Source organism: Anaerobacillus sp. MEB173, assembly GCF_052119505.1.
GTDB lineage: Bacteria > Bacillota > Bacilli > Bacillales > JBJMAU01 > JBJMAU01.
On record NZ_JBJMAU010000003.1, the window covers coordinates 1 to 115,343 of the forward strand.

113 protein-coding genes (1 of these 113 running past the window's edge) are annotated in these 115,343 nt (G+C 36.4%); 19 read left to right on the plus strand and 94 right to left on the minus strand.

All coding sequences use genetic code 11. From position 1 onward, the window contains the following. Positions 1–238 precede the first annotated feature (238 nt). The 7 genes from ACJ2A9_RS07680 to ACJ2A9_RS07710 all read right to left on the minus strand — a co-directional run bounded on the left by ACJ2A9_RS07680 (position 239) and on the right by ACJ2A9_RS07710 (position 10,290). Positions 239–1,471: a DUF438 domain-containing protein gene (locus tag ACJ2A9_RS07680; protein ID WP_441421050.1), complete on the minus strand. Its 1,233-nt coding sequence runs from the start codon at positions 1,469–1,471 to the stop codon at positions 239–241. Positions 1,472–1,692: 221 nt separating this feature from the next. Further along, positions 1,693–2,142, minus strand: a complete 450-nt coding sequence (locus ACJ2A9_RS07685) for a flavodoxin (protein ID WP_441421051.1) — start codon at positions 2,140–2,142, stop codon at positions 1,693–1,695. A 15-nt stretch (positions 2,143–2,157) separates the two neighbouring features. Then, positions 2,158–3,057: a WD40/YVTN/BNR-like repeat-containing protein gene (locus ACJ2A9_RS07690; RefSeq protein WP_441421052.1), complete on the minus strand. Its 900-nt coding sequence runs from the start codon at positions 3,055–3,057 to the stop codon at positions 2,158–2,160. 220 nt (positions 3,058–3,277) lie between these two features. Next, positions 3,278–4,300: an MBL fold metallo-hydrolase gene (locus ACJ2A9_RS07695; protein WP_441421053.1), complete on the minus strand. Its 1,023-nt coding sequence runs from the start codon at positions 4,298–4,300 to the stop codon at positions 3,278–3,280. A gap of 110 nt (positions 4,301–4,410) precedes the next feature. Further along, positions 4,411–7,941, minus strand: coding sequence for an AAA family ATPase (locus tag ACJ2A9_RS07700; protein WP_441421054.1), 3,531 nt, complete (start codon positions 7,939–7,941; stop codon positions 4,411–4,413). Next, positions 7,938–9,218, minus strand: coding sequence for a metallophosphoesterase (locus ACJ2A9_RS07705; protein WP_441421055.1), 1,281 nt, complete (start codon positions 9,216–9,218; stop codon positions 7,938–7,940). Before ACJ2A9_RS07705 ends, ACJ2A9_RS07700 begins: the two co-directional genes overlap by 4 nt. Positions 9,219–9,297: 79 nt before the next feature. Further along, positions 9,298–10,290 carry a TRM11 family SAM-dependent methyltransferase gene (locus ACJ2A9_RS07710; protein WP_441421056.1) on the minus strand — a complete coding sequence of 331 codons (993 nt, stop codon included), beginning with the start codon at positions 10,288–10,290 and terminating at the stop codon, positions 9,298–9,300. Between the two features lie 170 nt (positions 10,291–10,460). On the opposite strand from ACJ2A9_RS07710, the gene ACJ2A9_RS07715 reads away from it, so the two are divergent. Then, a complete protein-coding gene (locus tag ACJ2A9_RS07715; RefSeq protein ID WP_441421057.1) occupies positions 10,461–10,889 on the plus strand; it encodes a pyridoxamine 5'-phosphate oxidase family protein in 429 nt (142 codons plus the stop codon). Between the two features lie 49 nt (positions 10,890–10,938). Here the strand turns inward: ACJ2A9_RS07715 and ACJ2A9_RS07720 are convergent, their stop codons facing one another. Further along, positions 10,939–12,105, minus strand: coding sequence for a TraB/GumN family protein (locus ACJ2A9_RS07720; RefSeq protein ID WP_441421058.1), 1,167 nt, complete (start codon positions 12,103–12,105; stop codon positions 10,939–10,941). A gap of 206 nt (positions 12,106–12,311) precedes the next feature. Here ACJ2A9_RS07720 and ACJ2A9_RS07725 point away from each other — a divergent pair, with 206 nt between their 5' ends. Further along, entirely contained in the window at positions 12,312–14,147 is a 1,836-nt protein-coding gene (locus tag ACJ2A9_RS07725; protein WP_441421059.1) for a UbiD family decarboxylase, read from the plus strand. A 44-nt stretch (positions 14,148–14,191) separates the two neighbouring features. Here ACJ2A9_RS07725 and ACJ2A9_RS07730 read toward each other — a convergent pair whose 3' ends face one another. After that, positions 14,192–14,503 (minus strand): hypothetical protein, encoded by a 312-nt coding sequence (locus tag ACJ2A9_RS07730; protein WP_441421060.1) that lies wholly within the window; start codon positions 14,501–14,503, stop codon positions 14,192–14,194. Between the two features lie 36 nt (positions 14,504–14,539). Beyond that, positions 14,540–14,662 (minus strand): DUF4023 domain-containing protein, encoded by a 123-nt coding sequence (locus ACJ2A9_RS07735; protein WP_441421061.1) that lies wholly within the window; start codon positions 14,660–14,662, stop codon positions 14,540–14,542. A 179-nt stretch (positions 14,663–14,841) separates the two neighbouring features. Here ACJ2A9_RS07735 and ACJ2A9_RS07740 point away from each other — a divergent pair, with 179 nt between their 5' ends. Continuing rightward, on the plus strand, positions 14,842–15,354 hold the full coding sequence (locus ACJ2A9_RS07740) for a YobA family protein (RefSeq protein ID WP_441421062.1): 513 nt from the start codon (positions 14,842–14,844) through the stop codon (positions 15,352–15,354). Between the two features lie 155 nt (positions 15,355–15,509). Next, entirely contained in the window at positions 15,510–15,692 is a 183-nt protein-coding gene (locus ACJ2A9_RS07745; RefSeq protein ID WP_441421063.1) for a hypothetical protein, read from the plus strand. 169 nt (positions 15,693–15,861) lie between these two features. On the opposite strand, the gene ACJ2A9_RS07750 is transcribed toward ACJ2A9_RS07745, so the two are convergent. Then, a complete protein-coding gene (locus ACJ2A9_RS07750) occupies positions 15,862–16,830 on the minus strand; it encodes a 3'-5' exoribonuclease YhaM family protein (RefSeq protein WP_441421064.1) in 969 nt (322 codons plus the stop codon). A 223-nt stretch (positions 16,831–17,053) separates the two neighbouring features. Between ACJ2A9_RS07750 and ACJ2A9_RS07755 the strand changes: the two genes are divergently transcribed. Then, the gene (locus ACJ2A9_RS07755) at positions 17,054–18,571 is read left to right on the plus strand and encodes an S-layer homology domain-containing protein (protein WP_441421065.1); all 1,518 of its coding nucleotides are present in this window, start codon (positions 17,054–17,056) and stop codon (positions 18,569–18,571) included. A gap of 42 nt (positions 18,572–18,613) precedes the next feature. Here ACJ2A9_RS07755 and ACJ2A9_RS07760 read toward each other — a convergent pair whose 3' ends face one another. Then, the gene (locus tag ACJ2A9_RS07760) at positions 18,614–19,153 is read right to left on the minus strand and encodes a CBO0543 family protein (protein WP_441421066.1); all 540 of its coding nucleotides are present in this window, start codon (positions 19,151–19,153) and stop codon (positions 18,614–18,616) included. Between the two features lie 237 nt (positions 19,154–19,390). Here ACJ2A9_RS07760 and ACJ2A9_RS07765 point away from each other — a divergent pair, with 237 nt between their 5' ends. From ACJ2A9_RS07765 to thiM, 5 genes are all read left to right on the plus strand, one after another. Further along, positions 19,391–21,232: an LTA synthase family protein gene (locus tag ACJ2A9_RS07765; RefSeq protein WP_441421067.1), complete on the plus strand. Its 1,842-nt coding sequence runs from the start codon at positions 19,391–19,393 to the stop codon at positions 21,230–21,232. Positions 21,233–21,444: 212 nt separating this feature from the next. After that, a complete protein-coding gene (locus ACJ2A9_RS07770; RefSeq protein ID WP_441421068.1) occupies positions 21,445–22,656 on the plus strand; it encodes a CynX/NimT family MFS transporter in 1,212 nt (403 codons plus the stop codon). 112 nt (positions 22,657–22,768) lie between these two features. Beyond that, complete coding sequence (locus ACJ2A9_RS07775) at positions 22,769–23,317, plus strand: YpiB family protein (RefSeq protein ID WP_441421069.1); 549 nt, start codon at positions 22,769–22,771, stop codon at positions 23,315–23,317. Positions 23,318–23,411: 94 nt separating this feature from the next. Then, on the plus strand, positions 23,412–23,714 hold the full coding sequence (locus ACJ2A9_RS07780; RefSeq protein ID WP_441421070.1) for a HesB/YadR/YfhF family protein: 303 nt from the start codon (positions 23,412–23,414) through the stop codon (positions 23,712–23,714). 106 nt (positions 23,715–23,820) lie between these two features. Continuing rightward, positions 23,821–24,624 carry a hydroxyethylthiazole kinase gene (thiM, locus tag ACJ2A9_RS07785; protein WP_441421071.1) on the plus strand — a complete coding sequence of 268 codons (804 nt, stop codon included), beginning with the start codon at positions 23,821–23,823 and terminating at the stop codon, positions 24,622–24,624. Between the two features lie 100 nt (positions 24,625–24,724). Here thiM and ACJ2A9_RS07790 read toward each other — a convergent pair whose 3' ends face one another. The 4 genes from ACJ2A9_RS07790 to ACJ2A9_RS07805 all read right to left on the minus strand — a co-directional run bounded on the left by ACJ2A9_RS07790 (position 24,725) and on the right by ACJ2A9_RS07805 (position 26,875). Beyond that, positions 24,725–25,042, minus strand: a complete 318-nt coding sequence (locus ACJ2A9_RS07790) for a hypothetical protein (RefSeq protein WP_441421072.1) — start codon at positions 25,040–25,042, stop codon at positions 24,725–24,727. A 101-nt stretch (positions 25,043–25,143) separates the two neighbouring features. Continuing rightward, positions 25,144–25,962: a squalene/phytoene synthase family protein gene (locus ACJ2A9_RS07795; protein ID WP_441421073.1), complete on the minus strand. Its 819-nt coding sequence runs from the start codon at positions 25,960–25,962 to the stop codon at positions 25,144–25,146. Positions 25,963–26,434: 472 nt separating this feature from the next. Next, on the minus strand, positions 26,435–26,716 hold the full coding sequence (locus ACJ2A9_RS07800; RefSeq protein ID WP_441421074.1) for a hypothetical protein: 282 nt from the start codon (positions 26,714–26,716) through the stop codon (positions 26,435–26,437). A 21-nt stretch (positions 26,717–26,737) separates the two neighbouring features. Then, on the minus strand, positions 26,738–26,875 hold the full coding sequence (locus tag ACJ2A9_RS07805; RefSeq protein WP_441421075.1) for a hypothetical protein: 138 nt from the start codon (positions 26,873–26,875) through the stop codon (positions 26,738–26,740). Between the two features lie 214 nt (positions 26,876–27,089). Here ACJ2A9_RS07805 and ACJ2A9_RS07810 point away from each other — a divergent pair, with 214 nt between their 5' ends. Beyond that, a complete protein-coding gene (locus ACJ2A9_RS07810) occupies positions 27,090–27,518 on the plus strand; it encodes a DUF2621 domain-containing protein (protein WP_441421076.1) in 429 nt (142 codons plus the stop codon). Between the two features lie 102 nt (positions 27,519–27,620). Here ACJ2A9_RS07810 and ACJ2A9_RS07815 read toward each other — a convergent pair whose 3' ends face one another. The 4 genes from ACJ2A9_RS07815 to ACJ2A9_RS07830 form a co-directional block, all read right to left on the minus strand. Continuing rightward, positions 27,621–28,115, minus strand: a complete 495-nt coding sequence (locus ACJ2A9_RS07815) for a CcdC family protein (RefSeq protein ID WP_441421077.1) — start codon at positions 28,113–28,115, stop codon at positions 27,621–27,623. Positions 28,116–28,335: 220 nt separating this feature from the next. Beyond that, on the minus strand, positions 28,336–28,542 hold the full coding sequence (gene copZ / locus ACJ2A9_RS07820; protein ID WP_441421078.1) for a copper chaperone CopZ: 207 nt from the start codon (positions 28,540–28,542) through the stop codon (positions 28,336–28,338). 120 nt (positions 28,543–28,662) lie between these two features. Next, complete coding sequence (locus tag ACJ2A9_RS07825; RefSeq protein WP_441421079.1) at positions 28,663–31,059, minus strand: heavy metal translocating P-type ATPase; 2,397 nt, start codon at positions 31,057–31,059, stop codon at positions 28,663–28,665. Between the two features lie 51 nt (positions 31,060–31,110). Further along, entirely contained in the window at positions 31,111–31,434 is a 324-nt protein-coding gene (locus tag ACJ2A9_RS07830) for a metal-sensing transcriptional repressor (RefSeq protein WP_441421080.1), read from the minus strand. A gap of 260 nt (positions 31,435–31,694) precedes the next feature. Between ACJ2A9_RS07830 and ACJ2A9_RS07835 the strand changes: the two genes are divergently transcribed. Next, on the plus strand, positions 31,695–31,883 hold the full coding sequence (locus tag ACJ2A9_RS07835; protein ID WP_441421081.1) for a Spo0E family sporulation regulatory protein-aspartic acid phosphatase: 189 nt from the start codon (positions 31,695–31,697) through the stop codon (positions 31,881–31,883). Between the two features lie 88 nt (positions 31,884–31,971). Here ACJ2A9_RS07835 and ACJ2A9_RS07840 read toward each other — a convergent pair whose 3' ends face one another. The 8 genes from ACJ2A9_RS07840 to yneA form a co-directional block, all read right to left on the minus strand. Next, on the minus strand, positions 31,972–33,672 hold the full coding sequence (locus tag ACJ2A9_RS07840) for an ABC transporter ATP-binding protein (protein WP_441421082.1): 1,701 nt from the start codon (positions 33,670–33,672) through the stop codon (positions 31,972–31,974). Positions 33,673–33,754: 82 nt separating this feature from the next. Continuing rightward, positions 33,755–35,521 carry an ABC transporter transmembrane domain-containing protein gene (locus ACJ2A9_RS07845; RefSeq protein WP_441421083.1) on the minus strand — a complete coding sequence of 589 codons (1,767 nt, stop codon included), beginning with the start codon at positions 35,519–35,521 and terminating at the stop codon, positions 33,755–33,757. A 130-nt stretch (positions 35,522–35,651) separates the two neighbouring features. Next, positions 35,652–35,864: a YneF family protein gene (locus ACJ2A9_RS07850; protein ID WP_441421084.1), complete on the minus strand. Its 213-nt coding sequence runs from the start codon at positions 35,862–35,864 to the stop codon at positions 35,652–35,654. Between the two features lie 231 nt (positions 35,865–36,095). Beyond that, positions 36,096–36,530 carry a sporulation inhibitor of replication protein SirA gene (gene sirA / locus ACJ2A9_RS07855; protein ID WP_441421085.1) on the minus strand — a complete coding sequence of 145 codons (435 nt, stop codon included), beginning with the start codon at positions 36,528–36,530 and terminating at the stop codon, positions 36,096–36,098. A 187-nt stretch (positions 36,531–36,717) separates the two neighbouring features. Beyond that, on the minus strand, positions 36,718–38,715 hold the full coding sequence (gene tkt, locus ACJ2A9_RS07860) for a transketolase (RefSeq protein ID WP_441421086.1): 1,998 nt from the start codon (positions 38,713–38,715) through the stop codon (positions 36,718–36,720). Between the two features lie 126 nt (positions 38,716–38,841). Then, on the minus strand, positions 38,842–39,075 hold the full coding sequence (locus ACJ2A9_RS07865; RefSeq protein ID WP_441421087.1) for a DUF896 domain-containing protein: 234 nt from the start codon (positions 39,073–39,075) through the stop codon (positions 38,842–38,844). A gap of 42 nt (positions 39,076–39,117) precedes the next feature. Then, positions 39,118–39,765 (minus strand): YneB family resolvase-like protein, encoded by a 648-nt coding sequence (locus ACJ2A9_RS07870; RefSeq protein ID WP_441421088.1) that lies wholly within the window; start codon positions 39,763–39,765, stop codon positions 39,118–39,120. Positions 39,766–39,772: 7 nt separating this feature from the next. After that, the gene (gene yneA / locus ACJ2A9_RS07875; protein WP_441421089.1) at positions 39,773–40,066 is read right to left on the minus strand and encodes a cell division suppressor protein YneA; all 294 of its coding nucleotides are present in this window, start codon (positions 40,064–40,066) and stop codon (positions 39,773–39,775) included. A gap of 148 nt (positions 40,067–40,214) precedes the next feature. Here yneA and lexA point away from each other — a divergent pair, with 148 nt between their 5' ends. Then, positions 40,215–40,841, plus strand: coding sequence for a transcriptional repressor LexA (lexA, locus tag ACJ2A9_RS07880; protein WP_441421090.1), 627 nt, complete (start codon positions 40,215–40,217; stop codon positions 40,839–40,841). A 121-nt stretch (positions 40,842–40,962) separates the two neighbouring features. After that, entirely contained in the window at positions 40,963–41,424 is a 462-nt protein-coding gene (locus ACJ2A9_RS07885) for an Hsp20/alpha crystallin family protein (RefSeq protein WP_441421091.1), read from the plus strand. Between the two features lie 52 nt (positions 41,425–41,476). Here the strand turns inward: ACJ2A9_RS07885 and glnA are convergent, their stop codons facing one another. From glnA to ACJ2A9_RS07915, 6 genes are all read right to left on the minus strand, one after another. Further along, positions 41,477–42,814 carry a type I glutamate--ammonia ligase gene (gene glnA / locus ACJ2A9_RS07890; RefSeq protein WP_441421092.1) on the minus strand — a complete coding sequence of 446 codons (1,338 nt, stop codon included), beginning with the start codon at positions 42,812–42,814 and terminating at the stop codon, positions 41,477–41,479. A 48-nt stretch (positions 42,815–42,862) separates the two neighbouring features. After that, positions 42,863–43,270 carry a MerR family transcriptional regulator gene (locus tag ACJ2A9_RS07895; protein WP_441421093.1) on the minus strand — a complete coding sequence of 136 codons (408 nt, stop codon included), beginning with the start codon at positions 43,268–43,270 and terminating at the stop codon, positions 42,863–42,865. Positions 43,271–43,505: 235 nt separating this feature from the next. Continuing rightward, complete coding sequence (locus ACJ2A9_RS07900) at positions 43,506–44,774, minus strand: methionine gamma-lyase family protein (RefSeq protein ID WP_441421094.1); 1,269 nt, start codon at positions 44,772–44,774, stop codon at positions 43,506–43,508. Positions 44,775–44,809: 35 nt separating this feature from the next. Beyond that, the gene (gene hflX / locus ACJ2A9_RS07905; RefSeq protein WP_441421095.1) at positions 44,810–46,075 is read right to left on the minus strand and encodes a GTPase HflX; all 1,266 of its coding nucleotides are present in this window, start codon (positions 46,073–46,075) and stop codon (positions 44,810–44,812) included. A gap of 92 nt (positions 46,076–46,167) precedes the next feature. Then, on the minus strand, positions 46,168–47,103 hold the full coding sequence (locus ACJ2A9_RS07910) for a DUF4349 domain-containing protein (RefSeq protein WP_441421096.1): 936 nt from the start codon (positions 47,101–47,103) through the stop codon (positions 46,168–46,170). A 93-nt stretch (positions 47,104–47,196) separates the two neighbouring features. Further along, on the minus strand, positions 47,197–48,306 hold the full coding sequence (locus tag ACJ2A9_RS07915; RefSeq protein ID WP_441421097.1) for a hypothetical protein: 1,110 nt from the start codon (positions 48,304–48,306) through the stop codon (positions 47,197–47,199). Between the two features lie 161 nt (positions 48,307–48,467). On the opposite strand from ACJ2A9_RS07915, the gene ACJ2A9_RS07920 reads away from it, so the two are divergent. Continuing rightward, positions 48,468–49,124 (plus strand): potassium channel family protein, encoded by a 657-nt coding sequence (locus ACJ2A9_RS07920; protein ID WP_441421098.1) that lies wholly within the window; start codon positions 48,468–48,470, stop codon positions 49,122–49,124. A 147-nt stretch (positions 49,125–49,271) separates the two neighbouring features. Here ACJ2A9_RS07920 and spoVK read toward each other — a convergent pair whose 3' ends face one another. Next, entirely contained in the window at positions 49,272–50,207 is a 936-nt protein-coding gene (gene spoVK, locus ACJ2A9_RS07925; RefSeq protein ID WP_441421099.1) for a stage V sporulation protein K, read from the minus strand. Positions 50,208–50,414: 207 nt separating this feature from the next. Between spoVK and ACJ2A9_RS07930 the strand changes: the two genes are divergently transcribed. Continuing rightward, entirely contained in the window at positions 50,415–51,419 is a 1,005-nt protein-coding gene (locus tag ACJ2A9_RS07930; RefSeq protein ID WP_441421100.1) for a tyrosine-type recombinase/integrase, read from the plus strand. 74 nt (positions 51,420–51,493) lie between these two features. Here ACJ2A9_RS07930 and hfq read toward each other — a convergent pair whose 3' ends face one another. Genes hfq through ACJ2A9_RS07945 form a run of 3 tightly spaced genes read right to left on the minus strand, consistent with a single transcriptional unit; the run spans position 51,494 to position 53,512 of the window. Next, positions 51,494–51,727 (minus strand): RNA chaperone Hfq, encoded by a 234-nt coding sequence (gene hfq, locus ACJ2A9_RS07935; protein ID WP_441421101.1) that lies wholly within the window; start codon positions 51,725–51,727, stop codon positions 51,494–51,496. A gap of 42 nt (positions 51,728–51,769) precedes the next feature. Next, entirely contained in the window at positions 51,770–52,696 is a 927-nt protein-coding gene (gene miaA, locus ACJ2A9_RS07940; RefSeq protein ID WP_441421102.1) for a tRNA (adenosine(37)-N6)-dimethylallyltransferase MiaA, read from the minus strand. Positions 52,697–52,738: 42 nt separating this feature from the next. Beyond that, positions 52,739–53,512, minus strand: a complete 774-nt coding sequence (locus ACJ2A9_RS07945) for a class I SAM-dependent methyltransferase (protein ID WP_441421103.1) — start codon at positions 53,510–53,512, stop codon at positions 52,739–52,741. Between the two features lie 240 nt (positions 53,513–53,752). On the opposite strand from ACJ2A9_RS07945, the gene ACJ2A9_RS07950 reads away from it, so the two are divergent. Further along, positions 53,753–54,076, plus strand: coding sequence for a hypothetical protein (locus ACJ2A9_RS07950; protein ID WP_441421104.1), 324 nt, complete (start codon positions 53,753–53,755; stop codon positions 54,074–54,076). A gap of 8 nt (positions 54,077–54,084) precedes the next feature. Here the strand turns inward: ACJ2A9_RS07950 and ACJ2A9_RS07955 are convergent, their stop codons facing one another. The 3 genes from ACJ2A9_RS07955 to ACJ2A9_RS07965 all read right to left on the minus strand — a co-directional run bounded on the left by ACJ2A9_RS07955 (position 54,085) and on the right by ACJ2A9_RS07965 (position 56,938). Beyond that, positions 54,085–55,389 (minus strand): MFS transporter, encoded by a 1,305-nt coding sequence (locus ACJ2A9_RS07955; protein ID WP_441421105.1) that lies wholly within the window; start codon positions 55,387–55,389, stop codon positions 54,085–54,087. Positions 55,390–55,438: 49 nt separating this feature from the next. Further along, positions 55,439–55,843 (minus strand): hydroxyphenylacetyl-CoA thioesterase PaaI, encoded by a 405-nt coding sequence (paaI, locus tag ACJ2A9_RS07960; RefSeq protein ID WP_441421106.1) that lies wholly within the window; start codon positions 55,841–55,843, stop codon positions 55,439–55,441. Between the two features lie 129 nt (positions 55,844–55,972). Then, complete coding sequence (locus ACJ2A9_RS07965; RefSeq protein ID WP_441421451.1) at positions 55,973–56,938, minus strand: NAD(P)H-dependent flavin oxidoreductase; 966 nt, start codon at positions 56,936–56,938, stop codon at positions 55,973–55,975. A 69-nt stretch (positions 56,939–57,007) separates the two neighbouring features. Here ACJ2A9_RS07965 and ACJ2A9_RS07970 point away from each other — a divergent pair, with 69 nt between their 5' ends. After that, the gene (locus ACJ2A9_RS07970; protein ID WP_441421107.1) at positions 57,008–57,529 is read left to right on the plus strand and encodes a gamma carbonic anhydrase family protein; all 522 of its coding nucleotides are present in this window, start codon (positions 57,008–57,010) and stop codon (positions 57,527–57,529) included. 94 nt (positions 57,530–57,623) lie between these two features. On the opposite strand, the gene paaX is transcribed toward ACJ2A9_RS07970, so the two are convergent. From paaX to ACJ2A9_RS08055, 17 genes are all read right to left on the minus strand, one after another. Beyond that, positions 57,624–58,499 (minus strand): phenylacetic acid degradation operon negative regulatory protein PaaX, encoded by an 876-nt coding sequence (paaX, locus tag ACJ2A9_RS07975; protein ID WP_441421108.1) that lies wholly within the window; start codon positions 58,497–58,499, stop codon positions 57,624–57,626. 169 nt (positions 58,500–58,668) lie between these two features. Beyond that, a complete protein-coding gene (locus ACJ2A9_RS07980; RefSeq protein WP_441421109.1) occupies positions 58,669–59,445 on the minus strand; it encodes an enoyl-CoA hydratase-related protein in 777 nt (258 codons plus the stop codon). A gap of 184 nt (positions 59,446–59,629) precedes the next feature. Next, positions 59,630–60,832 (minus strand): thiolase family protein, encoded by a 1,203-nt coding sequence (locus tag ACJ2A9_RS07985; protein WP_441421110.1) that lies wholly within the window; start codon positions 60,830–60,832, stop codon positions 59,630–59,632. A gap of 16 nt (positions 60,833–60,848) precedes the next feature. Further along, a complete protein-coding gene (locus tag ACJ2A9_RS07990; RefSeq protein ID WP_441421111.1) occupies positions 60,849–61,721 on the minus strand; it encodes a 3-hydroxyacyl-CoA dehydrogenase in 873 nt (290 codons plus the stop codon). A gap of 88 nt (positions 61,722–61,809) precedes the next feature. Further along, positions 61,810–63,327, minus strand: coding sequence for an aldehyde dehydrogenase family protein (locus tag ACJ2A9_RS07995; protein WP_441421112.1), 1,518 nt, complete (start codon positions 63,325–63,327; stop codon positions 61,810–61,812). A gap of 29 nt (positions 63,328–63,356) precedes the next feature. Next, a complete protein-coding gene (locus ACJ2A9_RS08000) occupies positions 63,357–64,130 on the minus strand; it encodes an enoyl-CoA hydratase-related protein (protein WP_441421113.1) in 774 nt (257 codons plus the stop codon). A gap of 24 nt (positions 64,131–64,154) precedes the next feature. Next, entirely contained in the window at positions 64,155–64,931 is a 777-nt protein-coding gene (locus ACJ2A9_RS08005; RefSeq protein ID WP_441421114.1) for an enoyl-CoA hydratase/isomerase family protein, read from the minus strand. Beyond that, positions 64,924–65,229, minus strand: a complete 306-nt coding sequence (locus ACJ2A9_RS08010) for an EthD family reductase (protein ID WP_441421115.1) — start codon at positions 65,227–65,229, stop codon at positions 64,924–64,926. Before ACJ2A9_RS08010 ends, ACJ2A9_RS08005 begins: the two co-directional genes overlap by 8 nt. 26 nt (positions 65,230–65,255) lie before the next feature. Continuing rightward, positions 65,256–65,750, minus strand: coding sequence for a 1,2-phenylacetyl-CoA epoxidase subunit PaaD (paaD, locus tag ACJ2A9_RS08015; RefSeq protein ID WP_441421116.1), 495 nt, complete (start codon positions 65,748–65,750; stop codon positions 65,256–65,258). A gap of 43 nt (positions 65,751–65,793) precedes the next feature. Continuing rightward, positions 65,794–66,615, minus strand: coding sequence for a 1,2-phenylacetyl-CoA epoxidase subunit PaaC (paaC, locus tag ACJ2A9_RS08020; RefSeq protein ID WP_441421117.1), 822 nt, complete (start codon positions 66,613–66,615; stop codon positions 65,794–65,796). Further along, entirely contained in the window at positions 66,612–66,977 is a 366-nt protein-coding gene (gene paaB / locus ACJ2A9_RS08025; protein WP_441421118.1) for a 1,2-phenylacetyl-CoA epoxidase subunit PaaB, read from the minus strand. The genes paaC and paaB overlap by 4 nt, the downstream gene beginning before the upstream one ends. Positions 66,978–66,993: 16 nt before the next feature. Beyond that, complete coding sequence (paaA, locus tag ACJ2A9_RS08030) at positions 66,994–67,905, minus strand: 1,2-phenylacetyl-CoA epoxidase subunit PaaA (RefSeq protein ID WP_441421452.1); 912 nt, start codon at positions 67,903–67,905, stop codon at positions 66,994–66,996. A gap of 273 nt (positions 67,906–68,178) precedes the next feature. Then, entirely contained in the window at positions 68,179–69,360 is a 1,182-nt protein-coding gene (locus tag ACJ2A9_RS08035; protein ID WP_441421119.1) for an ABC transporter substrate-binding protein, read from the minus strand. A 30-nt stretch (positions 69,361–69,390) separates the two neighbouring features. Then, complete coding sequence (locus tag ACJ2A9_RS08040; RefSeq protein ID WP_441421120.1) at positions 69,391–70,131, minus strand: ABC transporter ATP-binding protein; 741 nt, start codon at positions 70,129–70,131, stop codon at positions 69,391–69,393. Between the two features lie 16 nt (positions 70,132–70,147). Continuing rightward, a complete protein-coding gene (locus tag ACJ2A9_RS08045; protein ID WP_441421121.1) occupies positions 70,148–70,915 on the minus strand; it encodes an ABC transporter ATP-binding protein in 768 nt (255 codons plus the stop codon). 10 nt (positions 70,916–70,925) lie between these two features. Then, on the minus strand, positions 70,926–71,954 hold the full coding sequence (locus tag ACJ2A9_RS08050) for a branched-chain amino acid ABC transporter permease (protein WP_441421122.1): 1,029 nt from the start codon (positions 71,952–71,954) through the stop codon (positions 70,926–70,928). Continuing rightward, positions 71,954–72,832 carry a branched-chain amino acid ABC transporter permease gene (locus ACJ2A9_RS08055; protein ID WP_441421123.1) on the minus strand — a complete coding sequence of 293 codons (879 nt, stop codon included), beginning with the start codon at positions 72,830–72,832 and terminating at the stop codon, positions 71,954–71,956. The genes ACJ2A9_RS08050 and ACJ2A9_RS08055 overlap by 1 nt, the downstream gene beginning before the upstream one ends. 565 nt (positions 72,833–73,397) lie before the next feature. Between ACJ2A9_RS08055 and paaK the strand changes: the two genes are divergently transcribed. Beyond that, positions 73,398–74,690, plus strand: a complete 1,293-nt coding sequence (gene paaK, locus ACJ2A9_RS08060; RefSeq protein WP_441421453.1) for a phenylacetate--CoA ligase PaaK — start codon at positions 73,398–73,400, stop codon at positions 74,688–74,690. A 107-nt stretch (positions 74,691–74,797) separates the two neighbouring features. On the opposite strand, the gene mutL is transcribed toward paaK, so the two are convergent. The 36 genes from mutL to ACJ2A9_RS08240 form a co-directional block, all read right to left on the minus strand. After that, the gene (gene mutL / locus ACJ2A9_RS08065) at positions 74,798–76,684 is read right to left on the minus strand and encodes a DNA mismatch repair endonuclease MutL (protein WP_441421124.1); all 1,887 of its coding nucleotides are present in this window, start codon (positions 76,682–76,684) and stop codon (positions 74,798–74,800) included. A gap of 25 nt (positions 76,685–76,709) precedes the next feature. Further along, complete coding sequence (mutS, locus tag ACJ2A9_RS08070; RefSeq protein ID WP_441421125.1) at positions 76,710–79,328, minus strand: DNA mismatch repair protein MutS; 2,619 nt, start codon at positions 79,326–79,328, stop codon at positions 76,710–76,712. Positions 79,329–79,378: 50 nt separating this feature from the next. Beyond that, positions 79,379–80,554 carry a putative amidoligase domain-containing protein gene (locus tag ACJ2A9_RS08075; RefSeq protein WP_441421126.1) on the minus strand — a complete coding sequence of 392 codons (1,176 nt, stop codon included), beginning with the start codon at positions 80,552–80,554 and terminating at the stop codon, positions 79,379–79,381. A gap of 76 nt (positions 80,555–80,630) precedes the next feature. Then, positions 80,631–81,203 carry an outer spore coat protein CotE gene (locus ACJ2A9_RS08080; protein ID WP_441421127.1) on the minus strand — a complete coding sequence of 191 codons (573 nt, stop codon included), beginning with the start codon at positions 81,201–81,203 and terminating at the stop codon, positions 80,631–80,633. A gap of 283 nt (positions 81,204–81,486) precedes the next feature. Next, positions 81,487–81,927: a RicAFT regulatory complex protein RicA family protein gene (locus ACJ2A9_RS08085; protein WP_441421128.1), complete on the minus strand. Its 441-nt coding sequence runs from the start codon at positions 81,925–81,927 to the stop codon at positions 81,487–81,489. Further along, positions 81,927–83,471: a tRNA (N6-isopentenyl adenosine(37)-C2)-methylthiotransferase MiaB gene (miaB, locus tag ACJ2A9_RS08090; protein WP_441421129.1), complete on the minus strand. Its 1,545-nt coding sequence runs from the start codon at positions 83,469–83,471 to the stop codon at positions 81,927–81,929. Before miaB ends, ACJ2A9_RS08085 begins: the two co-directional genes overlap by 1 nt. Before the next feature lie 163 nt (positions 83,472–83,634). After that, complete coding sequence (locus ACJ2A9_RS08095; RefSeq protein WP_441421130.1) at positions 83,635–84,069, minus strand: universal stress protein; 435 nt, start codon at positions 84,067–84,069, stop codon at positions 83,635–83,637. Between the two features lie 214 nt (positions 84,070–84,283). Then, positions 84,284–85,150, minus strand: a complete 867-nt coding sequence (locus tag ACJ2A9_RS08100) for a 2-oxoacid:ferredoxin oxidoreductase subunit beta (protein WP_441421131.1) — start codon at positions 85,148–85,150, stop codon at positions 84,284–84,286. Further along, positions 85,151–86,896, minus strand: a complete 1,746-nt coding sequence (locus tag ACJ2A9_RS08105; RefSeq protein ID WP_441421132.1) for a 2-oxoacid:acceptor oxidoreductase subunit alpha — start codon at positions 86,894–86,896, stop codon at positions 85,151–85,153. It abuts the gene before it with no gap. A gap of 223 nt (positions 86,897–87,119) precedes the next feature. Further along, on the minus strand, positions 87,120–88,046 hold the full coding sequence (locus ACJ2A9_RS08110; RefSeq protein WP_441421133.1) for a dipeptidase: 927 nt from the start codon (positions 88,044–88,046) through the stop codon (positions 87,120–87,122). Between the two features lie 168 nt (positions 88,047–88,214). Beyond that, entirely contained in the window at positions 88,215–88,475 is a 261-nt protein-coding gene (locus ACJ2A9_RS08115; protein WP_441421134.1) for a stage V sporulation protein S, read from the minus strand. A gap of 110 nt (positions 88,476–88,585) precedes the next feature. Next, complete coding sequence (locus tag ACJ2A9_RS08120; protein WP_441421135.1) at positions 88,586–89,380, minus strand: TIGR00282 family metallophosphoesterase; 795 nt, start codon at positions 89,378–89,380, stop codon at positions 88,586–88,588. 177 nt (positions 89,381–89,557) lie between these two features. After that, the gene (gene rny, locus ACJ2A9_RS08125) at positions 89,558–91,120 is read right to left on the minus strand and encodes a ribonuclease Y (protein ID WP_441421136.1); all 1,563 of its coding nucleotides are present in this window, start codon (positions 91,118–91,120) and stop codon (positions 89,558–89,560) included. Between the two features lie 368 nt (positions 91,121–91,488). Then, on the minus strand, positions 91,489–92,532 hold the full coding sequence (gene recA, locus ACJ2A9_RS08130; RefSeq protein ID WP_441421137.1) for a recombinase RecA: 1,044 nt from the start codon (positions 92,530–92,532) through the stop codon (positions 91,489–91,491). A gap of 192 nt (positions 92,533–92,724) precedes the next feature. Next, positions 92,725–94,323: a DEAD/DEAH box helicase gene (locus ACJ2A9_RS08135; RefSeq protein WP_441421138.1), complete on the minus strand. Its 1,599-nt coding sequence runs from the start codon at positions 94,321–94,323 to the stop codon at positions 92,725–92,727. Next, positions 94,320–95,573 carry a competence/damage-inducible protein A gene (locus ACJ2A9_RS08140; protein WP_441421139.1) on the minus strand — a complete coding sequence of 418 codons (1,254 nt, stop codon included), beginning with the start codon at positions 95,571–95,573 and terminating at the stop codon, positions 94,320–94,322. The genes ACJ2A9_RS08135 and ACJ2A9_RS08140 overlap by 4 nt, the downstream gene beginning before the upstream one ends. 32 nt (positions 95,574–95,605) lie before the next feature. Beyond that, on the minus strand, positions 95,606–96,184 hold the full coding sequence (gene pgsA / locus ACJ2A9_RS08145) for a CDP-diacylglycerol--glycerol-3-phosphate 3-phosphatidyltransferase (protein WP_441421140.1): 579 nt from the start codon (positions 96,182–96,184) through the stop codon (positions 95,606–95,608). A 15-nt stretch (positions 96,185–96,199) separates the two neighbouring features. Then, on the minus strand, positions 96,200–96,694 hold the full coding sequence (locus tag ACJ2A9_RS08150) for a YajQ family cyclic di-GMP-binding protein (protein ID WP_441421141.1): 495 nt from the start codon (positions 96,692–96,694) through the stop codon (positions 96,200–96,202). A 282-nt stretch (positions 96,695–96,976) separates the two neighbouring features. Further along, on the minus strand, positions 96,977–97,855 hold the full coding sequence (locus ACJ2A9_RS08155; protein WP_441421142.1) for a RodZ domain-containing protein: 879 nt from the start codon (positions 97,853–97,855) through the stop codon (positions 96,977–96,979). Between the two features lie 18 nt (positions 97,856–97,873). Continuing rightward, positions 97,874–98,647, minus strand: coding sequence for a DUF3388 domain-containing protein (locus tag ACJ2A9_RS08160; RefSeq protein ID WP_441421143.1), 774 nt, complete (start codon positions 98,645–98,647; stop codon positions 97,874–97,876). 319 nt (positions 98,648–98,966) lie between these two features. Further along, positions 98,967–99,224: a DUF3243 domain-containing protein gene (locus ACJ2A9_RS08165; protein WP_441421144.1), complete on the minus strand. Its 258-nt coding sequence runs from the start codon at positions 99,222–99,224 to the stop codon at positions 98,967–98,969. Between the two features lie 91 nt (positions 99,225–99,315). Beyond that, positions 99,316–100,035, minus strand: coding sequence for an elongation factor P 5-aminopentanone reductase (gene ymfI / locus ACJ2A9_RS08170; protein WP_441421145.1), 720 nt, complete (start codon positions 100,033–100,035; stop codon positions 99,316–99,318). Between the two features lie 20 nt (positions 100,036–100,055). Then, positions 100,056–101,336, minus strand: a complete 1,281-nt coding sequence (gene yfmH, locus ACJ2A9_RS08175) for an EF-P 5-aminopentanol modification-associated protein YfmH (protein ID WP_441421146.1) — start codon at positions 101,334–101,336, stop codon at positions 100,056–100,058. Further along, positions 101,336–102,619, minus strand: coding sequence for an EF-P 5-aminopentanol modification-associated protein YfmF (gene yfmF, locus ACJ2A9_RS08180; protein ID WP_441421147.1), 1,284 nt, complete (start codon positions 102,617–102,619; stop codon positions 101,336–101,338). Before yfmF ends, yfmH begins: the two co-directional genes overlap by 1 nt. Before the next feature lie 143 nt (positions 102,620–102,762). Further along, the gene (locus tag ACJ2A9_RS08185; RefSeq protein ID WP_441421148.1) at positions 102,763–103,491 is read right to left on the minus strand and encodes a GntR family transcriptional regulator; all 729 of its coding nucleotides are present in this window, start codon (positions 103,489–103,491) and stop codon (positions 102,763–102,765) included. Positions 103,492–103,570: 79 nt separating this feature from the next. Continuing rightward, positions 103,571–105,928, minus strand: a complete 2,358-nt coding sequence (locus ACJ2A9_RS08190) for a DNA translocase FtsK (RefSeq protein WP_441421149.1) — start codon at positions 105,926–105,928, stop codon at positions 103,571–103,573. Between the two features lie 117 nt (positions 105,929–106,045). Continuing rightward, entirely contained in the window at positions 106,046–106,270 is a 225-nt protein-coding gene (locus tag ACJ2A9_RS08195) for a YlzJ-like family protein (protein ID WP_441421150.1), read from the minus strand. Further along, complete coding sequence (locus ACJ2A9_RS08200) at positions 106,267–107,016, minus strand: ClpP family protease (protein ID WP_441421454.1); 750 nt, start codon at positions 107,014–107,016, stop codon at positions 106,267–106,269. The genes ACJ2A9_RS08195 and ACJ2A9_RS08200 overlap by 4 nt, the downstream gene beginning before the upstream one ends. 178 nt (positions 107,017–107,194) lie before the next feature. Continuing rightward, positions 107,195–108,862 carry a ribonuclease J gene (locus tag ACJ2A9_RS08205; protein ID WP_441421151.1) on the minus strand — a complete coding sequence of 556 codons (1,668 nt, stop codon included), beginning with the start codon at positions 108,860–108,862 and terminating at the stop codon, positions 107,195–107,197. A gap of 353 nt (positions 108,863–109,215) precedes the next feature. Beyond that, complete coding sequence (gene dapA / locus ACJ2A9_RS08210; RefSeq protein ID WP_441421152.1) at positions 109,216–110,094, minus strand: 4-hydroxy-tetrahydrodipicolinate synthase; 879 nt, start codon at positions 110,092–110,094, stop codon at positions 109,216–109,218. A 97-nt stretch (positions 110,095–110,191) separates the two neighbouring features. Continuing rightward, complete coding sequence (dapG, locus tag ACJ2A9_RS08215) at positions 110,192–111,427, minus strand: aspartate kinase (RefSeq protein WP_441421153.1); 1,236 nt, start codon at positions 111,425–111,427, stop codon at positions 110,192–110,194. A gap of 31 nt (positions 111,428–111,458) precedes the next feature. Next, positions 111,459–112,508, minus strand: coding sequence for an aspartate-semialdehyde dehydrogenase (gene asd / locus ACJ2A9_RS08220; RefSeq protein ID WP_441421154.1), 1,050 nt, complete (start codon positions 112,506–112,508; stop codon positions 111,459–111,461). A 279-nt stretch (positions 112,509–112,787) separates the two neighbouring features. Next, on the minus strand, positions 112,788–113,381 hold the full coding sequence (locus ACJ2A9_RS08225) for a dipicolinate synthase subunit B (protein WP_441421155.1): 594 nt from the start codon (positions 113,379–113,381) through the stop codon (positions 112,788–112,790). After that, positions 113,381–114,280 (minus strand): dipicolinic acid synthetase subunit A, encoded by a 900-nt coding sequence (gene dpaA / locus ACJ2A9_RS08230; RefSeq protein ID WP_441421156.1) that lies wholly within the window; start codon positions 114,278–114,280, stop codon positions 113,381–113,383. Before dpaA ends, ACJ2A9_RS08225 begins: the two co-directional genes overlap by 1 nt. 256 nt (positions 114,281–114,536) lie before the next feature. Then, positions 114,537–114,779, minus strand: coding sequence for a YlmC/YmxH family sporulation protein (locus ACJ2A9_RS08235; protein ID WP_441421157.1), 243 nt, complete (start codon positions 114,777–114,779; stop codon positions 114,537–114,539). Positions 114,780–114,927: 148 nt separating this feature from the next. Further along, positions 114,928–115,343, minus strand: the final stretch of a protein-coding gene (locus ACJ2A9_RS08240) for a M16 family metallopeptidase (RefSeq protein ID WP_441421158.1). It continues 823 nt past the right edge of the window; 416 of the gene's 1,239 nt are visible here — the last part of the coding sequence; the start codon falls outside the window, past its right edge; the stop codon is at positions 114,928–114,930.

A 115,343-nucleotide genomic window follows, 5' to 3' on the forward strand; every position in this document is an offset into this window, starting at 1 on the left:
CGTTTAATTCTGCGCAATACCTTTTAAAAGAAAAAGTACAGCGACTTGTAATCTGTATAACGTGATCGCTTATTAGCGACAAGAAATAATATATCATGTTTTTTTGTTCTCTGCAAGACCATTTTTGCATTGAATAGAAAAAAATATATTACTTTATTTTCAGACCTAATTAATTTACCACAACTAAAAGGAATAGACAATCCCTAATAGTTGTGGCCTCATAAACCGCAATTTGAACTTAAGATAAGATTCTTTTTTCACCTTCTATTTCTTTAATAGGTGCAATGTTTTGTGAGAATTCAAGTGTTCCCATATACTTACCATTATCATCTCTAACAGCGAAGTAACGTATATAAACATATTTATCTCTAAATTTGATCCAGAAATCCTCGCTATCTTTCTTTCCTGATTTGAAATCTTCAAGAAGTTCCTCTACAACATGTGCGCTTTTCGGTGGATGACAATTTTGAACAGTACGGCCAATTACAGCTTTTGTTCTTGGGAAGATTCTCTCTTTTCCATGAGAAAAATAGCGTACGATATCTTCATGATCAATGAAGGTAATGTCAACAGGTAAATGATTTAAGACTAACTCTAATTGTTTTAATGATAAAATTCCTGTCTCCATTTTGATATATCCTTCTGAAATTGCCTTCTCGTCAATATGCTTTCTTTCTGGTTTCCATTCTGCTTCTGGCTCAGTCAAACAAAACCCAATTTCATCACTCTCATGAGCAATTTTTACCCATTCATCTTCTGTAAAGTTATTCAGCGCCATAGGGAAAAGGATGTTTTCTTCCCGATAGATCATTTCATTTACTTGATCAATTACATATTGTGCAATGTCGAGTATCTCTTTCTTGCCTCCGCCATAGTTTGTTAACTTATGTTTTAATTCTTTAATTGCATCTCGAATATAATCATCAATTCTCCACATATTTGTTGACGGACCGTAAATTCCATATTTCTCTAGATACGGGAAGATAAGATGCTCTTTACGATTATAATGCTTATCAATATCAAGTAGGAGATTACAATCTGCTATAAGCTTGTAAATATTTTCTGCAGTATCCTCTTTTGCAAACTGTTGTAAATTAGGTTGAAACTTAAATTCAATCAACTTTTCTATTTCTCTATTTTCTAATTTAAATGTATGAACCGGGTGACCAGGCTCATTATGGGGATATTGTATATCAACGATTTTCCCTTTGAGTAGTGACATATGAGCATCTGATAGTCGTTGTACTTCCAAATCAGGAAAATCTCTTGTTTCTAAAATTTCACGTTGTAATTGAGAAAGATGTGCGACCTCCTCAACAGTAATTTTGCCAATCGTCTTATCAAAACGGTCTCTTACCTCTTCCTCACTCTTCCCATTATAAAGCTCTGAAAATATTTGCGTTATTACATCTAAACGTTCTGATTTTTGTATGTTATGCTGTTGTTCACGATTATTAATCATTTCACTCATAAATTTATTCTCCTTTGTTATACGACTATAAGTTCCAACTAGCGGTAGTGAGAACCCTTCTCATATTTATAAAGTAACACTTTTTAAAGTTAGAGGTAGTGATGACTGTCACAAAACTATTATTAAATAGAAAAAAACACATTTGACAGCCTAGTCAAATGTGCTTTTTCAACTTATTTCAATCCGTTTAAATTTTTACCCAATTACAGAGTACCTTTTTATTACCCTTTAATTTTTTTCCCAAATTCAGTTCCAAAACTTTTGCAACGATCTTCATCTTCATCTTCCGGGAACATTTCTACTTTTAATCCGGGTACTATAAGTGTTCCTCCTTTTTCTTCAATCATTGATTCTAGTAGGTCAACTGCTCCACAATATACTTCATAAGATGTTGATCCAGATCCAAATACTGCACAATGCTTATCTGATAAATCAATTCCCGCCATATCATCATAAAAATCTAAAAACTCATCCGGAAGCTCGCCCTCTCCCCATGTATAAGCACCTAAAATAAACGAATCGTATTCATTCAATCTATCGGCGTCTATATCAGATACTTCATATCGATCAAGTTCGATTCCTTCACTTTTTAAACCTTCTTCTATTAAGTCAGCCATTTGCTCTGTATTCCCTGTCATACTTGCATATACCATTAATACGGTGCTCATCATATTTCCCCCTAATATTTAATGTATAAAATTATTCACTTCTGCATTTGCATACAGCGACCCATACAATCCTGCAACTAGAAATTCATTTTTGTTATTTGACACTCTCCAGCCATGACCGTGAACATATGCACAATGAGTTACTTTCTTCTCATCTAAAAATATTCGTAAAACCTTACCTACACCGGTTCCATCTTGGGTGGTTGTTGTGTAAAGGAATCCACTACTTTCTGAAAGGTCCAGGTAACAATTTTCTTCCGTATCACTTTCACATCGTTCCCATTTGTATTGGTTTAACCTTGCGTTATCTCTACAAAACTCAATACTTCCATTACATCCTTTGCTCGTTCCAATAGCTGTGATTATGTACTGCTTATGTTTGATCATTGATGAGATCATTCGTTTATCGTGCTTTATTCTAACCATGTGAAAGCTTAATAAATTTAATTTCCAAATCCCACCATATTTCTGATGTATTTTTGTTCCAATGTATACAAAACTATTGTCAAGTAAAATAGAGCGGATTGAAGGCTTATATTTCAAAGAATGAAAAGGATGAACGGTTTTCCATGTTTGACCAAAATCATGAGAGAGAAACAAAATATGATTACCATGGGTTACAACAGTTCCATCTTCATTACAGCAAACACTCCAGATAGGACCTAATGTCTTCATCTTTTGGGTCGTCCACGACTTACCATAGTCTAAACTCCTAATAAAAGTTCCTTCATCACCAACACCATATAAGATATCACCACTACACTTTAAATCTAATATCCGTGTATCCAACTGAATTATCTGTTGTTTAGATCCATCCTTTTTAATAAGAATAATCCCTTTATTCACAGCCAAAAAATAATCCCCATTATTTCCTCGTGTTACTGCTGTCGCCCCTAATAAACATTCGGATATCCTCATTGAGTTTACTCTCCTTAATTTAATGGTGTGATTTGAAAAATCTACAAATTCTTTCCCCTCCCAACCATTAATTTTGATTATCATTATCAATTACATTTTTATTTTAATGAGAATGAGAATCGATGTCAATATAATTATTTAAAATATTACAAAAAAAAGAACAGGTACACATTCATCTAATTTTGTACCTGTTCTCCATTTTTTTATTTTTTTAAACATCCTAAACAACTGAATAATACCAAACATTATTTTTTACCTTTTTCTCTATGTCATGTCTTTCCTCAAGCACATCCAAATGACCAATAATTTCTGACATCACTAATGAAAATTGGTTTTGATAACGGTGTTGATACAATGTCTTTGCAACTTCACTTCCTGTTGAAATGCCTTTTTCTATAAGGTCTTTGATTTTCTGTGACTTTTCCTCAATTCTTGCTAGTCTCATCTCAATAAGTTTATTTGGGTTTTCAATAATATCACCATGCCCTGAGAAAACAAGATCCATATTTAAATTCAAAAAAGATAATAACGAACTTTTATAATCGCTTAAAGTATGCATTCTTTGTCCAGAATGATCAGGTTCAACGATGGCATTACTAGAAATATGTTCAATAAGATGATCACCGGCAAAAGCCCATTTTCTTTTTTCATCAACAAAAGCTATTTGATCTGGTGCGTGCCCAGGGAGTTCAAAGACTTGAAAATCAAAAATCGACATACCACCTTTCAGAGAAATTATATCCGGATCTAGTTTTAAATGATCGTTTTTCTTTTGCATCGTTCTTAAATAATGAACATGCTTCTGACCTTCTTTTCCGCAGTCCATTTGGCGGTAAAGCTGATCAAAAAAATCAATTCTCATAGTTAGAAAGTCGGCATCCCTTTTCACACGCGGTATCGAATTTGGGTGTGCATAAACCGGAATGGGGTGTTTCTCTGTAATCCGGTTAACTAGCCCGACATGATCAATATGATGGTGCGTTAATAATATTTCAGAGACATCTGTGAGGCTAAAACCATTGCCCTCTAAAGTTTTCATTAACTCATTCCAACAACTATCTACTGGTGCCCCAGCATCAATAAGTGTCAGCGACTTCCCATGCCTTATTAGATAAAAATTATACGTTCGAAGGCCATGTTCGGCTTCAACACATATTGGATACACTGTGTATCCATCTCGTTCGATCATTTGAATCGTAATCACATCCTTTATTACTTGCAAATCATCAGAAGATTTGGTCAATTCTCCGTTTATTATAGCAAAGTTTAATCAGAAAACGGTATAAAGCTGCTTAAAGCTTCTCAGAAAAAAACAGACGTTACACAGCAACGCCCGTTTTCTTGTGGTTTAAGTTATAGCACTCCCGCAGTCTCAGTTGTATTCATTTCATGTAATTGATACTGCTGTTCATTGGATATTTCTTTCATTAACTCGAGAATTCGGTAGTGATGGGTGAAAAAAATGATTTGTGTTTGTTTTGATAATTCAAGCAATACTTTCAATGTTTCTTTTGAACGTTCATCATCGAAATGGACCAAAATATCATCAACAATAAATGGCATCGGTTCATTTTCTTGCGTATACTTCTCAATGCTAGCAATACGTAAAGCTAAATACAGTTGATCGGTTGTTCCATCACTCATTCCTGTAATCTCTACCTTTTCATCTTGATTACGAATCCCCATAATGACTGGCTGATCTTTCTCATTATATTCAACAGTAACACCATCAAAAGATTGTAATGTCAGTCGATGAAAAATTTCACTTGTCCGTTTCATGATTGGACTTTGATTTTTTTCACGATAAAATTCAATCCCCTTTTTTAACAGTAAGGAAGCAAGCTTGTGATTAATATATTGATCCGTATAATGTGAAAGCTTTGCTAAAACACTTTGCTTTTCTTCAGCAGCACTTACAGAAGCAAAATTCGCACCTTCAATTTTTTCTGTATATTCCTTTTTAATCACTCCAAAGGCTTGCTCTGTTTGTGAGCGTATAGTATCTAGCTCATTTCGTTTTTTCGTTAACTCTACTAGTTCAATATCAATCGAATCTTTTTCAACATTGTGAGCTTCTTCGATTAATTCGTGAATCGTTCTTCCATTTACAAGCTCAATTAATTGCGACTCTATTTGCTCAATTCTACTGCCATTCTCAATTTTTTGTTTAAAAAGAGAAATTATTTTATCAAAATCCTCCATAGCATGACAATTTGCTAGAACCATTAACTGATTTAAACTATCCTTTGCCTCTTCAATTTCAAATTCTGCTTCTTTTTTATATCCTTCCTCGCGTTTTACCAACTGCTGCAGATTCGTCATGGTTGCCTGATCTTCACGAGCCTTTTGAAGAGTTCCATATAATTCATTCACCGCGAGATCCATGCCATGGTCAACTACGGTTGAAACAGTAAACAGCTTCAAACCTTTTACTCGTTCTTCAAAACCAACAATACGTTCTTTCATTGAAGCGATTTCCTCTTCCATTTGTTTCATATCGTCGTAGTCGCAAACACAGGAATCATACATTTCAAGTAACTCTTTTATGATTGTTGGTGAGGATTCTTTTGATACAGTTAATCCATCCAATGCGTTCTCCCATTTTTCCTTCCATTGCTTAAGCTGCCCAGACAATTCTTCCTTTTTTCCTTTAATGTGGGTAAGCTTTCCTTCTAATTCTTTTTTCAGTTTAAGCAAATTGTTTTGTTCATTTTTTTGTTCTGTTAAATGCTTTCTTGTTTTTTCTGCTTGTGCAACAAGATCTTCAAGTGATAATCCTTTTGCTATAGATGATTCCGTCGCTAATGCTTTCTCTAAAGCACCGGTAACCTCTTTTAGTGTATCTTCTAGCTCTCGCTGTTCTGTCTCAATTGCTTGTTTTTCACGAATAATGGTGAGGATTGACTCATATTTTTCCAGCCATTCTAGCATTTCTTCCGGAGATAACGGTTCACGAGTAATCACTTTCCAATGATTTTTCCATTCTTCATCCCATTGTTTGATTTTCTCTTCAATTTGTCCTTGCTCTTTTGTAAGTGCAATAACCTTATTCTCGCTTGTTTCAATATCAGCAATAAACTTGTTTTTCTCACCTAGCTTTTCCGCTTCTCTACGCATTTTGTCTGCTATATCGTCCGTTTCATAAACACTTTTTTCAAATGCATGATCAACTGGTAATCCGTTAGTGAACGCTTGAAGCTTAGCATCCTCAAATTCACCCGTATTTAATTTATTACGAATCACTAACCAACCTGCATCACGATGGTTTCGCGATTGTTGCAGGATTTCTTCTGTTGGAATATCGGCAAGAGATTCTAACTCACGAATACGCTTTTCATTTGCTTCAATGGCTGTTTGCTCTGTCTCAGTTTTTTCCTGCACTTGTTGCAATTCATATGAAAAATGTTGGAGCTGTGTTTGGTATTTTTTCACTGTTTCCTTTAAGTTTGGCACCTTTAATTGTAAAAGTTCATCACTCGTCCCGCTCCATAGTGGTAACGCTTGGATAGAATCCTCAATGTCCTTCTTTAACTGGATTTGTTTTACTTTTTTTTCTTTTAGAATTAATTCTAGTTTCCCTTCACGTTTTACTTTATCGAGCACAATCTCAAGCTCATCAACATCAGGAACTTCTCCTATTTCTTCCAACTCTTTGATTACATTGTTAAGTGTACTTTCTACCTCTTCAACATCTTCAGAGGCAGCTTTATATTTTTGGTCTAATAACGGTTTTTGTTCACTTAATTCACGAATTGTTTTCTTTTTTTCGATTGACAATCGGTACCGCTCAATGTTTGTAAGTTCTACCTTTGTTGCATCAATTTCTTTTAGAACAGCTTTTATCCTTTGTTCTAATTGTCGGTACTCACCTTCAATAATTGGTAATTTCTTAACATCCTTTTGATAACTATCGACTTCACGATATAAAGACTCGATCATCGTCGCTTGATTAATTAGTCCATCAGGAATCGAAATTTCCTCAAGCTGATTTTTAATATCTTGCAGGTTTTCTTCTGCCTTTTTCTTTGCTTTTTGTGCTGATGCTAACTTTTGATCATTTTCTTTACGGATCTCTTCAATATTCAGAGGCAGATCAGGTACCCCTTTTAGGTCTTCTCGTTTTTCTAATAGCTCTTTTCGCAGTGCTATTTTAGGTAGTGTCTGTTTTAACCGTTCCAATTTCATCTCTTCACGGCTTAATGCTTTTATTTCGTCTGATAAACGCTCGATTTCTTTTTTATCATCGTGATACTTCCGTTCCAGATCTTTCCATTCTTGGATTTTCAACTGCATATCGGACATCTTTTTTGTAATTTCTTTTTCTTCTTTAATTGCTTGATTGATCGTTCTCGTTGATCCACCTTTTACATAGAGATCACGTGATTTATTTTCTAGTTCATCTAAAACATTTCGTAATACATTAAACCCTGATGCTGCAGAAAAAAGACTTTGACCAACATTCCCGTCACTTTGAAATAAGCTTTCTCCGCCTTCACGTATCCGAACATGGTTAAGAGCAAACATATTGATAAATTGATTCTCAGAAATTCCGTTTAAATACTCATAAACTTTCTTTTCATCTATTGGATTACTATCAATGTCAAGCACTGTATTTTTTTGTCCTTTACGCCTGATAAACTGGAATGACTCACCATTCTTATTTTTTAACTTCCCTTCAATTCGCAGCTTTTGATTACTATGCAGAAATGAGTCAGGTGTTGATCTCGGAAATCCGTATAAAAAATTAGGAATTGAACGTAGGATTGTACTTTTTCCTGCTTCATTTCGTCCATATAATAGGTGGAAGTTTTTTGTTTCGTCAAATTTCAACTCATAATCTGTAAAATGGCCGAATGCACGTAACGTTAAATAATCAAATCTCATGATGGTTTTTCCACCCCCGCCTGTGTTGTTAAATAGTAGAGGAGTAAGTCTTCAACTTCCGGTAGCCTTTTCGTAAGTAGGTCTGTTGACTGAAAATCAAAACTTTCCTCACTACTTTTAAGCTCTTGTGGTAAAGCGTTTTGGAGATCCTTAAACTCTTGTAGCAGCAATTGTAACGTATCTGGATCATTAGTTATTTCCTCTAGATATTCGAGAATATTAGCAACTGGTGTATGTTGTTCCTTTAGTTCCTCAATATCAATCAACCTGTTTGTTTCAATTTTTATTTTCTCAATCCACACATCACCATAACCAACTTCTAATGCCGTCGAACGCAGATTATTAATAATGTGATCTTTTTCAACAATGAGCCGTTGATGGATACTTGTTGCCCCTATCACACGTATTCTAACTGCTAAAAAACGACCTTCATTTTGTTGATACAATCGTTCTAGTTGTTCACGAGCCTTTTCGATGACTTCATCAATTGCTTTGGCATCTGATGCATCAACTTCACATAATTCCCATCTTAATACATCTAGTGAATGGTGTTCATAGCTATTAATTCGACCGTTCTTTACATGGACAATCGTACAGCCTTTATTCCCTGTTTCCCGAATATGTCGTCCTTGGATATTACCAGGAAAAAGGATAACCGGGTTACTTTCTTGTAACACTTCCCGTAAATGGATATGCCCCAATGCCCAATAGTCATAGTCTTTTATCCGTAAATCCTCAAGCGAGCAAGGGGCATAAGTTTCATGGCCTTCTCGCCCTGTTGCACTTGTATGTAAAATTCCAATATTGATATAGCCTTCTTTCTTTGCTGGGTAGGCTTTCGCCAGGTTTTCTGTCACAGCTCGTGATGAAAACCCTTGGCCATGAAGTGCTACGTTATATTCCTCTATCGTTTCAGTGATTGGCTGATCAACTGGGAATTCAATAACATTATTTGGTAGTTTTAACTCTTTAGTAATCAAACTTGCTGCATCGTGATTGCCACGAATAAGGAAGACAGGAATGTTTTCTTTTTGCAGTCGACTCATTTGGCTTACAAAAAACAAACCCGTATTGTAATCCTTCCAGTCTCCATCATACAAATCACCAGCTATAATTAAAAAGCAAACCTTTTTTTCAATTGCAAGATCGACTAAATTGCGAAAGGCATCTCGTGTAGCATTTCGAATTTTTTCAACTGGTGCACCTTCATATTTCTCCAAACCTTTTAACGGACTATCAAGATGGATATCTGCAGCATGAATAAATGTAAAGTCCATGTTTCCCCCTCCTTAATAACAACTCTTTATACCCTAGTTTTAAGTTCAAATTAAAATCCCCTTCAAAAATACAGATTTTTCAATAATTAGTCATAATTTTATCATTATTTTTTATACTTTCACAAACTAGCACTTGCCTAATGACCTTCCCTTTCTTAATTTCACAGCGGTCTTGAATTATAAATCCTGCCTGTTTAATGATATTATCAATATTTTCAATTGTGACAACAACAACTCGATCGGCAAATTGCTGGGCACATTGTAACATTTCAAACCATTCTCCCGGTGTAATGACAGAACATAAATTATAGGGAAGATCAATAATTGCTATATCATATTTTTCTTTGACATCTCGTATATCTCGTTTCACAACATCAGTTTGATAGCCAAAATAAGCAAGGTTTTCACGCGCTCCTATCAGCGCGAGCGGATTAATATCACTTCCGACAATGTCAATTCCCATCGATTTTGCCTCAACAAGAACCGTCCCAATTCCACAGCAAGGATCAATAACTTTAACCCCTTGAATACGTGGAACAGCAATATTAACGACCGCTCTAGCGACACGCGTACTTAATGCAGTGGAGTAGTCGTTTGGTTTTCTTTGGTGGATGTGCCAAACTGATTGACCCTCAAGATAGTCACCAAAAACCCATTGATCACCTACGCTCATCAACGCAAATACGCGGGTAGGATCTTTTAAATTTACTTGTCCGATTATTTGCAAACCTGTTTTTCGCTCTAACAAACGTCGTTGTTCGTATGACACTTTATCCTTCTTACAGACATTTGGATTATGAACAAACATAACCTTAAATGTAGCATCTTTAACATGAAAACTTGCTAGCTCTGTAAGAAGTTCTTCAATACTTCTTTCCTTAAAAAGAACAGCTATTCTTTCTCTCATAAATGGACTTCGACTCGGATCAATTGGCAATGAACTTTCAACTATGCTTGATGATGTATCAAAACCAAAAAAAGCCCGCATCTCAAGCCTGCATAATGAGTGTTCTTCCTCACGGTACGTATATGTATAAAGATATGATTTATAATTAAGATTAACATCATTCAAATGATTCCCAACCTTCTCTTTCTATTTTCGTTCTAAATGGTGAAAGAACTAACGGTAAAGCAAATTTTTAAAAAAGGAGCTAGATTTTTTCCAAATACCAGACTTTCTTTTGATACTATAGAATAGTACATACAATCATTACATTTTTCAAACTAATTGAGGTGAATAATATGGATCAGCAAGCAGTAAATGACGAAATATTACGAATTTTAACAAAGCATCGAATTGGGACACTATCGACAATGAAAGGAGACCAACCTTTTGCTCGTTATATGATTTTTCGAAATGAGGAATATACCCTTTATACTATTTCCAGTAAGAAGACAGAGAAAGTTCAAGACATGTTAAAAAACGATAAAGTCCATATTTTAATAGGATTTGAAGGGGGAGGGTTCGGAAAGCCGTATATTGATATGACAGCAGTTGCCACCATTCATGATGAGAAAGAATTAAAGGATCGCTTTTGGCATGATAATTTCCGTAAGTATTTAGAAGGTCCTGACGACCCTAATTATATCGTTATTCGCTGTAAACCAAAATCGATTCGTTTAATTAATCACCCTGCATTAGACGGTCCTTATACATTATCATTTACGTAAGATAACAAAGGCCTTCGTCAGAATACTGTCGAAGGCCTTTCATCATGAATTATAAATTTTCAAGGAACAACCTGATTACATCTGCTCCTCCAATAAATGTTCCCAGTGTACTTCCTAAATTAGTTAGAACAACTACTAGAAGAATTCGGGTTACTTTGTTATCTCTAAATCCTTTGATCGAGTAGACATCCTCTGAGAGGGTTTCAAAATCTGCCACATTCGGCCTGCGCATGGCAGCCTGTACAAATCCTGAAAACCAGCCCGCAGCCATTAATGGGTTCAATGAACTTAATGGTGCAATAACAAAAGCTGTAAGAATGGCTAAAGGATGACCAAACGCTAATGCTGCCCCAATGGCCGAAAACGAACCATTCCATAGAACCCAGCTAACTGTTTGTTGAAAACCAGCAGAAGGGTTTGCATAAAATGTATAAGCTATAATACTTAAAATAATAAGCGGGATCGTCCAAGCAATAATTCTGGGTGCATTGGATTTCGGCGGCACTTTCGAGATTGCTGCCAAATCATGCTCTTTATGAATTTCAGTCTTGATACCGGGAACATGCGCTGCCCCTAGTACGGCTACAACCTTCTGCCCTGGTGCCTCTTTAATTTTTTGCGCCAAATACTGATCGCGCTCATCTATCAATGGAACCTTTAATCTTGGAAACGTTTCTGTAAATTCATGGAGCATTGAATTAAGCATATCCTGAGATTTTAACTTTTCCAGCTCCTCCTCTGAGATATTTTCCTTAGAGAAGATACTCGCAATCAGTTCCATAAGCAGCTTAGCCTTCCCCCAAAGCCCAATTCCATTCCAAATTCGCGAAAAAGTAATTTGAATGTTTCGATCAGCTAATACAAGATCAGCACCAATAACATCCGCTGATTCAATTCCTTGAATCATTTCTTGTCCAGGCTTAATCCCGAATTGCTTTGCCATTCGTTTTTGAAACGAAGAGATAACAAGGTTCATTAAAAGAAGACTTGCTTTCTTTTCTTTAATCACCTTAAAGATATCCATGTTTTTCCATTTATTTTCATCCATAATGGACTGATAGCGTTGTTCATCAAGTTCAACACAAACAGAATCCGGCTTTTCTCGTTCAATGACTTCTTTAACCTCTTCGGCACTTCGCTTTGATACATGTGCAGTTCCTATAAGGATAATTTCCTTACCATTCATATTTATTCTAGTAATATTTTGCTCTGACATATATTACCTTCCTTTTAAGGGTTTCATTATTTATGTAACTATACAATTATCATTCAAATTGGAATTAATTTCAACAATTTTTACTAGCATACTACTTTTCCACACTTCATTGAAGATTTCCTTTAATAGTCGGTACAATAAACCTTTTTTTTGATATAATTTAACGAGTGCAATTGATGAAAGTATACTAAATAGGAGATATCGTTATGTATCAAAACCTAGAAGAATGTATTTTAGACTTAGAAAAACATGGACATTTAATTCGAATAAAGGAAGAAGTTGATCCTTATCTTGAAATGGCAGCCATTCATTTAAAAGTTTATGAAGCAGGTGGTCCGGCACTATTATTTGAAAATGTGAAAGGCTCAAAGTTTCGAGCGGTATCTAACATATTTGGTACTGTAGAACGCGGAAAATTTATTTTTCGTAAAACATGGGATCAAGCGGAAAGTGTTATTGATCTGCGTAATGATCCTATGAAAGCACTAAAAAACCCATTTACACATGTTAGTACAGGGTTAGCAGCATCAAAGGCTCTACCGTTAAAAAAATCGAGTAGTCAACCCGCCACTGCCGAGGAAATTACGATTTCCGATCTTCCACTGATCCATCATTGGCCTGATGATGGGGGAGCGTTTGTGACATTACCACAAGTATACTCGGAAGATCCTGATAAACCTGGCATTATGAACGCAAATTTAGGAATGTATCGTGTTCAGCTTAGCGGCAACGAGTATGACCTTAATAAAGAAATTGGTTTACACTATCAAATTCACCGGGGCATTGGCATTCACCAGGAGAAAGCAAATCGATTAGGAAAACCGTTAAAAGTAAGTATATTTATTGGCGGACCTCCTGCACATACGTTGGCAGCAGTTATGCCGTTACCTGAAGGCTTAAGCGAAATGACGTTTGCTGGTTTGCTTTCAGGCCGTCGTTTCCGATACAGCTATATTGATGGCTATTGCATTAGTAATGATGCGGATTTTGTCATTACAGGCGAAATTCATCCGGGTGAAACAAAGCCTGAAGGTCCGTTTGGTGATCATTTAGGGTATTACAGCTTAACTCATGATTTTCCATTAATGAAAATAAATAAAGTATATGCAAAACCAAATGCAATCTGGCCATTTACAGTTGTTGGTCGTCCTCCTCAGGAAGATACAACATTTGGTGCGATTATACATGAACTGACTGGTGACGCAATCAAACAAGAAATTCCTGGTGTAAAAGAAGTACATGCCGTTGATGCAGCTGGAGTTCATCCGCTACTTTTTGCAATTGGAAGTGAACGTTATACACCTTATCAATCGGTGAAACAACCTGCTGAATTGCTGACAATTGCCAATCGAATTCTAGGGACAAATCAACTAAGCCTTGCCAAGTATCTCTTTATTACTGCTGAAGACGGCCAACCGTTAGATACACATAATGAAGTTGACTTTATCACTTACATTTTAGAACGTATTGATCTTCACCGTGACATTCATTTTCAAACGAATACAACCATCGATACTCTCGATTATTCAGGAACTGGATTAAATACAGGTAGTAAAGTTGTCTTTGCGGCGTATGGCGACAAAAAAAGAGACTTATGCATGGAAGTCCCTGAACAATTAAAGGAATTACGGGAATTTGAAGGTGCACGTTTAATCATGCCTGGGGTTGTTGCAATACAAGGGGCGAAATTTTCTAATTACGAAACTGCCCAAAAGGAAATGGAAGCGTTAACCGCTGCGATTCGTTCAAGAGGATCCATCCCTACATGCCCAATGATTATCCTTTGTGATGATAGTCAATTTGTAAGTGAGGCATTAAATAACTTTTTATGGGTGGCGTTTACCCGAAGTAATCCTTCCCATGACATATACGGGGTTAACAGTTCGTATGAATTCAAGCATTGGGGCTGTGATAATGTGATCATTGATGCAAGAATCAAGCCACATCACGCACCGCCACTGATTCCCAATCCTGCCGTTGAAAAAAAGATTGAGCGTCATTTTGCAAAGGGCGGCAGCTTAAGGTCAGTAAAGATAGATTAAATTGATGTTAACAGCAGTTCCGATTTCGGCTGCTGTTTTTATTTTTATTTTTTGTCTTTTTGTCGATAAAATTGTTCAATAACATTCGAACTATCACTATGTTGAAACTCCTCAAGTCTTTTTAAGGAAATCTTATATTTTCTTTCTTGTTTTTTTCGTGCTTTATTCACCATTTTTTTCATATATGTTTTTCTTTTCCCCATAAGACAACTCCTTTCTTTGTCTGAACAACCAAAGTAAGTCGTACATTTAACATATTCTGTAAAAAGTTGTCCTATGTTACCTTTGTCGTATTTTTTCATCATATTGTGAGAGATCATAAAATAATCAATAAGCAAACCAAAAAGACCACCCAAAATGGTGATCTCCCTGTTCTTTTGAATGCAGTTTTATTAAGGATGTCCCTTACTTGGCAGCTTTGTCGCCGGGTCCCCTTTTCCTTGTCTTTTTTTATTTTGTTGATCTTTTTTCTGTTTTTCATGTATTTTTTCTACAAACTCATGTGTGTTTTCCATTAGATATGACTACCCCCTCATTTGAAATAGAGCAATTTTTTATAAAAATGCCAACACCTATACTATGTCACGAGAGTGGTTTAATCATTCATCCATTTACACAATGGTTATTTGTAAGGTCATTAATTATTTGTAACCTTCTAAACGAAAATATCGTCCTATTAGTAGGAGGTGTTTTCATGAAAAGAATATATTCTTTTTTACTTATTTTGATTATGGGTATCTCGTTATTAGCTTGTAATTCTGCAGGGGACAATCAGCTTGATGATGAACTTCAAGGGTCTCCTCATTTAGTTGGTTTTATTACAAATAAAGATGACCATCGCATTCTAGTTGTTAGCTCGGAAGCACAAGATTTCAGTTCTACTGGGGGTGTCAGTGAGTTTTATGACGCTGCTTGGGTATCAAATGTAACTGAAGATGTAGAAATTGGAATGGAGGTTGAGGTTTGGTTTGACGGTGCTGTTGCAGAATCTTATCCGGCACAAGGATCGGCAAAAAAAATAAATATTCTCCCACCTATTCATCCCGAAGGTGCAACTTTAAATAAAGCTGAGGCGACAAAAAAAGCCCTTGAACAATTGGCTAATGATCAATATGATTTGATGATTGTAAAAAATGTAACATTTAATGCAGATTCACTTGTTTGGGAACTAACGATTAACGAAACTAGCATTGAAATTGGTGAATAAATGATCTACTCTACTCCAGTGCTTAGAGAATCTCTAGGCGCTTTTTCTATTTGTACAGAGTATTTCTAACAATCGGAAAAGGCTGAATTTAAAAAGGAGGTATGAAATCAATGTGATAGTTACATACTAAATTTTGGAATGGGGGTGTGAGGCAAATGGCAAACAACAATAATCGTAACAACCGTAATAACAACAATAACAACAATAACAACAACAATGAGTTAAATGTTGATAATGTTAATGCGGAATTTGCAAACGAAAATGACGCGCAAGATCTAAACAATCGTAATAATCGTAACAACAACAACAATAACAATAACAACAACAACAACAATTAATCAGTTGCCTTACAAAACATATTAGATGTAAGAAGTTGTGTCGTTACGAAAAAACGTACATAGGGGATCTCCTTATGTACGTTTTTTCAATTCATATAACGTACGGTTCAAAACTGTATGTTTGAGTACACAGGACAAAGTTAATCAAACCGTCCATATGGATTGTCTGTCACCACTTTTGTTTTTTTACTCGTGTTTCTAATAGCTTAGACCAGTCTGACCATTCATCTAACTGTGTATTTTCCATAAGTGAATATACAGCTCCTAGCTTTGTGTCTAGTACCACAATAGCGTGAAGAGCAATCGCCTCTGGGAGGATGGGTTCCACTGGACTGCCATGTTCCCCCTTCCCATGATGACTCAAGATCAGGTGCTCCAATGCCTCTACTTCAGAACTATTTACATCAATATCTAATCGCCGCGCTGTTTCTCGAATCTCGTGTGCCATACCAACAATATGACCAATCATTTTTGCTTTATCAGTCACATTCGTAATGGTTCCTTGTTGAACATGATAATCTTTTATCTTTGCCAAATCATGCAAGATTGCTCCACCCAATAACAAATCAGCATCAAACAAACCTGGATACAGTTCGATTACCAATTTAGCTACTTGTAACGTATTGAACGTATGCCATACAAGTCCACCATATACTTGATGATGATGTGTCGAGGCTGGGTATTGAACAAGGAAAGGGCGATAAAGACGATACAATTCATTAACAATCAAATAAAGTTTATCGTTTTTCATTTTGTCGATTGTCTCTTCAATTTGCTTGAAGGCCTCATCCATCGCTATGGGTGCATGTGGGATAAACTCACGGACCGATATTTGTTCATCATTCTGTGGGATTACAATGTAAAACACTTTCATATCAAGTGCCTTTTGAAATTGTCTCGTCATCCCTTTTACTAATACGACCGCTGGCAGCTCCTTTTGAATGATCTCAAAAAATTGTAAATCTTTATCAGTTAAATCCCATTTTCGCGCCTTAACTTCTCCAGATGCATCCGCAAGTGTCATTTCAAAATAGGGACCATTTTTCCCTAGCTTCGATTGAATGTTTGTTAATAAAAAATACTCTTTGATTGTCTGATTCACTTCTAAATTTTGAATAACTCTTCTCAGGTTACTCACCACCTATCCCCATTTCACTTGTTCCTATCTTATGAAAAATATTTTTATACATTATATGCCTCTCTTTAATTACCTATGAAATCTCATTTCAAATCCTTTAAAGTCTATTAAAAAAAGAATATCCGTGAAAATTATTCTAAACTCTAGTACACTATTATTTAGCAAGTATTTCTTTTAACTCTTTTATGAAGATAGTAAATAGAATTTTGAGGTGATTAATATGGTGAAGCGGAATCTAAAATCTAAATTTCTATCAGTATTCACTGCTAGCTTACTAGGATTTTCGCTTATCGGACAAGCAACAGGACATGCATCTGAAGATATCGCCGGAAAATGCGGCTATGAACCAATACAAGGGAAAAATCCTCATTATCAAGTTACCAATTGCTTATTAACAGAAACAGCACTTGCCTACAACATTCCTCCAGAGGTTGTGAAAGCCGTCGCACATAAAGAAAGCGCTGATTGGCTTCACTTCGATGAACCAGGAAAGGCGATTGAATCATTTGATGGCGGGATAGGAATGATGCAAATTACATTACATGAAGGATTTGACAAAGAGCGGTTAAAAAATGATATTGTTTATAATATTGAAACTGGTGTAAAAATCCTTGATCAAATGTATAAACGCAACGACCTGCCAAAAATTAATAATCATGATCGTGATATCATTGAACATTGGTACTTTGCGATTCTCGCATATAACGGAACTATGCCGATGAACAGCCCTATCGTTCAAAGTACCGGTCAAAGAAATCAGGAAGCTTATCAAGAAGGTGTATACGATATAATAAAAGATCGTTCAGCGATTACATTAACAAGAATACCATTCCAAAGTAGTGATTTTGACTATGATCCTGAGGTAAGGGCACCAATCAATTTTGTCACCAAACAGTTTAATACTGATTTGCCATTAACAAAAACAACACATCTTTTTAAAGCAAATGACAAAGTTCTAGCTATTTCAGAACCTAATCTACGAGAAAAGCCTACAGCTTCCAGTGATAGCCTAGGTAAGATGCAACAAGGAGAAGTAATTACCATAACAGGAGATTATACGTATGATGAATCCAATCCTGTCCGTAAAAATCATTTTGTCTGGTATCCAGTCAAACGAAGTAATGGCACAACTGGGTATGTAGCCTCCAGCTACTTAAAAGAAAGTAATCAAGTAGTTATACCAGAAATTTCTGCATTTAAAGACGTTCCTGCAGGTCATTGGGCTGCTGATGCCATTTATTTCTTAAGTGCAAAGGATGTCATTAAAGGATATCCAAATGGAAATTTTGGTATTAAGGATCAAATTACAAGAGCACAGGCAGCAACCCTGCTTGCACGTTCAGAGAACTTAACGACGGGGAATCGTCCAAATCCAAATTTCAGTGATGTACCGACAAGTCATCCTTATTATGGAGCGATTGCAGCAGTAGCTGAGGAAGGACTATTTGCAGGCGTAACAGAAACAGAATTTGGACCGGAGGATCATCTTACGAGAGCACAAATGGCTGTTCTGTTACAGCGAATTTACTCATTTGAATCGAGAAACGGAAATCATCCTTTTACCGATATTCGAAGTGGAATCTGGTATGAAAAAGCTGTTAACAACCTTCATACACATGGAATTGTCGAAGGGTTATCTCCAACTACGTTTGGACCAAATGAAAAGGTAACTCGAGCACAATTTGCAACTCTTATGTATCGAGCCATAGCAGGTGAACAGTCAGCTCCCCTAAGTAAATAACTTCTCAAAAGCCTCTGAATATACGTTCGGGGGCTTTTCAAGTTACTTATGAAATGATTCAGCATTATATATACAATGGGAAATAAGATAGAGAATAAAATAGATCGGAAATGAGTAAATATGTTTCCATACCGTTGGCTCGTAAAGATCAATCCAATTAAAGAAAGGCTCCCCTACATAAGCAGTTAATCCTGCAAATATCAGTCCTTTTACATATGGACTAACCGTAGGTTTTATTTGCAATAAGGTCATAATTACGACAGGTAAAAGTGTTGTATCCCAAGGTGCAAAAGCTGGAATGAAAGGAAGAACAGCATGCTTATAATACCAATATCCTAATTGAACACCAATGGCGTCGAGTAGCGTTGAGATAAACATAATAAAGAAACCGACTGTAAGGAAACGGAATGTGCAATCCTTCCTCCTGTATAGAATCCATGCGATCCATGGTAAAACTGTAAGTATTACACCGATCCACCATTGCCAAGTATAGAGAACTACCTCTACCCAAATTGACAACTTTTCATCATTAATTTCACTTATTTGTTTATACAACTGTTCTATCTTTTTCGGGTCATGCATTCTTTTTCCTTCCCTCAAGAATCTTTGTTTATTTAAAATTTAGATAAAAATACTACCTTTTATATTGACCAATCAATATGTAAAATATGCCTAGTTTTACTTGAAAAACGCATTAAAAAAGTGTGATCGTGATAATTGGTAATTATTTTGAAGTTATAATCATTTTAATCTTTTGCTTTTACCTGTATAATGACTGTATTGTTGATAACACCTGCAAAGTAGAGAGGATGTCATTTTATGAATGCCTTTGTTAACAACAATAGGATGTTGTTGTTTTGTATAGTATTGCTTTGGCTAAAAACATTCATTATTTCCAGCATTACATTTCAAATTAACATACCAGCCTTTGTTGAGACATTAATTTTTGCGATTAACCCACTAGGGTTCTTAATCCTTATCTTTTCAATTGGGTTACTTTTTAAGACTAGTTTTCAACCAAAATATTTCTTGGTTGTGAGTTTACTATTATCGATTGTTTTATATTCAAATGTTGTTTATTATCGAGAATTTAATGACTTTATTACACTCCCGATGCTCCTTATGAGCTCTAATGCCGGAGATTTAAGCACAAGTGTTTTGGCCTTGATTAAATGGTACGACATTTTATATTTTATTGATGTTTTATATATTGCTTATATTGCATTGAAAAAAATTGACCTTTTCACAGTTTCACAGTTTACATTTCGTCCTTCAAAAGGGGCAAAAATAGCGATTATGATCCCGGTGGTTTTTACTCTCATTGCATTTGTACAAGTAAAATCATTAGATGAGGCGCATTCTTTTAATCGGGATCAACTTGTAAAGGCGCTGGGAGTCTATAACTTTTATATATATGATGCACTCCTGCATACCCAAATCAATACACAAACTGCATTTTCAGATGAGACTGATTGGTCCAAAATCAATAAGCACTTAGCTAAACATCGCGTCTCTGCAAACGAGGAGTTATTTGGTATTGCAAAGGATATGAATGTTGTTGTTATTTCTGTTGAGTCACTTGAAAACTTTGTGATTGGCGAAACATTACATGGTAAAGAAATCACACCATATTTAAATGAGCTAATCGAGAATAGCTTTTACTTTGAAAATTTTTATTATCAGACTGGTCAAGGGAAAACATCTGATGCAGAATTCATAATTAATAACTCATTGTACCCGCTGGGAAGAGGTGCTGTATTTCTTACTCATTTTGAAAATGAATACCGGGCATTACCTGAAACGTTAAGAAACCATGGCTATTCAACAAGTGTCTTCCATGCCAATGACAAAACATTTTATAATCGAGATATTATGTATCCAGTATTAGGCTATGATCAGTTTTACTCATTTGACAACTATGATATTTCCATAGAAAACTCAGTTGGTTGGGGAATGAAAGACATAGAGTTTTTTAGACAGTCTGTGAACCACTTAACTTCCATCCCCCAACCGTTTTACAGTACCTTTATTACATTAACGAACCATTTTCCATATGATCTTGACGAGGAAGACCACTACATCGACCAATATGATTCGGAAAGTCCAGTCGTCAATCAATACTTTCCTACAGTTCGTTATACGGATGAAGCATTACGAGTATTTATAAACCAATTAAAACAGCAAGGACTCTATGAAAATACAATGTTTGTTATTTATGGGGACCATTATGGGATTGCCCCTGGACATCATAAAGAACTAAGTAAATATCTCGGAAAAGAAATTGATCTATCTGAATCAGTGAAACTAAAACGTGTTCCCCTTATCATTCACATTCCTGGATTAGAGGGAAAAACGTTCGATACAGTTGCAGGACAAATCGATGTCATGCCGACATTATTGAATTTATTAGGAATACCTGAAGGAAACCACATTATGTTTGGAAATGATTTATTTGCAAAAGGTCGTCAAGACTTTGCTGTATTACGAGATGGTACAGTTATTACGAAGGATCTTATTTATACAAACGACATGTGCTTAAACTATGAAACTGGTTTAGAAGTTTCAATAAAAAAATGCGAACCACTAAAAGAAAAAGGACTATTGGAACTCTCGTACTCTGACAAAATTATTTATGGGGACCTTTTTCGATTCCAAAATTAAGCAAAAAGCGGCTGTAGAGACGTGACGTTCGCAAATATTGAAAGAAGGTAAAGCGCGCAACGCTTTACCTTCTTCTTCTTTTTTCCACTGAATATATTATAAAAGAAGCAGACTACCTTTCTGGTATTATATGTAAATGCTATACCTGTGTTATAATTTTAACAACTAACATTTTTATTGCCAATGAAAATTACTCTTAAGGAGGGTTGAGAGTGAAACCACTTGAATCAATAAGTGAAAGTCAGCAGGAGCTCTCTGTTGGAAAATTACTTTTTATATTAGGAATTATCTTCGTTTCTTTTAATTTACGTCCTTCGATCACTGCAGTAGGACCATTAATTGGTTCCATTACACTTGATTTACATATTTCTAATACATCAGCTGGTTTACTTACCACTCTCCCACTACTTGCTTTTGCCATTGTATCACCTATTGCACCGAAAATTGGTAAATCGCTCGGAAACGAAACAACCATTTTTCTTGCATTAATTATTTTGACAGTAGGTATTTTTATTCGTTCAGCAGGTTTTATCTCCTCACTATTTATCGGTACTGCACTGTTAGGAATTTCCATTGCCATCGTTAACGTTCTGTTACCTGGGATTATTAAGCAACGTTTCCCTCTAAAAATAGGAATTTTAACTGCAGTGTACACAACTTCCATGGGGATTATGGCTGCTCTTGCTTCAGGATTTAGTATACCTTTAGCGACCAATATGGGATTGGGTTGGCAAAAATCACTTAGTTTTTGGGCAATTCTTGCTACACTAACATTACTTGTTTGGCTACCACAATTGCAAAAATCCTTTCATAGAGTAGAATTGCCTATTGTGAAGTCAGTCAAACGTTCCATTTGGCGCTCGGCAATTGCCTGGCAAGTAACCTTATTCATGGGATTTCAATCATTTATTTTCTACTGTTTAATTGCTTGGTTACCTGCAATCTTGTCGAGTCGTGGTCTTGATGTGTCAACTGGGGGCTGGATGCTTGCTTTAATGCAATTTGCGGGACTACCCGCAACATTCTTTGTTCCGATCATTGCTGGTCGTCTTTCCAATCAAAAAGGAATAGTTATTGCGATTGGAATTTTTTATATCACTGCATTTACAGGGCTTCTTATTAGCGGAAATACCCTTCTTATTACATTATTTATCATTCTGATTGGCTTAGCTCAAGGAGCGGGAATCAGTCTAGCTTTAACACTTTTTGGGTTGCGAACAAAAAATGGGATCGAGGCAGCCAATTTATCAGGAATGGCTCAATCTATTGGTTATCTGTTAGCTGCGATTGGTCCTATCATTATCGGTCATCTTTTTGATCACTTTTTACATTGGACCCCAGGACTACTCGTTTTACTTTCAGTAACAATTGCATTAGTTGTTGTTGGATTAGGAGCTGGTCGTAATAAATTCATATTTGAATAATTAAAAGTGCCATCTCTTTCGAATGTATGTCAGATAATCATCCAAACTACCAAAAGTTTCTTTGAAAATATTATACAATGAAGGAAAAAGTCGAAAATCTAGGTGAGTGATCATGAACAACTGGGTAGGGATTAAAGAAAAAAAGTCATTCCTGAAATGGTTTTTAAATAACCATCGTTTAAAAAGAAGTGATGCAAAATACTTACTAGAGTACTTGATTACAAACAGTCATATTTTAGAAAATATTATTTTTACGGATGAATTTAGAAGAGATAGAAAAACAATCGTCATCTCGAGCCTTAACTCCGATCAAATAGGATTTGAATATTATACGAATAATAAGAAGACTGATGATGTATCACGAGCAGTAAAAGATATGATGTATAACCCCACGGAGAAAATTCATCTTATGCTTCATTTTTTTGGAAAAATGATGAACCAAAAATATCTTAGTATTGTTGGTAATCCAGCTTTAGAAAATGTAAGGCGGTACCGAACATATGAAAAAATTTCTAAAGAAGCTGAGCATTTGTTAACCGATTCTTTAGATAAGAACAAGGTGCGACGTCTATTAGCACAAATCGATCAAGCATTAGATAATAAAGACGAAGAATTGTTTCAATATCTTTCACAAGAATTAAAAAAATTAAAGAGAAACTAACTACATAGTTCGAAAAATTTGTATTTGTGTGAGATAGATTACAGAAATGCAACCCCTCCTCTACTACAATATATGTAGAGGAGGGGTTACAACAATGAAGCTGCATGTATCTCAACAAGCATTTGACTGGTTTTCCAAAGAATTTCAATTTAGTGATCAAAAAAGCATTCGTCTCTTCCCTCGTTATGGAGGATTAGGTGAAAAGTACAATGGGTATAGTGTCGGGATTTCTATTGAAAATCCGATAGATTGTGGTATGAAGTTTGAAATTGGAAATAAGACTTTTTATGTTGAACAAGTTGACTTATGGTTTTTTAATGATTGTAGCCTAACACTAGAAATAACTAATGATGAATTAGTGATGGTATTTACAGATTCTGATGTAGTATCAGCCTAAAAAAATTTAAATGAAGATCAGCTCTCTGTTTAAACGGGCTGATCTATTTTTTCTCTTTTATTTTTGGCTATACTATATAATTGAAAACTATATAGGATGTGAAATGATGATTGAACTAGAACATTATTTAGAGAATGTACGCGATAAAAATCCTTTAGTACATAATATTACGAACGTTGTTGTCACTAATTTTGTTGCTAATGGACTTTATGCACTAGGCGCTTCCCCGGTAATGGCTTATGCTATAGAAGAAGTTGCTGACATGGCAAAGATTGCAGGTGCACTTGTCTTAAATATCGGCACATTAACTAGTACAGAAGTTGAGGCGATGATCGTGGCCGGAAAATCGGCAAATAAACATCAGGTACCTATTATTTTTGATCCAGTGGGGGCCGGAGCAACACCATATCGCACAGAAACATCAAAGCGTATCCTCGAGGAGGTTGATGTTGCCATTGTCAGAGGAAATGCCGCCGAGATTGCAAACCTGATTGGAGAGGAATGGCTAATTAAAGGCGTAGATGCAGGTGAAGTGTCTGGTGATGTTATTACACTAGCGAAAAAAGCTGCAAATGAACTAAAATGTGTCATCGCACTTACTGGTCAAGCTGACGTCATTACAAATGGTGAAAAGTTATTCGTAGTTCATAACGGTCATCCAATGTTAACAAAAGTAACAGGAACTGGATGTTTATTAACCTCAGTTGTCGGTGCTTTTGCTGCAATTTCCGATGATCTCCTTACATCCTCTGTAGCAGCTCTTGTTTATTATGGTATTGCGGCTGAACTTGCCGCAAAAAAGGTTGACGACAAAGGACCAGGGAGCTTTCAAATTGAATTTTTAAATCAGCTTGCTAATGTATCGAAGGCTGAAGTTAACAACCACAGTAAATGTGAAGAATTAAACTAGATCAAAAGAGTCATTACAAAGAACACTCGCTCTGAGTGTTCTTTTCATAAATTAATTTCTCTCAACAAACATTCTTTTAGTAGCTTAGATAGAACGATGCTTATGAATCTGTTTTCTTTTGCTTATCTTTCTTCATCCATTGAATGACACCAATAATCGCAAAAGCTGCTCCAATGAAAATTCCCCCACCTCCAAATAGCGCATACCCGAATATCGGTAAACTAATCATTAATGCGATTGGCCAAAGAAATCGAATATTTGTAGAACTTTGTCTTGTTGTCATGTTAACGTCACCTCTTATGGTCGAATCTAGTAATAATAACTTCGCTAATAACTGATCGACTCCTGCATGTAACCGTATTTTCTTATAACGTAAACCAAATCCATTGTTGTTGCTTGTCGAAAAATAGAATGTCATAAAACGTCCACAAAGTTTTTCATTGAGTCTTTCATAATATTACCTTTTAAATGCAAGAAACCATACGCACTCGTTACGTATGGTTTCTTGCATATTCCAATTTATTTATCGACTACTTGACTAACAATATCAAGTACATCATTTCTCGTTAGCTTTTCCCTGCCTTTTTCTAGCGTATTTAAAGTACCGTGCGCAAGAGCTAACGGAATTTTGCAAAACTCATATATATGGCCCTTATTAATATCTTCAATATATGCATCAGCTAATGCCAGGTTCGCTCTGGCATATTTAAACATATCTTCTAGTTCCCAGCCATCTGGGAAAAAACTTACGCCTCTTTCCTGGTCCTCTTCACGATTACGTAAAATATTAACTGATTGTAATCCACGTCCAAAAGCAACTGCTAAATTCTTATCTGTCTTCGTACCATCATACCACTCCCATAGATCAGATAGCATAACACCAACTAAACCAGCCACATAATATGTATAATCATTTAAATCATCTTCAGTTCTAATATCCCAGTTTTTTTCAACCCATTCAGCCATTCCCTTTGCCATCACTGATGTGGCTTTCTTTACTTTCTCAACAGTTTCTTTTGGACAAAGTTCAACCCAATCATAAAGCCGTAAAGATACTTCTGGAAGAACAGATTCATATGGACGCAACAGCGTCGTAAGATCAGTACGAGTAAAGTCTTTTTGCAAAAGCTTACTAACTGAATACAAAAGACTACTTTTTACATCTGATGGTAGTTGGGAGTGATCCTCAATTTCGTCAATTGCTCGCATGCAAAGATAGGCTGCAGACACAGCTTCTTGTAGTCCTGGCGATAAGCGAGTAATAGGAATAAAGAAAGTTCTACTTGTAGCCATTAATACAGCCATAGCATCCCCGCGTAAGTCTGTTAGTTCACTCATCTAAAAAATATCCCCCTCAACATCTTTTTTAGTCGCTCGATTTATTTATGTTTTATATTGGCCTAAAAAATCTTTATTATATCATTCATACCATTAAAAATCACATTTTCAGCTAATAAAATATGGCAATTTTGTGTCATTTTAAACTAATAATACATATCAATAATTATTAAATTATAGGCTATCACATTGAATAACATAAAATCAAGTGATATACAACTGACCAATACAATTTTAAAGAAATTGAGAAAATTTATATCAAAAAAAGCTAGTCCCATTATCGATCCGGAACTAGCTTCTTCCTTTTTCTCATCATCTCCATCTAAGAAGGTAAGACAAGGAAATTAAATTTAATCGTATTTGTTTGATGAAACGATGAAAACTTGGAACTAACGTACTCGCCAACATTCTTAAGATGATCGCCATATTTCTCCTCCTTATTGTGGACATGTAACACTAACAAAAAAAACAATCATCGTTCATAATCAAATGGAGCTGAATTGGGAATCATTTCTTTATGGGTAAAGCGATTCACAATCGGCTGTAATGCCGGTTGGAGTTGCGGGTTCATCCTATTTGTACGATTTCGTAATAAACCATAAGCGGCAGAACCTATACCAACTGCAAGCAACGAATACATCACATTTCGTCCTGTATCATTTCGTTTATCCATGAATCCTACCATCATATTTTGCCACATACTTTTTCTTTTCATGCCAAACATTGAAGCCATTTGGTCTAATGTATTTGCCATTCTTACTCCCCCTTTATTTACCTATAAAAGAAAGACCCCTTTTGTTATCGGATTTTGTTCTTCTTTAGTGATTGTCTCATTAACTTTTCCCGTCTTTGCAGGATTTTTCACTTTTGTGTAGTGGTTTCCTCTTTTTATCCCCTTTTGAGTTTGTACCACAACATCCCCTCCAGTAGCAATGTGAGAAGTATGTCTCTCCATAGTAGTTTGTTTGTTCTTTGCGCTAAACATAACCGGTAAAATTTTGCGTATAGGGAACACTGTTAAGGTTTTGTTGATTTTTGGCTCATTTAGGAATGTTGAAAGTACCTATTTTATTTTGCTTATGGTACACTTAAGGTTGAAATATGATGTAATGTATCGAGGTGAGCAAATGTCTGACTGGTTTATATGGTTTATTGTACTCTGGTCTGTCTTTCTATTGGTCATGTTGTCCATTGGTGGTTATTTTATGTTCCGTAAATTCTTAAAACGACTGCCAAAAGAAGATGGTAAATCAGATTTAGATTGGCAAGACCATTACATACAACAATCAAGACACTTATGGAAAGACGAAGAGAAAGTTCTGTTAGAAGAATTAGTTCAGCCGGTTCCACAGCTTTTTCGGGATGTAGCCCGCGAAAAAATTGCTGGTAAGATTGGTGAGCTTGCACTGGAAGAAAATGCAAAGCAAATTACGGAGGAACTTGTCATACGAGGTTATATCCTTGCTACACCAAAGCGTGACCACAAATTCCTTGTAAAAAAACTAAAAGAGAAACAAATCGACTTAGGCCAATATGAAAATATTTTAAATTCATAATAAAAAAGCTCGGGCAGCCAGGCACGCTCGAACTAGATATCTGTGAATCCTTCTAATCTTCAAGTAAAAAGAACATCTTTCAGAATCTGAAGGATGTTCTTTTTATTGCTGAATAGGCAAAATTCGTTTTGGAGTCACTTTTTTTACTTGTTTTTCAAGCTTTTTATAAGACATCAGCATTGCTACCCTCCATGGAATAATCATGCCATAAGCAAGTACAAAAAACATGCCTGCTAATTCAAATATTTCGATGTTAACCCCAATTATAAGTTTTATAATGATTCGCAAAACAAGTAAGCCAAACAAGACAAAAATAAACATCTTGGATTGCTTTAAATAAATTTCATTGTGCTTAATTTCAAATTTAGAAGTCTTAATTAATAAAATCGAAAAAATGATACCAACAGCTAACGCCTCTAATGCTTGTAAATAAGATATCCTAGCTGGTTCATAGACAAACATAAAAAAACCTGTAGACATAAATAATGGCGGTAAAATAATCTTTTTAACGGAGGCTGGCCTTTTTGTTGCTCGAATACGAATAATAATTGCAAAAATCGCCATACAAATTGCTAGTATTGAACTAATTATAGCCACTACTGTTCCCTCCTTTCAAGATGAATAAAAACCTTATTTAGTATAAAAACACTTTAAAAAGCATTCTAATTATATCATATCCTTATGTAATGGTTCAGTGTTTACTAGAATTTATTAAGAAAACTAGTTTACTAGTTATAATATGATCTACTTCTAATGTACATCACATATAATAAAAAAAATAGCGGAAACTAAGTCCACTATTTTTTCTCAATTTATACTACATTACATCATAGCCATTATTTTCTATTTCTTCTTTTAGTCCTTCTAACGTCACTTTACTTGGATCGTATTCAACAACCACGTTTTTTTCAGATAGACTAACCATTGCACTCGTTACTCCTTCTAGACTTGACAGTGCACCTTCAACTGCTGCTTTACAATGACCGCAGCTCATTCCATCTACACCAATTGTTACTTTCTCCATACAAAACACTCCTTCTTTATAATTTAAAATTAATAATGTAAAATGTAAAATTAGTGAAAGTTGATCAAAGAAGCTTTTAAAAGTCTTCTCGAAAAGCTTACTTAATTTTACATTTTACATTTACTTAAGTTTCACTCTTTTTAAGCGAAGTGAATTACTAACTACTGATACTGAACTAAAAGCCATTGCTGCACCAGCTATCCACGGTGCTAATAAGCCAGCAGCTGCAATCGGAAGACCGATGGAGTTATAAATAAATGCCCAAAATAAGTTTTGTTTTATATTACGCATTGTAAGACGGCTTAACAGAATTGCTTCAGGGATCGAGCGCAGATCACCGCGCATTAACGTAATATCTGCAGCCTCAATGGCAACATCACTTCCTGTACCAATAGCCATACCGATATCAGCCACAGCTAATGCAGGTGCATCATTTATCCCATCACCAACCATAATCACTTTTTTCCCGAGTTCCTTTAGTTCTTTCACTTTATTTGCTTTATCCTCGGGTAACACTTCTGAAAATACGTCATGAATACCTACCTGTTTGGCAATTGCATTCGCCGTGCGCTCATTATCACCCGTCATCATGATGACACTTAATCCCATTTTTTGTAATCGCTCGACAGCTTCCTTTGACGTATCCTTTACTTGATCAGCTAAGGCAATAATACCTACTGATGTATAGTCTACAGCAATTAAAATCGCTGTTTTTCCCTCCGCTTCTAATTGTAACATTGTCTTTTCATGCTCTGAAAAAGAAATATTGTTTTCAGATAAAAGTCTCCTCGTTCCAACAAACACTGGCTTTTGATTTATGATTGCTTTTAAACCTCTGCCAGGAATGGCTTCAAATTGACTTGCTACTTCAAGAGCGATTCCCTTATTTTTTGCATGAGTTACAATCGCTTGCCCTAATGGGTGCTCAGAATTCTTCTCAACTGAAGCCACTATTTTTAGTAATTCATCCTCTGTAAAAGAAGATGAAGAAAAGGCACTGACATTCGTTAATTCTGGCTCCCCTTTTGTTATTGTTCCCGTTTTATCCAAAACGATGGTATCCGCTTTATGAGCTCGTTCAAGGTGCTCGCCACCTTTATATAAAATACCATTTTCCGCTCCTTTTCCTGTACCTACCATAATTGAAGTTGGAGTTGCCAAACCTAATGCACATGGACAAGCTATGACAAGAACAGCAGTAAAATTAATTAAAGCATCTTGAAAACTAGCCCCCAGGAAAAAATACCATGTTATAAATGAAAGGAATGCAATTAGAACTGCAACCGGTACAAAATAGCCTGATATCACATCAACTAACCGTTGAATTGGAGCTTTAGATCCTTGTGCTTCCTCAACAACTTTAACGATCTGTGCTAACGTTGTTTCTTTTCCAACTTTCGTTGCTCGAAACATAAATGAACCATGCTTGTTTATCGTAGCCCCAATCACTTCATCATCTACTTTTTTATCGACTGGGATACTTTCTCCAGTCAACATTGATTCATCAATCGTTGAATATCCCTCTGTAATGACACCGTCCACCGGAATTTTTTCCCCGGGGCGCACAACGACTATATCGTTTATAACTACATCTTCAATAGTAATTTCCTGTTCGGCTCCATTTCTAACCACAACTGCTCGTTTTGCTTGTAACCCAAGGAGTTTCTTGATCGCTTCAGATGTACTTCCTTTCGCACGTGCCTCCAACAGCTTTCCTAGAAGTATTAATGTTATAATTACAGCACTTGTTTCAAAAAAGAGGTAGGTTTCTCCTTGCATGATTAACCATACTGAATAAAAATAGGCTGCTGATGTTCCCATTGCAACAAGAACATCCATATTCGCACTACCACCTTTTAACGACTTATAGGCACCACGATAAAATTGGAAACCTGCATAAAACTGAACTGGTGTTGCAAGTGCCCATTGAACATAGCCATTCATAAGCCAATGAGGTAATAACATCCTTTCTGGATAAAAATGATCAATCATCGTTACAAAAAGAGGAATTGAAAAAAGTAAGGCAATTGTAAACATCCGTTTCTGGCGTATTATTTCAGTGCCCTTCTTTTTCCGACTACTTTCCTGTTCATTCTGATGATGTTTTGCTTTAAATCCTAAATTTTCAATTCGTTTGATGATCTCTTCTTCTGTAACCGTACCCTCAACACTCGTAATTGTAGCTCTCTCTAACGCAAGGTTTACATGCACAGATTTTACACCACGTAATTTTCCTACAACCTTCTCAATGCGTGCAGAGCATGAGGCACACGTCATTCCCATTATATCCAGTTCGAATTTTTGCTGTTTCACTGTAAAACCGAGCTTTTCAATTTTATCTTCAATGTCTTGAATTGTAACATTTGAATTTGTTAATATAACAGTCGCTTTTTCCATCGCAAGATTTACAGAGGCCTCAACACCGTCAAGACGATTCAGAACTTTCTCAATCCTTGCTGAACAAGAGGCACATGTCATACCCTCAATACCAAGAAACAGTTGTTTGTTATTTTCCATATCCTTATCACCCACCTATATAAATGTAAGGTATTGAGTGAGATCGATTTATCATTTCGAAAACTGCTGAATTACCTTCATTAATTCTTTAATTGCTTCATCTTCATGTCCTGACTTAATCGCACCCGTTACACAACCGCGAGTATGATCTTCTAATAATGAAAAAGCTACTTTTCTTAGTGCAGCATTTACTGCAGAAAGCTGTACGAGTGTATCAACACAATAACGATCATCTTCAATCATTTTTTGAATTCCACGTACTTGTCCTTCTATCCGTTTTAAACGATTTATTAAGTTCATCTTTTCATCTGCTGCTCTTTGATTCACCGGTTTCTTCTCAATATTAAGTTCAATATTTAATTGATCATCCTTCATTAACAACACCTCACATTAATTATACTATACCCCGGCTAAGTATATTGTCAACTGTTAGTCATCTAATTTATTAGATTTTAAAAATAAGTTACTTTTTATTTAATAATGATTCTTTCCTAATAAATGGTTGTACTTACATAAAAATTTTTGTATAATTTTAAAGAGTAAAAATACAAGACTTTATAATTGATATTCATTCTGATCGCACAAAGAAAAAAATGAATACACTTTATTGGAATCCAAATAAAAAGGAGACTAATATGTCGATTTCCAAACAAGAATTACTAACATCTATTGAAGAAAAACGAAGTAGTATGATTCAAATTGCGCTTAACTGTGGTTTCAAATCTAATGCTGCGATAAAACAAAGTCAAGAATTAGACCATTTACTCAATTTGTATTATGATTTAACAATAAGATCAGACAAAAAGGAAAGTTCAAGCTGCTAATTTAGATCGATATAATCTCATTATCTTACATAAAAACCCTCTTGTCATAAGAGGGTTTTTTTTCATGTATTCATCAACCTATCTGTGCTTACTTATTAACTGACTGTGAAACAATGCCCTGCTGTAACTCATACATTTTATAGTAAAGACCTTTCTTCTGTAATAATTCCTCATGAGTGCCTCTTTCAACAATTTCGCCTTGATGAAGAACAAGAATCAGATTAGCATCTTTAATTGTCGATAAACGATGGGCGATAGCAATTGTTGTTCGGCCTTTTCTCATCTCTTGAAGTGCCAGTTGAATAGCCTCTTCCGTCTCTGTATCCACACTTGCAGTTGCTTCATCAAGTACAAGAATTTTAGGGTTTGCAGCCATTGTTCTTGCAAATGATAAAAGCTGCCTTTGACCACTAGAAAATGTTGATCCTCTTTCTCCCACTTCATACTCGTACCCGCCAGGAAGTTTTTCAATAAAGGAATGAGCATGAACAAATTTTGCAGCAGCAACAATATCCTTATCTTTTATCGTTTGGTTATATAAACGAATATTATGTTTAATATCACCTGTAAACAAAAAAGAGTCCTGTAATACGAGTCCAAGTTTTCTTCGTAATTCCTTATTTTGATAATGTTGTAACGGTACTCCATCGATTAATATTTCACCACGAACCGTTTGGTAAAAGCGCATTAATAAATTTATGATTGAACTTTTACCACTACCCGTATGTCCTACTAAAGCGATCGTTTCACCTTCACCGGCTTTAAATGAAATGTTCCTTAATACATCATGCTTACCGTCATAAGAAAAACTTACATTTCGGAATTCCACTTCACCTTTTTGAATCATTGGCCTGTGTCCTTCGGTTCCTTCAGGTGCTCGTTCATGCTCGTCAATTAAATGAAATACGCGTCCGGCTGCAATAATTGCTTGTTGAAAGATGGACAAGCGTTGCATAATCTGGTTTACCGGTTCAAAAAAGCGATCAAGATAATTAATGAAAGCATAAAGAACGCCAATTTCAATTGGACTCTTTATTGCATCGAGACCAAAATAACTTAGGACGAGCATTAGTGCCATAACCGCTATAAAATCAACTGCTGGTCGTAGTAATAATCCATCAAGCTTAATATTTTTAAACCAAGCCCGTTGATGTTCATCATTAATAGCAGCAAACTCTTTACGTAATCTTTGTTCCTGACGAAATGCTTGGATAATCGTCATTCCTTGCAATGATTCATTAATTTTAGCATTTAATTGCCCTAATTTTTCGGCCATTTGTGCATAATAACGTGAACTGAAATGACGATATACTTTAATTAACAATAAAATAAGCGGTAAGATGAGCAGGCAAAACAATGCCAACTGACTATTTAAGTAAAACATGGCAATAAAGATCCCAATAAGAAAGAAAACATGTTGAACAAAGGTAGCCAAAACACTAACATAAAGCTCCTTTATATGCTCAGTATCGTTTGTAATCCTAGATACTAAGGTTCCAGTTGGTGTTTTATCAAAGAAAGATACTCCCAGCTTTTCTACTTTTGAAAACACGTCAATTCGGATCTGTTGAATAATTTTTAAAGCCGATTTTTGAAACAAATACAGTTGCACATATCGAACAATGACCGATAGAAAATGAAGTCCTAAATATGCAACTGCTAGAAACGTTAGCACACGTGAATCAAAAACCCGGGGAACTAAATAGTCATCAATAAATACTTTAATAAGAATCGGCCCGAGAATTTGTGCACCAGTAGCAATTAAAAGTAAAACAAATGCGAAAAGCATAATGTTAAGATGAGGCTTTGTTTACGTTAATAAACGAATGAAAATCTCTTTTTGATTAAAAGAATGTTCAGGCGTGTCAACCTTAGTTTTCTCCATGACGATTACTCCCTTCCTCAATTAAGGACTGTAGCTGTTGTTTGTCATACATGCTTTTATACCAGCCATTTAATAATAGTAGTTCATCATGGTTACCCCGTTCGATAATCTCCCCTTGTTCAAGTACAAGAATAAGGTCAGCTTCCTTTACGGAGCTAAGTCTATGGGCCGTAATTATCGTTGTCTTCCCTTTTCGATTCTCTTTTAATGATCTTAAAATTTGTTCCTCTGTTTTAGCATCAACAGCTGATAAAGAGTCATCAAAAATAAGGATGTCAGGATCAATGATAAGCGCTCGAGCTATAGATATCCTTTGTTTTTGGCCACCCGATAAAGTAACTCCTCTCTCCCCGACAATTGTTTCATACCCTTGAGGGAATCGCAGAATATCTTTATGAATTGCAGCTAATTCTGCAGCCTCTTTTATATCATTAAAGGTAGCATCTTGTTTTGCAAATGCGATGTTATCAGCAATTGTTGCCGAAAAAAGAAAATGGTCTTGCGGAATATAACCAATTTTACTTCTCAATTTATCAAGTGGAAATTTGTTGATTGAGATATCTCCAATTAAAATCTTACCTTCATCAATATCATGCTCTCTCAAAAGTAATTTAACTAACGTTGTTTTCCCACTTCCAGTCTTACCGACAATCCCGAGCGTTGACCCTTGTTTTAAAGAAAATTCGATGTTTCTTAAAGACGGCTCTCTACTTCCCTCATATGAAAATGAACGTATTTGATAGGAAACATCACCGTTAGGCAGCTCTTCCACTGTATCAAAATCATCTTTAATATCTTGTTTTTCAGCTAATAAAGTTGAAACACGATTATACGAGGCGCGACCACGTTCTACGATATTAAATAACCACCCAAATGCAAGAAGTGGCCAAATCAACATGCCTAAATAAATTGTGAAGGACGTTAATTGTCCAATTGATAATTCTTCAGCAATAACAAATTTTGCTCCAAAGAAAATGCTTAAGAAAAATGAAAATCCTACAATTAGCGAAATCGTTGGATCAAATAACGCATCGATTTTTGCAACTGCAATATTTTTTTGAACAACATCTTCTGATTGTTGACGAAATGACTCCACTTCTTCATTTTCATAACCAAAGGCTTTTGTCACTCGAATACCAGACATGCTTTCATGTACTTTATCATTTAAGTTAGAAAATGAAGCTTGGGCTTGTGAAAAACGTTTATGTAGCAAGGATCCATAATAACTCGTTGCTAACGCCATCAAAGGCATTGGAATTAACGCAATAAGTGTGAGCTTCCAACTTATCGTCACTGCCATTGTAATAACAACAAAGCTCCCCATCGTGATGGAATCGACAAGGGTTAAGACGCCAAATCCTGCAGTTTGCTCGATAGCCCGTATATCATTCGTTGAATGAGCCATTAGATCGCCAATCCGACGGCGTTGATAAAAGTTAGCTGACATTTTTGTAAAGTGATCATAAAGGCGATTACGAAGCAGCCTTGCGAGTCGAATTGAGGCACCAAAAATCATAATTCGCCATAAATACCGCAAAACATATACGGTCACAGCTACGAGAAATAAAATACTAATCCACTTGTAAACAATGGAAGTTGTAATGGTTCTCTGTTCAATATGATCAACGATTACACCAACAATATAGGGGGGAAGTAATGAGAACAATGATACAAAAGCAAGAATAATAATCCCTGTACCATACCTCAACTTTTCTTGTTTAAAATACCATAATAAGTCAATAAATATTTTCATATTTTTCCTCTTTCATCGTACATTTGTTGGTACATATTACCATAGTGTAACGAATTTCAATTACAATGTCATTCTTACAGGGAAATACAATATAAAAAACACCCCAATAACGGAGTGCTTGTCTAACATATTACTTCATTTGATTATTCATTGCTTTCATCATTTGATTGATTTTCTTTTGCGAAGGGTTCATCCCCATTTGCATCATCATCACTCGAAGCATTTTTTCATTAATTGGGGGATTTTTCTTTAAATAAGACATCATCGTTTTGCGGGCAATGAAGAATCCGATCGCAGCACCAGCTAATAAAGATAGCACGCCCACAAGAATATACCAAAACATAATTCTTTTTCCTCCTTCATGTTGTTAAAACTAGTTTAACATGACTGTTACTCCGTTCAAAATTTACAATTAAACGAACCTAACTTATTATAACGCAAACACTTATTCTTTAAAAGTCTTTCTTTAAAATAGAGAGGGAAATTTATCAAATTTTGTTTTGGTATATGGTTCCTTGATAACAATGAGCAAGTGCAAATAATTTGAAAGCACTACTTCTTTTTTAAAATCCGGTCAAATTAATTCTGCTTGTTTTATCGGATTTAACCATCCGAATTTAAAGTTTTCAAAGTCCATTGCTAAAAAACGAGGGTCAATTTTACGTAAAGATTCAAAGAACATTGTCTCTGCCTCATACGTTCCTTCTGCTGTTAGAACGACATTTGTATCAAAAACGGTTAATTTAGCTTTACTCTGCTTTTTATCAATATAATGAGAGTGCAGGTAAAAGCTGTAATGAGTACTGTAACGTAACGTTTCATCCACAACTTGATGAACTAAAATCGTAGGTATGGGGCGAATAATATAATCAATTTGTTTTTTTACCAACGCCAATTGTTCTCCAGAAACGGTTTGACTTTCTAAAAACAAATGAAACAGTTTTGATTCTTTACCAAAATAATGATGGGCAATTTCTTTTTCCATTAAAAATATTTGATATTTCCTCATAGCCGTTCCCCCAAGTTTAAGATTCTTTCTTGTTAGTATAGTATACAAGCAAAAAAATGCTTGTCTGTTATTGGAGGGAAGATGCACTAGTTTTGTCGAATCAATAAAAAAACCTTTGTCTCCAATGAAGACAAAGGTTTTTGGAATTTATTCCACCTTAACGGGCACCACTGATGGAAGTTTCCCTTTAAAGCATTGCTTTTACTTTTGATACTATATTTTCAACAGTAAATCCATATTTCTCAATTAAAAGTTCTCCAGGAGCAGACGCACCAAATTCATCTATGGCTAATATATCACCTTGATCTCCTACATACTTATGCCAGCCTAAAGATGAACCCATTTCAATACCTAGTCGTGCTTTTACAGCCTTTGGAATCACGCTTTCCTTATATTCAGCACTTTGTTTCTCAAAACGGTCCCAGCTTGGCATACTTACAACTGAAGCATAAATGCCTTCTTTTTCAAGAGCTTGTTGTGCTTCCACCGCTAAAGGTACTTCAGATCCAGTCGCTAATAAAAGTGCAACTGCTTCACCTTTTGCTTTAGATACAACATAGGCACCTTTTTTTACACCTTCATAAGCATGCTGTGCAGTCCCTTCAAGTGTCATTAAATTTTGACGCGTTAATACTAATGCTGTCGGTTCATCTTTACTTTCTAACGCTACCTTCCAAGCAGCTATAGTTTCATTACTGTCACCAGGGCGGATAACAGAAAGACCAGGCATTGCACGCAGTGACTGCAATTGTTCAACTGGTTCATGTGTTGGACCATCCTCACCGACTGCAATACTATCATGAGTAAATACATACGTTACTGGCAGCTTCATTAATGCAGCCAAACGAATAGCCGGACGTAAATAATCAGAGAATACAAAGAATGTTGCACCGAATGCTTTTACCCCACCATGAAGTGCCATCCCGTTTAGTGCAGCTCCCATTGCAAACTCACGGACACCGAACCACACATTACGGCCACTATAATCTTCAGCATTATAGTTTGCTTCATCCTTGATTAACGTCTTGTTTGATGAAGCTAAATCGGCAGAACCTCCGAATAATTGCGGAACAGTCTTCGCAAAAGCATTGATTGCTTCTCCTGAAGAAGAGCGTGTCGCTACATTATCTTTGCCAGCTTCGTAAACTGGGACATTTGCATCCCATCCAGCAGGAAGCTCGTTATTTATCGCTGATCGTAGTTGCTTTGCAAGTTCAGGGTGTGCTTTCTCATAATCAGCAAATAAATCATTCCATTGCTGTTCTTTACTAGCACTTGCCTCCTTTAGAGTAGCAAAATGTTCAGCTACCTCCGCAGGAACATGAAAGTCTTCTTCAAACGTCCATTTATAAGCTTCTTTTGTCAGTTTTACTTCATCTAAACCTAATGGCGCACCATGTGATGCTGATTTACCGGATTTGTTCGGGGATCCGTATCCAATCACAGTTTTCACTTCAATAAGTGTCGGACGGCTTTCATCAGCTTTTGCTTCAGTAATTGCTTTTTCGATTGCTGCTAAGTCATTTCCATCTTCAACACGAATGACTTGCCAGCCATAAGCTTTATAGCGATCTTCTACACTCTCTGAGAATGATAAATTTAAATCACCATCAAGTGAAATATCATTTGAATCATAAAGGACAATTAATCGACCAAGCTTTAAATGTCCAGCAAGTGATGCTGCTTCAGCAGATACACCTTCCATAAGGTCACCGTCACCGCAAATACTATATGTATAATGATCTACAAGATTATAATTTTCTCGGTTATATATTGCAGCCATATGACGTTCTACCATTGCCATACCTACTGCCATAGCAACGCCTTGTCCAAGTGGGCCTGTTGTTGCATCTACACCTGGAGTATGACCAAACTCCGGGTGACCAGGTGTCTTACTTCCCCACTGACGGAAGTTTTTTAATTCTTCCATTGAAAGGTCATAACCTGTTAAATGTAAAAGACTGTATAGTAACGCTGAACCATGCCCAGCTGATAATACAAAACGGTCACGATTAAACCACTCTGGATTACTAGGATTGTGATTCATCACTTTTCCAAATAAAGTATAAGCCATAGGAGCAGCTCCCATTGGTAGCCCCGGATGCCCTGAATTTGCTTTTTCAATGCTATCAATTGATAGTGTACGAATTGTACTTACTGCTAATTGATCAATATCCACCGTCATATTGTTCATCCTTTCTGTCCACACATGAGTTTCATTCACGCTTTTCATCATATACTTTCTTTTTGTTTTTAACAAGCAATGTAGTTAAAATTTTTCTTGTTTTGTCAATTATTGATAAGAATAAATTTAATTTAATTTTCGACGTTTCTTACTCTCTTTTAATTTCTTAGGTGTGACATCCGTTCCTTTTTCATCGACTACTTTAATCGAGTGAAGTTGGTTTGTCATCGAAGATCTGAATTTAGAAATATATTCTGTTCGTAATTGCTTTTGCTCCGCTTCCTCTTCTTTTGTTAAGCGCTCTGTTTTTGCTTTGTTAGCGAGCTCATTTATTCTCGATATTTTTTCTTTTGACAGCATTAAGTTTCCTCCAATATAACAAAATTAATCAACTATACACTATCAATTTTCTTCAAGATTTTCAATGTATTCAGTATAACGACGATGAACAGTTGCTTTTGAAACATCGTAGCCAAACCCTCTTAATGTTGCCGCGATCTCATGGAATGTAAGTTTCATTTCACGCAGGCGAATAATTTCAGAGGTAGGAACCTTTTTTCGGTCGCGCCCGCCTTGATCATTATTTTTTAAATTTTCTAATGGGTTATACCCTTTTTTTACTGCTGCTCTCATTCCTCGTTTTATTTTCATGTTGTGAATTTTTCTTTGATACTCTTCTACAATACTTACAATTTCTAACACCATCGAATCTGTATCAGAAAGCTGTAATGTACCGTGATCATTAACAGTATATACGTTCGCTCCATATTTATGAATTTGGTGAAGGACTGCTATTTTGGTGTTCCCTCTTCCAAGTCGTGTATCGTCTTGTATTAATAAAGCTTGTGCTTTCTTCTCCTTTAAATCTAGAAGCACTTCTAAAATACCTTCCCGATCAATTTCATAGCCGCTTTCTCTTTCTTCAATTACTTTTATTACTGTCAAATCATGTTGGTGTGCTAATTTTATCAGTTCTTCTTTTTGTCTTTCTAAAGACGTTGTCTGCGTTTCTTTCTCTGTGCTTACTCGACAATAGATAATTGCGTTCATTAATTGTTTACTCCTTACTTGCTACTGGGATCATTAGCGTTTGACCAGGATATAGTTTATCTCGGTCAATTTTATTTACCTTTTCTACCCACCTGATCAACTCAGAAAATGTTAATCCCGTATCATACATTTCTCCAATAGACCACAATGTATCACCTTCCTTCACAATGACTTCTTGTGTAGGCAGGCTATTATATGAATTAGCTGAAACGACAATGGATGTCATCATCATGATAATAATGACGATAAAAATTACGATATACGATAAATCTTGTAAATTAGTAGATATTCTATTATTCAATGGTATCACCTCTTAGGAATGTTTGTTCGTATATTAATTATAAGAGGAACTTTTGTTCCCGTCAAGTGTTAGAACTTATGTTTGCTCAATGTTATTTTGCATGGTATACTATTTTTAAGAATAATTGATAAAGTGGGGTGCAACAAACATGGCACAACTATCAAAAAGACAACAAGATATTTTAGATTTTATTAAAGCCGAAGTAAAGAGAAAAGGGTACCCACCTTCTGTGAGAGAAATTGGGGAAGCAGTAGGTTTAGCCTCAAGCTCCACTGTACACGGTCACCTTTCTAGACTAGAGAAAAAAGGATTAATTCGCCGTGATCCAACAAAACCTCGAGCAATTGAAATATTAGATATATCAGATGAATCTTCTAAACAAGTTTCTGAGAGTATAACTGTTTACGTTCCTGTTGTTGGGAAAGTTACTGCCGGAGAACCAATTACTGCTATTGAAAATGTAGAAGAATACTTACCATTACCAGAACGACTCGTTTCTGATGACAAGGTCTTTATCCTTGTTATCGATGGAGACAGTATGATTGAAGCTGGAATCTACGATAAAGATATGGTAATCGTGAGACAGCAGCAAACAGCTAATAATGGTGATATTGTTGTAGCTATGACCGAGGAACACGAAGCAACTGTTAAACGTTTCTTTAAAGAAAAAGACTACATCCGGTTACAACCCGAAAACTCAACATTGGAACCTATCATTTTAAGTAATTGTACAATTTTAGGTAAGGTCATTGGCGTTTTTAGAACAATTCATTAATGTTAAGAAAAACACTAGATTTCGAAAATCTAGTGTTTTTCTATTTTGTAATAAAATGCCCACTCACATTCCTTACTTTTTCATACATTACAGAAAGAACATTTCAGAAGGTGGAATGAGTATGTCAAAAAAAGAGGATCGTCCACTTCCTAAACCTATGAAAGGGCTTATGGATGCAATTGATTCATTTTTTAGTCAGAATCAGGTACAAGATGTGATGCAATCTATTGATTCTTTTTTCCAACAGGGATTAACATGGCACTCAATTCCTGTCTACGTTTATGACATGGAATCTGAAATCGTTGTAGAAGCAGAATTACCGGGATATAATCGCAACGAAATAAAAATAGAATTCATTGATAGTTATTTAAAACTATCCATAAAACATAGTAAAGAACTGAATGATAAGAATAATAAAACCAATACTTTTCAAAAAAACAGATCATCAAGGAATACGGAACGAATGGTCTACTTACCACCTAATCTAATTACAAGAGCTGCTAAAGCTTCAATGGAAGACGGGCTTTTAACGATCAACATCCCTAAAAGAAGACCTCGACGTCAGACCATTGATATTGAATAACACAATTTCGATGCAAAGAAACCCTCAACATTTGTTGAGGGTTTTTAGTATTTTAATAAGTCGATAAGTATTGCTCGCGCTCCCAAGGGTGAACTTGTGTGCGGAACATATCCCATTCAATTTCTTTTGCTTCAACAAAGTGCTCTACTGCATGTTCACCTAGTGCGTTAATGATCACTTCGTCTTTTACTAAGTTATCAAGAGCTTCTTTTAATGTTGCTGGTAAGTCAGCGATACCTTCTTTTTCACGCTCTTCTTTACTCATTACATAAATATTACGATCAGTCGGAGCTGGAGGAGTTAATTTATTCTTAATTCCATCTAAACCAGCCGCAAGCATTACCGCCATTGCTAAATAAGGGTTTGCTGCTGGATCTGGGCTTCGAACTTCAACACGTGTACTTAATCCACGTGAAGACGGTATACGAATTAATGGACTACGGTTCTTCATAGACCATGCAACATAACATGGCGCTTCATAACCTGGAACTAAACGCTTGTATGAATTGACTGTTGGGTTTGTGATCGCTGTAAATGCTTCTGCGTGTTTTAAAATACCCGCAAGGAAATGCATAGCAGTTTCACTTAAACCTGTTTCAGTGCTTGGATCATAAAAGACATTTTCGTTACCTTTAAATAATGACATGTTCGCGTGCATTCCTGAACCATTCACACCAAATAAAGGTTTTGGCATAAAGGTAGCGTGAAGACCATGCTTACGAGCAATTGTTTTTACCACTAATTTAAATGTTTGAATATCATCACAGCTGCGAATTGCATCTGCATATTTAAAATCAATTTCATGTTGCCCTGGTGCAACCTCATGGTGCGATGCTTCCATTTCAAAGCCCATATCTTCAAGCTCAAGAACAATATCACGACGGCAGTTTTCACCTAAGTCAGTTGGTGCTAAATCAAAGTAGCCGCCTTTATCATTTAACTCAAGAGTTGGCTCTCCATTTTCATCATTCTTAAATAAGAAAAATTCTGGTTCAGGACCAATATTAAAACTTGTAAAACCTAATTCTTCTGCTTCCTTAAGTACACGTTTTAAGATTCCACGTGGATCTCCTTCAAATGGTGTTTGGTCTGCATTATAAACGTCGCAAATTAAACGCGCCACTTTCCCTTTTTCCGGAGACCAAGGGAAGATTACCCATGTATCTAAATCTGGGTATAAGTACATATCAGATTCTTCAATACGAACAAAACCTTCTATTGAAGATCCATCAAACATCATCAAATTATTTAAAGCTTTAGTTAGCTGACTAACCGGAATCTCTACGTTTTTAATAATTCCTAATAAGTCAGTAAACTGTAAGCGAATAAATCGTACATTTTCCTCTTCTGCCATGCGTAAGATATCTTCTTTGGTGTATTTTGAAGCCATAATCGAATTCCTCCTAGAAAAATATATTGATTGAAAAAATAATTGATTTTAGTGGAAAAATCGTGAAAGTTCTCCTTGAATGAGCGAAGCTTTCCCATGTCTGCCGGCCATCATCAATTCTTTTTTCAAGTGCTTCCTAAATTCACGGTTTGTTAAATTCTTTTGTTCTGATTTTTGTTCCTGAGTCTTTATCAGTTCAGCCTCAATTGCTTGCTCTTTCAACATAAAGACTTGTTTAATTCCAGATACATAAACTCCCTGTTCAATTAATGATTTTATTTCTAATAAACGATCTACATCATTAAAAGAAAATAACCTTTGATTTCCACTTGTCCGAGCTGGATGAATGAGTTCATGTTCTTCATAGTAACGAATTTGTCTAGCTGATAATTCCGTTAATTTTTTGACAATTCCAATCGGAAAAAGCGGCATGTTACGACGAATTGTATCCCCCATAACAATCCTCCTTAAACACTATCAATCATTAAGAATATTTGATTAATTACTACTAGAATACATGATGTTAGTTATAGTGTCAAACGAATGTGAGATAATCTGACATACATTTTTTTTATAAAAAGGCTCAGTTAAAGTTTGATGTTGATTTTTGGCTCGTTTTATGGAAGGTTAGAATGAACTGAAAAAAGAAAGAGGAAGTAACACACTATTACTTTCCCTCCCCAAAAATTATTTACAGTTTAATCATTTCATTTTTCATTAGTGTATCTACCGCAGTTATTATTCCAATTTTTACATGGGAATATGTAAGCCCACCTTGGACATACGCGACATACGGCGGTCTTAATGGACCGTCTGCAGTAAATTCTATACTTGCACCTTGAATAAACGTTCCTGCTGCCATAATCACATCATCTTCGTATCCCGGCATATAACTTGGATAAGGAGTTACATGAGCATTAATTGGGGATGCCGATTGAACTGCTTGGCAAAATGCAATCATACTTTTTGGTTCATCAAATTGAACAGACTGAATTAAATCAGTTCGCACACTATCCCAAGCTGGGTTTGTATTGAGGCCAAGTCTGTCAAGGAATGCAGCTGTAAATACTGCTCCCTTTAACGCTTGCCCAACAATATGGGGTGCGAGGAAGAACCCCTGATACATTTCTAATAAACTATAAAGAGATGCTCCACCTTCACTGCCGATCCCAGGTGCAGCTAAACGAAATGATGCTAATTCGATAAGTTCTTTCTTCCCAACTAAGTAACCCCCAGTTTTGACAATTCCGCCACCCGGGTTTTTGATTAGAGAACCTGCCATAATATCAGCTCCAACGTGGCAAGGCTCCATAGTCTCTACAAATTCACCATAACAGTTATCAACAAAAACGATAATATCTTCTTTCACTTCTTTTACAAAACGAATCATTTCTTTAATTTGTTCTATTGTAAATGAAGGACGATTATCATAGCCTTTTGAACGTTGAATTCCAATCATTTTTGTTTGCGGGCCAATTGCTTTTGCGACGCACTCAAAATCAACTTGCCCTTTGTCTGTAAGCGGGATTGAATGATATCCGATTTGGTACTCTTTTAAGGAGCCATGTCCAGAACCACGAATTCCAACGATTTCCTCTAACGTATCATAGGGCTTTCCGGTTATATAAATTAATTCATCGTTCGGACGTAAAATTCCAAACAAAGCAACGGCTATCGCATGGGTACCTGAAATGATTTGCGGACGAACTAATCCGGCTTCAGCGCCAAATACCTTCGCATATACCTTTTCAAGCGTATCACGACCAATGTCATCATAACCATAGCCTGTTGATGGTGTGAAATGAAATTCTGAAATTTGATATTCTCGAAACGTTTGTAAAACTCGAAGTTGATTGATCTCAACAATTTCATCAATTTTCTTATGGACATCTTTAATTTGTTTCTCTATTTCTATAACAATCGGTTTTACTACTCTACCATTTGTAAAATGCTCATACATTCTTCTTCACCTTTTCTATCCTTACATCTTCACAATTACTTTCTATTTTCCAATAGCTTTCCTGCAATAGCAAGCGAAGGATGTACATATCCTTTGTATTCATATACTTCTTTATCATTATTCCATTTACGTTCAGTAATAATTGTTTGTGACTGACATTGGGAAATGAACTTTCCATCTTCACTTTGTATATACACATGATAAAAATCCATTTGATTAATGAGCAGACTTTCAATTGTCTTACAAAGCTTTCGTAAATCATCATTATTAAATGCGGAAATAACAATTGAATTTGTTCCTTCAGTTGGTACAAAATCCGGTGTCATTTGATCTCGTTTGTTATAAACAGTTAATAGTGGAATCTGTGCTACATCTAACTCTTTCAATAATGAAGTTACTGTTTGCTCATGTCCATAGTACCCTTCATGTGATCCATCAACGACATGTAAGATGAGATCAGCCTCTTTTACCTCCTCTAATGTCGAGCGAAACGCTGCAATTAATGTGGTAGGTAAATCTTGAATAAATCCAACTGTATCTGTTAATAAGACAGTCAGGCCACTCGGTAATTTTAATTTTCTCGTTGTTGGATCTAAAGTTGCGAAAAGCAAATCCTCTTCAAAAGTATCAGCTTCTGTTAACCTGTTTAATAACGTAGATTTTCCTGCGTTTGTATAGCCAACAAGCGCAATTTGAAGTGTACGATTTTCCTTTCTTCGTTTCCGGTAACGTTCTCGATGATTAACAATGGTTTGCAACTGCTCTTTGATTTCATCCATTCTTTTTCGGATATGTCGACGATCTGTCTCGAGTTGTGTTTCACCAGGACCTCTTGTCCCGATCCCGCCACCTAACCTGGACAACGCCAATCCTTGACCTGTTAACCGTGGAAGTAAATAACTTAACTGAGCCCACTCTACTTGAAGTTTACCTTCTTTCGATTGAGCTCTGCTTGAGAAAATATCTAAAATTAATTGTGTTCGATCAATTACTTTTGCTTCAAAATAACGGGAGAGATTACGTACTTGACTTGAGGTTAATTCATCGTTAAAAATTATAACATCGACCTCTAGTTCTTTTTCCAATGTTGCAATTTCCTCTACTTTTCCTTTCCCAATATACGTTGCCGGATCATATTTTTTTCGTTTTTGTGTTACTGTCATAACTACTTTTCCTTGAGCTGTTTTCGTTAACGAGTCTAATTCTTCCATCGAATAAGTAAACCGTTCATCATCATCTTCATATAAGTGACAGCCAACTAACAAGACACGCTCTTCATTCTCTCGAATATTTTTACTCAATGACCTTCTCACTACTTTCTAAAAGTAAATTTTTACAGTTATACTTCATTTTACCGATACAACGTTGAAGATTCAACGACATAACAATAACATTATAGATTTTCCTTCTTGCCTATTTTACTTTTTCTTCTATATATAATAAGTAAGATTATCACAGCAATAGGGACAATAACCGGTGAAAGTCCTATAACCACAACAGTGAGAGTAGATAATAAACCAATTATTTTATTGATCGTCTCCACGAACAAGCTTTTCGCTTTCAACCACGTATATAATGTTTCTTGGTCTTGTATTGGGGCAATCTTCATCTTACTTTCAGAAAGGTAAATCGTGATTGTTGCTAAGTCAACTTGGTTTTGCAAATAATTCATTCTGCCAGTAATTTGTTCGATTTCTTCTTGAACTATTGCTAAGTCTCTAGAGATTGCAAGAAGGTCCTCTGTATTTGAGGCTGTTTCCATAAAAGTAAGCAATCTTTCTTCGACACTTCGTTTTGATTTTAACCGAGATTCTAAATCTACAAACTCTTCCGTAACATCAGAGCCACGGATATGACGATTGTTTACTTTTACACTTGATTTTTCAACGTCATTAAGAAATAAGTCAAAATTTTCCTGTGGAACTCTGACAACTAAATAGCCATTTTGATTATCATCATCATTATCATAGGTAACTGCTTCAACCACATAACCCCCTTGTTTATTTACTTGTTGTTGTATCAAGGCTTCTGTTTGACTATAATTTGTTACCTCTATTGATAATTCTGCATGATAAATAACCATCCGATTTGCTGTGACTTCATTTCTTTTTTGTGATTGATCAGCACCGTCATGAGATACGTGTGCACCGAATTCTCCTTGACTTCCCTGACCTTGCGGGACTACAGCAGCCTCTTCTTTACTTTCCACTTCATTTGCTGCATGATCCATTGAGGTTAAATCACTCGAGTATTGGTTACCGCCACAAGCTGCTAAACTAAGTACACACAAAATTAAAAACATTGCATACCATTTGATTTTCTTTACCATTTCCTGCCCTCCTAGAGTACGTCTTACAAATAAGACGTTAACTCTAAGAAGAAAGTTACATCTATGGCATTTCCTTCATAATTTCGCACCAAATTAATTCAATGTCGGTTCGTTATCAAGTTTCCAAGGAGAAAGATAAGAATCACGCTTAACGTTGAAGACAAAATTCATACTGCGTTCAGGCTTATTCGATCGATAAACGATAAATTCCACCGGAATCTCAATACTTAATGTATCATCTTTCAACTGTTCATAGTTAAATGATGATACGCGCCGGACCATTTTTATATTGTTCTTAATATTGAAGTGTCCATATTCCTTTTGCTCTGAATATAAAAGGTTAAGCATATGCGGATCATTATGATTTAAACCAATAAAAAATAGATCAACAATATCATATGGATTTGCTTGATCAATAAATTCGGTCATTTTTCCAGCTGCTTTATAGACCATAACTTGATGTGATAAATCGATTGTTTTTGAACCATGGGTTGTACTCCCCAAAAAATGCAAACAAAAATGCCCAGGAAACCCATTTGGAATCGCCCCTTTGCCATGAGGCATCCCATGCATTGAAGCTGCTACTTTCTGTCCTTCATTGTCTACAAGAATTGCTCTACGGTTCCAGCTCCACTCACCATTATAAATTTGCTTCATTATTTTCGTATCAGCTCTTGTTAAAGGTTGTACATCAGCATGATTACTTCCAGCCCGTCGTTGAACGAGAAAACGTAAACCTGTTTCAATATCGATAATTTCGATGATTGATTTTCTAGGAAGTATTTTTTCAGCTTCTTCCCATGGAAGAAATTGTCCATAATGCTTTGAACGAATGGTTTCAATGTACATATCTAACTTTTCCTTAGTTTGAAGATCGATAGCAATAATACGGTTTTTACTATGATCATAAATATTCCCATATGTATCATATTCATAGTGCTGTTTCTTTCCATTTTGTAATAAAGTAATATACGTGTCACAATAAGGGGTTCTACTTGGCTCCCTCGCTGCCTTTGCATTGTGAAATGCTTCCATTATGTCGTCAGATTGTATAAATAGCTCAGAATAATATTCAGCTGCTGGTGTTGATTTTACGGTAATTATCATTCCGTTTGTGTTCATTTCGGCGCTCGTATCATTCCCGTAATTCATCGCAAATTGAAAAATCAGCAAAAAGATCATCAAAATATATCGTATACGCATTCCTCACTCACCCATTTCAAAAGTATAATCAACGTAAGTGTTATCAATTTGTACCATAATTATGTAGAAAGAGTCTATTTGACAAATTTTATAATCGCAATGTACATTATAATTTGTACTTGTTCTTTCTATTATTTGTGTTCTTAAAGGGGATTTTCTATATGAAAAAACAATTTGCCATCATTGGGTTAGGGAGATTCGGTTCGAGTGTCTGTAAACAACTTTATAAAATGGGGCACGAAGTGTTAGCTGTCGATGCACGCGATGAAAAAGTGGATGATATCACAAATTTTTCTACTCATGCAGTTGTTGCTAATGCGACAGATGAAAAAGCATTACAAGCACTTGGTATACGCAACTTTGATTATGTCGTAGTAGCCATTGGTGACGATATCCAATCTAGTATTCTATGTACTCTCGTATTAAAAGAAATGAATGTAAAAAGTGTCTGGGTTAAAGCCCAAAATCATTATCATCATAAAGTACTGGAAAAAATAGGTGCTGATCGCATTATCCACCCAGAACATGACATGGGAGTCCGGATTGCTCAACACTTAGCATCAGAAAAAATCATTGATTATATAGAACTCTCAGAAGATTATAGTATTATAGAGTTAATTGCCTCTGAAAAAATTGCAAATCAATCTCTAGCTCAACTAAATATTCGGGCAAGATATGGTTGCACGGTTTTAGGAATAAAACGCGGGGAAGAGATGAATATTTCTCCCTTACCAAATGACCTCATCTATGTTGATGATGTATTGATTGTCATCGGTCATAAGAATGATTTAAAACGATTTGAGCTAGAAGGAATATAATCAAAGATAAAAGAAAAGGGGATGTCTCAAAACAAAGTAACAATCACCCCGACCACAAAATATAGAAGTTGATCATGATGTAACCTCTATATTTTGTAAACGTTCGAGGAGAGTTGTCATTTTTGAGGCACCCCCACTATTTAACACCTATAATTCAAAATCTGCTCCTGTTAGCATCATTAAATCCTTACGGCTGTAATTTCCATCATACAAGAGCCGGACCGCTTGGGAACGAATCGCTTTTTCAATAATATTTCTCATAAACCTTGCGTTACTGAACGTATCATCTTTTGTTTCAATGACCTTTTTTAAATAATCACGAATTTGCCATTCCCCGTCCTTAGCAATAATATACTCACGTTCGGAAGCCATTCTTCTGCCAATTTCTAACAATTCATCAATTGAATAATCCGGGAACTCAAGTGTCAAAGGAAATCGAGATGGTAATCCAGGATTTAATGACATAAAGTAATCCATTTCTCTTGAATAACCTGCTAAAATAAGCACAAAATCCTGATGATGATCTTCCATTGATTTTACAAGCGTGTCAATTGCCTCTTTGCCAAAATCCTTTTCGCCACCACGCGCTAAAGAATACGCTTCATCAATAAATAAAATTCCACCAAGTGCCTTTTTCACGAGATCTCTCGTTTTTTGTGCTGTATGGCCAATATATTCCCCAACTAAATCAGCCCGTTCAACTTCGATAAGATGCCCCTTCGATAAAACATCCATTTCATTAAATAGTTTCCCCAACAATCGAGCAAAAGTTGTCTTACCTGTACCAGGATTCCCTTTGAATATCATATGAAAGACTTGTTTTTCAACTTTTAGACCTTGATCTTTTCGGCATTTATTAATATACAACCAAGCATATACTTCCTTTAAAAAGCGCTTCATTTCATGCATTCCTACCAGTGTCTCAAGTTCTTTTTCAACTTTATCTAGAATATAATGTTTTTCACGTTCTTCATCAGTAAGAAAATCGTGACGATGTTTCATCCTTTTGCCATATTTCTGATCATTGTCATTCAAAATGACATTAATGCGTCCTTTAGTTTTTAATGTTAACGTGTTCTCCAAGGGATTTCACCACCCTCTTCTAATGATCTACTGTATTTAAAAGGTTACGATACAACAGAGGTTTGGGACTCCGATACTTTTTATTAGTATACGCACAGTGGTCATTTTTGTGACAAATGCCTAGAGCAGGAAAATTAATGTTGATAAATGACTGAATTTTCAAAATGATGTTATAATAAAAAATAATGGATTTAAGGAGGTAATAGGATGGATTTGTTTACGAAACCAGATCTCGAGCTTCCTGATTATGCTAATCAATATTTAGCTGGACTCATCGAAAAAGGGAGACTGCCGTCAACAATTAAACGATATACATACGATTTGGAAGATTTTTTCCGATGGCTACGAAGTGAAAAGAATTGCACTAGTCTTGGGACATGGAGTAAGTTAACGACAGAAGATTTAATGCGCTTTCTTTCATTACTGGAGCAGGAGAAACATTACGCTAAACGGACAATAAAACGAATAGTAACTGTCATTAACCAACTTTACCGATATTACGAGAAAAAGGGAATTATTACGATTAATCCGATGAAAGGAATTGCCAACACATCTAATGAAATTGCATCAATTTCTGCTGAAGATATTCTATCAAAAGAAGAACAGCGTCGTTTACTCTTTTCAATTACATCGTACGAAGGACTAACAGAAAACCAATGTAAGGCAAGACCCTTGCTCATTCATCGTAATTTAAGTATTGTTCATTTATTTTTGTACTACGGATTAACTTTACAGGAATTAGTGCATTTAAAGATGAATCATATACATTTTGAAACGAATACAATAGACGTCCCATCCCTTTCAAGCTTATCTCGAACGATAACACTTGAGCTAGACGATAAAAAATTACTCTATAATTATTATGAATCGATCCCAAAAGCGGTACGACCGCGTTATCACAGTCATGATCCTTTCTTTATTGCCTTTGATTTCCAAAGAAATACGTATCGTTGGGTCTATGAAATTGAACAGCCGAAGAGGTTTACTGAAATTGCCGTCCAAAAAATGATTCGTCAAGAAGTGAAACGAGCAGGTCTTAGAAAAGGGATCTCAGGACAGCACTTACGAAATACGTTTGCCATAGAGCTGCTCATGAAAGGAGAGAGTATAGAAACACTCCAAAAAATGCTTGGTCTTAAGTCTTCGTCTACTTTACAGCGCTATGTTACTTTTTTAAATCAACAACAAACGGTCGACAAAGAAAAAGGGTAGAAAATAATTAAAATCCCCCAATTAAGCTTGGGGGACTTGGGATTATACTTAACAAAGATGATATAACAGTATTCTTATGCTTCATCTGAATTAAATGTTACTTTACGTTGTGGAGCAAATGTTGATATCGCATGTTTATAAACTAACTGTTGCTTACCTTCTGTATCCAGAACAACTGTAAAGTTATCAAACCCTTTAACAAGTCCTCTCAATTGAAATCCGTTCAATAAGAATACTGTTACCGGTATATTCTCTTTACGTAGTTGATTTAAGAATTGGTCTTGAATATTGATTGGTTGCTTCGACATAGAACAGTCCTCCTCTTTTTCCATTACATTATATTTCGCGTTTTACAGCAGCTTTCCTGCTACATTTTTTTTTATTTCAGCAATCTTTTTATTAAAATCATCATCCATATTAAACCACTCTACATCCATTTTATTTCGAAACCATGTAAATTGACGTTTGGCATAGCGTCTTGAATTTCGTTTTAACAATTCGATTGCATCTTCTTTTGTCAGTCTGCCTTCTATGTAATCATAAATCTCTTTATAGCCAATCGCTTGAACAGATTGACAATGGCGAACTCCCTGACCATATAGCCTTTGTGCCTCTTCAATTAGGCCGTTTTCTACCATTAGATCTACTCTCTTGTTTATTCTTTCATATAGAAGCTCTCTCTCCATCACGAGGCCGATAATCAACAAATCATATGGACTGTCTTTATGTTGTTCTTCTATATATTGCGTCATTGTTTTGTTTGTACTGTGGTAAATTTCTAATGCACGTATCACTCTTCGATAGTTATTCGGGTGAATCCTCTCATAACTTTCTCGGTCAATTGTTTTTAATTTCTGATGGATAAATTCAACTCCATGTTCTTCTACTTCTGCTTCTAATTGTAATCTATACTCTTCATCCGAAGGTGCATCAGCAAATTGATAATCATGGGTCACAGCTTGAATATATAGTCCAGTACCTCCTACAATAATAGGGAGATGACGCCGTTCATTTATTTGACATATAAGCGGTTTTGTTAAGCTTTGAAATTCAGCAACCGAAAAAGATTCCGTCGGTTCCTTTATATCAATTAGATGATGCGGGACCCCTTCCATTTCATCATAAGTGACTTTTGCTGTTCCGATATCCATTCCTTTATAAATTTGCATCGAGTCACCGCTAATAACTTCACCTTTAAACTCTTTCGCAAGTTCAATGCCCGTTTTTGTTTTCCCCACCGCTGTCGGTCCGACAATTACAAGTAATTTTTCCTTCATAGTTTCATCCTTCATACTTAACTTTATCTTTCTCTACATCCTTTAGACCTCTATTGTAGCAAAGTGAAACGTAGCAGTTGGTCGTTTAAAAACAGTAAAACCAAACGTTTCAAATCGATTGCTTTTCCAGTGATCTTTAAGTACCACCCTTTGTTTTGCAACTCGTTTTGCTTCATCTATTACGTCTTGTGTCATAGACTCATACGATGCAAAGTTTCGAAGGGCACTAATTCCATTCGATGACTCTATATTTTCCTCAAACATAGGGTCAAAATAGACGATATCAAACGAATTTACAGGAAGCGATCGCAAAACATCTAAATGATGACCTTTGATGACCTTTATTCGGTTCATCCCCTCATTCATCTCAGGTAACCCACTATCCCACTCCGCTAATCCAGCTTTTACTAAATAGGCGATGTAATGATTATTCTCTATCCCAACCACATTCCCTTGATCACCTGCTGCAACACTAGCAACTATACTATCGGAAGCTAGACCTAATGTACAATCTAACAATGTCATTCCTTTTTGTAAATTTGCAGTAGAAATGAATGGATCAATTTCTCCCCGAAGTATTCGTTTTACACGAAACATCGCTGAATTCGGGTGAAAAAAAAATGGGTAAACGTGCCCTTTCTCATAGATCTCAAAGCGTTCTTTTCCAACTACAAACACGTCTGTATGATAACAGGCTTGTAACATTTTTATTGAATTTTCATTGCGGTTTATATAACGGAGATTTAGCTCCTTAGCTACTTGCTTTGCCTTTTCTATCATCGTTTCCGTCGTTCTGCCTGCAGTTGTTACGATCAAAGATATCACCTTATCTATCCTATTCGGTTTATGTAAGGAGTAAAATCGCCCCCACTTTTTGTATTATATTACCTTGAATGATCGCTTGCAAATATTCTCTGTTTTCCCCCTTAGTCATTTATAAATTAATTTATATCCAATAATTCAGGCATTGAAACATTTCTTTAAGAATAAGTAATAAAAGAGAGAAATTGTACTGTTTTGATAGTGAAAAAAGTAATAAAGATTAGGAGGCACACATTGGCTCGTAAATGGGAAATGCTAGATAAGTGGGGATTCATTCATAAATATAAATCAGTTATAAATAAATTGAGCAAAGTAATTAACACTCGGAATATTCCTTCTAAATGGAAAGTTAATTATCATTTATTCTGGAGTGACTGGCACTTAGTGAAATATTTTTATTATGGCCGTGATCGACATATGAAACTACATGAATACCACTGTAATCAATTACAACGATTAGGGCTGTCTCACGATGAAATTGAACAATATTTTATAAATGAAGAAGAAACAGCAGCGAGTGTAAATTCGAAAAATACACACTCGCCTTCTGTTGATTAAGTCACCATTTATCGATAAGTGGAACCGGTTTTAATGATTGTATCCATAGGAAGTAACGTTTGTTTCTTTTGCCGAAAATGAATGACTAGTGATCCAATACTCGCTAAAAAACAAACAAGTGACGATACTAAAAATGCACTTGAGTAGGTTTGATAAAGCTCAACTAAATATCCTGTAACAATTGGAGAAATAAACTGACCAATACCAAAGAAAAGTGTTACAAATCCAATAGCAACCGTAACTACTTTCATATTTACTAACTCACTAACTGCTGCAACCATAACTGTTGGAACAGCCCAAAGGGTCAAACCATAGATCAGCGTCCCAATAAATAAAAACGTTGTTTGATGAGATAAGCTAAACAACAATAATATAGTAGCCTGTAAAAATAAAACCCAAAATAACGCATACATTCTGCCTATACGATCAGAAAAAGCCCCCCAAATAAATCCACTTAGGATACTTACTAACCCGGCAAATGCAAAATATCGTCCTGCTACCTTTTTATCAAAGTGTACATCATTTATAAGGAAATCAACAAAAAATGTAGAGAAGATTAAATAACTAAACCCCCAGGCTAAATAGATCAATCCAACCGCCCAAACTGTCTTATCACGGTATACATGCTTGTTTCTTATATGATCAAGCGGATTATCTTTTTTAGTCATATTGGAATGAAGATTTGGTAATGTTTCTTTTGTTTCACCAATAGGCTTTAGCCCAACTTCTTCAGGACTATTCTTTAAAAACCATAGATTAATTAAGATGATAATCGTCACTGACACTCCTAAAACTAACCAACTGAGACGCCATCCATTCAATGGCATCATCATAATGAATAAAGGAACAATTAAACCACTAAGAACAATTCCCATTCCCGAACCAGAATTCGTAATTCCTAAAGCCATCCCACGATACTTTGGAGCAAACCATTTTCCAATAAGACTAACAGAGGTGACATTCGCTCCACCTGCACCTAATCCAATTAAAAAGCAAAAAAGATAGGCTGTCCAAAAGTTAAATGCAACCACTGTTGCAAACATTCCAAAAGCTAAAATAATGAGACAAAAAATAATGACTTGTTTTGCCGAGTAACGATTCACGATATATCCAATTGAAATCGCACTTATTAAATAACCAAAAAATATAGAAGATGCGATAAGTCCAGTCTCATGATAATTTAAGTCTAAGCCGGCCTTCATAAAAGGAATGATTGCCCCAAGTGAGAATCGTCCAAATCCTAAACATGCTAACATGTTTAGGACTGAAATTCCAAGAATAAACCAACCTTTATGGATTTTAGTTATTGACATGTAACCAACCTTTCTAAAAGGGCCATTCATTAACTCCTACTATACAAATCTAGTCAATGACCGGATTGTTTTTTCTGTAAACCATACCTTCAGCTACAGCGATTAAGACATTATCTTCATTGACAACATCCATCCGGTAAAGACCTAACCGATTTGACTTTGTATCCTCCTTTGCAATTGCAAAAATTCTTTCTCCCGTCCAACTCGGTGCCATGTAGTGGATCGTTACTGTAATCCCAACTGCTGTTTTCCCATGTGAATTGCTCGCAACCGCAAATGCTGCATCAGCTAATGAAAAGATTACACCTCCGTTTGCTGAACCATGGAAATTTAACATGTGCTCTTCAATAACCATTGATAACTTCGCATAACCTTCACCAACATCATCAATCGTTATTCCTAAATGTTTTGCATATGGATCACTTGATAGTTTACTTAATAATTCTTGTTTCATCGTTTTCATACCACCTTATAAGTATAGTATTCTTTATCTGAACTTCTACAGCTTCAACAATCTAAATATTCCGAAATTTTATACCAAAAAAAATTAATCCCTCCTTAATAAATTAGATGTTTTTTAGAATCAAAGTATCTCTTTGAACTTTATCTTTCTACTTGATATAAATAATGACTCGCTTGCTTGCTCCATCATCGTATTTAACAGTTCCTTCACTGTCGGAATATCTTTAATCAATCCAGCAATTTGTCCACTGTTAATATGCCCTGCAGCTAGTTCTCCATCGACAGCACCATATTTATGATGAATTTCATCTGTCATTTCATCAAATTGCTCAACTGAAATACCGTTTAATTCTTCATTTAATAATTTTTCTGCATATGGTGTTTTTAACAATCTACGAATTCGCCCGACCGATCGTCCTACTATTACTGTTGATGTGTCATCAGCCTGCAAAATGTAGTTTTTGTAATTTTCATGCACTAATGCTTCCTTCGTTGCAATAAAACGTGTTCCCATTTGGACACCGCTTGCTCCTAACGCAAACATTGCAGCCAATCCACGACCATCACCGATACCTCCTGCAGCAATAACAGGAATTGTGACCGCATCTACAATTTGTGGAATAAGTGTTAAAGTTGTAGTTTCTAAGTTCGAATTAATCCCGGCTGCTTCATATCCTTCTGCTACAAGTATATCTGCGCCTGCTTGTTCGGCTTTTATCGCTTGCTTAACTGATGAAACAACACAGATAACTTTCATTCCTTGTTCATGAAACATTTTTATATATGGCGCCGGGTTACCTGCTGAAAGTGATACGACAGGTACTTGGTGTTCTAGTACGAGCTCAACGATTTCTTTTAAGTGCGGCTGTACATTAATTGGGATGTTAACGCAGAATGGGCGAGCCGTTAACTCTTTCAATCTACTAATCTTTTCATCTACTTCTTCTGATGTCATCGTTCCGGCACCAATTGTACCAAGTCCACCAGCTTCTGAAATGGCTGCTGCCAACGCTGGTTCACTAATATTACCCATCCCACCTTGGATAATCGGGTGATCAATGTTTAACTGTTCGGTAATAGACATAATATTTTTTCCCCTTTCGTAAAAAAAATGTTATACTTATATTCATTATACACTATAAAGGAGGTTAATATAATGCTTTATCCTTATAAAAATTTTTTTCCTGCTGTTGATGAGTCAGTGTTCTTAGCCCCGGGCTCACGTGTTATTGGCGATGTAACGATCGGAAAGGGGTCTAGTATTTGGTTTAATACTGTTTTACGTGGTGATGAAGCCCCAATTATCATCGGAGAAAAATGTAATATACAAGACAATTCCACTTGTCACCTTTATGAACAACACCCACTTGTACTAGAAGATGAAGTATCAATAGGTCACAATGTCATTTTGCACGGCTGTACGATTCGCAAAGGTGCCTTAATTGGAATGGGTTCGACGATTCTTGACGGAGCAGAAATCGGAGAATCAGCATTTATCGGAGCGAATACATTAATTCCACCTGGGAAAAAAATTCCTCCTCGAACAATGGTAGTTGGTTCTCCAGGTAAAGTAGTCAGAGAGTTAACTGATGAAGATTTAGCTCTTATTCGTCTTACAATTGATACGTACGCTACAAAAGCACAAGAGTTCAAAGCGCAATTAGACCATCAGAAATAAGAAATAACATGTCTTTTCCAATAACGACAAAAAGCAATCATTCTTTGTTAAAGATTGATTGCTTTTTGTATACCGAAAAGTATCAAATTTACATTTAATCAATAATAAGAGGATGAGTCAAAAAGTCATGGTCTCCATCACGTTTATTGATTTCATTACCTTCTTTAAAAATTTCCTCAAAAAAGCGTCCTGCAGGTTCTGCGATTTCTTTATAATATTGACTAAATAAAGAAGCCGCCGAATCACCAAGCCATTTATCAGGTAAAAGTTCCTGAGGCAAACCTGGATCTACAAATAAAAATTTTCGATATTCATGAACAAGAATGGTACGTTCAACAAAACATTGTCCGTCAGTCATTTCACCTTTTTCGATCTTGTTTTTATCGATGATGTATTTTTGACTGTATTTACTAATAAATTCTCCATACCGTTCATTTATCTCTTGCAAGTCCCAGCATGATTCAACAAGGTGTTTTTTTTCATTAGGACCATCATAATCGGCAATAAAAAAATTAACGTACGATTTAATATCATACTTTGAAATCATATCATACACTTGCTTTTCCAATGGGTTGGGAGAGATCCAGCTGCTGTTTGACAAGGAACCAAATCCACTCCACACCAACTCTTGCCTTAATTCATCTCTCACTTGCCGAATTTCTTCAGGAATGGAATACATCAGTATTCTCCATTTCCCATCCCAACTAGGTTGATTCAATTTAAAAATACGTTTAGCCGCTTCCTCGATCCGATTAGAACCTTGTTCAGTTAAGACATAATAGCTTTTATTCCCGCGCTTTGTTGATTGAATCCATCCTTGCTTGCTCATTCTTGAAATCGCTGCACGGACTGCTTGTTCATTATGTCCAAATTCTTTTAACAGGCGGATAAGACTCCCAATCCAAATTTCACTCCCATAATGACGGATATAGTCGCCATACAATGTAAAGATCATTGATCTTGTATTCATACTCTTTTCCAACTTATATCATTCCTTTTAGTGTGTCACTTTTCGTAATATATTTAGTAAAGGCTAATAGCCTTAATCCCCCCATTTCGTATGCTAATTTACATAAAATAATCATAATAACGAAAAAATATTACAAGTTTATGATAGTGCTAATGTTATAAAAAGTAAACTATTCACCTTTGAAATTTGGTTTTCTTTTTTCTGCAAATGCATTTAACGCTTCAATACGATCCTTAGTAGGAATAATCACTTCATATGCCTTCGCTTCAATCGCCAATCCACTATACAAATCGACATCCATACCGTGACGAATTGCGTACTTCGCTTGCTTTAATGCCAGCGGTCCATTTTGCATCATCTCTTGCGCTAATTCCTCACAAGTATCCATTAAAACAGCTTTGTCAGAAATTCGATTAACAATACCCAGTTCTTTCGCTTCTTCGGCATCAATCTTTTTTGCTGTTAGAATTAATTCCATTGCTTTTGATTGACCAATTAATCTTGGTAGGCGTTGCGTTCCCCCTGCACCTGGAATGATTGCCCAACTTAATTCTGTAAGTCCCATTTTCGCTCCCTGTACGGCAATTCTAAAATCACATGCTAACGCAAATTCAAAACCGCCTCCTAACGCATAACCATTAATCGCAGCAATTGTTGGCTGCGGGAGTGCTTCAATAGCAGAAAAAACATCACGTATTGCTTTTACATTCCGTCTTACCTGTGTTTCATTTAATGTCTTTCTTTCCTTCAAATCAGCACCTGCACTAAAGGCCTTCTCACCAGCACCAGTGAATATTACAACACGTACTTCTGGATCAACATGGATTTGTTCAACAAGTTCATGTAATGTTTTCAACGTCTCATAATTAAAGCAGTTTAACTCATCCGGACGATTTATCGTTACATAGCCAATATAGTTTTTCACTTCATAATTAATTACACTCATCTTACACACTCCAATTCAAATTATTTATTCAAATTATCATTCATTCTATCATTCTATCCTTTTAACGTTGCACTTTAATAAAGTGAAATTATACACTAAATATAGTAACATGTAAAATAAACGTTATACATAATTTTATTGCATAGAAAGAAATGAAAAGTCACCGTTTCTGGTGACTTTTAACTTACTCTACATTTTCAACAACTGTCGCTATTCCTTGCCCAACTCCGATACACATTGTTGCTAGTCCGTAACGAACATTCTGTTTTTTCATCTCATAGATTAATGTTGTTAAAATTCTAGCACCACTAGCTCCTAACGGATGACCAAATGCAATTGCTCCACCATTTACATTCACTTTACTTTTATCAAGGTTTAACTGCTTCATACATTCTAACGCTTGAGAAGCGAACGCCTCATTTAGCTCGATTAAACCAAGATCATCAACTGTTAAGTTTGCTCTTGTTAATGCTTTTCTCGCAGCATGAATTGGACCGAGCCCCATAATCGCAGGTTCAAGCCCCGCAACAGCTGAAGTCACGTACTTTGCCAATGGCTTAACTCCCAATTCTTTTGCTTTTTTTGCACTCATTAATAATAATACAGATGCCCCATCATTCACTCCAGAAGCATTTCCTGCAGTTACTGTTCCACCAGGAAAAATAGGTTTTAATTTTGCTAGTTTTTCAATAGTAGTATCCGGACGAGGATGCTCGTCTGTATCAATAACGATTTCATTTCCTTTACGATCTTTATACGTTACAGGAACTATTTCATCGTTAAATTTTCCTTCTTTCATTGCTACTGCTGCTCGTCTTTGACTTTCAACTGCAAATTCATCCTGCTCTTCTCTAGAAATGGTAAACCTTTCTGCCACATTTTCTGCTGTTCTTGGCATTGTATCCGCACCATACATTTCTTCTAATAATGGATTTGTAAAACGCCAGCCGATCGTCGTGTCATACAGCTTCATGTCACCACGCGGATAATCACTTTCAGGCTTCGCCATAACTAGAGGGGCTCTGGTCATACTTTCTGTTCCACCAGCAATCATAATGTCGCCTTCTCCTGTCATAATGGCACGTGCTGCGTAGTTTACTGCGTCTAATCCAGAACCACATAAACGATTCAGCGTTGTTCCTCCAATCTCAACTGGCAAACCTGCCAAAAGCGTTGACATTCTCGCAACATTTCGATTGTCTTCCCCTGCTTGATTTGCATTTCCAAGAACAACCTCTTCAATTTCAGAAACTGGTACATTTGGGTTTCTCTCTACAATTGAGCGAATAACAATTGCCCCTAAGTCATCGGGACGAATGGATTTTAATCCACCTTTATATCTTCCTATCGGTGTTCGAACCGCATCTACTATTACTACTTCATTCATCGTAATTTCTCCCCTTTTAGTTCGGCTGCTTTTCTCGTTTATTTGTATAGTCATACACACCTTGACCTGATTTACGTCCAAGTCGTCCAGCTTTCACGTATTTGACTAGTAACGGACAAGGACGATACTTTTCACCGAGAGTTTCGTGTAAATAATTTAAATTGTTAAGTCGTGCATCTAAACCAACAAGATCAACTAATTCAAAAGGTCCCATTGGATAATTTAATCCTAACTTGATCGCTTTATCAATTTCTTCTGGAGTTCCTACTCCTTCTTGAAGCATATAAAAAGCTTCATTTCCGACCATTGCGCTTATACGGCTTGTTACAAATCCAGGGAATTCATTAATAACAACCGTTTCTTTCCCCATATTCTCTGCTACTTCTTTAATCTTTTGTGCTGTTTCATCTGATGTTTCAAGGCCACGCACGATTTCTACAAGCGGCATTTTTTGTACTGGATTAAAGAAATGCATCGCGATTACTTGGCTTGGCCGATTTGTATATGAGCCAATTTCAGTTGGACTCATTGTTGATGTATTTGTTGCAAAATAACAATGAACTGGTGCATGTTCATCAATCGTTTCAAACACATTCTTCTTAATTTCAATTTTTTCAGGAACTGCTTCGATGACTAAATCCGCTTGCGTTGCAGCAGTACTTAAATCCGTAACGTATGTTAATCGCTGTTGTGCAGCTTCTGCATCAGCTACTGAAATCTTTCCTCTTTCAATTCCTTTATCAAATATTTTGTTAATCTCCGTATTCGCACTCTCAAGTGCAGCAGGATTGATATCCACCATTTGGACATTGTAGCCACCTACTGCTGCTACATATGCAATCCCACGTCCCATTACACCAGATCCTACTACTACTACATTCTTTATCATCGTTATGTCCTCCTATTTTTTTCATCAGGATAATAAAAAGGCGAGCATTAACCCTGGGAGGATAAATGCTCGCAACTGTTAATCTACCTTACACACCAAACGGGTTAATTGGGCGGCTACCATAGTATGAAATTACACTCTTTTGTTCAGTATATAAATCAAGTGTTTCAATACACAATTCGCGGCCAAAACCAGATTGCTTATAGCCACCAAATGGTGTACCAGGGAAAGCGGAGAATGGACAGTTTACCATTACAATACCAGCCTCAATTTGATTCGCTACACGTGTAGCTCTGCCTTGATCTTTCGTCCAAATTGCTGAACCTAAGCCAAATTCTGTATTGTTCGCTTCTTTAATTACTGCTTTTTCATCTGTAAACTTCTGAACAACAACAACTGGTCCGAAAATTTCTTCCTTTACAACCTTCATTTCAGGTGTAACATCAGTAATAATTGTTGGTGCATACCAATAGCCATTTTCAAAGCCTTCTACTTTCACTTCTTCTCCACCGTGAAGAATCGTAGCACCTTCCTCAATTGCAGATTTCACATAACCATCAATGACTTCTAATTGTCCTCTGCTAATAATTGCTCCTACATGAGTAGATTGACTTAATGGATCACCAAGAGTTAATTTCTTTGTTTTTGCCACAAACTTTTCCATGAACTCATCGTAAACATTTTCATGGATATATAAACGAGAACGAGCTTCACACGATTGACCAGTATTATAGAAGATTCCAAATAATGATCCATCAACTGCTGCGTCGATATCAGCATCTTCAAAAACTAAGTTCGGTGACTTACCGCCTAATTCTAAAGTTAGGCGCTTTAATGTTTGAGATGCTTTCTTCATAATATCTTTACCTGTTGGAGTTGATCCTGTAAAGGCAACTTTGTCAACACCAGGATGCTCTGCTAAGTGATCACCAATTAAAGCACCAGGACCTGGAACAATGTTTACAACCCCTTCAGGAACACCAGCTTCATGACAAATTTCTGCTAAAACAATTGCAGTAAGTGGTGTTAAGCTTGCAGGCTTAATCACTACCGAACATCCTACCGCGATAGCCGGAGCAATCTTCCATGCTGCCATCATCATTGGATAGTTCCAAGGGATAATTTGAGCACATACACCAACCGGCTCGTTTTGAGTATAGTTAAAAAATCCGCCAGGCATGTTATTTACTGTTCCACGGTGACCAACAATTGCACCCGCATAGAACTCAAAGTCTTCAATTGATTGGTTCACTTGACCTTGTGCAGCAGTTAGAGATTTACCACTATTTAAAACCTCTAATTCTACTAATTCGTTAAAACGAGAACGCATAATTGATGCAATTTTATTTAAAACACGAGAACGTTTATTAATTGGGTAACGTCTCCATTTTCCTTTTTCAAAAGCTTGACGTGCTGCTTCAACTGCACGATCAGTATCTTCAGTTGTCGCTTTCGCAACTTTTGCTAACGGCTCACCTGTCGCAGGATTATACGTTGTAAACGTTTCACCAGATACGCTATCAACACGCTCACCATTAATAATCATTTGATAGTATTCACGTTTTGTTTCTAACTTCTCGATTTTTTGTTCTTTTACTGTAGTCATTTAGTAAGCACTCCTTTTGTTTTTAAAGTTTAGTGTCCATTGAATACTGGTTTTCTTTTTTCAACAAATGCTTGAACCCCTTCTTTGTGATCATGAGTAAGTCCAGCAGTTCTTTGTGCATATGCTTCCATCTCTAACATTTCATTAAGATCATGTTGCCAGCTTTTTTGTAAATATCGTTTAATTAACCCTATTGCCTTTGTTGGCATTGCGGCCAATCGTTCAGCAAAACGGCGTATTTCACTATCAAAATTGTCGATCTCAAAAACTTCGGTAACTAAACCAAGCTCTTTCGCTTTTTCTGCAGAAACTTTCTCACCGAGTACAGCCAATTCAAGCGCTTTAGCATGACCAAGAAGTCGCGGTAAATAATAAAGATTACCAGAATCAGGAACCAGTCCGATATGAATGAACGCTTCGATAAAACTAGCTTTTTCTGAAGCTAAACGAAAATCACAAGCTAAAGCCAAACTCATTCCCGCACCCGCTGCAACACCATTCACTGCAGCAATAATCGGTTTTTCAGTCATTGCTAACTGACGTACCATAGGATTGTATCGTTTACGTAGGAACTCAGCATGGTCAGTGTCATCATTTACACTTGCAAGATCCTCACCTGAGCTAAATGCTCTGCCATTTCCCGTAATAACGATACAGCGGGTTTCTTTATCTTTATTCGCTTCTTTTAAAGCTTTAATGATTTCTCGGTTCATTGTTTCCGTAAAAGCATTTAGCTTATCTGGTCGGTTTAATGTAATATAAGCAACTGCATTTTCTACTTTATAATCAATCGTTTCAAACATGCTATTCCTCCAATCCGACAACAGTTATTTCCCCTGAAAATCTGGCTTTCTTTTTTCAATGAACGCCTTCATTCCCTCTTTTTGATCTTCAGAACCAAATAATAAGTAAAAATTCTTACGCTCTAACTGCAAACCATCTACCAATGGAGAATCAACCGCTTTATTAACTGCTTCTTTTATAAGTCGGATTGATAATGGTGCCTGTTTCGATAAACGATGTGCAAATTTCATTGTCTCTTCAAACAACACTTCATTTGCAACAATACGATTAATTACTCCATAACGGTAGGCTTCCTCTGCAGACATCGGTTCACCTAACCACAACCATTCTAATGCTTTCGCTTTCCCCATTACTTTTGTTAACCTTTGTGTTCCACCAGCTCCTGGCATTACACCTAAATTTATTTCAGGAAAACCGAATTGTGCAGTTTCTGATGCAAAAATTACATCGCAATTTAACACGAGCTCAAAGCCCCCACCAAGTGCAAAACCATTAACTGCACAAATAATCGGCTTTTTAATTAATGCGATACGGTCCCACACAGCAAATTGGTTTAGAAGTTCCATGGAAACAACTGTATCTTCAGCCATTTCGTCAATATCAGCTCCAGCAGCAAATGCGCGCTCATTTCCGGTAATAACGGTTACCAATACTTCTTCGTCCTGCTCAATGTATTCTAACGTTTCTACAATCTCATCAACCATCTTTCTGTTGAGGGCATTGAGCACTTCTGGACGATGTAATTGAATAATTGCGACACGATCTTCTGTCCAGAATTTAATTGTTTCTAACTTATTCATTGACTTCCTCACCAATCATTAATGTTACAAGATTACCAGCAAACTTCATTAAATCTTTCCCTGACGCTTTTGCTTCATCTGTTTTCATTGCTGTATTTAGAGCATCTTTATCCTCATAGTACATTTCACAAAGAAGGTAATATTCACTTTCACCCATTGGAGATCCGATAATTTTAGTAACCTCCATTTTTTTTAATCCTGGAATCTTTTCAGTAATCGGTGCATGTGTACCGAAATAGTGACCATCAAATTTTTGTTGATCTTCAGGTTGTTTATATAAAGCAATTAGTTTTACCATTTCTATCATCCTCTCGTTCTATTTAACTAGTTAGCAACTGGTTTCATTGCTTCAAATGGATTTTTACATGATTTACAATAAAGAATACTCCTGCAGGCGGCTGGCCCAAAGATATTTTCCATTGTTGTATAGGTAGATCCACAGTATGGACAATCAACATGCCATGGATCTCCCTCTTTATGATTAGCTGGCGGGGGGGCAATTCCATATTCCTTTAACTGCTCGCGTCCTTTTTCAGTAATACAATCCGTCGTCCAAGCCGGATCATAAATATATGTCACTTCAACTTCTTCAATTTCTTCTATTTTATAAATGGCATTTTTAATATCCCTACTAATAATGTCAAGTGCCGGACAACCAACAAAGGTAGGTTTTGCTTTGACTAACACATGTTTCCCATCCGTTACAATCTCCGCGATCATCCCCAAATCTGAAATACTGACGGAAGGAATTTCTGGATCCTTAACTTCCTCTAACATCTCCATAATTCTATCTTGTAATTGCTTTTTATCCTCTACCATTGAACTCCCCCCCAAATTATTCATAATTATTACCTAATGGAAATTACCAGTTCGCTACAGGGTCTTTCGCGTACACTTCAGATAATGTAGCAAGTGCCTCACTTAAATCGTTTGTATGAACACCTGCTCTACCATTCCCTTTTTTCATAGCTGGTTCAACATTGATGACAATATTTACTTCGTTAAAAACTTCAGCAAGTTTCGCTTTCGTGCGTTGAATAAGAACATCCTCACCTTCAATAAAACCGGCTTCTTCCATTACCTTTCCTGCTGGTCCTAGTGTTAATACTCCAGCGAAGTCATCCCAAACTTTTTGAACAGCTTCTACCATTCTTTCTCTCGCTTCTCCACCACAATTTGTTAACTGCTTAAACCAAGTACTCCAGTGCATGCCGTGATAGTATTGCTCACCACTGATTTTTATTGCTGCATGAGAAAGAGGGAGATATGATGATTTCTTAAGTGAATCCAGTCGTACTTTCTTTGCTACATCGTAGAAATAATTACGAACAACTGCAAATGCCCAATCATATTTTGGTTCATTTAAATAGTTTCCTGAACCATTTACTTCTTCTAATAAAACCGCATTCCGGAATTTCTCCGGTTGTCTTGCATGAGCTAATTGATCAGCATGACCCTCACCTAATTCTTCTAATAATTGATAAAATAGTGTTGCATGACCCATCTTATCTTGAGTGATAGAAGAAAATGCAACATCTTCTTCTATATGAGGTGCAAGACCTAACCATTCGGATCCTCGATACGATGTTAGAAAATCGTCATCAGCTAATTGATAAAGTAATTCAATAAGTGCTTCCTTATGAGATGCATTTGCGTTTACGTCGTTTGCTGTGTTATAAATCATTTCTTTCTACCTCCTGCCCATGAAAGAATTTCTTTTTCATCAAACATTGCTTGTTCATATTCACGCCATTTCTTCTTTAAATAGCCATATCCTTTCGTTGTACGATAGTTTTTGTTATCTAGACGAGCTAAACTTTGACGTTCTTCCTGATCTAAATCACGAATGTCAGCACGCTTTACCACCCATATATCTGCTACTGGCTCACGTCTCATGAAATTTTCTTGTGCCATAATTAATGCCATATCATGGTTTGGAGCTAATAGACTAAATTGATGCTGCATTGCAGCTGTATCAGTACGACGGCTAAACACTTCATATTCTTGGTAGAAATTGTCATTTAATTGTTTTTTATCATCACTCATTTTTAACCCTCCTCGATTAGTTCGCTTGATTTTGAAGTCCAAGTGCTTCGCGAACCCATGCATTATTGTCATATGATAATTTTCTTAAACGAAGTCTTTCTTGTGATTTTGGTCCATTATTTGAAACAATCTGTTTAAACTCGTTCCAATCAGGTTGTTGATATACCCACTCTTCTTTTTCTTCATCATAATGCATTGTTTCATCTGGTATAGTTAAGCCGAGGGATAAAATTCTTGGAATATATTTTGTGAAGAAATGCTGTCTTAATTCTTCATTTGTACTTGTACGAATACGATACTTAATTGTCGTATCCTGCTTTGATGAACCTGTTGTATTAGAGCTTGCAGGTCCAAAGAACATTAATAGTGCTGGCCACCAACGATTTAGTGCATCTTGAACCAGTGCCTTCTGTTCTTCTGTACCTTCAGCTAGCGCCATGATAATCGCTTCTCCGTGTTGCGCATGGAATACTTCCTCTGCACAAATTCGTTGCAAGGCACGTGCGTACGGTCCATAAGAAGCTGAAAGCATATTTGTTTGCGTAATAATTGCTGCACCATCTACTAGCCATCCGATTAAACCTGCATCTCCCCATGTTCTTGTTTCCATATGGAATACGTTATGGAATTTCAAATCTCCCTTAAAGAGATCTTGCATTAGGTCCTCACGAGTTTTTCCTAGTGGACGAATTAGATCCTCTGCTACTCTAAGCAGTAACTGTCCATGTCCCATTTCGTCTTGCACCTTTGCCATAATTCCTAACTTTCGATAAAGCGAAGGTGCCTTTGGCACCCATTCCTTTTCTGGAAGCGCACCCATAATTTCACTAATTCCATGCATTGAAATCAATTTAATTAGTGCCATACGATATTCATCAGGCATCCAATCATTTGCTTCAATTTTTTCACCTGCTTCAATCCTCTTCATAAATTGTTCAATTTTTTCTTGTTCTGTTACTTCCGGTTCAAATACAACTGCCACGCTAACATCCCCTCTCTTTTAAATCATATAACGTATTTATAACGTAATTATATTTTAAAGTCATATAAATTTCAATACTTAATTATAATTATTCTGAATATTTTTTTACTTTTATTATCTATTTATTATTATAATCAGCCTAAACAGTCAATAAATATTGTTTATTCATCACAAACAAATAAGTTGACGTAATAAAAACGTCAACCTATTTACAGCTATTTATTCAAATAATTTCCATGTACCATTGACTACTTCCGCAATAACCATACTATCAGCCTCAAGTCCATTATGGTCGTCTGCTGTAAAGTTATAAATACCTGTAGCACCCACATAATTGCTGATCGCTGTTTCTAGATGGTCACGAATTGCCTCGCGATCTGTTGCACCTGCTTGCAAAGCATCTATAACCAGCATTAAGTTATCATAGCCATACGAACCAAAATTTGTTGGTTCACTACCAAATGCAGCTGAATAATCATTATGGAAAGAAGAAATGACTTCATACTGTGCATCATCTTGATTTATTTGATCCGGGAATAATAGTTTTCCAGTAGGAATAATTACACCTTCTGCCGCAGAACCTGCAAGATCAATAAAGTTCTGATTTGCAATTCCGTGGCTGCCGATAAATGGTAAATCAAGACCTAACTCTTCAATATTTCTAGCAATAACAGCTGGACCAGGGTTAGTTCCCCAAACAATTACTACTTCTGCACCTGAGCTATTAATATTCGTTAGCTGCGCTCTCATATCTGGATCTTGCGTATTATAGCTTTGCTTTGAGACAATCTCAATATTATAGTCGCCTGCCAAATTTTCTAATTGCTCTACACCACTAGCTCCAAAAGCATTGGAATCCGTTAACGTCCCTACTTTACTAATTCCATTCTCATTTAAATACATATAAATTCTTTCTACAGCATGTCTGTCGGAATGTGGCGTTTTAAATACCCATGTCGATTGTTCAACTGGCTCAACAATTTCCACTGCTGCCGCAGCCGAAATCATCGGCACATTATTTTGCATTGCAATCCCTTTCATTGCAAGACTTGGACCACTGCCTGAAGATCCTAGAATAGCCAATACTTTTTCGTCGTTAATAAGTCGATTCATTTCTTGTGTTGCTTTTTCTTGTGATGACTCATCATCCGCCAAAATCACTCGAACAGGAACACCATTAATTCCACCATTCTCATTAATTTGGTCTACTAATAAAGTTGTTGCATTCCATTCAGGTTCACCTAATGGACTATTGGGACCTGTTTTTGAATAGATTGCACCGATCTTATATTCTTCTACTCCATTCGAACCTTCACTGCCACCAGTTTCTGCGTTATCACTGCAAGCAACCGCAATGATTCCAATTGCGAGCATCATCATAAATAAAAATACTTTTTTCATTATTATTTCCTCCTAGTTTACTAGATTTTATTAGCCAACATTATGACCTAGATATGCCTCTTTCACCTCGTTATCATTTAACAGTTCGAGCGCCGGTCCCTCTTTGACAATCTCACCATGAGAAATCACATAGGCACGGTCAGCAATTTTTAACGATGCAACAACATTTTGTTCAATGAGTAAAACTGTAGTCCCAAAGTCATCACGAAGCTGCTTTACTAATTGCAATACTTCTCTAACAATAATTGGAGCTAAGCCTAATGAAGGTTCGTCAAGTAAGAGCAGTTCAGGCTTCGACATCATTGCTCTTGCAATGGCAAGCATTTGTTGCTGTCCCCCAGATAGAGTACCTGCTAATTGTTTTTGACGTTCCTTCAAGATCGGAAACAGTCCAAATATTTTTTCTATATCATCTTGAATTTCTTTTGCACCAGTTTTGCGATGATGATGAAATGTTCCCAAGTGTAAATTATCCATTACAGACAATGTGCCAAAAACTTGTCGATGCTCAGGAACGTGAATTAAGTGCTTTGAAACGATTTGCTCTGCTTCAATTCCTGTAATATCTTCATTGTTGTATTGAATTCTTCCATTAGTAGGCTTCAATAGTCCTGATATTGTCTGTAGTAGTGTTGTTTTACCAGCACCATTTGCACCAAGTAACGCTAATACTTCCCCCCTTCGAACCTGTAACGAAACTTCATTTAACGCCTGTATCGGTCCATAACTAACAGATAAATTCTCTATGTGTAATAAACTGTCTTGTTTCATTCTTCACCTCCCCTCCTTATCCTACTGCTTCGTCATCTGCACCTAAGTAGGCAGTGATAACTTGTTCATTATTTTGGATTTCCTTCGGTGTTCCTTCAGCAATCTTTTTCCCTTGATCAAGAACAATGACTTTGTCACAAATGGTCATTACAAGATCCATGTCATGCTCTACAACAAAAACAGATATTCCTAAATCCCTGACCTTTTGGATTAATTGGCTCATTTCTTTTGTCTCGACATGATTTAGTCCAGCAGCAATTTCATCCAAAAGGAGCAGTTTAGGATTTGTCGCTAATGCCCTTGCAAGTTCTAGTAATCTTAATTTTCCTAGTGATAGATTACCTGCTTTTACATCAACCAATGACTCTAATCCAACAAAAGCTAAATGTTTCATCGCTTCTTCATACATTATCTTTTCCTCACGTTTTACAGTAGCAAAGCGCAGAGCAGCAGCAACTATCCCCGACTTTGTTTGGATATGATGGCCAACCATCACATTTTCAAGAACAGTCATATTTTTGAAAACTTGCAAATTTTGAAATGTTCTGGAAATTCCAAGCGGAGCAATTTTGTATGTTGATAATCCATCAATTCTTGTACCGTTGAATAGAATTTGACCTGAACTCGGTGGGAAAATTGACGATATCATATTAAACATCGTACTTTTCCCTGCACCATTGGGTCCGATTAACCCTACAATCTGCCCTTTTTCAAATGAAAAACTAACATCACTATTTGCAACAACACCACCAAATGCTTTCGTTACATTTTTCACTTCTAACATACGTCTACCCTCACGCCCTTTCAGCTACCTTTATTTCAGGTTTACTTTTATTCTTTTTATTTGATAAAACTCTAGATTTTACAAAATCTGAACTAGCAACAAATAATCCTCTAGGTAGAAAAATAATAACTAACATAAGAATTAAACCAAAAATAACATGTTCAAAATCACTAGTAATAAAAGTAAAGCTCTCACCTAAACTATGAACGACAATACTAATCACTTTAATGAGAACAGTTCCAATTACAGCCCCCCACACACTACCACTGCCACCTAGAACAACCATAACTAGAAACAGTATTGAAGCATCAAGCGTAAAAGAGGTAGGAGAAATACTGTAACTCATATGTGCAAACAACCATCCTGCCAAGCCAGCAAACATCGCACTTAATATAAAGATTTGCATTTTATATTTACCTGTATTTACTCCCATCGAACTAGAAGCAATTTCACTGTCGTGGATCGATCGCAAGGCTCTACCGACACGCGAATGTACGATATTCAAGGAAATGATAATGACTAGTAAAGCAAAAAACCATACGAAATAGAAATAAGACACACCTTGTGTAATGCTATAACCAAATAGCTCAATTGATGGAATTCCATAAAATCCTGAAGCACCCTTTGTTACTCCACGCCACTCCACTAAAACAGAATGTACAATGATCCCGAAAGCCAATGTTGCCATTGCTAAATAATAACCGCTTAAACGGGACATCGTGTATCCCATAATAAATGCCAATACTGCCGGAATAGCGATCGCAAAAATTAATCCAATCCACGGACTCCAGCCTAACGTTGTCGTGAGTACGGCCGTTGTATAAGCACCAACACCATAGAAAGCTGCTTGCCCCAACGAGATTTGACCTGCATATCCCATGAGTAATCCTAACCCAACTGCAACAATGAGATAAATGCCGGCAAATGTTGCTTGTGTAAGATAGAACGATTTAGAAATAACGAGCGGGAATATGATAACTAGCGTCATGAACAACAGAAATCCTGTCCAATTTGTTTTTTGGATCCCTTTCATTCTCATTACAATCCCCCTTTCCCTACACTTTTTTCTCCAAGAATTCCACTCGGACGAACTAATAAAATGACGAGTATAGCTGTAAAGGCGATTGCATCTTTCAATCCAGAACTAATGTAGCCAGCTCCAAATGATTCTAGTAAACCTATAACGATACCACCTAATACTGCCCCTGGAGCACTACCCAGTCCTCCTAATATTGCTGCTGAAAAACCTTTTATCCCAAGCATAATTCCCATATCATAAGCAGGAAACATAATTGGTGCAATAGCCAAGCCAGCAATTGCTCCTAGACCAGCACTTAGTGTAAACGACAACGATGACATTTTCTTTGGGCTGATCCCCATTAATCTCGCAGCCTTTGGATTTACCGAACAAGCTTGAAATGCTTTTCCTAAAATTGTTCGATCAACTAACACATAGAGAAGTCCGACAACAAACAGCATTATCATCATTACCCAAACACTTTGAGGTGTAATCGAAGCACCAGCCACACTCATTGGTTCATTTGAAGTAAAAGGTGGAACACTAACAGAATCTTTACCCCAAATCATACTAGCAACTCCTCTAATGAAGATCGCCGCTCCAATCGTTAAGATGATTAAACTGATTGCGTCTGCACTTTTTGCCCGCCGAATAATCGTGGCCTCCATCAACCACCCTATTACCATAACAACCAATAACGTAGCAAAAAAAGATAGCCAATAAGGCAGTCCAGCACTTACAAATGTAAACATCATTAAACCGCCAAGCATGACAAACTCCCCTTGAGCAAGATTAATGACTTTTGTAACGCTATAAATCGTTACAAACCCAAGGGCTACAATTGCATAAATACTTCCAACCGTTAAACCTGTTACTAAAAATTGAAGTAAATCCCCCAACTTTCTTCCTCCTTTCCATTTTGAAGAGCGCTAAATTGCATGATACAAAAAAGCATGACGTTATTTTTTCGCATCATTGCTATTTAATCCAAAATGTTAACGGTTTCAAAAATAGTTGTCAACAATTTTTAGAAAATTCTTTTAATTATTTTCACTATTAATATATTAGAAAAGCGAAACATTAAAATGTGTACGAGGTTTGATCCTAACTTTTTTCAACTATTAATAATTACAGAAAAATCCAATTTACAAAGGGATATTTTAAGTTTTTTATAAATATAAGATAATTACTGTTATTTTAAACAACTTTATATTATATTAAAGGTGTTATTAATATTTTAATTTTCAGAATTTACTATTGACAAAAATAAAAACTAGTATTAACATCGTTGATATGATGTAAAAATGGTTTAGCGTTTAGAAAACGTAATAATTAAACATCGCATTATTACCTATCTGCGTATTGTTTGGTTTTCACTCATTTTACGATTAATGAAAATTATAATATTAAATTGGAGGGATTGAATTGTATAATCCAAATGTTGAAACCGCTTCACGCTCAGAAATGGAAAAATTACAATTAGAAAGATTGCAAAACACGGTTAAAAAGGTGTATGAAAACGTACCTCATTACAAGAATGAATTTGAAAAGCTCGGTGTAAAGCCAGATGACATTACTTCACTGAGCGACATTACTAAGTTACCATTCACTAAAAAGCAAGACTTAAGAAATAACTATCCATTTGGTTTATTTGCAGTCCCTAAAGAGGAAGTTGTGCGTATCCATGGTTCATCTGGTACAAGCGGCAAACCTACTGTCGTCGGCTATACGAAGAATGATATAAATAACTGGTCAGATATCGTTGCAAGAGCGATTGTCACAGCTGGTGGAAAACCATCTGATATTTTCCATAATGCCTATGGATATGGGCTATTTACTGGTGGTCTAGGTCTTCATTTTGGTGCTGAAAGACTTGGAGTTGCCACAGTTCCGATTTCAGGCGGCAATACTGAAAGACAAATTACACTTATTGAAGATTTCGAGCCTCGCGGAATTTGCGGTACTCCATCATATATTTTAAATATCGCTGAAAAAATGGAAGAACTAGGAAAAGATCCAAGGGAAACAAGTGTAGAGTATGGTATTTTTGGTGCAGAACCATGGTCAGAAGAAATGCGCACTACATTAGAACAAAAATTTAATATTAAAGCAGTAGACATATATGGTTTAAGTGAAATCATGGGACCTGGGGTTTCAATCGAATGTCACGAAGCTCAAGACGGACTTCATATTGCTGAAGACCATTTCATAGTAGAGGTTATTGATCCTGAGACATTACAGCCTGTTCCAGATGGGGAAGATGGTGAGCTTGTATTTACGAGCTTAACTAAGGAAGCGCTCCCAATTATCAGATATCGAACTGGTGACATTGCCTCTATTACACGTGAAAAGTGTATTTGTGGCCGTACAACAACAAGAATGTCTCGTGTAAAAGGACGTATTGATGACATGATCATTCTTCGCGGGGTTAATGTATTCCCTTCAGAAATTGAGCGCTGTTTATTAACTCTCGATGAGATTGTTCCACACTACCAAATTCACCTTATTAAAAAAGGATCAATGGATTCTGCAGAATTGCATGTAGAAGTTAGCAGCCTATTCTATAATGAAATTGGTGAGGATTTGAGTCATCCTTTAGTTGAAAAATTAAAAAGAACAATTCAACATGACATGAAATCAACTTGCTTAGTGACAATGAGCATTAAAGTAAACCCACCAAAATCTATTCCTCGTTCTGAAGGTAAAGCAATTCGAGTCATTGATCGCCGAAAAGAAACTGAAGCACTGAAAGTATAAAACAAGGAAAGTGTATACCCTCTTTAGCTTCGATAAGCACTGAAGCTGGACAGAAAAAGGGCCGCAGCAATCTCTCAAAAGATTGCTGCGGCCCTTTTTATTTACCATTACATCACCCGTTTAAACATCTTCTCCATTTCATAAGTGGTAAAATGGAGCAAAATTGGCCTCCCGTGCGGGCAAGTAAATGGATCGCTGCAAGTTCGTAACGTCTCAAGTAAAGCAAACATTTCATCATGACGAAGGTGACGATTTGCTTTTATTGAAGCCTTACAAGACATAAGTATTGCCGCATCTTCCCTTAGTTTTTTTATATCTACTTTCTTACTGGCAACAACCTGGTCAATCATTTCTTTAATTGTCTCCTCTTCTTGGCCTTTTGGAAACCAAGTTGGATGAGACCGAACTAAAAAGGTTTGTGGACCAAATTCTTCCAGGAAAATTCCAACTTGTTCTAACGCTTTAAGGTGCTCTTCTATATAAGATTTTTCTGCTAACGTAAACTCAAACGTTAGTGGTAGAAGTAATTCCTGTAATTGTGGATTAACTTGTCCCACTTTTTCACGATAATATTCGTATTTTATCCTCTCTTGTGCAGCATGTTGATCAATAATGTAAAGTCCATTATCATTTTGTGCCAAAATATACGTTCCATGCATTTGTCCAATTGGGTATAAAACAGGAATACGATCAATTCCTTGATCCAATATTAAGTCTATACTCTCTTCTTCATCAAGCTCTTCATAATCAGATACAGCAATATTTACTTCGGTTTTTAGAGGTTCTTTCTTTCCTTCTACTTGATTTTTATTCTCCACTGTTACTTCTGCAGGTGAATACCCCTCATTAAACCCACTCGAATTTTGTTCCTCATATTCTTCGTGAAATTCTATCACTCTTTCACTATCATAAGGTACTTGCTTAACTTCCTGCTGATGCGTAATTGTTAAGCTAAGCTGTTCGTTTTTCGGTTTCTCAATTGTTTTTTTCTGAACTTCAGGAATCAATTGTATTCGTTTGAATACGGCTTTGATTCCATCTTCGACTAATTGATTCAAATCTTGTTCTTTACTTAACCTCACTTCTAACTTTGAAGGGTGTACATTGACATCAATTAATAGAGGATCGAGTTTAATGTTTATCACAACGAGAGGATACCGTCCAATAGGAAGTAACGTATGATACCCTTGCTGAATCGCTTTTGACAACGGGTAATTTTTAATGTAACGACCATTTATAAATGTAGAGATATATTGTCTAGACGCCCTTGTGATTTCCGGCTTTGCTACATAACCAGTTACTTTGAAATCAATCGACTCCAATGAAAGTGGCAGCATTTTTTTTGCTACAGAATGCCCGTAGATTTGAGCAATAACATGAAGCTGCTCTCCACTGCCATTTGTATTTAACAACGGTTTCCCATTATGATTTAGCTTAAATGAAATAGTGGGATGGGCTAGAGCCAAACGGTTCATAATATCGGAAATATTTCCTAATTCTGTATGAACTGTTTTTAAATATTTTAACCGTGCCGGTGTATTATAAAAAAGGTTTGTAACAATTATCTCCGTACCTTTACGGCTACTTGCCGATTTATTTTCAATGATCTTTCCACCCTCAAGAATGAGGTGAGTACCCGGTCCATTGCCTGTACTTGTTTTCATCTCCAGAAAGGAGACAGAAGCTATACTCGGAAGTGCTTCCCCTCGAAATCCTAATGACAATACTCGAAAGAGATCTCGATCTGTCTTGATCTTACTCGTTGCATGACGAAAAAAAGCAACTTCACAATCGTCTTTCTCAATTCCATCACCATTATCAAGGACACGAATTTTTGATAGTCCGCCTTCCTCTACATCTACTTCAATTCTTGTACTATTAGCATCAATAGCATTTTCGACAAGCTCTTTGACGATGGATGCCGGGCGCTCAACAACCTCACCTGCAGCAATTTTATTTGATAAATGTTCGTTGAGCTTATTTATTTTTCCCATGACCATTCCACCTCACATAAAAAATTTAACGATGTTTGACTTTCTTTTGAAGATCATTCAAAATCGTAATCGCTTCGATTGGAGTAATATTTAATATATCCAACGACTTAAGTTTCGAAATTACAGCCTTATCCTTGTCATTTTTTTGTGCTAATTGTTTTTCGATCGATTCATCGACCTGAAAGAGTGTTAGCTGTTGATTATCCGTATCCTGTTCGTTGGCCAAATGATCTTCCTTTATGGAATTTGGTTTATTTTCAATCGAAATACTTTGATGCTCTAACGAATATAGTATTTCTCTTGCTCGTGTGATTACTGATTCAGGTAAGTCTGCCAATTCTGCAACATAAATGCCATAGCTTTGATCTGCTTGTCCATCAATCACTTTATGAAGGAATACAACTTTTCCATCCTCTTCAATTGCAGACACATGGACATTTTTTAGCCGTGATAATTCATATTCAAGCACTGTTAGCTCATGATAATGAGTCGAGAATAATGTCTTTGCTCCAATTTCATTATGAATATATTCAATAATTGCCTGTGCAAGTGCCATACCATCATACGTTGATGTCCCACGGCCGATTTCATCGAGTAAAATTAGACTATCTTGTGTTGCTTTGGCAATGGCATTTCGTGTTTCTAACATTTCAACCATGAACGTACTTTGACCACTTGCCAAATCATCAGCGGCACCAATTCTCGTAAACACTTGATCAAAAATCGGTAACGTAGCCCTTGAAGCAGGTACAAAGCAGCCCATTTGCGCCATTACTGAGATAAGAGCAAGCTGCCGCATGTACGTACTTTTCCCCGCCATATTTGGTCCTGTAATGAGTAATGCTTCTCGTTCGTGATTCATAAAAACATCATTTGGAACATATTCACCTGAATTCAATACTTTCTCCACGACAGGGTGTCTGCCATCAACAATAGCAATTTCACGCTCATCAGAGAATACAGGCCTACTATAATCACGGTCTTCACTTACGACTGCAAAACCTTGTATGATATCTAGTTCACTTATTGTTTTTGCTAGTTTTTGCAGTTTTGGTATATATTCCTTCACTTGTTCACGTAAATCCATGAAAATCTGATATTCTAGTTCTTCAATTTTTTCTTCAGCTTCTAAAATAAGTGCTTCTTTCTCCTTTAACTCCGGAGTAATGTAGCGCTCTGCATTTGATAATGTTTGTTTTCGCTCATATCGCCCTTCAGGTAAATTGGCGATATTTGCTCTTGTAACTTCAATGTAATATCCAAAAACTTTATTATAGCCAACCTTCAGTGACTTAATTCCAGTCACTTGGCGCTCTTGCTGCTCAAGAGCTGCTATCCAGCTTTTCCCGTTCCTGCTCGCATCGCGATATTGATCGAGTGTCGGATTGTATCCATCCCGTATCATTCCACCTTCTTTTACAGATAACGGCGGTTCTTCTTGCAAGCTTTTCTCCAGCAATTCCTTTAGTTCATGACATTGGTCAACATTTTCAATTAAATATTTTCCATACGGATTTCCAATGCCATCCACTAATGATAGTATAGCCGGAACTTGTTGCAGTGATCGCTTTAATTGTGTAAGGTCTCTAGCATTTACATTACCAAACGCAACTTTTCCAGCTAATCGTTCTAAATCATATACTTCTTTTAACTTTTCACGAAGCTCTTCACGTTCAAAGAAATATTTGATTAACGTTTCAACCATGCTTAGACGATTTTCAATCGCTGCTTTTGCTAACAAAGGACGTTCGAGCCATCGTTTTAATAAACGTGCTCCCATTGCAGTTACGGTTTGGTCGACAACCCATAATAAAGAACCTTTTTTACTTTTTTCACGAAGAGTTTCGACAAGCTCCAAATTCCGCCTTGAATGTAAATCAATTTTCATATATTCATCAAGGGAATAATATTGTAGAGGTTGCAGGTGTTCAAGTGATCGTTTCTGTGTACGTACTAAATAAGCAGCTAACCTTCCAAACGTTTGAATTAATTTACTTTGTTCTACTTTTGCACAAAGCGATTGCAACGATTCCGGCAACTCATCTTGATCCTCATACGAAATTGTAATCGTCAGAAACTGCTGTAACCGTTCCATATTCTCGGCTGGAACCCATGAAGGTACTATTACTTCCTTTGCTCCGAGTGTTGCAATTTCATACATTACATCTTCCCAATTACCTGAGAGTAACGTAGCTTTATTTTCACCTGTAGACAAGTCATTAAAAGCAAAACCATACGTATGGTCATCAAAAGGTGTAATCGCTACAAGATAATTGTTTTCTTTCTCTTGAAGCATTTTTCCTTCCATCACTGTTCCAGGAGTAATGAGTTGAACAACTTCTCTTTTTACAACACCTTTAGCTTGCTTTGGATCTTCAACCTGCTCACAAATGGCCACTTTATAGCCCTTTTGAATTAACTGGGTGATATACTGTTCAGCGGAATGGTAAGGAACTCCGCACATTGGAATCCGTTCTTTATCTTGACCTCTTCCCGTTAATGTTATTTCTAACTCTTGTGATGCTTTTTTTGCATCTTCAAAAAAGAGTTCATAAAAGTCTCCTAAACGAAAAAATAAAAAGGCATCTTTATACTGTGCCTTAATTTCTAAATATTGCTGTATCATTGGCGTGTATTGTGCCATTTTTTTCCTCCACTATCCTTAAACTTTTCAATGAGTTTATTATAGCATAATTACTTTTTTAACTGGGCCTCAATCCACTGAAAAAATGGCAAAGCTACATATTGGTAGTTTTTACGAGTTAATACATCTTTACAGTGCCTCCTTAAATCGATAACATACTCGGATAACACATCCTTGTCACAATCATAATAAGCTGTAATTACACTCTTTGTTGGTAGTAAATTCGGAAGTTCTGTACTATGACGGCACAAAAACTCAAACCAATTTATCATCGGTAACATGGTTGGAATAAAACGGTACCACGAAGGTAATGTACGATATTCAAAGCCTTGAAAAAGATTTCGACGGATGTTACCTAGACGTCCGTAGTGCTGACGTCGTTTAAGATCACCATCCTCTCCAAGCAGTGCAAAAGGCAGTGCCAGGTATTCATCCAAAACGCGTACATGCTTAAATGTTAACGGTTGATTTCCTAAATGTAGATGTCCACCTAATAAATAACGACCATATGGGTTACTTCCTCCAACCGCCTCTAAATTCCGATCTCTCAGAGCATCTTCTAATTTATTGTACTCCCTTAACAAGTTCCCATGAAGTTCTTCACCTGAATAAGCATACTTCGGCCTTAATTCTAATACTGGATGGGTGACCCTATTTTCATGCAAGGCAATTGCCGAATCATAGCCAATGTTCCCATCCTTTGCCACAAAAGAAGCCACATTAATCCATTTATTCGTCATCCAATTTCGAATTAACACTTCAACATCTGCACCAAATGAAAGATAACGAACTCTTTCATAAGATTCAATGATAGAGCATACTTTATTTGCTTCTTCCGATGTTAACTCATCAGTGAAAAGAGAGTTAGTAGCAAAAATCGATAACGATTTCTTGCCATTTCGTTGAACAATACATTCACCAAGTGGGATATTTAAAAAGTACATTGCTTGTAAAGCCAGCTCTTTCATTTCAGTTAGCATATAAAAACTTTCACTATGGTCAAGGTTCTCCCAAACAATCTGATTTTTCACGGAGACCGCTTTCGGATAATGTACCTCACACGAAAGTATTTCATAGTGAAAGTTTCGTATTTTTAATGATGTTTTTCTTCTATCAAATAAATTTGTGACGTTAATACCATGGTCAACTAAGTCTTCCTTCATTCCCTTTGCAGTAGAATGACCGATTTTCTCATAAAATTGCTTGATTTTCTTACTTTCTTTCACACCCATCCCCCCTACCTCATCAATGACACATTAGAAACAAAGAAACTAGGAAGAAGATGACTTCTTCCTAGTTATTCTACTCTTCCAAATCGCCCATTAAAAAGTTTGGATCAAGGTCTTCAAAATCTTCATCTTCTATATCATAATCCCATGACTTATCATCCAAATCATCAACACAACCATCTGGATTTACATAGACACAAACTTTTGTCTCACCAATAACCTCAACAAGAAATTCCCGTTCCACTTGAACAATGACTGATTTTCCGTTTGGAGCAATTGTTGCTTCTAGCGTGTTAGGCTGTTGAATCGCACGAGCAATTACTTCAAGATCATCAGATAGAACATTTTTGTCTTGCATTGTTAAAGGCACAACGTCTGTGTATGTTATCGTTTCCGTTGCAACATCGGTTTTCGTATTGTTGCTGTATGAAAACCAAATGTTAGCATCATAGCTTCCTCTTACTTCGATCACGTCACCCTTTTTTTCCGCTTCATACTTATGGTTGATAATCCAACAACCTAAAATACTAGATGGTTTATTCGTTGGGCTAATTGTGTGGCTAGCTTGTGAAAACTTTCTTCCTTTACCACAAACTGCTTTCGTTATAATTTCTCTGAAACTAAGCTCTTTTTCTGTATGTGACATTTGTCTAACCTCCTCATACAATCTCTTCTCTTCATTCTATGCAGGGCGAATGACCATCGTGCTAAAAAAAATCTCACTTACACTGTTACTCTAGCCTATGTCTGAGGTGAAAAAGATGTGTCTCTTTTAAGAAAAAAATCATAAATAATTTCATTATCTGTTAATGCATATGCGAAAAAATATCATTTCATGCTTATCAGTCTCTTTCACTTTCAACTTTTAACTTAAGACTTTCAACAAAAAAGAGTACTACACTCATGTGCAGCACTCTTTTAATCGAAAACTATTCTTTATGATTTTTACATTCGTTATATAATGGGTTTCCACCTGTTGAACCATGAAGCAGGTTTCCACCTGTTGTACGAATAATTTCATCCGTTACTTCATTCGAAATCGTTGTCGCTACTAACTGAAGAATACTGTTTACACTCATTTGACTACGCTTAAACTCTTGAACAAGAGGAATTTGATCAAGCTCATCATTTAACTGATCAATTCTTTCTTCCACTTTCTTTAATGCTTCAGGCTTTTCGTAGTGTTTTAAGTTCACTGCTTCTTTTTGTTCTTTTTTAATTTCAGCAATCAACTCTTGAATTTTTAAGTTTGAATTCACTTGTTGTTCTGCACGAGTAAAAAAGTCTACTTCTTCAGTTTCTGCAATCATTTTTGCCAAGTCTCTTGCTTTTGCTACGATTTCTTCTTTTGTGTACTTTGTTTTTTCCATTATTTCTCCACCTCAGCTAATTCAATAATTTCACCATTTAATGACCATGTTTTTGGATCGGTGATTTTTACATTTACGATTTCCCCTATTAACGATTTTGGCCCTCGGAAGTTTACAAGCTTGTTAGTACGTGTGCGTCCTGCTAAAACTTCAGGATTTTTCTTGCTCTCCCCCTCAACAAGTACATCAACAATCTTATCCTTCATTGCTAAATTACTTTTTGCTGAATATTCATTGACAACAGCATTTAAGCGTTGTAGACGATCTTTCTTAACTTCCATTGGAACATTGTCTTCCATTTTTGCAGCTGGAGTCCCTTCACGAGGGGAATAAATATACGTATATGCACTATCATAACCGATTTCACGTATAAGTGACAGTGTATCTTCGAACTGTTCCTCTGTTTCGTTTGGAAACCCAACAATTAAATCAGTTGTGAACGTAGCATGTGGAATTGCTGATCTAATTTTACGGGCCAATTCAATATACTCTTCGCGTGTATATTTGCGGGCCATCAGCTTCAGTACCTCTGAATTTCCATGTTGTACTGGTAAGTGAATATGCTCCACTAAGTTTCCGCCTTTTGCTAGTACTTCAATTAAATAATCGTCAAAGTCTTTCGGATGACTTGTTGTAAATCTCACTCTAGGTATATCAATTTTACGAATTTCATCCATTAAATGACCTAAGCCGTAATTCATACCTTCTAAATCTTTTCCGTAGGCGTTTACATTTTGACCAAGTAACGTAACTTCCTTATAGCCTAATCGAGCTAAATGACGAACTTCCTCAATAATATCTTCTGGACGGCGACTACGTTCTTTACCACGTGTATAAGGAACGATACAATACGTACAGAATTTATCACATCCGTACATAATATTGACCCAGCCTTGAAGCCTTCCCTTACGAGCCCGAGGCATGTTCTCAATAATATCTCCTTCTTTAGACCATACTTCAACAACCATTTCCTTACCAAAGTAAGCCTCTTTAATTAAATGAGGTAAACGGTGAATATTATGAGTTCCAAAGATAAGATCGACTTGCTGATGCTTTTGAAGGATTCGATTAACGACTCCTTCTTCTTGAGACATACAGCCGCAAACCCCAATGATTAACTCAGGCTTTTCTAACTTTAACTGCTTTAGGTTACCAATTTCACCAAACACTTTGTTTTCGGCATTCTCACGAACAGCACATGTATTAATTAAAATAATATCAGCATCTTCTGTTTCAGCAGTAGGTTCATACCCCATATCTAACAAAATTCCAGCCATATTTTCTGAATCATGTTCGTTCATCTGGCATCCGTACGTTCGAATTAAAAACTTCTTCCCGTTTCCTAGGCTTTTTAATTCTTCAGGAATTGAGAAATCATAGTGGACTTGTACATCCTCTTTACCACGGCGTTTTGCTTCCTTGTAGTTAGGCGGCGTATACGTTGTCTGGAAATAGCTTGCATAATCTTTTTTCTGGCTGGATTTTTTGTCCGCAGAAAAATTTACCTCAATCATTGTTGCTTGTTTTTTTTGTTCTTCGTTCATAACAATCTCCTTTCAAATTACACATGTAAGAATAAAACCTGCACAATAACATAGTATAAAGGTTTACGCAATTTTAAACAACCTGTTTAAAAACAATGAAATATCATCCAAAAAACCTCCATAAATAATGGAGGTTTTCAGAAGGGGTATGAACAGAAAGTCTTTATTTCGCTACAAGAACTGGGCACGGTGCATGCTGAACAACATTATGACTCACACTTCCTAGAATAATTTCCTTAAATGTACTTAACCCTCGACTGCCGATCACAAGTAAATCCGTATTACGATTTTTTGCATAATCCACAATCATCTCTGCTGGTCGGCCTTTAAGCATGACAATTTCTTTTTTATTCGGTAGATCTTCCAATGATACTTTTACATCGTCTAACAACTCTTGTACTTTCTTTTGCTGCTCAATACGAATATGTTCATATGGAATACCAAACTCAGCTCCGGCATTGATTGGCGTAACAACACTCACAACATGAATTTCAATTTTCTCATCTTGATTTGCTAGTTTCTTGGTCATTTCTAACGCTTTCTTACTAAGTTCAGAACCATCATATGCTACTAGAATACGTGAATAAAATGTATACATAGTAAATCCCCCCAACAAATTGTTAACTGCAATGTAATATTATTCTACCATGATAAAAATATTAAATATTGATAAGATTATTGCTATTTTTCTACATTTTTGTTAACGATTAAAAATTTTCAATAAAACTATATTGACAAAATCATAAATACCATATAAACCATTGAATATAAAAATAGCCAAGGGTCTGTCTGCACCCTTGGCTATTGTTCGCTTACATAAATTCTGCTACGAGCTTATTGAACTTCTCTTCTTCAATTGTAAGGTCTTGTGCTGATAATGGAGTATCCGCATAGCCTTTTACTAGTTCTTGATATGAAGGTTGTTCAGTGTTTTGATAAATAAGCCCTGATACTAATCCGTTGTATTCCATCAAAGTATTCATAGCTTTGTTACGATCGTGAGGATCATAACCTTCGATTGAATCAAGCTTAGTTAAGTTCTCTTTAAAGAAGTCATATGTGTTAACCTTATTAAATGTTACACACGGGCTAAATACGTTAATGAGAGAGAATCCCTTATGCTTAATCCCTTGCTCAATGAGAGATGTTAACTCTTTTAAGTCACTAGAGAAACTTTGTGCAACAAATCCAGCTCCAGAACTTAATGCTAACTCCATAACATTTAATTGAGATTCAATTGAACCGCCTGGAGTACTTTTCGTTTTAAATCCAACTTCACTTCGTGGTGAAGTTTGACCTTTCGTTAAACCATAAATATGGTTATCCATAACAATATATGTGATATCAATGTTACGTCGGATGGCATGAATTGTATGCCCCATTCCGATTGCAAAACCATCGCCGTCACCACCAGAAGCAATAACTGTTAAGTCTTTATTTGCCATTTTAACACCTTGGGCAATAGGTAATGAACGTCCATGAATTCCGTGGAATCCGTACGCATTAATATATCCAGAGATACGACCAGAACATCCAATTCCTGAAATCACAGCAAGGTTTTCTGGCTCCAAACCAACGTTTGCAGCTGCACGTTGCATTGCTGCTTGTATTGAGAAGTCACCACAACCTGGGCACCAGTTTGGCTTTACATTATTTCGAAAATCTTTGAATGTTGCCACTTAAACCAACTCCTTGCATTGATTATGAATTTCGGCTGGTAGGAATGGATTTCCATCATACTTAAGAATATTTTTAATTTTCTCTCCACCGCCGCAGCTCATCTTAATGATATTCGCTAATTGACCAGTAGCATTATTCTCAATAACAACTACTTTTTTCGCTTTGTCCATTAACGGTTTAAACTCATCAACCGGGAATGGGTGCAGTAAACGAACTTGCGCATGGTTTACTTTCACTCCGTCCGCTTCTAGACGAGGAAGCACTTCATCAATTGTTCCACGTGTAGAGTTAATTCCTACAATAAGAAGGTCAGCTTCTTCATGTGGAGCATTTGAATATACTGGAGTATCAAAACGCTCATGTAACGTATTTAATTTACGTAAACGCTTGTCCATTTGTGCCTTACGGTTAGCAGGACTTTCTGATGGTTTTCCTGTTTCACTGTGCTCAACACCCGTAACATGGTGAATACCATTTTTCTGTCCCGGTACAACACGTGGAGAAACACCGTCTTCTGTTACTTCATAACGTTTGAAGTACTCATCATCTGGATGAGCTGCTACTTCTGTCTGTGGATCATATTTACCACGACGAATTTGAATTTTGCTATAGTCTAACGGTTCAACCGTCTGTTTTCCTAATGATAAAGCTAAATCAGTGACAAGGATAACTGGCACTTGATATTCTTCAGCAATGTTGAACGCATCTATCGCATCGTAAAATGCTTCTTCAACTGTACTTGGTGTCATTACAACTTTTGGAATCTCACCATGTGTACCGTAGATCATTGCCATTAAGTCTGATTGTTCTTGTTTTGTTGGAAGACCAGTACTTGGACCACCACGTTGCGTATCAACAATAACAAGCGGAGTCTCAGTAATACCAGATAAACCAATCGCTTCCATCATAAGAGATAATCCAGGTCCAGCAGATGCAGTAAGAGTTCGTACGCCAGCGTAGTTTCCTCCAATTGCCATCGTACAAGCAGCAATTTCATCTTCTGTTTGGATTACAGTTCCACCATATTCCGGCAGCTTTTTAATTAAGTATTCCATAATCTCTGATGCAGGTGTAATAGGATATGCAGGCATGAAACGTGCTCCACCAGCTAATGCGCCTAGTGCGATTGCATCATTACCAATCATAAACATACGTTTTTTTCCATCTGCTTTTTCAAGTTGGAAAGCAGCAAGTGCTTCACCCGCTAACTCTTTGAAATAGTCAGCACCTCGTTGGATTGCATTCATATTCTTTTCAACAACTGAAGATCCTTTTTTCGAGAAGATTTCTTCAACAACTTCACGATACGATTCAACTTCGATTCCAAGAATAGCACTAGACACTCCAACTGCTACCATGTTTTTCATTAAGGATGTTCCAAGCTCAGTCGCAATTTCTGTAAATGGAACCGCATACAACGCTGCATTTGATCCTTCAGGAAGTTTCGGACTGAATTTTGCATCACCAATAACTAGTCCGCCTTCTCTAAGTTCATGGATGTTCACATCAATTGTTTCCTGGTCAAAGGCCACTAATATATCTAAATCATCAGAAATCGAATTGATTTGTTTTGTACTCACACGAATTTTATTATTCGTATGTCCTCCTTTAATACGAGAAGAAAAGTGACGATACCCGTATAAGTAATAGCCTAAACGATTAAGCGCTATTGCAAAAATTTCTCCGGTACTTTCGATACCTTCCCCTTGCTGTCCGCCAACTTTCCATGAAAGTTGATTGATCATAGTCTCCACCCCTTCTAGCTTTTCGTAAATGACAATGTGTAGTTATTAAAATCTAAACATAGTGTAACATTTTTCCAAGTAAATCACTAGAAATACTGCTCATTTTTTTACTTTTAAAAAATGAAAATAATACTCTAAACGATTACAATAATAGACCTAACTGTAGAAAAAAGCAATAACTTCTGACAGAAATGTTACAGAATACTGAATTTTTTTTGCGTTTTTACACTCTTGGATAATTATCGACAAAATTCTTGTAACATATTGCGTTTACAAATGACACAGAGTAGTGCTTTAATAGAATTTCAATTAATTGTTGATAACAACGAAAATTATGTAGGTTTTGTACTGTTTCATCTATCCCATCAAAGTCAGATCCAAAACCAATGTGGTTTGCTCCTCCTAAAGAACAAACGTGATCGATATGGTTGAGTATATCTTTTATGCTTGCACTATTATTATTTGTTAAGAATGGCGGAACAAAGGTGATACCAATCATACCTTTCTTTTTAATCAGCGCTTTTATTTGGCTATCTGTTAAATTTCGTGGATGTTTTGTTATGGCCTTTGCATTTGAATGCGAAGCAATAGGAAAATCAGCAAGCTCAATTGTTTCCCAAAAACCTTTTTCACTTAGATGTGAAACATCAGTCCAAATGGTGTTCTTATTATTTTCCAGTACAACCTCTTTTCCAAATTTCGTCAAACCGGCCCCTCTTTTTTCTAATACTCCATCAGCAACTAAATTAGCATAATTCCACGTTAAACCAACCGAAGTAACACCTAACTTATAAAGGGTCCGAAGTTTTTCAATCTCAGAACCAATCGCATCACACCCTTCTAATGTGAGTATGGCTCCAATTTCTCCGTTTTTCAATTGTCCAATTTGCGACTTAGCTGTAACCAATTTAATATTGCCTTGCGGATTGGCGACCTTTTCATAAAAAATATCAATCATTTCAATAGCAACATCAAATTTTCGTGACATCGGTATTGACTCAGGGATATAAATTGCAAAGCATTGTATTTTACTTCCAGCATCTTCTAAATACGTTTGATTGACATGTAGGTCAGGAGAATTGGTAAATGACTGCTGACGATTTTCCCAAAGCTTAAGTAATGCATCACAATGAGCATCAAAGATTTTCATATACTTTATCCTTTCCCTATTTATAGTAAAACAAAACACCCTAAATATTATTTTACTATACTTTCATCCGTTTGATTACTTGCCTATTCTTTCAGTTTAATACTCTTAATAAACAACAAAAGAAAAAACCTGCTTGTTCAATCATAAACAAACAGGTAGCATCCTTATTTAGCGTGGCTCCACTATTAATTTTATTGCCGTACGTTCTTCACCATCAATTTCGATATCGGTAAAGGCAGGGATACAAATGAGATCAATACCACTTGGAGCTACAAATCCTCTGGCAATAGCAATTGCCTTCACTGATTGATTTAAGGCCCCAGCACCTATAGCTTGAATTTCAGCTGCGCCTCGCTCTCGAATAACTCCTGCTAACGCACCCGCTACAGAATTTGGATTAGATTTTGCTGAAACTTTTAATATTTCCATTTCTTAGACCTCCTTAATGATGAATGATGCCACTTTATCTATATTCACTAAATTATGTTGTATTCCTGCAAATTAGAAGAAAATTTTCAAACAATTCCTAAAAAATAAAATTATTCGAAATAAGGGTGATCTTCATTAATAAGGATCCGTTGTACCGAACGTGCCGCACCTGTCTTTTCATCAACATCGATAACTACACCATTCAATTGTTCCCTACCCTTTGTCACTTCAAACCTCACCGGCAAATTTGTTAAGAATTTATTAAGCACCGCATCTCTTTCCATCCCTAATATTCCATCATAAGGACCTGTCATGCCGACATCACTAATATATCCTGTTCCTTTAGGTAATACACGATTATCTGCTGTTTGAACATGCGTATGCGTTCCAACAACAGCAGTTACACGACCATCTAAATACCAACCCATTGCTTGCTTTTCACTGGTTGCCTCAGCATGGAAATCAACAAAAATATAAGGTGTTTTCTTGCGAAGCTTTGTTACAAGTTCATCAGCTTTTTTAAATGGGCAATCTAACGGCGGTAAAAAAGTTCGTCCTTGTAAATTAATAACTCCAAATTCTATGTCATTTACTCTAACTAATGTACTTCCAATCCCTGGTGCTCCTTCAGGGAAATTTGCTGGTCGGACTAATAACGACGTGTTATCAATAAATTCAAAAATCTCGCGGTTATCCCAAGCATGGTTACCTAGTGTAACTGCTTGTGCACCTGCATCTAAAAAGCTTTTAAAAATCTTTTCCGTGATTCCTCTTCCACTTGCTGAATTCTCCCCATTTACGATTGTTAATGTTGGACGATACTTCTGTTTCAATCTCGGTAAATACGTTGTTATCATATTACGTCCTGGAGATCCAACAACATCCCCAATAAATAAAATCCTCATGAATATTAACCTCACTTCTCATTTATGTATCAATAAACAATTGAGTTTTGACTGTACTTTACCATAACATAGCCATTTAGTAAAAACCAATAGAAAAGTAAGAAAAACGCAAGCACCTTACTCGGCTAGACGCTTGCGCTAGACATCTTCAAAAAAAATAAAGTGGTCAAGACCACTTTATTTCGCATACTCAACTGCCCTAGTTTCACGAATAACTGTAACTTTAATGTGACCAGGATAGTCAAGCTCTTCTTCTATTCTTTTTGTAATATCCCGTGCTAGACGATATGATGAAGCATCATCAACCATATCAGGTTTTACCATAATACGGACTTCTCGTCCTGCTTGGATTGCATATGTCTTTTCTACGCCATCAAATGACTCAGAGATCTCCTCTAGTTTTTCGAGACGACGAATATACGTTTCTAACGTTTCACGTCTAGCACCAGGCCTTGCAGCAGATAATGCGTCAGCTGCAGCAACTAATGTTGCAATTATAGATGTTGCTTCTGTATCACCATGATGAGAAGCAATACTGTTAATTACGACTGGATGTTCTTTATATTTTGTTGCCAATTCAACACCAATTTCAACATGACTTCCTTCAACTTCATGGTCAATTGCTTTCCCTATATCGTGAAGGAGACCTGCACGTCTGGCAAGTTGAACATCCTCACCAAGTTCTGAAGCCATTAATCCAGTTAAATAAGCCACTTCCATTGAGTGTTTCAGGACATTTTGTCCATAACTCGTTCTAAATTTAAGACGACCTAATATTTTAATTAAGTCTGGATGTAAGCCGTGAATTCCCATTTCAAAGGTTGTTTGTTCACCATATTCCCGAATTGCTTTATCAACTTCTCGACGAGATTTATCGACCATTTCTTCAATACGAGCTGGATGAATACGGCCATCTTGAACAAGCTTTTCAAGAGCTGTACGAGCGATTTCACGACGAATTGGATCAAAGCCTGATAAAATTACAGCCTCTGGAGTATCATCAATGATAAGGTCAATCCCAGTTAACGTTTCAAGAGCACGTATGTTTCTCCCTTCACGTCCGATAATACGACCTTTCATCTCATCATTCGGTAAGTTCACTACTGAAACTGTTGTTTCAGAAACGTGATCGGCCGAACAACGTTGAATCGCAAGTGAAACAATTTCTTTCGCTTGTTTCTCAGCTTCCTCTTTAGCACGGCTTACATAATCTTTAATCATTATTGCAGTTTCTTGTTTCAAATCCTTTTCCGTTTCCTGCATAATGATTTGTCTAGCTTCTTCTTTCGTAAGCCCAGAAATCTGCTGCAGAACAGCTTGCTGTTGATTCAAGATTTCCTCCACTTTGCTATCCATCTCTTCAATATGTCGTTGTTTTTTGGTGAGAGCTTCCTCTCTCTTGTCCAAGGATTCCTCTTTTTTATCTAAGGTCTCGCTCTTACGGTCAAGGATCTCTTCTTTTTGAACCAAACGATTCTCTTGTTTTTGAATCTCATTCCTTCTTTCACGAATCTCACGTTCAGCATCCGTTCTAAGTTTGTGGTTTTCATCCTTCGCTTCAAGGATTGCTTCCTTCTTACTCGCTTCTGCCTCACGCTTTGCATCCTCAACAATTTGTTTCGCTGCATTCTCCGCACTAGAAATTTTCGCTTCTGCAATGGATCTTCGAACAAGATATCCAACAACTGCACCTAAAACTGCAGAGACAACAAGCAAAATGGAGATGACAAAAGTATTCATATCTTTCACCTCCTCTTGCTATCCTATTGTTGGTTCCATCATTTCATTATTGTCATACTGTTACATTACGATTGTGTATGTGTGAAACACAATTAACATTTTGTAAAAATTTTATATACAGTATTCCATCTAATTGTATAGTTGGATTTTTTTATTGTCAAGCACTGTCAATTGACACAGTCTCGTATACTTCTAATAAAATACCGCCAAATCAACTATACTAAGATAATTTCCCGAGAAAGATTTTTTTGGTTAGCTAGCTACATTTTCTCCTCAGGTTTTACTTTGTCCTATCTTCTCGTAAGTTATCAATCCTTAAAATTCAAAAAAGAGTAAGCACTATTACAGTGCCTACCCCATTTTAGAAGTTATTTAAGTTCTAAAGAAAGGTCATCTGTCTCGGCAGGTGCCTCTACTTTCGTTTCACCATCTAAATTATGATGTTCACGAATCATGGCTTCGATTTCCGCAGTAATATCAGGGTTCTCCTTTAAAAACTGCTTCGCATTTTCCCGTCCTTGACCAAGACGTTCTTCATTAAATGAGTACCATGCACCACTCTTTTGAACAATATCTAACTCTGAGCCAATATCAATAAGTGATCCTTCACGAGAAATTCCTTCTCCGTACATAATATCTACTTCAGCTTGTCTGAACGGAGGAGCCACTTTGTTCTTAACGACTTTGATCTTCGTTTTATTCCCAACAACATCATTACCTTGCTTTAATTGTTCAGCCCTACGAACTTCAAGACGAACAGAAGAATAGAACTTTAATGCTCTTCCACCTGGAGTTGTCTCAGGATTACCGAACATTATTCCGACTTTTTCACGAATTTGGTTAATGAATATTGCAATTGTTTTTGATTTATTGATCGCACCAGATAATTTACGGAGTGCTTGAGACATGAGACGGGCTTGTAAACCAACGTGACTATCCCCCATTTCACCTTCAATTTCTGCCTTAGGTACAAGCGCAGCAACCGAGTCTATAACAAGGATATCAACAGCTCCACTACGTACAAGTGCTTCTGCAATTTCTAATGCCTGCTCTCCTGTATCTGGCTGTGATAGTAACAACTCATCGATATTTACACCTAATTTTTCAGCATAAACCGGATCAAGTGCATGCTCAGCATCAATAAATGCAGCTTGTCCGCCGTTTCGTTGAACTTCTGCAATCGCATGAAGAGCGACCGTTGTTTTACCTGAAGATTCAGGTCCATACACTTCAATAATTCTTCCTCTTGGATATCCTCCGACACCTAAAGCTATGTCCAAAGCCAACGCTCCACTTGAAATTGTTGAGATACGTTGTTCTACTTGCTCCCCTAATTTCATAATTGAACCTTTACCAAATTGCTTCTCAATTTGTCTTAATGCCATATCTAAAGCAGCCTTACGGTCACTCACTGATCATCTCTCCTTACTATTTCAATTCCCGCCTTCACGTAATGTCACAAACTTACGGGATTACGTTTCCTTCTCTATCTAATCATAACTTGTTTTTTGTCATTTGCCAATACTTTTATCGAACATTTATTCGTGCTAATTCATTCCAATAAAATAATCCTTCTAAAGAAAGACAAAACTGAGTCAGATGACTCAGCTTTGCTGTTTATTTCTCTCTCTTTTTGGACGTGGCTTGGCTGGCTCAAGATTAACACGGGCACCATTTATTTTTGAATAACGTAATGCTTCATAAACAAACGGAGCCACATCTTCTGGCACTTCGACAAATGTAAATTTATCAAAAATATCGATACGTCCTATTGCTTTACCTGGGATCCCTACTAATTCGGAAATTTCCTCGATTAAAATTTTCGGACTCATATTTACATTGCGACCGACATTAATAAAGAAACGAACCATTCCTTTGGCACCACCAGTTTCACCAAAGTTATACGTATCATCTTCATACGTATTATCATTAGAAAATGCTATTTTCATCAATGCTCTTATGATCTGTTCTGGTTCATGCTGAGCAACGACATCCTTTACTAATTGATCATATAATTCTAGTTCTTTATTTTCCTCAATTGTATTACTAATTTGCTTTTTCCAAGATTCTTGTTGCTTTTCAACTACCTCTTCAATTGTAGGTAAGTTTTGTGAAGGAATTGACATTTTTATTTCTGTCTCAATTGAACGAAGGTGCTTCATTTCACGCGGGGTAACGAGTGTTAACGCTAATCCTTTGCGGCCCGCACGACCAGTACGACCAATGCGGTGTACATAACTCTCAGGATCTTGTGGAATATCAAAGTTAATAACATGGCTTACATTATCAACATCAATACCACGGGCTGCAACATCTGTAGCAACTAAAAATTCAATGCTATTCTCACGAAACTTCTTCATCACACTATCACGCTGTGATTGAGTTAAATCCCCATGCAGACCATCTGCCATATACCCACGAGCTTGAAGCGCCTCAGTTAGTTCAGCAACCCCTTTTTTCGTTCGGCAAAACAGGATTCCTAATTCAATTTCTTCACTGTCGATGATACGACATAGTGAATCTAGTTTATTTCGTTCCAGCACTTTATAATATACTTGGTCAATTAATGGTGCCGTTACTTCGCCCTTGTTAATCGAGACGACTCTCGGCTTGTTCATATATTTATAAGATAACTTCTTAATCGCAGGCGGCATTGTCGCTGAGAACAGTAATGTCTGTCTTTCAGTATTTACTTGCTTTAAAATCGATTCAATATCTTCAACAAAACCCATATCCAGCATTTCATCTGCTTCATCCAAAACTACGGTATGTACTTTATCCAAATGTAGTGTTTTACGGCGCAAATGATCGATCACGCGCCCTGGTGTACCAATTACAACATGGACCCCTTGTTTTAGTGCACGAATCTGATGTCCAATTGATTGACCGCCATATATTGGTAAAGTAACAATTCGTTTGTACTTTGAAAGCTTTTGTAATTCTCCGGCCACTTGAATAGCCAACTCCCTCGTCGGGGTTAAAATTAACGATTGGACATAAGGATCTTCAGTAATTTTATCGATTACTGGAATACCAAACGCTGCCGTCTTCCCTGTACCAGTTTGGGCCTGTCCAATAACATCAACACCTTCTAAAATAACTGGAATTACTTTTTCCTGAATTGGAGACGGGGCCTCAAACCCCATGTCTTTAATTGCTTTTTTTATTGTTTCAGATACTTGAAAATCATCAAAATAACTCATATATTGTTTCCACCTTTTTTAAGTTCTTTCAAAAGATAATAAAATCCGTACTTAACAGTTCGATTTCTAATTTCATCACGATTTCCCGCTAATCGTAATGAGTATACAACTGTAGGCTTATTTTTATAGGCAATCCCGATAAATACAGTACCAACTTCTTTTCCTTCGCTCTTAGAAGGTCCTGCTACTCCCGTGAAGCTAATTCCAATATCGGTAAGAAGCTTTTCACGAACATGCTCTGCCATTAATTGGGCACATTCCTTACTGATCGCTCCAGAAGTTTCGAGTAATTGTGCAGGTATGTGAAGAAGATCTCGTTTTACTTCATTCGTATAACAAAGAATTCCACCGGCATAGGTTGACGACGATCCTGGGTACGATGTTAACCTTTTACCAAACAGTCCTCCAGTTAAACTTTCTGCACTAGCAATGCTCATTTTCTTCTTTTTTAATAGTTCAAATGCCACTTCAGTTAAACTACTGTTATCATAACCATAAAAAAATTCCCCAACCCGCTTCATAATTTTCTCTTCAGTTTCATTTAGCAGACTTTCTGCCACTTCTTCTGAATCATGTTTGACTGTTAATCGTATTGTTACGTCACCATTCCCGGCTAAGGGAGCAATCGTTGGATTGGTTTGCTGATCAAGTAAATCTTCAAGTTCTGTTTCTAATTGTGATTCACCAATATCATAAAATCGTAGTACCCTTGAAATGATAATAGATGAGCCCCCTACCTCAGCACTTAAATAACCTTTTGCATAAGATAGAAACATAGGCTGCATTTCCTTTGGAGGCCCAGGTAAAAGTAAATAAGTAATTTCATTTTCTGTAAACACCATTCCTGGTGCCATCCCATTATCATTAGGGAGAACTTTTGAACCTTCAATAATGACTGCCTGTTTTTTGTTATTTTCCGTCATGACTCGACCACGACGGGAAAAGTATTCCTCGATTCTCGTCAATGCTACTTTGTCAAGTACAAGTTTTCGGTTTAAAACGGCAGCAATCGTTTCTTTCGTTAAATCATCCTTTGTCGGACCAAGTCCGCCTGTAAAAATAATTAAATCAGCTCGTTTCTTAGCATGATTTATAACGTCAGAAAGCCTGCTGCCGTTATCTCCAACAACAGTATGGTAATAAACGTTAATCCCTAATTCTGCTAGTTGTTTGGATAAAAACTGAGCATTCGAATTCACAATTTGCCCGAGTAGAAGCTCAGAGCCAATTGCAATAATTTCTGCATTCATATGTACACCTCAATGATGTAAGATTGATAGCCTTATTCAGACTTTAACAAGATATGTTTGTTTTTAGCAAAATAATCCCATCCTGAAACTATTGTCATAATTGCCGCAAGCCATATCATAATCGTAGCAAACGGAAAACCAATCCACTCAAATGGGAGATTATGTAACAGGAGTGCCGAAACGGCAATAATTTGAAATACTGTTTTCAGCTTTCCTAGTGGACTGGCTGCAATAACAGAACCATCCGCAGCTGCAACTAGACGAACCCCTGTGACAGCAAATTCTCGACTAACGATTACAATAGCAATCCAAGCAGCTAAGAACTGCAATTCCACAAGACATATAAGTGCAGCAGTGATAAGCAATTTGTCCGCTAACGGATCCAAAAATTTCCCCAAATTTGTTACTAAGTTATGTTTTCTTGCATAATAACCATCTAACCAATCCGTACTTGCTGCAACAATAAAAATTAGTGCCGCGATTAAGTGGGGGATCGGAATAGTAGCATCTAACATACCAACTGTACCTAAATCGATTGGAGCCAGTAATAAAATCATAAATACTGGTATCATCATTATTCTTGAGATTGTGATTTTATTAGGTAAGTTCACGAGTATCCTCCCAAATTAACGCATATTAATATATTGAACTGGAAACTCCAAGTCTTGTTCCTTTATCAATTGGATGACTTGTTGAAGGTCGTCAATATTTTTTCCTGTAACGCGTATTTGTTCATTTTGTATTTGAGCTTTTACTTTTATTTTTGAATCTCGAATCAGTTTCGTAATGACCTTTGACCGATCAGCACTAATTCCTGAAACAAGAGTGATCACTTGTCGTACAGTCCCACCCGAAGCTTTTTCAATTTTACCAAAATCCATCGACTTTTGCGATAAACCACGCTTAATAAACTTTCCTTTTAAAACATCAATAACACTTTCAAGCTTATATTCATCGTCCGATATTAATGTTATTTGCCCATCATTCGTCCGTTCAATTGAACTCTTCGAACCTTTAAAATCATAGCGAGTCTTGATTTCTTTTACTGCTTGTTGTATGGCATTGTCCACTTCCTGCATATTTACTTCTGAAACAATATCAAAAGAATGCTCTTTAGCCATGACGTTCACCCTTTCCACCTTAACAATTATCACTTTATTGTATCATATTATCGTCATATTTGTATAAAAACATCCTCTACATCCTAAATCAACCAATATCTTTCAAAAAAGAAAATGTAGAATTTAGAATTTAGAATGTAAAATTTAGAATTAAAACCTTTTGATGAATTTCAACAATGCACTGTCCCACATGTAACGTAATTGAACTTTTAGAATTTACTTACCCCTATTTTAAATTAGAAAAAAGAAGTCATCCTGCATTGATGACTTCTTCCGAAGGTATTATTGTGATATATTTTTCTTGAATGTAATTTCGAGTTGTTGGTGTACAATTTCCTGTGGAAATTTGAATGGTTGTTCATTAATTTTCATATTTACATTATTTGTCGCACCAATGTTGAAATAGATCGTTTCCTCACCAGAGAAATCATATACTAAAGTTTCCCCCTCATAAACCATGGCTTCTTTAAAAGGGTTCCCTTTTCCATTGGCAATCCCGACATAGCTGTTCCCGGTAAACTCAATTTCAACTTTAAATTCATCCGTTTCACTTAATTCATAAAACGTCTTTTTCCCTTTTGTATCAGTAACCGTTAATACTTGTTGCTTCTCCTCAACTACTTCTTTAGGCTCTTCTTCTACAGGTGCTTGAACTTCTTCAGTCACAGTATCGTTTGTTTCCTCGGGTGCTTCTCCTTCTGGTAAATCATCATTAAATTCAGCTTCAGTTTGTTCGTTTCCTGTATTTGGAATACCCTCTACTGCTTCATCGTCTTGATAGAAATACCACACTCCAAAAGCAATACCAATAATAAATAAGGATGTTAGCAAAGCTGGAAGAAGCGTCACAATCCTTGATTTTGTCGGTTCAACTTTTGTTTTCTTACGTTGCATACGAGGAGGGGTTTCGGTTGCTTCCGTCCGAAGATTGGGCAACTCATTCCCGTGTTCCTCAAAAAGAACTTCAGGATCAAGCCCTACTGCTTCCGCATAGTTTTTTACAAAAGCACGTGCATAGAATTGACCTGGAAGGGAATTAAAACGCCCTTCCTCAATTGCAGCTAAATAGCGCTTTTGTATTTTGGTTATCCCTTGTAATTCATCGAGAGAAATATTCTTTTGTTCCCGTGCTTGTTTAAGACGTAGTCCTATTTCTGACATTTGTAAACACCTACTTACTTAACTAATATCGAAAGATGAAAAGCCTGAATCGACTATATCATATGTAATTACTTCTGAATCATCATTTCTAAGCTCAATAATATAATCAAAATCTTCAATAGAATATTCAGTTTCTCTCACAAAAATATCAGGATGCTCTATAACCTTTGTCGCCGATAGGCGCATTATATCCCGTACAAGTGTGCGATGCTTTTCTGTAGCTCTCATCGTTGAAACAATACCATCAATAATATAAATATGATCATCAGTTAACTCATCGTCTGCTAACTGACTACGTACTGTTTGTCTTAATAAAGTTGAGGAGATAAATGACCACCGTTTATTTGCACAGACACTCGCTGCAACAACTGATTCTGTTTTACCTACGCGGGGCATTCCCCGTATACCAATTAAACGATTTCCTCCTACTTTAAATAATTCCGCCATAAAATCTACTAAAATTCCTAATTCGTCACGAACAAAGCGAAATGTATTTTTCTCATCATTATCACGCTCTATATAATGCCCATGTCTGATCGCCAAACGATCCCGCAGTTTGGGTTCCCTTATTTTTGTTACTGTTATATTGTCAACTGTATCAAGTATTGTACGAAACCGTTCAATTTGCTCATCATTTTCACTAAGTAATAGCATTCCGCGACGCATATCTTCTACACCATTAATCGTTACAATGTTTATTCCCAACATTCCAAGTAACGATGAAATATCACCAAGCAACCCCGGTCGGTTTTTATGAATTTTATATTCTAAATACCATTCTTTTTTCTCCATCCTCTCCCGCTCCTTTCATCATTATTCTTAAATGATTCACACCGCACATCTCATTCGACACATTTCATTGTATTTTTGCAATGATCAACAGTCCTACTATCTACATATTCTCTACTTTGTCGATATATCCTTTTTATCATAATTGATTTTTATTTATTAGAAAAGAGCTTCCTAGATAATTTATGTAATAATTTCATTAAATTACTAATTTAGATATATTTTTAACTTTATGGTTCTATGTCTATATGTTATACATTAATTGCTTATTATATCATAAAAGGTGTTGCCAATATTTTGCAACACCTTTTTACGCTCGTATTTAGTTCGACCCTTCATTTTGGACAAGTTTGACCATCATATTAGCAATTGCATGTTGCTCCTCTGGTGTAGCAACATTCCAAAGCTGTTGAAGAACACGCTCTTGTTCGTTTTGCGGTTCAACTTGCTTCGCGAGGTAGTCCCCAACTTGCATAGCTACATCAGAGATAACATTTTGATTCATCCCTTCTTGTTGTGCTTGGTGAAGACGATCACCCAAAAAGTCTTTCCATTGTTCCCAATTATCTAATACAGACATTTTTGTCCCTCCTTGAAATGTACTTCTGTATTATCTTTTCAAGAAGAGACTAAAAATATTCACTCGAAATTTGGACAGGATGTGAAAATAATTAACAGTACCAAGCGCCATTAATTGAGATTACTTGACCGTTTATATAAGAAGCTTTGTCAGTCAGCAAAAATGCTACTAAATTAGCAACTTCATCAGGTTTTCCTAGCCTTCCCATCGGTATATCTTCACAAATTTCCTCACTCTCAAGCTCTGACAAATGATGTAACATGACTGTTTCAATTGCACCAGGTGCAATACTGTTAACTGTTATCCCACTCGGTGCAACCTCTTTTGCTAATGCTTTAACAAATGTATTAAGGCCGCCTTTGACAGTTGAATATAAGACTTCACAAGAAGCACCTGTTAATCCCCAAATGGAAGAAATAACGATAACCTTACCTGTTTTCTTTTTAATCATTGTTGGCAGTAGCTGTTTCGTAATCAAAACAGGACTTGTTAAATGCAACTGAATCATTTCGTCAATCTCATGTGCTTTCATATCGGTAAGTAAACCATAATAACTATTCCCGCTATTATGTATAATGACATCAATTTCATCACGAATTTGGCTCAAAAGCTTGTCCACACCCGATTTTTCAGACAGATCGGCCTGGATCAACGTTGCCCGCTCTTTCCCAATCTGCTCTTGTAATTGATGTATCCTTTGTTCATTTTTATTGTAATGAAGGTATAGTGAGTATCCGGCTCGAGCTAAAGAAATAGCAATAGCCGAGCCGATATCCCCACTAGCACCTGTTACTAACGCATATTTTTTCAATTGTTCCCCATATCCTCCGGTTATTTCTTCACTTGACAAACTGTAAATCTATTTTTATCAAAATGCTCGTTCATTGTCTGCTGTAGATCTTTGATTGTAATACTTTCTAATGTTGGAACAACATCAAATAAGTTCATTTCATTAAATTGATAGCGAGTGAATTGATTTGCAATAAACTCTGGTGAATTCAAGGATTTCAAAAATGAACCAATTTTCTTTTTCCGAATTCGCTCTACTGCTTTCTCATCTAAAGAAGACTTTTTGAATTCTTCAACAATTTCCAAAATCTTTCTCGATAACTGTTCGGGGTCCTTCGTATCTCCGCCAATAATTGAAAATCCAAATCCATATTCTCCAGAGTAATCAAAAGAGAATGTGTCATCAATTAGACCATCATTATACAATGTTTCATAATTTTGTGAGCTTTGTCCAAACATTAAGTCAAGAATAATGTTTAAAGATAGCTCATGCTTTAAGAGTTCCTGTCCTTTACGGGTTGGTTTTTTCTCTTTAAAACCAACTAGACACTTTGGCGTTTGAACTGGCATGTGGATGACATTTTCATTCTTGGCAACTTCCTCAGGCTCTGCTTCAAAGAAACGTTCAATTTTCTGTGGCGGTTCAAATGTCTTCTTTTGTTGATTTGCTTTGACTTGGTCCATAATTTTCATTGGGTCGACAGGACCAACAACAAATAACAACATATTGCTTGGATGATAAAACGTTTCATAGCATTGGTATAGTGTGTCTTTCGTAATTTTTGAAATCGATTGGATTGTACCAGCAATATCAATTTTGACTGGATGATACTCATACATGTTTTCAATACAACCGAAATAAACACGCCAATCAGGATTATCATCATACATCTTTATTTCTTGACCAATAATCCCCTTTTCTTTTTCCACACTTTCGTCTGTAAAATAAGGTTTTTGAACAAAGTCAACCAATGTTTCTAGATTTTGTTCAACATTAGATGTACTTGAAAATAAATAGGCTGTTCTCGTAAAACTTGTAAACGCATTGGCAGATGCACCTTGTTTACTAAAGTCCTGAAACACATCACCATGTTCGTCTTCAAACATTTTATGCTCTAAAAAGTGAGCAATACCATCGGGGACTTTAATTGCCTCTTTTCCTTTTAACGGAATAAAATGATTATCCACAGAGCCGTATTTCGTTGTAAATGTTGCATAGGTTTTGTTAAAACCCTTTTTTGGCAGGACGTACACATCTAGGCCGTTATCTAATTTTTCATAAAAAAGTGTTTCATTAAGTTGTTCAAATTGAATTTGCTCCATTATTTCTCCTCCTTTCCTTTTAGGAAGTAAATTGTATCTAACTTCACTTTATTTGCCATTGTAACAATATCTTCACGCGTTACCTCATCAATTCCGCGTAACCATTCTTCAATTGGGCGATTAAAGCCTGCTACCACATTATGATATAAGAGCTCAACAAGGCCCTTTGCTCCATCCATTGTTTCTAGAACTTGGTTTTTAATCATTGCTTTTGTTTGTTCGATTTCCTCATCAGTAAAATCTCCTGACTGCATTTTGCCCATTTGCTCTTTAATAATGCTCACAGCTTGATCGTAATTTGCAAATTCAATTCCTGACATCACCATTAAAATGCCTTTATGACTTTCAAACCGTGAAGCTGCATAATATGCTAAGCTTGCCTTTTCACGTACATTAATAAATAGCTTTGAGTGGGAAAAGCCACCAAATAGTCCATTAAATACTTGAAGTGCATAATAATCGTCACTTGCATATGTCGTATATGTTCGATAACCAATATGAAGCTTCCCTTGCTGAATATCTTGCTCTTCGTGAACAACATTTTCTTTTTGAATTTCCTTTTGATCAGTTTCTTTTGTCTGCTTTTTGACTTGGCGGTCTGCTGGAAGTGAAAAGATTTCGGCAATTTTTTTCTCAAGGTCTGCTCGTTTTACATCGCCAACGACATATAAATCAATTTCATCCTCTTGCAGTACATTCGTATAGTATTGATACAGTTCCTTTGCACTGATTTGTTCTACGTCCTCCTCAGCACCATAAACTGATAATCCATAAGGCTCATCTTTGCACATTTCTTCTGTAATCCTCATATTTGCATACCGCATTTTATCATCGTATATTGATTGAATGCGTTGCTTTAATGCTCTCTTTTCCTTCTCAATAATATCTGCAACAAACCCGTCATTTTCGGTTTTCGGCTGTAATAATACTTCAGCAAGCAAATGTAAAGCTTCTTCTAAAAGAGGAGTTTGATCTGCTAAGAATTTTTCATTAGCAATATCCATTCGAATGGATATAATTTGGTTTTCCCCTTTTTTTCCTACATCAACAGTTAACGTGGCTCCATATAAATCTTCTAGCCTGCTTCGTATTTCCTTTCTTGATGGTGATTTCACTGTTGCACTTTGTAAAACATAGGGTAGGATTGCCCTTTGTGTCACCGTTTCTTTACGAAGTGGCGACTTCACTTGGAGAACGAGTGTATTCGTCTTATACTTTTCAGTTTCAATCATATGTACGGATAGACCATTAATTGTTGTTAGATATTCTTCAACAGCATTCATTTCTTTCACTCCTTTGCTTTTCTCATTCTGTATAGTATAACCACACTTTTGGTTTCATAAAAAACATGGGTACATTCTAAAATCAAAAAAATACTCGCTGTTATATTATCATATATCTACGAGTATTCTTTCCAAATTATTAATCATTCACTACTTTTTCTTACAACATGAAAACACACTTTGTCTGCCCGAAAATAATTAATCGAATAAAAAACAGGGCGATCTTCTTTATCATAGTGCATTTGTTTTAAAACAAGTAAAGCTGTTTCAGGGTCGCATTCTAATATTTCTGAAATTTTGTCATGATAACTAAGCGGTTCAAGAAATGTTACCGCGTAAGCGATTTTTTTTCCGGCTTCTATCCAAAGAACATCAAACATAGATTCTGTACCATATGAGTGATACTTCGACATTACTTGTGTCGGTATTTTGTCTAAACAATAAACAACAGGCACCCCATCAGCGGTTCTAACTCGTTCTACAATTAACAATTCATCAACAATATCAGGCTCGAACTTGCGCTTCACTTCCTCAGATGCAACTTCAACTGCTGTTGACAGTAGAATCGTACCAGGTTTTTTCCCACCTTTAGAGATCATTTCAGTCATACTGAATAATTCTTCAATTCCTGCCGAAAATAATGGCTTATTGTGCACAAAAATACCTACTCCATGGCGATTAATAATGACATGTTCATCTTCAAGAATACGTAATGCTTCTTTTAATGTAGTCATTGTAACCCCTAATTGCTTTGCAAGTTCAAACTCAGATGGGAGTTGTTCACCTGCTTCATAAACTCCTGTTTCAATCATATTCTTTATTTTATCAATAACTTGTAAGTATAGTGGCCGATTGTCTGCTTTAATCTCCATTCCACTTCCCCCTACTACTATATTATTGAAATGACTCTCCCATCATGAAACATCTTTTATCTTTTTTATTTTTATTTTTTTAGCTTGAAGAAGCATCTTCCATTTGCTTCTGAACAAGAACTTCCCTTGGCTTGCTTCCTTCATATGGACCAACAATCCCACGTGCCTCCATTTCATCAATTAATCTTGCTGCACGTGTATAACCTATCCGAAACCGACGCTGTAACATAGAAACTGATGCTGTATTCATTTCAATGACAAGATCGACCGCATCCTGATAAAGCTCATCTGACACTTCTGTTGTCACTGTTTTTTCTTCCGTAGGTGTCATCTCTTCCTGGTATTGTGCTTTTTGCTGTGAGATAACAAAGTTAACTACCTTCTCTACCTCTTCATCTGAAAGAAAAGCACCTTGGATACGTACAGGCTTCGATGCTCCTACCGGCATAAAGAGCATATCACCACGTCCTAACAACTTCTCAGCTCCTCCCATATCAAGGATTGTCCTAGAATCAGTTTGTGATGAAACACCAAAAGCAATTCGTGATGGAATGTTTGCTTTAATAACACCGGTAATAACATCAACTGAAGGTCTCTGTGTCGCAATAATTAAATGGATACCAGCCGCTCGTGCCATTTGTGCCAATCGAGTAATCGCATCTTCAACATCCCCCGATGCAACCATCATAAGATCTGCTAATTCATCAACAATAACGACAATATAAGGGAGTTTTCCTTGTTTTTCTTGTCCTTTCTCATTCTCACGATCGATAAGGGCATTATAACCTTCAATATTTCTCGTACCTGTATGTGAAAAAAGCTCATAACGCCGTTCCATTTCATTTACAATTTTCTTTAATGCCTGTGATGCTTTTTTTGGTTCAGTAACAACCGGAGTCAGCAAATGTGGAATCCCATTATAAACATTCAATTCCACCATTTTTGGATCAATCATCATTAATTTTACTTCATGGGGTTTTGCTCTCATTAAAATACTTGTAATGATCCCATTAATACATACACTTTTTCCACTACCTGTAGCTCCAGCAACAAGCAAATGCGGCATCTTATTTAAGGCTGTAAGGACTGGCTCACCAGAAATATCACGACCTAATCCAATTAATAACTTAGAGGCATCACGTTTATTTTCTTTAGAGTCTAATACTTCTCTTAAAGTAACGATCGCAACCTCCTGATTTGGAACCTCGATACCAACTGCAGATTTCCCAGGAATCGGTGCTTCAATCCGAATATCTTTGGCTGCCAATGCTAAAGCTAAATCATCGGCTAAATTAACAATCTTACTTACTTTAACACCAACACTTGGATATACCTCATATTTTGTAACAGCAGGACCTAAATGCACTTTAGGTATCTTCACCTTAACACCGAAACTTTCAAATGTTTTTTCAAGCTTTTGTATATTTTCTTTCGCTAAGACATGCTGCTGCATATGATGCTGCCCGTTTGGAGCAGGTATATTCAAAAGTTCAATCGGTGGTAATACATAATGTTCATTTGTTACTTCATGATTCACAATCGGCTGACTTGATTTTGCAATTTCCTCTTCATCTAATTCATTCTCACCATTATTTGTATTTGCTTCTTTGTCGACTGCTTTTTCTTCCTTATCTTCAATAAGAGAGAGTTGCTCTTCTTTCGTATATGCATGTGTTGTAAAATCCGAAATAATTGGTTCATATATCTCTTCCTCAGAATCGTCATTCGTAACGATCACTGTTTCGACTTCTCTTTCTTTTGGTTTCTTCGCATTTTCATATCGTTCTTTAACGTTCGCTGTAAACTTATCTTTCCATTGAATAAACTCTGACTTAATTTTTCCTAATTGACTAGTCGTAAAACGAATGATTTTACTAAAAAAAAGAATTACAAAATCAATAAGTGACCGTCCAGTAATTAGAATGATTGCACTAATAATTAGTACAAATGCAAGAATTTGAGTACCAGTGTAATCAAACAACAGGTGACTTACAGCAAAACTTATTGCTCCTACCATACCCCCGCCTAAGTCAGTACTCGCAATCTCTCCGTTCACTTGAAGCCAATACAATTCCCACGTATTTCGTATAACAGATGCATCAGCAAACTCACCTTGTGCAGATAATAATTGAAACAATTTAACATGACTAAGTAACACAAACGAAAAGATGAGTAAGTAGAACCCAGCTAAACGTCTTGTCCAATATTTAGGGACTTCACGCTTAATCATTAGATATAATGCTGTCGTAAATAATGCGATTGTTAAAACAATATGCCACTCTCCAAGAAAAAAACGGAATAGCTGAACAAGTACTTCTCCTACTATTCCTAGCTTTGCAAGAGTAATACTTGATAAAGCTAACAATAAAATACCAACTAATTCAAAAGATAATTGTTTTTTCCATTCCCTCTTTCTAGACTTTTTCCTTCTTGCCATACATTCACCCCAACATCTAACCTTACCAAGCTTATTTGTTCTAGATAGAACAATAAGCAGCCGAGACCCGGCTGCTTTTCTCATATTATCATTATTATAACATATCTGGAAGAATGATTATGTAAGTTTAGGACTTAATTGAATCATTTTTCCAGGACTATAGTTCTCGTTTAAAAAAAGCATTGGGTCACTACTCATTAAACGTACGACCCTATATTCCGTTGGGCTAATTTCTTCAAGCAATAGTTGTCCTCCCTCAATATCAACCGTCATTTGTTTATTAAATTCCTGATTATCTTGTGGATAAATAAGTTCTTGTGGCATCGATGTATATAAAATCATTGCATCAGTTCCCCCTGAGGATCAGGTTGGTTTTTTTTATGTTCAGCAATAAGTTCATTTAGCTTGCTAATGGCTTGACCTATTCCTCCTACTTCATTAATTAATCCATATTGTACAGCGTCGGTCCCAACAACATTTGTTCCAATATCACGTGTCAAATTACCTTTTGAAAACATAAGTTCCTTAAATTTTTCTTCACTAACTGAAGAGTGCTTCGTTACAAAATTAATCACTCGTTCTTGCATTTTATCCAAATATTCGAATGTTTGCGGCACACCGATAACGAGCCCGGTCAGACGAACTGGATGTATCGTCATTGTTGCTGTTTCTGCAATATACGAATAGTTTGACGCAACAGCTATCGGCACCCCAATTGAGTGACCGCCTCCTAATACAAGTGTTACCGTTGGTTTTGACATTGTCGAAATCATCTCAGCAATTGCTAATCCAGCTTCAACGTCGCCTCCAACTGTATTTAAAATTAGTAATAAACCTTCAATTTTCTGGTTTTGTTCCGCTGCAACTAATTGTGGAATAATATGCTCGTACTTTGTCGTTTTGTTTTGAGGAGGCAATTGCATATGTCCCTCGACCTGGCCAATAATAGTTAAGCAATGAATGTTTGTTTGCTCCATTTGTGGAACATTCGTTTGACCAAGTTGCTGTATTTTATCTAATATTCCTGAACCTTTTTGCCCATCCTTGTTTTGATCGCCTTCTTGCGGTTGCTCGTTACTCTGAAACAAATTCAGATTCACATTAATACCCTCCTTTAACCAATCTAGTCATAGTATGAGCGAGTCAGTTGTTTTCATTCTTTAATCAAAAAGAAAAAACTGGCTACGACCGAATAGAAATAAAAGATTGTAATCCAAAAAAATGATCTTAATAAGTTCTCACTCATTAAGATCATTTTCAGTCATTTTATACTTCCATAATGATTGGTAAGATCATTGGTCTGCGTTTCGTTTTTTCAAATAGAAAACGGCTTAGAACATCTCTTACATTGCTTTTCAAACTGGACCATTCGCTAATATTTTCATCCATGCACTTCTTTAGAGTCTCTTTCACTAGAATTCTCGCTTCTTCCAGTAATTGTTCCGACTCTCTCACATAAACAAATCCACGAGAGATAATATCAGGCCCTGCAACGATGCTACTATTCTTTTTATTAAGGGTGATAACAACGACTAAGATGCCATCTTTTGAAAGAAGTCGTCGATCTCTAAGGACAATGTTTCCAACATCCCCTACTCCTAAACCGTCAATTAACACATTTCCAGATGGAACTTTTCCGCCTCTTCTCGCTTGTCCATTCGTAAATTCAACGACTTCACCATTATCAATGATAAAGATATTTTCAGACTGAACACCAACTGATTGTGCAAGCTCACTATGAGCACAAAGCATACGATATTCTCCGTGAATCGGAATAAAATACTTTGGCTTCATTAAATTTAACATGAGTCTAAGCTCTTCCTGGCTGCCGTGACCTGAGGCATGTACTTTACTGCTTCCATAAATAACTTCAGCTCCAGTACGGTATAAGAGGTCAACAACATAAGAAACCGACTTTTCATTCCCAGGAATTGGTGTTGCAGCTAGTATAACCGTATCATTGGCGTTAATGGTTACTTGTTTATGCATGCCTTTTGCCATCCTTGTTAAAGCTGACATTGGCTCGCCTTGACTACCAGTTGAGATGATCGTCAAATTATCGTCATTCACGTTATCAATTTCACTTATATCAATAAAGATATCTTTTGGTGCATCTAAATATTCTAACTTCATAGCAATATCTACAACTTTTAACATGCTTCGTCCAACAATGGCAACCTTACGATTCGTAGCCAGTGAAGCGTTAATCACCTGCTGAATTCGATGAACATTTGAGGCAAATGTGGCAACGATTATTCGTCCTTTAGCCTCAAAAAACACATCAGCTATTCCTTGACCAATTACCGTTTCAGATAAAGTCGTCCCTGGGCGTTCCGCATTCGTACTGTCAGATAATAAACACAAGACTCCCTGTTCACCAATGGCTGCCATCTTGCCAATGTCTGAACGTTTACCATCTACAGGAGTTTGATCAAATTTAAAATCACCCGTATGAACAATGACTCCAAATGGAGTATGAATACAAATACCGATAGAATCTGGAATACTGTGATTAGTTCTAAAAAACGTCATTTTGGTTGAACCAAAATAAATTTCAGAATTAGCATCTATCGTATTTAATTTAGTAAACTTACTGGCTCCTGTTTCTTTTAACTTTTCCTCAACTAGTCCTAGCGTAAGTTTTGTTCCATAAATAGGTGTAGATAGCTTCTCTAAAACATAGGGAAGTGCACCAATATGGTCCTCATGTCCATGTGTTAAGAAAATGCCTCTAACATTCTCATTATTTGACACAAGGTAAGATACATCCGGAATCACGATATCTACTCCAAGCATATCTTCTCCTGGGAACATTAAACCTGAATCAATAACAAAAATATCTTCTCCTACTTCTATTGCATACATATTTTTGCCTATTTCTCCTATACCGCCCAAGGCAAAAATTCGTATTTTATCGGATTGTTGTTTTAACAATGTCTAGTTCCTCCCATATTCAGTTATCTGACGCAGCGTTGTTTTTATCAGAAAACCCGTATGTACCTTATTGGTTAATCACCTCAGTCCACTCTTTTTGTGTTATCTGTAAATTGCAAGCCGACGTTCTCCTGAAAAATAATAATTTTAAGAAATGAAAAACAAACCCGAACTAATCACTTGAAAATAGTATAACTTAATTTTCAAAGAGAAGACAAGATGTATTATGATGAAATACCAAAATATACAATTTGCATACATCTGAATTGTCTGTTAAATATAAATGCGAGATTCAATCAAAAAAAACCAGTCAACGATATCAAATATCGTCGACTGGTTTCATTTTGAACAGATTATCCCTTTTTCAGCTGTTGTAAAATAGTTAGTACCGATTGACGTTCATCACTCGAAAGTGAAACTAATGGAAGCCTAACTCCACCAACATCCAACCCTTTCATTTGCAGTGCCGTTTTCACTGGGACAGGATTAGGTGCAATAAATAGGCCTTTCATAATTGGTAAAAGGAATTGATGGTATTTTGCTGCTTCTTTACAGTTTCCTGCTTTAAAAGCATTGATCATTGCTTGCATCTCATTCCCAATCACATGAGCAGCAACGGAGACAACACCTTGCCCTCCAATAGAAAGAACAGGTAAAGTCAATCCATCATCACCACTGTACACAGAAAAATCATCAGGTGTATTTGCAATAATCGAAGTAATTTGCTCAATATTACCACTAGCTTCTTTCATCGAAACGATGTTTTTAACATCAGCCAATTTCATAACTGTATCAGCAGAAATATTGACAACGGAACGACCAGGAATATTGTATAACATAACTGGTAAAAAAGTTGCCTCTGCAATTGCCTTAAAGTGCTCATATAACCCTAGTTGTGATGGCTTATTATAATATGGTGCGACTGCCATAATCCCATCTACTCCAACTTCTGTTGCTTTCTTCGTTAATTCCACAGAGGCATGAGTATTATTACTGCCAGTACCGGCAATTACAGGTACCCGCTTATTAACAACCTTCACGACATGTTTAAAAAGAGCAACTTTTTCCTCGGTAGATAAGGTCGGAGACTCACCAGTCGTACCAGCAACTACAAGACCATCTGATCCATTAGCAATCAAATAGTTTACAAGTTTCGTCGTTTTCGAAAAGTCAATGTTGCCTTTATAATCGAACGGAGTAACCATAGCAGTAATCACTTGGCCGAAATACACACTTCTTCAACTCCTTGAAACTCTTTATTCATAATCAAACTTAAGACAAGGGTGACACCATATATTTTAAAACTGGGCCAAGCAGCCCAGTTTATACTCAATATTCTAAGTTACTTTCCTCTTGTTCAAGCTGAAATATTCGATGAAGAGCATTGACTGCTTTTATCATATCCTCATCTCTCACTAATACCCATATCGTTGTATGCGAATCAGCTGATTGAAGAATTTGTATATTTTCTTGTGATAATGCTGCAACAATTTTTGCCGTTACACCTGGTACACCAGTCATGCCGGCACCAACCGCAGAGACTTTAGCACAATGACGGGTAATTTGGGGTTCATATCCCATTTCCGTTAATACACTTTCAGCAAGGTCGGTCATTTCATCCATCACTGTATAAACAACACCTAGAGGATTAATGTTAATAAAGTCAACACTAATGTTAGCATTCGCCATTGCTTTAAATACTTTCGCCTGTAAATCATATTGTCCTTCTTTTGCAAGAACCTTGATTTGCGTTACATCAGAGACATGAGCAATCCCGGTAATCATTCGTTCTTGTATATCTTGACCAGCCAACGTTTTATTACCAGCAGTTACTAATGTGCCAAGTGAATCTGAGTAGGTCGATCGGATTCGAATTGGTACCTTCGCTTGCATTGCAATCTCAACAGCTCTAGGATGGATAACTTTTGCTCCTTGATAAGCCATGTTGCAAATTTCAGTATAAGTGACAACAGATAATGGTCTAGCATCTGAAACAATCCGTGGATCTGCTGTCATAACCCCTTCAACATCTGTAAAAATATCAACCCACTCTGCACCGATGGCTGCACCGATGGCCGTTGCTGATGTATCGCTGCCGCCTCTGCCTAACGTTGTCGTTTCACCAGTTTTTGATTGACCTTGGAACCCTGTTACGACGATAACATCTTGTTTTTCAAGTGCCCGAAGCAATTGTTCGCATTTCATATCTAAAATCTTTGCATTTGAAAATTCTTCATTCGTCCGAAAACCTGCCTGTGCCCCTGTCATTGCCATAACTTTTAGGCCAAGTTCACTTAAAGTATTGGAAAATACTACAGAGGAAATGACTTCCCCACACGAAATGAGAAGGTCAATCTCACGTTTCCCTATATATGACTTAGACCCATTAACCAAACTTAGAAGTGTATCCGTAGCATAAGGATCGCCCTTTCGACCCATTGCTGAGACAACAACAACAACTTTATAACCTTCATCAACCGCCACTCGAACATGGTTTGCGGCCTTTTGACGAACTTGGTCATCTTTTAAGGATGTGCCACCAAACTTTTGAACAATGACCTTCATGCATACACCTCTTTATATGCGATTTTTTATCTTATTTTATTAATCCTAATTTAATGAGGCTTTCAGCTATTTGAACTGAATTCCATGCTGCACCCTTTAGTAAGTTATCAGATACAACCCACATATGGAAGGCATTGTCACGATCTAAATCTTTACGAATTCGACCAACAAACGTATCATATTTTCCTACACAATTGGATGCCATAGGGTAAACTTGATTTGCTGGATCATCTTCCAGAACAATTCCTTCAGAATTTGCAAGAAGTTCTTTCAATTCTGCAACTGATGCGCCACCCTTTTCAACTTCAATATACACTGATTCAGAATGCCCAGACTCTACAGGTAATCGCACGCATGTCGCAGCTACTTCAAGCTCTGGTAATTCCATAATTTTTTTCGTTTCGTTAATCATTTTCATCTCTTCAAATGTATATCCATTATCTTGGAATTTATCAATTTGCGGAATTGCATTAAACGCAATTTGATAATGTTTCTTATCTCCACCAACTGGTAAAATTTCAGGTGTGAATTCCTCACCATTCAAGATAGCTCTAGTTTGGTCTTTCATTTCTTCAATTGCTTGCGCTCCTGCTCCTGATACAGCTTGATATGTTGATACAATGACCTTTTTTAAGCCATATTGTTTATGAATAGGCTCAAGTGCAACAACCATTTGTATTGTAGAGCAATTTGGATTAGCAATAATACCGTTATGATCTTTTAATGCCTCTTCGTTCACTTCAGGAACAACAAGCGGCACGTTTGGATCCATACGGTATGCACTTGTATTATCAACAACGATTGCACCACGTTTAACAGCCTCTGGCGCTAGTTGTTTCGATACAGAACCGCCAGCACTGAACAATGCAATTTGCACACCTTCAAATGCTTCTGGAGTTGCTTCCTGAATTGTTATTTCTTCACCTTTAAAAACTACCTTTTTCCCAGCTGAACGCTTAGAAGATAGTAATGTTAGTTTTGCAATCGGGAAGTTACGATCCTCTAATACCTTTAGCATTTGATTCCCTACTGCTCCTGTTGCTCCTACTACTGCTACATGAAAACCTGTTTCTACTCCCATATTGAAAATTCTCCCTTCCCATAATAGAAATTTTGCTAGAATATAATTAATGTAAACTTGGCTTATTAAGCCATAAGAATACAATACCTAGTATAGACTTTGCTGCCAAACTAAACATTTAACTGTAGTTGAAGAAAGGAAAATTTCCTTTCTCAACTACATACAGATTATGAATTGACATCTATTTTAACATACTAGACTGCGAAATAAACCCTTTAACTTATTTCACACTATCAACTTTAAGCGATAATAGTTGATTTGGCAACTCTGATAAAGTAATTATCCTTTATACCTTTCAATTAAAACAGGTTGATATTGCTTTCCCTCAAGAGCTGCTTCAATTGTCTCAGGTAAGAGGTCCATTTTGGCTACGAGTGAATTGGGTTTTACATAAGGATTATCTTGCCCAAATGGGATAAAGTAGATATTTTTTGTTGCCATTAATTTCATAATGTTCATTCCATTTAAACCAAGAGCATCATTCGTAGAAATCCCCAATACAACCGGCTTTAAATTTCTTAAAGTAGCTTTAGCCCCCATAAGTACCGGTGAATCAGTTAATGCATTTGCAAACTTGCTCGTTGAACCACCTGTAAGAGGTGCAATCACCATACAATCTAAAGGAGTTTTTGGACCAAATGGCTCAGCCTTTACAATTGAATCAACAATTTCTTCTCCAGTGGTTTCTTTAATTCTCTGAATCCAATCGGCACTATCACCGAATTTCGTATCTGTATTAGCGACTGTGTGTGTAACAAATGGTGTTACTTTTGCACCTAAATCAACAAGTCTTTTCATTTGTGGAAGAACCTCGTCATAAGTGCAATGAGAGCCTGTTAAGCCAAAGCCTATATGCTTTCCTTTTAAAGTCATTAATGATCCTCCTCCCGGATGGAATGTTCTTCCATTAATAATTGTGAAAGAACATTTGCAATTATTTGACCTGCAGTTTTGGGCGCCACAATCCCTGGTAATCCAGGTGCCAGCAATGCCTTAATTCCTCGTTTTTCAGCATAACGGAAATCTGTACCTCCAGGTTTTGATGCCAAATCGACAATTAGTGTATTTGAAGGCATCCTTGAAATGACATTGGCTGTAATAATTGGAATTGGAATTGTATTGATGCAAACGTCAATATTATTTACTTCTTTCTCAAGGTCATTTAAATGAAACGGCTCTAGACCCATTTCCATTATTCGAGCTAAGTGTTCTGACTTTCTAGCCCCTACTTTTACATATGCGCCTAAGGCTGCAAACGTTCGAGCAACACTCATCCCGACTCTTCCTAATCCGAGAACAGCAACTTTAGACCGGTGAATGGTGATATCCGTATGTTGAATGACCATCATAATTGTTCCTTCTACAGTTGGGATTGAATTATAGATTGCTACATCATCACGATCTAATAATTGTACGAGTTTACGATTTGCTTTTTCGATGGTTTTTGATAGATAGGCATTGCTAATACCTGAATAAACAACACAGTTTGAATCGGTTGCTTTTAAATGTTGCTCTTTTAAAACAATTTTCTCATTAGAGAAAATTGTTTCAACTTCACCGTTTGAATTTGTTCCGCTAATTGGTAAAACAATAGCATTGACAGTTTTTAATTCGATCTCATCTAACTGATGCTTCGTTGCTCCGATAAAACCATCATCTAATTGATCAAAACCAATAAGTGAAACTTTAGCATCCAACTCAATTAATTTGCGAATCACCTCTAATTGGCGAGCGTCGCCACCAACAACAGCAACATGCATCCCTGTTAACATACTTTATCCCCTTTCTTTATGAATGTTTACCTTACTCACAGGGGAAGACCTTTTGCAATTTCAAAATCATAGTATGTGTCTACATCCAAATGGGTGAATATAATTAGTTTAGAATTTAGAGTTTAGAATTTAGAGTTATAAATAAAAAAACATGATTAGCAAAAAATAGCTAATCATGTTTTAGGTTCAATTTAAATAACTTCATTGAATAATCCCTAATCACTCTAAACTCTAAATTCTAAACTCTAAATTTGATTTACTTCTCCTCTTCCACATCAATAATAATCATATCTGCACCAATTTTTTTTATTTGCGACCAATATACTGTTACTTCCTTTTCTTTTTTCCCTAATCCAAACCATTTCATTGTAGGTATAATAAATGCCTCAATTTGTCCGGTATGTTCATCAATTACAAGATCGGTCTGTCCTAGAACGCCTAATCGTTCTCCCTTTTCATAATCAATAATTTCTTTTCCACTGATTTCACTTAATCTCAATTCTCCTCACCCCTCTGCTAGGATTACTTTTACAGTTTGCAAACTCTTTCCAAGAACTTACTTACTCAAAAAGGACACCCTACTACTATTTATGTGATACATAAAAAAAAATACCAACTAGTTCAAAGACTGTTGGTATCACTATTTTTTATTTTACCCCTTGTGGAAGGACTCCACTAGGACTTATTAATGAAATAGAATTCGCATCAGTAAAAATAGTTCCAGCTAATTGATTAATATTTTCAAATGTTACAGCATTTATCTCATTGATGATTTCATCTAAAGAACGATGTTTTCGTAGTAACAGTTCATTTTTTCCATTTCTACTCATACGACTATTTGTACTCTCCAGACTTAACATTAAATTCCCTTTAAGCTGTTCTTTACCGTTAGCCAGTTCTTTTTCAGTTACACCGTTTTTTCTAAGGTCATTGACTGTATCCATTACCGTTTCATACAGTTGATCTAATTGTTCAGGTGCAGTTCCTCCGTAGATTGTTAATAATCCGTTGTCATTATAGGAAGAATGATATGAGAAGACAGAATATGCGAGCCCTCTCTTTT

Bases quoted from the DNA above. Each gene is read 5' to 3' on its own strand.
- ACJ2A9_RS07680 (WP_441421050.1), bottom strand. From the start codon at position 1,471: ATGAGTGAAATGATTAATAATCGTGAACAACAGCATAACATACAAAAA.
- ACJ2A9_RS07685 (WP_441421051.1), bottom strand. From the start codon at position 2,142: ATGATGAGCACCGTATTAATGGTATATGCAAGTATGACAGGGAATACA.
- ACJ2A9_RS07690 (WP_441421052.1), bottom strand. From the start codon at position 3,057: ATGAGGATATCCGAATGTTTATTAGGGGCGACAGCAGTAACACGAGGA.
- ACJ2A9_RS07700 (WP_441421054.1), bottom strand. From the start codon at position 7,941: ATGAGATTTGATTATTTAACGTTACGTGCATTCGGCCATTTTACAGAT.
- ACJ2A9_RS07705 (WP_441421055.1), bottom strand. From the start codon at position 9,218: ATGGACTTTACATTTATTCATGCTGCAGATATCCATCTTGATAGTCCG.
- ACJ2A9_RS07715 (WP_441421057.1), top strand. From the start codon at position 10,461: ATGGATCAGCAAGCAGTAAATGACGAAATATTACGAATTTTAACAAAG.
- ACJ2A9_RS07720 (WP_441421058.1), bottom strand. From the start codon at position 12,105: ATGTCAGAGCAAAATATTACTAGAATAAATATGAATGGTAAGGAAATT.
- ACJ2A9_RS07725 (WP_441421059.1), top strand. From the start codon at position 12,312: ATGTATCAAAACCTAGAAGAATGTATTTTAGACTTAGAAAAACATGGA.
- ACJ2A9_RS07735 (WP_441421061.1), bottom strand. From the start codon at position 14,662: ATGGAAAACACACATGAGTTTGTAGAAAAAATACATGAAAAACAGAAA.
- ACJ2A9_RS07740 (WP_441421062.1), top strand. From the start codon at position 14,842: ATGAAAAGAATATATTCTTTTTTACTTATTTTGATTATGGGTATCTCG.
- ACJ2A9_RS07745 (WP_441421063.1), top strand. From the start codon at position 15,510: ATGGCAAACAACAATAATCGTAACAACCGTAATAACAACAATAACAAC.
- ACJ2A9_RS07760 (WP_441421066.1), bottom strand. From the start codon at position 19,153: ATGCATGACCCGAAAAAGATAGAACAGTTGTATAAACAAATAAGTGAA.
- ACJ2A9_RS07765 (WP_441421067.1), top strand. From the start codon at position 19,391: ATGAATGCCTTTGTTAACAACAATAGGATGTTGTTGTTTTGTATAGTA.
- ACJ2A9_RS07775 (WP_441421069.1), top strand. From the start codon at position 22,769: ATGAACAACTGGGTAGGGATTAAAGAAAAAAAGTCATTCCTGAAATGG.
- ACJ2A9_RS07780 (WP_441421070.1), top strand. From the start codon at position 23,412: ATGAAGCTGCATGTATCTCAACAAGCATTTGACTGGTTTTCCAAAGAA.
- thiM (WP_441421071.1), top strand. From the start codon at position 23,821: ATGATTGAACTAGAACATTATTTAGAGAATGTACGCGATAAAAATCCT.
- ACJ2A9_RS07790 (WP_441421072.1), bottom strand. From the start codon at position 25,042: ATGACATTCTATTTTTCGACAAGCAACAACAATGGATTTGGTTTACGT.
- ACJ2A9_RS07795 (WP_441421073.1), bottom strand. From the start codon at position 25,962: ATGAGTGAACTAACAGACTTACGCGGGGATGCTATGGCTGTATTAATG.
- ACJ2A9_RS07800 (WP_441421074.1), bottom strand. From the start codon at position 26,716: ATGGCAAATACATTAGACCAAATGGCTTCAATGTTTGGCATGAAAAGA.
- ACJ2A9_RS07810 (WP_441421076.1), top strand. From the start codon at position 27,090: ATGTCTGACTGGTTTATATGGTTTATTGTACTCTGGTCTGTCTTTCTA.
- copZ (WP_441421078.1), bottom strand. From the start codon at position 28,542: ATGGAGAAAGTAACAATTGGTGTAGATGGAATGAGCTGCGGTCATTGT.
- ACJ2A9_RS07825 (WP_441421079.1), bottom strand. From the start codon at position 31,059: ATGGAAAATAACAAACAACTGTTTCTTGGTATTGAGGGTATGACATGT.
- ACJ2A9_RS07830 (WP_441421080.1), bottom strand. From the start codon at position 31,434: ATGAAGGATGATCAATTAAATATTGAACTTAATATTGAGAAGAAACCG.
- ACJ2A9_RS07835 (WP_441421081.1), top strand. From the start codon at position 31,695: ATGTCGATTTCCAAACAAGAATTACTAACATCTATTGAAGAAAAACGA.
- ACJ2A9_RS07840 (WP_441421082.1), bottom strand. From the start codon at position 33,672: ATGCTTTTCGCATTTGTTTTACTTTTAATTGCTACTGGTGCACAAATT.
- ACJ2A9_RS07845 (WP_441421083.1), bottom strand. From the start codon at position 35,521: ATGAAAATATTTATTGACTTATTATGGTATTTTAAACAAGAAAAGTTG.
- ACJ2A9_RS07850 (WP_441421084.1), bottom strand. From the start codon at position 35,864: ATGTTTTGGTATATTCTTGTGGGCGTGCTATCTTTATTAGCTGGTGCT.
- sirA (WP_441421085.1), bottom strand. From the start codon at position 36,530: ATGAGGAAATATCAAATATTTTTAATGGAAAAAGAAATTGCCCATCAT.
- tkt (WP_441421086.1), bottom strand. From the start codon at position 38,715: ATGACGGTGGATATTGATCAATTAGCAGTAAGTACAATTCGTACACTA.
- ACJ2A9_RS07865 (WP_441421087.1), bottom strand. From the start codon at position 39,075: ATGCTGTCAAAAGAAAAAATATCGAGAATAAATGAGCTCGCTAACAAA.
- ACJ2A9_RS07870 (WP_441421088.1), bottom strand. From the start codon at position 39,765: ATGAACGCAATTATCTATTGTCGAGTAAGCACAGAGAAAGAAACGCAG.
- lexA (WP_441421090.1), top strand. From the start codon at position 40,215: ATGGCACAACTATCAAAAAGACAACAAGATATTTTAGATTTTATTAAA.
- ACJ2A9_RS07885 (WP_441421091.1), top strand. From the start codon at position 40,963: ATGTCAAAAAAAGAGGATCGTCCACTTCCTAAACCTATGAAAGGGCTT.
- glnA (WP_441421092.1), bottom strand. From the start codon at position 42,814: ATGGCTTCAAAATACACCAAAGAAGATATCTTACGCATGGCAGAAGAG.
- ACJ2A9_RS07895 (WP_441421093.1), bottom strand. From the start codon at position 43,270: ATGGGGGATACAATTCGTCGTAACATGCCGCTTTTTCCGATTGGAATT.
- ACJ2A9_RS07900 (WP_441421094.1), bottom strand. From the start codon at position 44,774: ATGTATGAGCATTTTACAAATGGTAGAGTAGTAAAACCGATTGTTATA.
- ACJ2A9_RS07910 (WP_441421096.1), bottom strand. From the start codon at position 47,103: ATGGTAAAGAAAATCAAATGGTATGCAATGTTTTTAATTTTGTGTGTA.
- ACJ2A9_RS07915 (WP_441421097.1), bottom strand. From the start codon at position 48,306: ATGCGTATACGATATATTTTGATGATCTTTTTGCTGATTTTTCAATTT.
- ACJ2A9_RS07920 (WP_441421098.1), top strand. From the start codon at position 48,468: ATGAAAAAACAATTTGCCATCATTGGGTTAGGGAGATTCGGTTCGAGT.
- ACJ2A9_RS07930 (WP_441421100.1), top strand. From the start codon at position 50,415: ATGGATTTGTTTACGAAACCAGATCTCGAGCTTCCTGATTATGCTAAT.
- hfq (WP_441421101.1), bottom strand. From the start codon at position 51,727: ATGTCGAAGCAACCAATCAATATTCAAGACCAATTCTTAAATCAACTA.
- miaA (WP_441421102.1), bottom strand. From the start codon at position 52,696: ATGAAGGAAAAATTACTTGTAATTGTCGGACCGACAGCGGTGGGGAAA.
- ACJ2A9_RS07955 (WP_441421105.1), bottom strand. From the start codon at position 55,389: ATGTCAATAACTAAAATCCATAAAGGTTGGTTTATTCTTGGAATTTCA.
- paaI (WP_441421106.1), bottom strand. From the start codon at position 55,843: ATGAAACAAGAATTATTAAGTAAACTATCAAGTGATCCATATGCAAAA.
- ACJ2A9_RS07970 (WP_441421107.1), top strand. From the start codon at position 57,008: ATGCTTTATCCTTATAAAAATTTTTTTCCTGCTGTTGATGAGTCAGTG.
- paaX (WP_441421108.1), bottom strand. From the start codon at position 58,499: ATGAATACAAGATCAATGATCTTTACATTGTATGGCGACTATATCCGT.
- ACJ2A9_RS07980 (WP_441421109.1), bottom strand. From the start codon at position 59,445: ATGAGTGTAATTAATTATGAAGTGAAAAACTATATTGGCTATGTAACG.
- ACJ2A9_RS07985 (WP_441421110.1), bottom strand. From the start codon at position 60,832: ATGAATGAAGTAGTAATAGTAGATGCGGTTCGAACACCGATAGGAAGA.
- ACJ2A9_RS07990 (WP_441421111.1), bottom strand. From the start codon at position 61,721: ATGATAAAGAATGTAGTAGTAGTAGGATCTGGTGTAATGGGACGTGGG.
- ACJ2A9_RS07995 (WP_441421112.1), bottom strand. From the start codon at position 63,327: ATGACTACAGTAAAAGAACAAAAAATCGAGAAGTTAGAAACAAAACGT.
- ACJ2A9_RS08000 (WP_441421113.1), bottom strand. From the start codon at position 64,130: ATGTTTGAAACGATTGATTATAAAGTAGAAAATGCAGTTGCTTATATT.
- ACJ2A9_RS08005 (WP_441421114.1), bottom strand. From the start codon at position 64,931: ATGAATAAGTTAGAAACAATTAAATTCTGGACAGAAGATCGTGTCGCA.
- ACJ2A9_RS08010 (WP_441421115.1), bottom strand. From the start codon at position 65,229: ATGGTAAAACTAATTGCTTTATATAAACAACCTGAAGATCAACAAAAA.
- paaD (WP_441421116.1), bottom strand. From the start codon at position 65,750: ATGGTAGAGGATAAAAAGCAATTACAAGATAGAATTATGGAGATGTTA.
- paaC (WP_441421117.1), bottom strand. From the start codon at position 66,615: ATGATTTATAACACAGCAAACGACGTAAACGCAAATGCATCTCATAAG.
- paaB (WP_441421118.1), bottom strand. From the start codon at position 66,977: ATGAGTGATGATAAAAAACAATTAAATGACAATTTCTACCAAGAATAT.
- paaA (WP_441421452.1), bottom strand. From the start codon at position 67,905: ATGAAGAGGATTGAAGCAGGTGAAAAAATTGAAGCAAATGATTGGATG.
- ACJ2A9_RS08035 (WP_441421119.1), bottom strand. From the start codon at position 69,360: ATGAAAAAAGTATTTTTATTTATGATGATGCTCGCAATTGGAATCATT.
- ACJ2A9_RS08040 (WP_441421120.1), bottom strand. From the start codon at position 70,131: ATGAAACAAGACAGTTTATTACACATAGAGAATTTATCTGTTAGTTAT.
- ACJ2A9_RS08045 (WP_441421121.1), bottom strand. From the start codon at position 70,915: ATGTTAGAAGTGAAAAATGTAACGAAAGCATTTGGTGGTGTTGTTGCA.
- ACJ2A9_RS08050 (WP_441421122.1), bottom strand. From the start codon at position 71,954: ATGAGAATGAAAGGGATCCAAAAAACAAATTGGACAGGATTTCTGTTG.
- paaK (WP_441421453.1), top strand. From the start codon at position 73,398: ATGGAAAAATTACAATTAGAAAGATTGCAAAACACGGTTAAAAAGGTG.
- mutL (WP_441421124.1), bottom strand. From the start codon at position 76,684: ATGGGAAAAATAAATAAGCTCAACGAACATTTATCAAATAAAATTGCT.
- mutS (WP_441421125.1), bottom strand. From the start codon at position 79,328: ATGGCACAATACACGCCAATGATACAGCAATATTTAGAAATTAAGGCA.
- ACJ2A9_RS08080 (WP_441421127.1), bottom strand. From the start codon at position 81,203: ATGTCACATACAGAAAAAGAGCTTAGTTTCAGAGAAATTATAACGAAA.
- ACJ2A9_RS08085 (WP_441421128.1), bottom strand. From the start codon at position 81,927: ATGGAAAAAACAAAGTACACAAAAGAAGAAATCGTAGCAAAAGCAAGA.
- miaB (WP_441421129.1), bottom strand. From the start codon at position 83,471: ATGAACGAAGAACAAAAAAAACAAGCAACAATGATTGAGGTAAATTTT.
- ACJ2A9_RS08095 (WP_441421130.1), bottom strand. From the start codon at position 84,069: ATGTATACATTTTATTCACGTATTCTAGTAGCATATGATGGTTCTGAA.
- ACJ2A9_RS08105 (WP_441421132.1), bottom strand. From the start codon at position 86,896: ATGATCAATCAACTTTCATGGAAAGTTGGCGGACAGCAAGGGGAAGGT.
- ACJ2A9_RS08110 (WP_441421133.1), bottom strand. From the start codon at position 88,046: ATGAAAATCTTTGATGCTCATTGTGATGCATTACTTAAGCTTTGGGAA.
- ACJ2A9_RS08115 (WP_441421134.1), bottom strand. From the start codon at position 88,475: ATGGAAATATTAAAAGTTTCAGCAAAATCTAATCCAAATTCTGTAGCG.
- ACJ2A9_RS08120 (WP_441421135.1), bottom strand. From the start codon at position 89,380: ATGAGGATTTTATTTATTGGGGATGTTGTTGGATCTCCAGGACGTAAT.
- rny (WP_441421136.1), bottom strand. From the start codon at position 91,120: ATGAATACTTTTGTCATCTCCATTTTGCTTGTTGTCTCTGCAGTTTTA.
- ACJ2A9_RS08135 (WP_441421138.1), bottom strand. From the start codon at position 94,323: ATGAGTTATTTTGATGATTTTCAAGTATCTGAAACAATAAAAAAAGCA.
- ACJ2A9_RS08140 (WP_441421139.1), bottom strand. From the start codon at position 95,573: ATGAATGCAGAAATTATTGCAATTGGCTCTGAGCTTCTACTCGGGCAA.
- ACJ2A9_RS08150 (WP_441421141.1), bottom strand. From the start codon at position 96,694: ATGGCTAAAGAGCATTCTTTTGATATTGTTTCAGAAGTAAATATGCAG.
- ACJ2A9_RS08155 (WP_441421142.1), bottom strand. From the start codon at position 97,855: ATGTCAGAAATAGGACTACGTCTTAAACAAGCACGGGAACAAAAGAAT.
- ACJ2A9_RS08160 (WP_441421143.1), bottom strand. From the start codon at position 98,647: ATGGAGAAAAAAGAATGGTATTTAGAATATAAAATTCATAAAAACCGA.
- ACJ2A9_RS08165 (WP_441421144.1), bottom strand. From the start codon at position 99,224: ATGTCTGTATTAGATAATTGGGAACAATGGAAAGACTTTTTGGGTGAT.
- yfmH (WP_441421146.1), bottom strand. From the start codon at position 101,336: ATGGAGCAAATTCAATTTGAACAACTTAATGAAACACTTTTTTATGAA.
- yfmF (WP_441421147.1), bottom strand. From the start codon at position 102,619: ATGAATGCTGTTGAAGAATATCTAACAACAATTAATGGTCTATCCGTA.
- ACJ2A9_RS08185 (WP_441421148.1), bottom strand. From the start codon at position 103,491: ATGGAGATTAAAGCAGACAATCGGCCACTATACTTACAAGTTATTGAT.
- ACJ2A9_RS08190 (WP_441421149.1), bottom strand. From the start codon at position 105,928: ATGGCAAGAAGGAAAAAGTCTAGAAAGAGGGAATGGAAAAAACAATTA.
- ACJ2A9_RS08195 (WP_441421150.1), bottom strand. From the start codon at position 106,270: ATGATTTTATATACATCGATGCCACAAGAACTTATTTATCCACAAGAT.
- dapG (WP_441421153.1), bottom strand. From the start codon at position 111,427: ATGAAGGTCATTGTTCAAAAGTTTGGTGGCACATCCTTAAAAGATGAC.
- asd (WP_441421154.1), bottom strand. From the start codon at position 112,508: ATGGGAGTAGAAACAGGTTTTCATGTAGCAGTAGTAGGAGCAACAGGA.
- ACJ2A9_RS08225 (WP_441421155.1), bottom strand. From the start codon at position 113,381: ATGACTTTAAAAGGAAAGCATATAGGCTTTGGCTTAACAGGCTCTCAT.
- dpaA (WP_441421156.1), bottom strand. From the start codon at position 114,280: ATGTTAACAGGGATGCATGTTGCTGTTGTTGGTGGCGACGCTCGCCAA.